The organism is Streptomyces sp. NPDC001204, assembly GCF_053598035.1.
The window spans coordinates 1-115,343 of record NZ_JBSFJL010000008.1; the positions used below are offsets into that span (position 1 = coordinate 1).

At 71.8% G+C, this 115,343-nt stretch carries 93 protein-coding genes, 1 pseudogene and 2 riboswitches (1 of these 96 running past the window's edge); of the genes and pseudogenes, 65 read left to right on the plus strand and 29 right to left on the minus strand.

What is annotated here, in order from left to right; translation table 11 throughout:
• Positions 1–846: maltotransferase domain-containing protein (locus ACWC91_RS13400; RefSeq protein WP_450725902.1), on the minus strand; the 846-nt coding region annotated here is incomplete at its 3' end.
• A gap of 346 nt (positions 847–1,192) precedes the next feature.
• On the opposite strand from ACWC91_RS13400, the gene ACWC91_RS13405 reads away from it, so the two are divergent.
• Positions 1,193–3,811, plus strand: coding sequence for a glycosyltransferase family 1 protein (locus ACWC91_RS13405; RefSeq protein ID WP_225079532.1), 2,619 nt, complete (start codon positions 1,193–1,195; stop codon positions 3,809–3,811).
• Positions 3,812–3,935: 124 nt separating this feature from the next.
• Here the strand turns inward: ACWC91_RS13405 and ACWC91_RS13410 are convergent, their stop codons facing one another.
• From ACWC91_RS13410 to ACWC91_RS13435, 6 genes are all read right to left on the minus strand, one after another.
• Positions 3,936–4,454 (minus strand): DUF1990 domain-containing protein, encoded by a 519-nt coding sequence (locus tag ACWC91_RS13410; RefSeq protein ID WP_450641349.1) that lies wholly within the window; start codon positions 4,452–4,454, stop codon positions 3,936–3,938.
• A gap of 72 nt (positions 4,455–4,526) precedes the next feature.
• Positions 4,527–6,185 (minus strand): M4 family metallopeptidase, encoded by a 1,659-nt coding sequence (locus ACWC91_RS13415; RefSeq protein WP_450641347.1) that lies wholly within the window; start codon positions 6,183–6,185, stop codon positions 4,527–4,529.
• 382 nt (positions 6,186–6,567) lie between these two features.
• Positions 6,568–8,358: an ABC transporter ATP-binding protein gene (locus ACWC91_RS13420; protein WP_225079535.1), complete on the minus strand. Its 1,791-nt coding sequence runs from the start codon at positions 8,356–8,358 to the stop codon at positions 6,568–6,570.
• Complete coding sequence (locus ACWC91_RS13425; RefSeq protein WP_450641346.1) at positions 8,355–10,085, minus strand: ABC transporter transmembrane domain-containing protein; 1,731 nt, start codon at positions 10,083–10,085, stop codon at positions 8,355–8,357. Before ACWC91_RS13425 ends, ACWC91_RS13420 begins: the two co-directional genes overlap by 4 nt.
• Positions 10,086–10,105: 20 nt before the next feature.
• Positions 10,106–11,965 carry an ABC transporter ATP-binding protein gene (locus ACWC91_RS13430; RefSeq protein ID WP_281155186.1) on the minus strand — a complete coding sequence of 620 codons (1,860 nt, stop codon included), beginning with the start codon at positions 11,963–11,965 and terminating at the stop codon, positions 10,106–10,108.
• Positions 11,962–13,872 (minus strand): ABC transporter ATP-binding protein, encoded by a 1,911-nt coding sequence (locus ACWC91_RS13435; protein WP_450641345.1) that lies wholly within the window; start codon positions 13,870–13,872, stop codon positions 11,962–11,964. The genes ACWC91_RS13430 and ACWC91_RS13435 overlap by 4 nt, the downstream gene beginning before the upstream one ends.
• Positions 13,873–14,080: 208 nt before the next feature.
• Between ACWC91_RS13435 and ACWC91_RS13440 the strand changes: the two genes are divergently transcribed.
• Genes ACWC91_RS13440 through ACWC91_RS13455 form a run of 4 tightly spaced genes read left to right on the plus strand, consistent with a single transcriptional unit; the run spans position 14,081 to position 17,660 of the window.
• A complete protein-coding gene (locus ACWC91_RS13440) occupies positions 14,081–14,983 on the plus strand; it encodes an ABC transporter ATP-binding protein (RefSeq protein ID WP_225079539.1) in 903 nt (300 codons plus the stop codon).
• Positions 14,980–15,729 carry an ABC transporter permease gene (locus tag ACWC91_RS13445; RefSeq protein WP_450641344.1) on the plus strand — a complete coding sequence of 250 codons (750 nt, stop codon included), beginning with the start codon at positions 14,980–14,982 and terminating at the stop codon, positions 15,727–15,729. The genes ACWC91_RS13440 and ACWC91_RS13445 overlap by 4 nt, the downstream gene beginning before the upstream one ends.
• Before the next feature lie 25 nt (positions 15,730–15,754).
• Complete coding sequence (locus ACWC91_RS13450; protein WP_225079541.1) at positions 15,755–17,005, plus strand: sensor histidine kinase; 1,251 nt, start codon at positions 15,755–15,757, stop codon at positions 17,003–17,005.
• Positions 16,995–17,660: a response regulator gene (locus ACWC91_RS13455; protein ID WP_450641342.1), complete on the plus strand. Its 666-nt coding sequence runs from the start codon at positions 16,995–16,997 to the stop codon at positions 17,658–17,660. The genes ACWC91_RS13450 and ACWC91_RS13455 overlap by 11 nt, the downstream gene beginning before the upstream one ends.
• Here ACWC91_RS13455 and glgX read toward each other — a convergent pair.
• Positions 17,644–19,905, minus strand: a complete 2,262-nt coding sequence (gene glgX, locus ACWC91_RS13460) for a glycogen debranching protein GlgX (protein WP_450641341.1) — start codon at positions 19,903–19,905, stop codon at positions 17,644–17,646. The genes ACWC91_RS13455 and glgX overlap by 17 nt on opposite strands.
• A gap of 550 nt (positions 19,906–20,455) precedes the next feature.
• Here glgX and ACWC91_RS13465 point away from each other — a divergent pair.
• The 7 genes and pseudogenes from ACWC91_RS13465 to ACWC91_RS13495 all read left to right on the plus strand — a co-directional run bounded on the left by ACWC91_RS13465 (position 20,456) and on the right by ACWC91_RS13495 (position 26,624).
• Positions 20,456–21,700 (plus strand): L,D-transpeptidase, encoded by a 1,245-nt coding sequence (locus tag ACWC91_RS13465; protein WP_225079544.1) that lies wholly within the window; start codon positions 20,456–20,458, stop codon positions 21,698–21,700.
• An 88-nt stretch (positions 21,701–21,788) separates the two neighbouring features.
• Entirely contained in the window at positions 21,789–22,556 is a 768-nt protein-coding gene (locus ACWC91_RS13470) for an enoyl-CoA hydratase/isomerase family protein (RefSeq protein ID WP_281155191.1), read from the plus strand.
• Positions 22,557–22,828: 272 nt separating this feature from the next.
• Positions 22,829–23,332 carry an ATP-binding protein gene (locus ACWC91_RS13475; RefSeq protein WP_450641339.1) on the plus strand — a complete coding sequence of 168 codons (504 nt, stop codon included), beginning with the start codon at positions 22,829–22,831 and terminating at the stop codon, positions 23,330–23,332.
• An 83-nt stretch (positions 23,333–23,415) separates the two neighbouring features.
• Positions 23,416–24,210 (plus strand): polysaccharide deacetylase family protein, encoded by a 795-nt coding sequence (locus tag ACWC91_RS13480; RefSeq protein ID WP_225079546.1) that lies wholly within the window; start codon positions 23,416–23,418, stop codon positions 24,208–24,210.
• Positions 24,210–25,397 carry a YVTN family beta-propeller repeat protein gene (locus ACWC91_RS13485; protein ID WP_450641338.1) on the plus strand — a complete coding sequence of 396 codons (1,188 nt, stop codon included), beginning with the start codon at positions 24,210–24,212 and terminating at the stop codon, positions 25,395–25,397. Before ACWC91_RS13480 ends, ACWC91_RS13485 begins: the two co-directional genes overlap by 1 nt.
• 97 nt (positions 25,398–25,494) lie before the next feature.
• Positions 25,495–25,636, plus strand: a pseudogene (locus ACWC91_RS13490) (ADP-ribosyltransferase); the annotation flags it as partial.
• 76 nt (positions 25,637–25,712) lie between these two features.
• Positions 25,713–26,624, plus strand: coding sequence for a helix-turn-helix domain-containing protein (locus ACWC91_RS13495; protein WP_225079548.1), 912 nt, complete (start codon positions 25,713–25,715; stop codon positions 26,622–26,624).
• Positions 26,625–26,685: 61 nt separating this feature from the next.
• On the opposite strand, the gene ACWC91_RS13500 is transcribed toward ACWC91_RS13495, so the two are convergent.
• From ACWC91_RS13500 to ACWC91_RS13510, 3 genes are all read right to left on the minus strand, one after another.
• The gene (locus tag ACWC91_RS13500; RefSeq protein WP_450641337.1) at positions 26,686–28,983 is read right to left on the minus strand and encodes an N-acetylmuramoyl-L-alanine amidase; all 2,298 of its coding nucleotides are present in this window, start codon (positions 28,981–28,983) and stop codon (positions 26,686–26,688) included.
• A 171-nt stretch (positions 28,984–29,154) separates the two neighbouring features.
• Positions 29,155–29,712, minus strand: a complete 558-nt coding sequence (locus ACWC91_RS13505) for a glycoside hydrolase family 25 protein (protein WP_450641336.1) — start codon at positions 29,710–29,712, stop codon at positions 29,155–29,157.
• A 92-nt stretch (positions 29,713–29,804) separates the two neighbouring features.
• Positions 29,805–30,836, minus strand: coding sequence for a phosphatidylinositol-specific phospholipase C domain-containing protein (locus ACWC91_RS13510; protein WP_376502461.1), 1,032 nt, complete (start codon positions 30,834–30,836; stop codon positions 29,805–29,807).
• Between the two features lie 182 nt (positions 30,837–31,018).
• On the opposite strand from ACWC91_RS13510, the gene ACWC91_RS13515 reads away from it, so the two are divergent.
• Together ACWC91_RS13515 and ACWC91_RS13520 are read left to right on the plus strand one after the other, a co-directional pair.
• Positions 31,019–32,137, plus strand: a complete 1,119-nt coding sequence (locus ACWC91_RS13515) for an SPFH domain-containing protein (RefSeq protein WP_450641333.1) — start codon at positions 31,019–31,021, stop codon at positions 32,135–32,137.
• Between the two features lie 19 nt (positions 32,138–32,156).
• Positions 32,157–33,257, plus strand: coding sequence for a hypothetical protein (locus ACWC91_RS13520; protein ID WP_450641331.1), 1,101 nt, complete (start codon positions 32,157–32,159; stop codon positions 33,255–33,257).
• 31 nt (positions 33,258–33,288) lie between these two features.
• Here ACWC91_RS13520 and ACWC91_RS13525 read toward each other — a convergent pair whose 3' ends face one another.
• The 4 genes from ACWC91_RS13525 to gcvT form a co-directional block, all read right to left on the minus strand.
• Positions 33,289–34,656 (minus strand): L-serine ammonia-lyase, encoded by a 1,368-nt coding sequence (locus ACWC91_RS13525; protein WP_450641330.1) that lies wholly within the window; start codon positions 34,654–34,656, stop codon positions 33,289–33,291.
• A 101-nt stretch (positions 34,657–34,757) separates the two neighbouring features.
• Complete coding sequence (gene glyA, locus ACWC91_RS13530) at positions 34,758–36,020, minus strand: serine hydroxymethyltransferase (protein WP_225079555.1); 1,263 nt, start codon at positions 36,018–36,020, stop codon at positions 34,758–34,760.
• 17 nt (positions 36,021–36,037) lie between these two features.
• Positions 36,038–36,415, minus strand: a complete 378-nt coding sequence (gene gcvH, locus ACWC91_RS13535; RefSeq protein WP_225079556.1) for a glycine cleavage system protein GcvH — start codon at positions 36,413–36,415, stop codon at positions 36,038–36,040.
• Positions 36,416–36,525: 110 nt separating this feature from the next.
• Entirely contained in the window at positions 36,526–37,653 is a 1,128-nt protein-coding gene (gene gcvT, locus ACWC91_RS13540) for a glycine cleavage system aminomethyltransferase GcvT (RefSeq protein WP_225079557.1), read from the minus strand.
• A 40-nt stretch (positions 37,654–37,693) separates the two neighbouring features.
• A riboswitch (glycine riboswitch) is annotated at positions 37,694–37,810 on the minus strand.
• Positions 37,811–37,907: riboswitch (glycine riboswitch) on the minus strand.
• 148 nt (positions 37,908–38,055) lie between these two features.
• Between gcvT and ACWC91_RS13545 the strand changes: the two genes are divergently transcribed.
• The 9 genes from ACWC91_RS13545 to ACWC91_RS13585 all read left to right on the plus strand — a co-directional run bounded on the left by ACWC91_RS13545 (position 38,056) and on the right by ACWC91_RS13585 (position 48,440).
• Positions 38,056–38,676 (plus strand): AAA family ATPase, encoded by a 621-nt coding sequence (locus tag ACWC91_RS13545; RefSeq protein ID WP_450641327.1) that lies wholly within the window; start codon positions 38,056–38,058, stop codon positions 38,674–38,676.
• Between the two features lie 282 nt (positions 38,677–38,958).
• Positions 38,959–39,750 (plus strand): enhanced serine sensitivity protein SseB, encoded by a 792-nt coding sequence (locus ACWC91_RS13550; protein ID WP_225079559.1) that lies wholly within the window; start codon positions 38,959–38,961, stop codon positions 39,748–39,750.
• Between the two features lie 198 nt (positions 39,751–39,948).
• Positions 39,949–40,743: an enhanced serine sensitivity protein SseB C-terminal domain-containing protein gene (locus tag ACWC91_RS13555; RefSeq protein WP_225079560.1), complete on the plus strand. Its 795-nt coding sequence runs from the start codon at positions 39,949–39,951 to the stop codon at positions 40,741–40,743.
• Positions 40,744–41,062: 319 nt separating this feature from the next.
• Positions 41,063–42,070, plus strand: coding sequence for an ABC transporter permease (locus ACWC91_RS13560; RefSeq protein WP_281155199.1), 1,008 nt, complete (start codon positions 41,063–41,065; stop codon positions 42,068–42,070).
• A 67-nt stretch (positions 42,071–42,137) separates the two neighbouring features.
• On the plus strand, positions 42,138–43,943 hold the full coding sequence (locus ACWC91_RS13565) for an ABC transporter substrate-binding protein (protein WP_225079562.1): 1,806 nt from the start codon (positions 42,138–42,140) through the stop codon (positions 43,941–43,943).
• Positions 43,944–44,053: 110 nt separating this feature from the next.
• Positions 44,054–45,052, plus strand: coding sequence for an ABC transporter permease (locus ACWC91_RS13570; RefSeq protein ID WP_141358154.1), 999 nt, complete (start codon positions 44,054–44,056; stop codon positions 45,050–45,052).
• A complete protein-coding gene (locus ACWC91_RS13575; protein WP_281155200.1) occupies positions 45,049–46,146 on the plus strand; it encodes an ABC transporter ATP-binding protein in 1,098 nt (365 codons plus the stop codon). Before ACWC91_RS13570 ends, ACWC91_RS13575 begins: the two co-directional genes overlap by 4 nt.
• 23 nt (positions 46,147–46,169) lie before the next feature.
• The gene (locus tag ACWC91_RS13580; RefSeq protein WP_450641324.1) at positions 46,170–47,657 is read left to right on the plus strand and encodes an ABC transporter ATP-binding protein; all 1,488 of its coding nucleotides are present in this window, start codon (positions 46,170–46,172) and stop codon (positions 47,655–47,657) included.
• A 126-nt stretch (positions 47,658–47,783) separates the two neighbouring features.
• Entirely contained in the window at positions 47,784–48,440 is a 657-nt protein-coding gene (locus tag ACWC91_RS13585; protein WP_225079565.1) for a trimeric intracellular cation channel family protein, read from the plus strand.
• Here ACWC91_RS13585 and ACWC91_RS13590 read toward each other — a convergent pair.
• Positions 48,349–49,587, minus strand: a complete 1,239-nt coding sequence (locus ACWC91_RS13590) for an alpha/beta hydrolase (RefSeq protein WP_225079566.1) — start codon at positions 49,585–49,587, stop codon at positions 48,349–48,351. The two genes, ACWC91_RS13585 and ACWC91_RS13590, sit on opposite strands and share 92 nt — an antisense overlap.
• A gap of 152 nt (positions 49,588–49,739) precedes the next feature.
• On the opposite strand from ACWC91_RS13590, the gene ACWC91_RS13595 reads away from it, so the two are divergent.
• Positions 49,740–50,609 carry a thioesterase family protein gene (locus ACWC91_RS13595; RefSeq protein WP_225079567.1) on the plus strand — a complete coding sequence of 290 codons (870 nt, stop codon included), beginning with the start codon at positions 49,740–49,742 and terminating at the stop codon, positions 50,607–50,609.
• Positions 50,610–50,640: 31 nt separating this feature from the next.
• Here ACWC91_RS13595 and ACWC91_RS13600 read toward each other — a convergent pair whose 3' ends face one another.
• The gene (locus ACWC91_RS13600; RefSeq protein WP_225079568.1) at positions 50,641–51,267 is read right to left on the minus strand and encodes a TetR family transcriptional regulator; all 627 of its coding nucleotides are present in this window, start codon (positions 51,265–51,267) and stop codon (positions 50,641–50,643) included.
• Between the two features lie 112 nt (positions 51,268–51,379).
• On the opposite strand from ACWC91_RS13600, the gene ACWC91_RS13605 reads away from it, so the two are divergent.
• Genes ACWC91_RS13605 through ACWC91_RS13615 form a run of 3 tightly spaced genes read left to right on the plus strand, consistent with a single transcriptional unit; the run spans position 51,380 to position 53,088 of the window.
• A complete protein-coding gene (locus tag ACWC91_RS13605) occupies positions 51,380–51,544 on the plus strand; it encodes a hypothetical protein (RefSeq protein ID WP_225079569.1) in 165 nt (54 codons plus the stop codon).
• Between the two features lie 49 nt (positions 51,545–51,593).
• Positions 51,594–51,860: a DUF4190 domain-containing protein gene (locus tag ACWC91_RS13610; protein ID WP_225079570.1), complete on the plus strand. Its 267-nt coding sequence runs from the start codon at positions 51,594–51,596 to the stop codon at positions 51,858–51,860.
• A gap of 58 nt (positions 51,861–51,918) precedes the next feature.
• Positions 51,919–53,088: a cysteine desulfurase family protein gene (locus ACWC91_RS13615; protein WP_225079571.1), complete on the plus strand. Its 1,170-nt coding sequence runs from the start codon at positions 51,919–51,921 to the stop codon at positions 53,086–53,088.
• 302 nt (positions 53,089–53,390) lie between these two features.
• Here ACWC91_RS13615 and ACWC91_RS13620 read toward each other — a convergent pair whose 3' ends face one another.
• Complete coding sequence (locus tag ACWC91_RS13620; RefSeq protein ID WP_450641320.1) at positions 53,391–54,071, minus strand: N-acetylmuramoyl-L-alanine amidase; 681 nt, start codon at positions 54,069–54,071, stop codon at positions 53,391–53,393.
• A gap of 59 nt (positions 54,072–54,130) precedes the next feature.
• Between ACWC91_RS13620 and mnmA the strand changes: the two genes are divergently transcribed.
• Positions 54,131–55,267: a tRNA 2-thiouridine(34) synthase MnmA gene (gene mnmA / locus ACWC91_RS13625; RefSeq protein WP_225079573.1), complete on the plus strand. Its 1,137-nt coding sequence runs from the start codon at positions 54,131–54,133 to the stop codon at positions 55,265–55,267.
• Between the two features lie 234 nt (positions 55,268–55,501).
• On the opposite strand, the gene ACWC91_RS13630 is transcribed toward mnmA, so the two are convergent.
• From ACWC91_RS13630 to ACWC91_RS13645, 4 genes are all read right to left on the minus strand, one after another.
• Entirely contained in the window at positions 55,502–56,041 is a 540-nt protein-coding gene (locus tag ACWC91_RS13630; protein ID WP_225079574.1) for an SRPBCC family protein, read from the minus strand.
• An 88-nt stretch (positions 56,042–56,129) separates the two neighbouring features.
• Positions 56,130–57,068, minus strand: a complete 939-nt coding sequence (locus ACWC91_RS13635; protein WP_376502482.1) for a ketopantoate reductase family protein — start codon at positions 57,066–57,068, stop codon at positions 56,130–56,132.
• Positions 57,069–57,383: 315 nt separating this feature from the next.
• Entirely contained in the window at positions 57,384–58,163 is a 780-nt protein-coding gene (locus ACWC91_RS13640) for an alpha/beta fold hydrolase (RefSeq protein WP_450641352.1), read from the minus strand.
• A 47-nt stretch (positions 58,164–58,210) separates the two neighbouring features.
• Positions 58,211–58,534, minus strand: coding sequence for a DUF427 domain-containing protein (locus tag ACWC91_RS13645; RefSeq protein ID WP_225079576.1), 324 nt, complete (start codon positions 58,532–58,534; stop codon positions 58,211–58,213).
• Positions 58,535–58,608: 74 nt separating this feature from the next.
• Between ACWC91_RS13645 and ACWC91_RS13650 the strand changes: the two genes are divergently transcribed.
• The 16 genes from ACWC91_RS13650 to ACWC91_RS13725 all read left to right on the plus strand — a co-directional run bounded on the left by ACWC91_RS13650 (position 58,609) and on the right by ACWC91_RS13725 (position 77,287).
• Complete coding sequence (locus ACWC91_RS13650; protein WP_281155206.1) at positions 58,609–59,148, plus strand: LOG family protein; 540 nt, start codon at positions 58,609–58,611, stop codon at positions 59,146–59,148.
• 15 nt (positions 59,149–59,163) lie between these two features.
• Positions 59,164–59,862, plus strand: coding sequence for an SDR family oxidoreductase (locus tag ACWC91_RS13655; RefSeq protein ID WP_225079578.1), 699 nt, complete (start codon positions 59,164–59,166; stop codon positions 59,860–59,862).
• 79 nt (positions 59,863–59,941) lie between these two features.
• Positions 59,942–60,949: a methionine synthase gene (locus ACWC91_RS13660; RefSeq protein WP_281155207.1), complete on the plus strand. Its 1,008-nt coding sequence runs from the start codon at positions 59,942–59,944 to the stop codon at positions 60,947–60,949.
• A 15-nt stretch (positions 60,950–60,964) separates the two neighbouring features.
• The gene (gene ligA / locus ACWC91_RS13665) at positions 60,965–63,160 is read left to right on the plus strand and encodes an NAD-dependent DNA ligase LigA (RefSeq protein WP_281155208.1); all 2,196 of its coding nucleotides are present in this window, start codon (positions 60,965–60,967) and stop codon (positions 63,158–63,160) included.
• Positions 63,161–63,420: 260 nt separating this feature from the next.
• Positions 63,421–65,670 (plus strand): putative bifunctional diguanylate cyclase/phosphodiesterase, encoded by a 2,250-nt coding sequence (locus tag ACWC91_RS13670; RefSeq protein WP_450643457.1) that lies wholly within the window; start codon positions 63,421–63,423, stop codon positions 65,668–65,670.
• A gap of 66 nt (positions 65,671–65,736) precedes the next feature.
• Positions 65,737–66,228, plus strand: a complete 492-nt coding sequence (locus tag ACWC91_RS13675; protein WP_225079582.1) for a cupin domain-containing protein — start codon at positions 65,737–65,739, stop codon at positions 66,226–66,228.
• A gap of 106 nt (positions 66,229–66,334) precedes the next feature.
• Entirely contained in the window at positions 66,335–66,631 is a 297-nt protein-coding gene (gene gatC, locus ACWC91_RS13680; RefSeq protein WP_100572135.1) for an Asp-tRNA(Asn)/Glu-tRNA(Gln) amidotransferase subunit GatC, read from the plus strand.
• Between the two features lie 5 nt (positions 66,632–66,636).
• Positions 66,637–68,139 (plus strand): Asp-tRNA(Asn)/Glu-tRNA(Gln) amidotransferase subunit GatA, encoded by a 1,503-nt coding sequence (gene gatA / locus ACWC91_RS13685; RefSeq protein WP_450643458.1) that lies wholly within the window; start codon positions 66,637–66,639, stop codon positions 68,137–68,139.
• The gene (locus tag ACWC91_RS13690) at positions 68,136–68,378 is read left to right on the plus strand and encodes a hypothetical protein (protein WP_225079584.1); all 243 of its coding nucleotides are present in this window, start codon (positions 68,136–68,138) and stop codon (positions 68,376–68,378) included. The genes gatA and ACWC91_RS13690 overlap by 4 nt, the downstream gene beginning before the upstream one ends.
• A gap of 16 nt (positions 68,379–68,394) precedes the next feature.
• Positions 68,395–69,906, plus strand: coding sequence for an Asp-tRNA(Asn)/Glu-tRNA(Gln) amidotransferase subunit GatB (gatB, locus tag ACWC91_RS13695; RefSeq protein WP_281155211.1), 1,512 nt, complete (start codon positions 68,395–68,397; stop codon positions 69,904–69,906).
• 119 nt (positions 69,907–70,025) lie between these two features.
• Complete coding sequence (locus ACWC91_RS13700; RefSeq protein WP_450643459.1) at positions 70,026–70,448, plus strand: hypothetical protein; 423 nt, start codon at positions 70,026–70,028, stop codon at positions 70,446–70,448.
• A gap of 210 nt (positions 70,449–70,658) precedes the next feature.
• A complete protein-coding gene (locus ACWC91_RS13705; RefSeq protein ID WP_450643460.1) occupies positions 70,659–72,896 on the plus strand; it encodes an MMPL family transporter in 2,238 nt (745 codons plus the stop codon).
• The gene (locus ACWC91_RS13710; protein ID WP_225079588.1) at positions 72,874–73,440 is read left to right on the plus strand and encodes a GNAT family N-acetyltransferase; all 567 of its coding nucleotides are present in this window, start codon (positions 72,874–72,876) and stop codon (positions 73,438–73,440) included. The genes ACWC91_RS13705 and ACWC91_RS13710 overlap by 23 nt, the downstream gene beginning before the upstream one ends.
• A gap of 256 nt (positions 73,441–73,696) precedes the next feature.
• Positions 73,697–73,885 carry a hypothetical protein gene (locus ACWC91_RS13715; RefSeq protein ID WP_141358100.1) on the plus strand — a complete coding sequence of 63 codons (189 nt, stop codon included), beginning with the start codon at positions 73,697–73,699 and terminating at the stop codon, positions 73,883–73,885.
• A gap of 125 nt (positions 73,886–74,010) precedes the next feature.
• Positions 74,011–77,064, plus strand: a complete 3,054-nt coding sequence (locus ACWC91_RS13720) for a helix-turn-helix transcriptional regulator (RefSeq protein WP_225079589.1) — start codon at positions 74,011–74,013, stop codon at positions 77,062–77,064.
• Positions 77,065–77,092: 28 nt separating this feature from the next.
• Entirely contained in the window at positions 77,093–77,287 is a 195-nt protein-coding gene (locus ACWC91_RS13725; RefSeq protein WP_141358096.1) for a DUF6191 domain-containing protein, read from the plus strand.
• A gap of 10 nt (positions 77,288–77,297) precedes the next feature.
• Here the strand turns inward: ACWC91_RS13725 and ACWC91_RS13730 are convergent, their stop codons facing one another.
• Complete coding sequence (locus ACWC91_RS13730; RefSeq protein ID WP_225079590.1) at positions 77,298–78,455, minus strand: PQQ-dependent sugar dehydrogenase; 1,158 nt, start codon at positions 78,453–78,455, stop codon at positions 77,298–77,300.
• Positions 78,456–79,452: 997 nt separating this feature from the next.
• On the minus strand, positions 79,453–80,451 hold the full coding sequence (locus ACWC91_RS13735; protein ID WP_225079591.1) for an aldo/keto reductase: 999 nt from the start codon (positions 80,449–80,451) through the stop codon (positions 79,453–79,455).
• Positions 80,452–80,529: 78 nt separating this feature from the next.
• Here ACWC91_RS13735 and ACWC91_RS13740 point away from each other — a divergent pair, with 78 nt between their 5' ends.
• The 6 genes from ACWC91_RS13740 to serA all read left to right on the plus strand — a co-directional run bounded on the left by ACWC91_RS13740 (position 80,530) and on the right by serA (position 90,639).
• Positions 80,530–81,480 carry a 2-hydroxyacid dehydrogenase gene (locus ACWC91_RS13740; protein ID WP_225079592.1) on the plus strand — a complete coding sequence of 317 codons (951 nt, stop codon included), beginning with the start codon at positions 80,530–80,532 and terminating at the stop codon, positions 81,478–81,480.
• 381 nt (positions 81,481–81,861) lie between these two features.
• Positions 81,862–84,981: a putative bifunctional diguanylate cyclase/phosphodiesterase gene (locus ACWC91_RS13745; protein WP_450643461.1), complete on the plus strand. Its 3,120-nt coding sequence runs from the start codon at positions 81,862–81,864 to the stop codon at positions 84,979–84,981.
• Between the two features lie 242 nt (positions 84,982–85,223).
• Positions 85,224–87,071 carry an acetolactate synthase large subunit gene (locus tag ACWC91_RS13750; RefSeq protein ID WP_225079593.1) on the plus strand — a complete coding sequence of 616 codons (1,848 nt, stop codon included), beginning with the start codon at positions 85,224–85,226 and terminating at the stop codon, positions 87,069–87,071.
• A gap of 20 nt (positions 87,072–87,091) precedes the next feature.
• Positions 87,092–87,616, plus strand: a complete 525-nt coding sequence (gene ilvN, locus ACWC91_RS13755; protein ID WP_225079594.1) for an acetolactate synthase small subunit — start codon at positions 87,092–87,094, stop codon at positions 87,614–87,616.
• Positions 87,617–87,734: 118 nt separating this feature from the next.
• Positions 87,735–88,733: a ketol-acid reductoisomerase gene (gene ilvC / locus ACWC91_RS13760; protein ID WP_225079595.1), complete on the plus strand. Its 999-nt coding sequence runs from the start codon at positions 87,735–87,737 to the stop codon at positions 88,731–88,733.
• 316 nt (positions 88,734–89,049) lie between these two features.
• Entirely contained in the window at positions 89,050–90,639 is a 1,590-nt protein-coding gene (gene serA / locus ACWC91_RS13765) for a phosphoglycerate dehydrogenase (protein WP_141358080.1), read from the plus strand.
• A gap of 106 nt (positions 90,640–90,745) precedes the next feature.
• Here the strand turns inward: serA and ACWC91_RS13770 are convergent, their stop codons facing one another.
• Positions 90,746–92,314: an MFS transporter gene (locus tag ACWC91_RS13770; RefSeq protein WP_450644885.1), complete on the minus strand. Its 1,569-nt coding sequence runs from the start codon at positions 92,312–92,314 to the stop codon at positions 90,746–90,748.
• Positions 92,315–92,411: 97 nt separating this feature from the next.
• On the opposite strand from ACWC91_RS13770, the gene ACWC91_RS13775 reads away from it, so the two are divergent.
• Entirely contained in the window at positions 92,412–93,005 is a 594-nt protein-coding gene (locus ACWC91_RS13775; protein ID WP_450644883.1) for a TetR/AcrR family transcriptional regulator, read from the plus strand.
• Here ACWC91_RS13775 and ACWC91_RS13780 read toward each other — a convergent pair.
• The gene (locus ACWC91_RS13780) at positions 93,002–94,342 is read right to left on the minus strand and encodes a PucR family transcriptional regulator (RefSeq protein ID WP_225079598.1); all 1,341 of its coding nucleotides are present in this window, start codon (positions 94,340–94,342) and stop codon (positions 93,002–93,004) included. The genes ACWC91_RS13775 and ACWC91_RS13780 overlap by 4 nt on opposite strands.
• A 165-nt stretch (positions 94,343–94,507) precedes the next feature.
• Here ACWC91_RS13780 and ACWC91_RS13785 point away from each other — a divergent pair, with 165 nt between their 5' ends.
• The 5 genes from ACWC91_RS13785 to ACWC91_RS13805 all read left to right on the plus strand — a co-directional run bounded on the left by ACWC91_RS13785 (position 94,508) and on the right by ACWC91_RS13805 (position 100,082).
• The gene (locus ACWC91_RS13785; RefSeq protein ID WP_450643525.1) at positions 94,508–95,434 is read left to right on the plus strand and encodes a proline dehydrogenase family protein; all 927 of its coding nucleotides are present in this window, start codon (positions 94,508–94,510) and stop codon (positions 95,432–95,434) included.
• A gap of 50 nt (positions 95,435–95,484) precedes the next feature.
• Positions 95,485–97,125 carry an L-glutamate gamma-semialdehyde dehydrogenase gene (gene pruA / locus ACWC91_RS13790; RefSeq protein ID WP_450643524.1) on the plus strand — a complete coding sequence of 547 codons (1,641 nt, stop codon included), beginning with the start codon at positions 95,485–95,487 and terminating at the stop codon, positions 97,123–97,125.
• A gap of 360 nt (positions 97,126–97,485) precedes the next feature.
• Entirely contained in the window at positions 97,486–97,617 is a 132-nt protein-coding gene (locus tag ACWC91_RS13795; protein WP_141358068.1) for a hypothetical protein, read from the plus strand.
• A 78-nt stretch (positions 97,618–97,695) separates the two neighbouring features.
• On the plus strand, positions 97,696–98,739 hold the full coding sequence (locus tag ACWC91_RS13800) for a 3-isopropylmalate dehydrogenase (protein ID WP_225079600.1): 1,044 nt from the start codon (positions 97,696–97,698) through the stop codon (positions 98,737–98,739).
• Positions 98,740–98,993: 254 nt separating this feature from the next.
• Positions 98,994–100,082 carry a branched-chain amino acid aminotransferase gene (locus tag ACWC91_RS13805; protein WP_225079601.1) on the plus strand — a complete coding sequence of 363 codons (1,089 nt, stop codon included), beginning with the start codon at positions 98,994–98,996 and terminating at the stop codon, positions 100,080–100,082.
• Between the two features lie 195 nt (positions 100,083–100,277).
• Here ACWC91_RS13805 and ACWC91_RS13810 read toward each other — a convergent pair whose 3' ends face one another.
• Positions 100,278–101,714: a cytosine permease gene (locus tag ACWC91_RS13810; protein WP_376502511.1), complete on the minus strand. Its 1,437-nt coding sequence runs from the start codon at positions 101,712–101,714 to the stop codon at positions 100,278–100,280.
• 142 nt (positions 101,715–101,856) lie between these two features.
• Here ACWC91_RS13810 and ureA point away from each other — a divergent pair, with 142 nt between their 5' ends.
• The 8 genes from ureA to cimA all read left to right on the plus strand — a co-directional run bounded on the left by ureA (position 101,857) and on the right by cimA (position 110,897).
• A complete protein-coding gene (gene ureA, locus ACWC91_RS13815; RefSeq protein WP_225079603.1) occupies positions 101,857–102,540 on the plus strand; it encodes an urease subunit gamma in 684 nt (227 codons plus the stop codon).
• The gene (locus ACWC91_RS13820) at positions 102,537–104,225 is read left to right on the plus strand and encodes an urease subunit alpha (RefSeq protein ID WP_450643523.1); all 1,689 of its coding nucleotides are present in this window, start codon (positions 102,537–102,539) and stop codon (positions 104,223–104,225) included. Before ureA ends, ACWC91_RS13820 begins: the two co-directional genes overlap by 4 nt.
• 29 nt (positions 104,226–104,254) lie before the next feature.
• The gene (locus ACWC91_RS13825) at positions 104,255–105,319 is read left to right on the plus strand and encodes an agmatine deiminase family protein (protein WP_281156773.1); all 1,065 of its coding nucleotides are present in this window, start codon (positions 104,255–104,257) and stop codon (positions 105,317–105,319) included.
• A gap of 9 nt (positions 105,320–105,328) precedes the next feature.
• Positions 105,329–105,823, plus strand: a complete 495-nt coding sequence (locus tag ACWC91_RS13830; RefSeq protein ID WP_450643522.1) for a hypothetical protein — start codon at positions 105,329–105,331, stop codon at positions 105,821–105,823.
• Complete coding sequence (locus ACWC91_RS13835) at positions 105,820–106,446, plus strand: TetR/AcrR family transcriptional regulator (RefSeq protein ID WP_450643521.1); 627 nt, start codon at positions 105,820–105,822, stop codon at positions 106,444–106,446. The genes ACWC91_RS13830 and ACWC91_RS13835 overlap by 4 nt, the downstream gene beginning before the upstream one ends.
• A gap of 114 nt (positions 106,447–106,560) precedes the next feature.
• Positions 106,561–107,646, plus strand: a complete 1,086-nt coding sequence (locus ACWC91_RS13840; protein ID WP_450643520.1) for a TolB family protein — start codon at positions 106,561–106,563, stop codon at positions 107,644–107,646.
• Between the two features lie 59 nt (positions 107,647–107,705).
• On the plus strand, positions 107,706–109,007 hold the full coding sequence (locus ACWC91_RS13845; RefSeq protein ID WP_450643519.1) for an MFS transporter: 1,302 nt from the start codon (positions 107,706–107,708) through the stop codon (positions 109,005–109,007).
• 285 nt (positions 109,008–109,292) lie between these two features.
• Complete coding sequence (cimA, locus tag ACWC91_RS13850) at positions 109,293–110,897, plus strand: citramalate synthase (RefSeq protein WP_225079610.1); 1,605 nt, start codon at positions 109,293–109,295, stop codon at positions 110,895–110,897.
• Between the two features lie 215 nt (positions 110,898–111,112).
• Here cimA and ACWC91_RS13855 read toward each other — a convergent pair whose 3' ends face one another.
• Both ACWC91_RS13855 and ACWC91_RS13860 read right to left on the minus strand, forming a co-directional pair.
• Complete coding sequence (locus ACWC91_RS13855) at positions 111,113–111,718, minus strand: GOLPH3/VPS74 family protein (RefSeq protein WP_281156769.1); 606 nt, start codon at positions 111,716–111,718, stop codon at positions 111,113–111,115.
• 125 nt (positions 111,719–111,843) lie between these two features.
• On the minus strand, positions 111,844–113,742 hold the full coding sequence (locus ACWC91_RS13860; protein WP_450643518.1) for a ricin-type beta-trefoil lectin domain protein: 1,899 nt from the start codon (positions 113,740–113,742) through the stop codon (positions 111,844–111,846).
• Between the two features lie 254 nt (positions 113,743–113,996).
• On the opposite strand from ACWC91_RS13860, the gene ACWC91_RS13865 reads away from it, so the two are divergent.
• A protein-coding gene (locus ACWC91_RS13865; RefSeq protein ID WP_450725905.1) for a glycoside hydrolase family 3 protein crosses the window boundary here: on the plus strand, positions 113,997–115,343 show its 5' portion. 1,680 nt of this gene lie beyond the right edge of the window; only the first 1,347 of its 3,027 coding nucleotides appear in the window; its start codon is at positions 113,997–113,999; its stop codon lies beyond the right edge, outside the window.

The window sequence follows — 115,343 nt, forward strand, 5'->3', positions numbered from 1 at the left end:
GGCGGCGATCGCGGGCAGGCGGCGGGCAGCGGTGCGGAAGGTGCCGTGCGGCTGCTCGGGGGTGCCCTCGGAGCGGGGGAAGAACTCGTACCAGGAGCCGTACAGCGCGCGTTCCCGTTCGACGAGCAGGCCGAGGGGTGCGGAGGCGGTGACCAGGTCGCGCAGCGGATGCCGGGCGAGGACCGCGTCCACCTCCGGCGTCAACGCCCCCGCCAGCCGGTCCGCGGCCGGCCGGTTCTCGTCCCGCAGCGCCGCCACGGCGGCCAGGACGGTGTCCCGGCCACCGTCGTCCCGGGGCACTCCGGAGGCGGCGCGCTCGTACAGGCGTGCGCCCTCCTCCAGGACCAGGTCCGTGTCCAGACCGGCGGGGATCTTGATCTGCGCGTGGTGGCGCCAGGTGGTGACCGGATCCGCCCAGGCCTCCACCTGGTACGTCCAGTGGCCGGGCTCGCCGGCGGTCACGGTGGCGCCCCAGCGGTCGGTGCCGGGCGCCAGCTCGCGCATCGGCGTCCACGGGCCGGGGCGGCCCCGTGGATCGCGCAGGACGACGTTCGCGGCCACGGCGTCGTGACCCTCACGGAAGACGGTGGCCGAGATCTCGAACGATTCTCCGGTCACCGCCTTGGCGGGCCTGCGGCCGTGCTGGACGACCGGGCGGACGTCGAGGACGGGTATCCGGCCGACGGCCGTGGTGCCGCCCGTGGGGGACGGCTCCGGGGCCGGCGGGTTCTGCCGGGGGGCGTCCTGGCCGGCCGGCGGCGCGTCGGCGCCGGGCCGGCCGGAGGTGTAGCCGGTGCTGCTCTTGCTGGTGGTTCGTGGTGTTGCCGAGTGGTGCGTGGCGGGCATGACCGCTCCTGTCCGCGTCAACGAGGGTGTGGGCGGATGTGTGTGGGGAGGTGGGTCCTGCGGGGTTCTGCGGGGTCCTGGGTGCGGTGCTGCTGTCGGTGTACCGGAGGAGCCTTCCCACCCTATTCGGGTGAGCAATCCGGCACTTTGTTAACTACTCGCGCGTATCTCCGCACACAAGACCGGTCCAGTCCGGACACGGACGCCACGGGGGTCGAACCGGTCTGTTCAGGTCGATGTCGGACAGTGTCCGAACCCAGCGGCGCCCGCACTCGGACCGGTACCGTTTTGTGTGACGGGGCGCACAGCGCAGTGCGTCCATCCAGCGAACGCGCCGAGGTGGCATGTGAAGGCGATCCGTCGGTTCACCGTCCGTCCCGTTCTCCCCGAGCCCCTGCGCCCGCTCAGCGAGCTGGCCCGCAACCTGCGCTGGTCCTGGCACGCCGAGACCCGTGACCTCTTCCAGTCCGTCGACCCCGAGCGCTGGGCCTCCTCGGGCGGCGACCCCGTACGCCTGCTCGGCAGTGTGCGTGCCGCGCGGCTGACCGAGCTGGCCGGCGACCGCCGCTTCCTGCGCCGGCTGGCCGCCGCCGCCGACGACCTGCACGACTACGTGACCGGTGACCGCTGGTACCAGGACCGGTCCGAGGGCCTGCCCGCCGCGGTCGCCTACTTCTCGCCCGAGTTCGGCATCACGGCCGCGCTGCCGCAGTACTCCGGCGGCCTCGGCATCCTCGCCGGCGACCATCTGAAGGCGGCCAGCGACCTCGGTGTGCCGCTGATCGGGGTGGGGCTGCTGTACCGGCACGGCTACTTCCGGCAGACCCTGTCCCGGGACGGCTGGCAGCAGGAGCACTACCCGGTCCTGGACCCCAACGAGCTGCCCGTCACCCTGCTGAGGGAGTCCGACGGCGCCCCGGCGCGGGTCTCGCTGGCGCTGCCCGGCGGCAAGGCCCTGCACGCCCGGATCTGGGTCGCCCAGGTCGGCCGGATTCCGCTGCTGATGCTGGACTCCGACGTCGAGGAGAACGACCTCGGCGAGCGCGGGGTGACCGACCGGCTCTACGGCGGCGGCAGCGAGCACCGGCTCCTTCAGGAGATGCTGCTGGGCATAGGAGGGGTGCGGGCGGTGCGGACGTACTGCCGGCTCACGGGCCACCCCGAGCCGGAGGTGTTCCACACCAACGAGGGCCACGCGGGCTTCCTCGGCCTGGAGCGCATCGCCGAGCTGTGCGACCGGGGGCTGGACTTCGACTCCGGCCTGGAGGCGGTGCGCGCGGGGACGGTCTTCACCACCCACACGCCCGTCCCGGCCGGGATCGACCGCTTCGACCGGGAGCTGGTCGCCCGCCACTTCGGGCCCGACGCCGAGCTGCCCCGCATCGACGTCGAGCGGATCCTGCGGCTGGGCATGGAGACGTACCCCGGTGGCGAGCCGAACCTGTTCAACATGGCGGTGATGGGCCTCCGGCTGGCCCAGCGCGCCAACGGCGTCTCGCTGCTGCACGGGAGGGTCAGCCGGGAGATGTTCGCGGGACTGTGGCCGGGATTCGACCCCGAGGAGGTGCCGATCACCTCGGTGACCAACGGAGTGCACGCCCCGACCTGGGTGGCCCCGGAGGTGTTCCGGCTCGGCGCCCGGCAGGTCGGCGCCCAGCGCACCGAGGACGCGCTGACCGTGGGCGGCTCCGACCGCTGGGACGCCGTCGCCGACATCTCCGACCTGGAGGTCTGGGAGCTGCGCCGCGAACTGCGCGAGCAACTGGTGACGGAGGTGCGCGGCCGGCTGCGGGCCGCCTGGCGGCAGCGCGGCGCCGGGACCGCCGAGCTGGGCTGGATCGACGGCGTCCTCGACCCGGAGGTGCTGACGATCGGCTTCGCGCGCCGGGTCCCGTCGTACAAGCGGCTGACGCTGATGCTGCGTGACCGGGACCGGCTGATGGACCTGCTGCTGCACCCCGAGCGGCCGGTGCAGATCGTGGTCGCGGGCAAGGCGCACCCCGCGGACGACGGCGGCAAACGGCTCATCCAGGAACTGGTCCGCTTCGCCGACGACCCGCGGGTGCGTCACCGGATCGTCTTCCTGCCGGACTACGGCATGGCGATGGCGCAGAAGCTCTACCACGGCTGCGACGTCTGGCTGAACAACCCGCTGCGGCCGCTGGAGGCGTGCGGGACATCCGGGATGAAGGCCGCGCTCAACGGCTGCCTGAACCTGTCCGTGCTGGACGGCTGGTGGGACGAGTGGTTCCAGCCGGACTTCGGCTGGGCCATCCCGACGGCGGACGGGGCGGGCACCGACCCGGACCACCGCGACGACGTCGAGGCCGCCGCGCTGTACGACCTGCTGGAGCAGCGGGTCGCGCCCCGCTTCTACGAGCACGGCAGGGACGGGCTGCCCGAGCGGTGGATCGAGATGGTCCGCCGGACCCTGTCCCTGCTCGGCCCGAAGGTGCTGGCGGGCCGCATGGTCCGCGAGTACGTGGAGCGGCTGTACGCTCCCGCCGCCCAGGCCCACCGCTCCCTCGGCCCGGACGCGGCGCGTGAGCTCGCGGTGTGGAAGGCGCGGGTGCGTTCGGCGTGGCACGAGGTGACCGTCGACCACGTGGAGACCTCGGCCAGTACGGCCACCGCCGAACTCGGTGCGACCCTCGGCCTCCGGGTGCGTGTGGGGCTGGGCAGCCTCGGCCCGGACGACGTGGAGGTGCAGGCCGTCTCGGGCCGGGTGGACGAGGAGGACCGCATCACCGACGCCACCGCCGTCCCGCTGAAACCCGCGGGCGCCCCCGACTCCGACGGCCGCTGGGTGTACGAGGGCCCCCTGTCCCTGGACCGCACCGGCCCCTACGGCTACACGGTCCGCATCCTCCCCGCCCACCGCTTCCTCGCCTCCAACGCGGAACTGGGCCTGGTGACCACCCCGCCGCAGGAGGCCGGTGAGCAGGCGGGGGTACTCCTGCGCTGACCGGGCCGCCGGGCCTCGGCTCCCGGGGCCCCTTCGGGAGCCCGGAGGCCCGGCAGCCGACCGCCCGGCCCGCACCACGAGGCGCGTGGGGCGGTGTGTGCCGCAGCGGGGTGGGCGCGGCGGGTCACGGCTCCGGGATGCCGGCGCACAGTTTGCGCAGCGTTGTGCCGCAGCGGCGGGCGTAGGCGTGCTGGAGGCCGCGGGTGGCCGGGCCGGCCGCCCGGGCGTACCACTTGGCCGGGCGGCTGAACGCGGTGACGGTGAGCCAGACGGTGCCGTCGCCCGTGCGGTCCACCAGGAAGGACTCCTCGCCGCACTCCGGATGACCGGCCAGGGTGCCGTAGGCCCACCCGGCGCGGCGGGGCTCCTGCTCCGTCCAGACCACACGGCAGGGGGCCCTGACGACACCGGCGAGGGTGACGGTGACGTCGACGCCGGGCGCGGCCCGGTCGGCGCTCGCCTCGATGCCGACGCCCAGGGCGCGGTGCATCTCCCACGTCATCACGGCCTCGGAGGCCCGGCGGAACACCTCCTCGCCCACGCCTATGCGGGTGCGCACGTGCAGAGGCTGGAAGCCGGGCGGGCACTGACCCTGCTCGCGGGTCGCGCCGACCTCCTCGTAGGTGAACTGTGCCGTCGACATGCGACCCAAGCGTAGGGCGGCCCCCGGGAGAGCTGTCCTCCCGGGGGCCGCCGTCGTTCAACGAGCCGGTGATCAGGTCACGTTGACCGCGGTCCAGGCCGCCGCGACCGTGTTGTACTCGGTGCTGCCGGAGCCGTACAGCGCCGACGCCGCGTTCAGGGTCGCCGTGCGGGCGGCCTTGTAGTTGGTGGTCGACGTCATGTACGTGGTGAGCGCCTTGTACCAGATCTGCAGCGCCTTGGCGCGGCCGATGCCGGTGACCGTGGCGCCGTTGTACGTCGGCGAGTTGTAGCTGACGCCGTTGATCGTCTTCGCGCCGCTGCCCTCCGCGAGGAGGTAGAAGAAGTGGTTCCCGACGCCGGACGAGTAGTGCACGTCCTTGCTGCCCACGGTGGAGGACCAGTAGTCGGCGGAGCCGCCGTCCTTGCTGGGCTTGTCCATGTAGCGCAGCGGGGTGCCGTTGCCGTTGATGTTGATCTTCTCACCGATGAGGTAGTCACCGGGGTCCGAGGCGTTGTTGGCGTAGAACTCCACGCCGGTGCCGAAGATGTCGGAGGTGGCCTCGTTCAGACCGCCGGACTCGCCGGAGTAGTTCAGCTTGGCGGTGGCGGCGGTGACGCCGTGGCTCATCTCGTGGCCGGCGACGTCCAGCGAGGTCAGCGGGTGGGTGTTGCCCGAGCCGTCGCCGTAGGTCATGCAGAAGCAGCTGTCGTCCCAGAAGGCGTTGACGTAGTTGTTGCCGTAGTGGACCCGGGAGTAGGCGCCCACGCCGTTGTTCTTGATGCCGTTGCGGCCGAAGGTGTTCTTGTAGAAGTCCCACGTCGTCTGGGCGCCGTAGGCGGCGTCCGCGGCGGCCGTCTGGTCGTTGACGGAGCTCGACGCGGTGCCGGTGCCCCACACGTCGGTGGTGTTGGTGAACAGGGTGCCGGTGCCGGAGGTGCCGCCGGCCAGGTTGTTCGTCTTGTGACCGCCGCGGGTGGTGTCGTAGAGCTGGTACGTCGACCCCGACAGGGTGGTGGTCAGGCTGACGGTGCCCGAGTACAGGGTCTTGCCGGTGCCGGTCTCGATGCCCTGGTACTCGTAGAGCTTCTGGCCGGTGGCCGCGTCGGTGATGACGTGGAGCTGGTTCGGGGTGCCGTCCTCCTGGAGACCGCCGACGACCGTCTCGTAGGCGAGGACCGGCGTGCCGTCGCCCGCCCAGATGACCTTGCGCGGGGCCTGGTCGGCGGTGACCTTCTCCGAGCCGGCGGCCTGGGCCAGGGTCACGGCCTGCTTCTCGGCCTTGGCGGTGGCGACCTTCGGGGTGAGCGTGGCGACCTTGATGGCCGCCTTGTTCGCTCTGGTCACGCCCTGGGTCTTGCCGGCCTTGGAGCTGTGGACGATCAGGTCGCCGCCGAGGACGGGGAGACCGGCGTAGGTGCGCTCGTAGCGGGTGTGCACCGTGCCGTCGGCGTCCTGGATGACGTCCCTGGCGACCAACTCCTCCTTGGCGCCGAGGCCTATCTCCTGGGCGGTCCCGGAGGCGTCGGCCTGCGCCTGCTGGATCAGCGAGGTGCGGGCGGCGTTGGTCAGGAAGGTGGGGGCGGCGGCGAGGTGGGCCGCGCCGGTGGATTCGGCCGTGGTCTGGGCCGAGGCACTGGTGGTCAGACCGGTGCTGAGGAGGGCTCCGGCGGCGACAGCGGTGGCGACGGCCAGAGTGATGCGCTTGTGACGCGCGTAGCGGGGAGTCACACAAGCTCCTTATGTGGGGGTGATCCAGTACGGCGTGGGGCTGCCGGCCCGGATCGGGGGGTGAGGGTGCTGTGCTCGTGCGGCGGGTGGAGGAAGAGTGGCACCGAGGACGCGTACATGTCAGCGCCCCGAAGTGATGTTGGCTGAAAAATGACTGTCCGGTAAATGTTGCGACGTCATGAACTGGCCTCCGCATGTGCCTTGGACCTCGGAGGCGGCACCCGAGGTCCCGGCCGCGGGGCGGCCCGCGGCAGGGGCGATTTTCAGCCGTCGGGGCGGCCGGATCGATACAGAGGTCACCCCGGCGGGAGGGCGCGATGTCGACCGAAATCCGAGGGTCCGACGGCCCGTCACGCGTCCGCGGGCAACCCCGCGGTGGCCGCTACGGGACCGCGTCGCCGTCCTCGTCCGACGGTGTCGCGCCGCTCCCGTGCCAGGTGTGCCACAGGGCCGCGTACGCCCCGCCGGAGGCCACCAGGTCGTCGTGGGTGCCCAGTTCGGTCAGCCGGCCGTCCTCCATGACGGCGACCCGGTCGGCGTCGTGGGCGGTGTGGAGGCGGTGGGCGATGGCGATGACCGTGCGGCCCCGGAGGACGGCGGCGAGGGCCCGTTCGGTGTGGCGGGCCGTGGCCGGGTCGAGCAACGCCGTGGCCTCGTCCAGGATCAGGGTGTGCGGATCGGCCAGCACCACACGGGCGAGGGCGAGTTGCTGGGCCTGCGAGCCGTCGGTGCGGTGACCGGCCGTACCCAGGACGGTGTCCAGGCCCGTGGGCAGTTCCCGCACCCAGGCGTCGGCCCCCACAGCGGCGAGGGCCGACCACAACTGCTCGTCGGTGGCGCCCGGTTCGGCGATCCGCAGGTTGTCGCGGACCGTGCCGAGGAACACGTGGTGCTCCTGGGTGACCAGGACGACCTGGCGGCGCAGCCGCTCCGGCTCCAGACCGGCGACGGGCACCCCGCCCACGGTGACCGAGCCCGCGGTCGGCGCGTCGACACCGGCCAGCAGTCTGCTCAGCGTGGTCTTGCCCGCGCCGGACGGTCCGACCACGGCCAGCCGCTCCCCGGGCCGTACCGTCAGGTCGACCCCGCGCAGCACCTCGCCGCCGCGCTCGTAGGCATAGCGCGCCCCGGTCACGTCGATGCGGTCGCCCGCCGGTTCCGGCGAGCCGCCCGGCACGGCCTCCGGGGCCCGCGCCAGGCCCTCCACCCGGGCGAAGGAGGCCCCGCTGCTCTGCAGTTGCTCCACGCGCATCAGGATCTGGTCGAGGGGCTCGGTGAACTGCCGCAGGTACAGCGCGGCGGCCACCACCGCGCCCAGGCTCACCGCTCCCCGCCCGTGCAGCACACCGCCCACCAGCAGCACCCCGGCCACCGGCAGGATGTACGACACCTCCACCACCGGGAAGAACACGCTGCGCAGGAACAGCGTGTACAGGCGGCTGCGCCGGGCCGTCTCCAGCGCGTCCCGGCTCGCCGCGATCCGCCGCCCGGCCAGCCGGAACGCCTCGACCGTACGGGCCCCGGAGGCGGTCGCCGCGAGGACCTCGGCGACCTCGGAGGTGGCCGCGCCCTCCGCGAGATAGCCGTCCCGCGCCCGGCGCAGGTACCAGCGCAGCGCGAACCAGATCGGGGTCAGCGCCAGCACTCCGACGACGCCCAGCAGCGGGTCGAGCACGAACACCGCGACCAGTACGAACAGCGCCTCCATGCCGCACACCAGCAGCTCGGGGCCCACGTCCCGCAGGGTTGTGCCCACCGTGGCCACGTCGGCGGTGCCACGCGTGGTCAGATCGCCGGTTCCGGCCCGCTCCACCACGGACGCGGGCAGGCTCAGCGCCCGGGCGACGAACTGCTCGCGCACCCGGCCCAGCGTGCGTTCGCCGAAGCGGTGCCCCACGTACCGGGCCCAGCGTGCGAGCAGCAACTGCGCCAGCGCGCACACCAGGATGGCGAGCGCCATCCGGTCCACGGCGCCGACCCCGCCCCCGGCCCGGACGTGGTCCACGATCCGGCCGAGCAGCCAGGGCCCGGCGAGTCCGGCGACGGCGGCCAGCGCGTTCAGCGCCAGTACGGCCGCGAAGGCCCGCCGGTCGGCGCGGATCAGCCGCAGGGCCGCCCGTCGTACGTCCGCCGGTTCGGCGACCGGCAGCCGCCCCGGAACCCGATCCGTCACCGTGCGGCCTCCTGTGCGGTCAGGGCGTCGCCGTCCCCGGTGTCGCGCGCCACCAGCGCCCGGTAACCCGGCTCCGTGTCGAGGAGTTCGCGGTGGCTGCCGCTGGCCGCGACCTTGCCGTCGACCAGGTAGTAGACGGTGTCGGCGCGGTCCAGCACCAGCGGGGAGGTGCTCGTGACGACCGTCGTACGGCCCTCGCGGGCCCCGCGCAGCCGGTCCGCGACCGCGGCCTCGGTGTGCGCGTCCAGCGCCGAGGTGGGCTCCACCGCCAGCAGCACCTCCGGACCGGCCAGCAGTGCCCGCGCCAGCCGGACCCGCTGCCGCTGACCGCCGGAGAGGCTGCGGCCCTGAGCGGTCACGGCCGAGCCGAGCCCGTCCGGCAGCCCCTGCACGATGTCCTCGGCGACGGCGGCACGCACCGCCCGTGCCACCTCGGCGTCCTCGCGCTCCCCGCGCCCGCACACCAGCTCCCGCAGGGTCCCGGCGAACAGGTCGGCCTCGTTGTCGGCGACCAGGATCCGCTCCCGGACCCGCGGCAGCCCGATCGCGTCGAGCCGCACCTCGCCCCAGGTGGCCGCGGACGGCTCGTACCGGCCCAGGCGGTCCACCACGGCCGCCGTGTCGGCGGGCCGGGCCCCGGCCAGCGCGGTCAGCCGGCCCGGCGGCACCCGGACCCCGGAGACCGGGTCGTACAGCACCGCCGGTTCGGCCGGCCCGTCGTGCGTTCCGGTGTCCTTCTCCGGTTGCACCCGCAACAGCCGTGCCACCCGGCGGGCGGCGACCACGCCCCGGCCGAGCTGGTAGCCCAGGTCCACGAAGAACGCCACCGGCCCCACCAGCACCGCCACATAGCCGTACACCGACACCAGCTCGCCCACCGTGATCCGCCCCTGGGCGGCCAGCCGGGCCGCCAGCCAGGTCACCACGGCCAGGAACAGGGTCGGCAGGCCCATCCCGAGGGCCTGCATCCAGCTGGTCACCGCGCCCACCCGGTAGCCCTGCGCCCGCAGCCGCTGCGAGTCCCGGCGGAAGGCGTCCGCGAACAGCCCCTTGCCGCCGAGCCCGTTGAGCACGCGCAGCCCGCCCGCGAGATCGTCGATCCGCGCGGTCAGCACGCGCTGCCGCTCCCGGTACTCGCCCTCCGCGCCCTGCAACCGCCGCATCAGCGGCCCCACGAGCACCGCGATCAGCGGCACCCCCAGCAGGACGACGGCCGCCAGCGACGCGGAGATCGACAGCAGCAGCCCGGCCACGACGGCGTAGACGACGACCGAGCCCACCCCCGGGCCGACCACGGTCAGGCACGAGCTGATCGTCTGGACGTCGCCCACGCCGATCGTGACGACCTCACCGGCCCCGACCCGGCGCGGCAGCGCGGCGCCCAGCCGGACGACGTGGTCGACGACGACCTTGACGGTGCGGAAGTTGGCGTCCATCCGCACCCGGGTCATCGTGCGGTGCCGCATGGCGCTCAGCCAGGCGTTGAACGCCCCGACCACGAGGAGCAGCCCGGTCCAGCCGGCCAGCGCGGCCATGTTCCCCGGCTGGAGCCCGTCGTCGACCGCCCGGGACATCAGATAGGGCGTCGCCGCCAGCAGCACCATCCACACGCTGGCCAGCACCGCCCCGGCCGCCGACCGGCCCGGCTGGCGCAGCACCAGCCACCACAGGTACCGCCAGCCGCCCCGGGAGTCGGGCGTCCCGGGATCCTCGTAGGCGTCGATCACCGCTTCCCGGTCCTCTCCGCTCAGGCCAGGCTGTCGCGCCAGGCGCGGTGCAGGTCCGCGAAGCGGCCCGTGCCCGCGATGAGTTCGGCCGGGGCGCCGTCCTCCACGATCCGGCCGTGCTCCATCACCAGCACCCGGTCGGCGATCTCCACGGTGGACAGGCGGTGGGCGATCACCACGGCCGTACGCCCCCGCAGCACCGTGGCCATCGCCGTCTGCACCGCCCGTTCACCCGGGATGTCCAGTGAGCTGGTCGCCTCGTCGAGGATGAGCACCGCCGGATCGGCGAGCAACGCCCGTGCGAAGGAGACCAGTTGACGCTGGCCCGCGGAGATGCGGCCGCCCCGCTTGCGTACGTCCGTGTCGTAGCCGTCGGGCAGGGCGCTGATGAAGTCGTGCGCGCCGATCGCCTTCGCCGCCTGCTCGATCTCCTCACGGGTGGCCTCCGGGCGGCCGATGGCGATGTTCTCCGCGACCGTGCCGGAGAACAGGAAGGCCTCCTGCGTCACCATGACCACCCCACGCCGCAGTTCGGACACGCCCAGTTCGCGCAGGTCCACCCCGTCGAGCAGCACGCGCCCGGCGGAGGGGTCGTAGAAGCGGGCCAGCAGCTTGGCCAGGGTGGACTTGCCCGCGCCGGTGGAGCCGACCACGGCGACGGTCTGCCCGGCCGGAACGACCAGATCGAAGCGGGGCAGCACCTCGCCGCCGGTGCGGTAGCCGAAGCCGACCCCGTCGAAGACCACCTCGCGGCCGGGCAGCTCCGACCTCGGCGCCGGGAGCGGCCGGGGCGCCGGCGGCTCGGGCACGGATGGCGTCTGCGCCAGCAAACCCGCGATCTTCTCCAGCGAGGCGGCCGCCGACTCGTAGGAGTTGAGGAACATGCCGAGCCGGTCGATCGGGTCGTACAGCCGGCGCAGGTACAGCACCGCCGCCGCCAGCACGCCCAGCTCCAGCGAGCCGTCCGCCACCCGGTAGGCGCCCCACAGCACGATCACCGCGACCGTCGTGTTGGCGACCAGCCGGGAACTGACGACATAGCGGGCCATCTCCAGCAGGGCGTCGCCGTTGGTGCGCTCGTGGCGCCGGTTCAGAACGCGGAAGCCGGCGTCGTTGGCGGCCTCGCGGCGGAACGCGCGCACCGGCCGGATGCCGTTCATCGTCTCCACGAACTTCACGATCACCGCGGCGATCGCGGTCGACCGCTCCTGGTACACCCGCCCCGCCCGCCGCCGGTACGCCCGGATCAGCAGGTACAGCGGCACGAAGGACGCCACCGCCACCGCGCCGAGCCCCAGGTCCAGCCACAGCAGCATCGCCGAGATGCAGACGAAGGACAGCACGACGGAGACGAGCTCGTCGAGCCCCTCGCCGAGCAGTTCGCGCAGCGACTCCACGTCCGTGGTGGAGCGGGAGATGAGCCGGCCCGAGGTGTAGCGCTCGTGGAAGTCCACGCTGAGCGCCTGCCCATGGCGGAAGATCCGGCCCCGCAGATCCAGCAGCACGTCCTGGCTGACCCGGGCCGAGGCGATGACGAACGCCCACTGGAGTGCGCCGGAGGCGAGCGCGCACAGCAGATAGCCGACCGCCACCGCGACCAGCGGGCCGCGGTCGTGGTCGCGGAACGCCGGTACGGCGGTGTCGATCGCGTACGCCACCAGCAGCGGGCCCGCCTGCACGGCCGCCTGCTGGAGCAGCAGCAGGAGCGTGGTGCCGGCGACCCGGGCCTTCATGGGCGCGAGCAGGGAGCGCAGCAGGGCGGAGGTGGCGCCCGGGGGAGTGGGCAGGACGTCGCGGTCGAAGGGGTCGCCGGTGTCCTCGGGGCGGGGCGGGGCCTGCTCGTCCCCGGTGGCCGGTACGGGCTTCGTGGGGGCCGTCATCGCTCGTCGTCCTCTTCTTCCCGCGGTTCTCCCGGTTCTCCCGGTTCTCCCGGTCCTTGTGGCTCTTCAGGCGAGTGTCCGCCCGACATCAGGTGGGCGTACTCGGCGTTGGTGCGCAGCAGTTCGTGGTGGGTGCCCACGGCGGTGATCCGGCCGTCGGAGAGCAGGGCGACCCGGTCGGCGAGCAGGACCGTGGAGGGGCGGTGCGCCACGATCAGGGCGGTGGTGTCGGACAGGACCTGGCGCAGGGCCGCCTCCACGGCCGCCTCGGTGTGCACGTCCAGGGCGGACAGCGGGTCGTCCAGGATCAGGAACCGGGGCCGCCCGACCACGGCACGGGCCAGCGCGAGGCGCTGCCGCTGGCCGCCGGAGAGGCTGAGGCCCTGCTCGCCCACCTGGGTCGCGGTGCCCTGGGGGAGGGCGTGCGCGAAGCCGGCCTGGGCGACGGACAGCGCGCGGTCCAGTTCGGCGTCCCCGGCGCTGCCGTCGGTGCCCATCAGGACGTTGTCGCCGACGCTCGCCGAGAACAGGGTCGGCTCCTCGAAGGCCACGGAGACCATCGAGCGCAGTTCCTCGCGGGACATCGCGGTGATGTCCTCGCCGTCCAGCGTGATCCGGCCCGAGGTCACCTCGTGGAGGCGGGGGACGAGCGCCGTCAGGGTCGTCTTGCCGCTTCCGGTCGCCCCGACCAGGGCCATCGACTCACCGGGGCGGATGTGCAGGTCGACACGGTCCAGGAGGGGCCGGGAACCGGGCGCGGCGTCGGGGTAACGGAAGCGGACGTTGTCGAAGCGGAGCCCTTCGCGCGCCGGGTCCGGCGACGCCGGGCCGCGCGAGCCGCCGCCCGGCACGGGCGTACGCGCCGCCCGCACCGCCGGCTCCCCGGACTCCGGTTCCTCGTCCATCACTTCGAAGTACCGCTCGGTCGCCGTCGCCGCCTCCTGGCTCATCGCCAGCAGGAAGCCGATCGACTCCACCGGCCAGCGCAGGGCGAGCGCCGTGGACAGGAAGGCGACCAGCGTCCCCGCCGAGAGACCGCCCGAGGCGACCTGCACCGAGCCCACCACCAGCGTGGCCCCGATGGCCGCCTCCGGCAGGGTCATGATGACCGCCCAGATGGCCGCCAGCAGCCGGGCCTTGCGCAGCTCCGTGCCCCGCAGCGTCCGCGACAGGTCGCGGAAGGCCCGCGCCTGACTGCGGTGCCTGCCGAACCCCTTGATGACGCGGATGCCGAGCACGCTCTCCTCGACCACCGTCGTCAGGTCCCCGACCTGGTCCTGCGCCAGCCGCGCCACATGCGCGTACCGCTTCTCGAAGACCGCGCTCAACGCGATCAGCGGCACGGCGGGCGCCAGCATCACCAGCCCCAGTGTCCAGTCCTGCATCAGCATGATGATCACGCCCACGAGGATCGTGACCCCGTTGACCAGCAGGAACGTCAGCGGGAAGGCGAGGAACATGCGCAGCAGCATCAGGTCCGTCGTGCCCCGGGACAGCAACTGCCCGGACGCCCACCGGTCGTGGAAGGCGACCGGCAGCCGTTGCAGATGCCGGTACAGGTCCGCCCGCATCTCCGCCTCGACGTTCGACAGCGGCCTCGCCACCAGCCACCGCCGCAGCCCGAACAGCAGCGCCTCGCCCACCCCGAGCAGCAGCAGGTACAGCGCGCCGAGCCACACGCCGCGCGGATCCCGGTCGGCGATCGGCCCGTCCACCATCCACTTCAGGACGAGCGGGATCACCAGTCCCACACAGGAGGCGACGACCGCGATGAACGCGGCGGTGAACAGCCGTACGCGGACCGGCCGCACGTACGGCCACAGGCGCAGCAGCGCACGGACGGCCGAACGGCTGGTCGGACCGGTGGAGCCGGTACGGTCCTCGGGGGTGTCAGGTGTCGTGGGCATCACGGGCGAGCCTACGGACCGGCGCCGACATCTCCCACCGAGTTTTGCCCGGACCGGACTCCGCCGCTGGTCCTACGACCTGCGTGTTCGACCGCGGGAGCCACGTCGGCCCCGGTCCGGTCGTAGTGCCGCATCAACCGATCGGCTGATGCGGCTTCGAGCGCGCCGGGCGATGTGCGCGGGCCCCGTCCGCCGGGATTCTCGAACCATGTCCGTCATCGAAGTCAGCGAACTGCGCAAGTCCTACGGCGGCCGGACCGTCGTCGACGGCGTCTCCTTCGCCGTCGAGGAGGGCGAGATCTTCGGCGTCCTCGGCCCGAACGGCGCCGGCAAGACCACCACCGTCGAGTGCGTCGAGGGCCTGCGCGTCCCCGACGCGGGCCGCGTCCGCGTCACCGGCCTCGACCCCGTCGCGGACCACGAACAGGTCGCCCGTGTGCTCGGGGCCCAGCTCCAGCAGAGCGAGTTGCAGGCCAAGCTCACCGTCCGCGAGGCGCTTCAGCTGTACGCGTCCTTCTACCCCGATCCGGCCGACTGGCGGCCGCTGGCCGAACGCCTCGGCCTGGAGCAGAAGCTCACCACCCGCTTCGCCAAGCTCTCCGGCGGCCAGAAGCAACGGCTGTTCATCGCGCTCGCCCTCATCGGCAACCCCCGGATCGTCGTGCTCGACGAGCTGACCACCGGGCTCGACCCGCGCGCCCGCCGCGACACCTGGCAGCTCATCGAGGACGTCCGGGCCCGCGGCGTCACCATCCTCCTGGTCACCCACTTCATGGAGGAGGCCCAGCGCCTGTGCGACCGGATCGCCGTCATCGACCGGGGGCGCCTCGCCGCCCTGGACACCCCGGACGGCCTGATCCGGCGCTCGGCGGGCGCCACCGTCATCAGCTTCACCCCGTCCGAGCCCCTGGACGAGCACGATCTGAACGCGCTGCCCGAACTCGCCTCCGTGGCGTACAAGGACGGCCGGATCACCCTCTCCGGGTCCGACGAGACCGTCAACGCCGTCATCACGCTGCTCGCCCGCCACCACATCACGGCCCATCAACTCCGCGTCACCGACGCCACGCTCGACGACGCCTTCCTGGATCTGACGGAGGTCGAGGCATGAGCAACGCCCTGGTCAACCCGGCCGTACTGCGCACCGAGATCCGCCTGTTCGGCCGTGAGCCCGGAGCGATCTTCTGGATTCTGCTGTTCCCCACCCTGCTCCTGGTGATCCTCGGCTCCATCCCGTCCTTCCGGGAAGCCGACCAGGCCTTCGGGGGCCTGCGCCCCATCGACGCCTACGTGCCGGTCACGGTGCTGCTCGGGCTGATCCTCGGCGGGCTCCAGGGCATGCCGCAGGTCCTCACCGGCTACCGCGAACGCGGCATCCTGCGCCGGATGTCCACCACCCCGGTCCGGCCCGCCGCCCTGCTGTCCGCGCACATGGTGGTGTTCGGGGGCGCGGCCCTGGCCTCCGCGCTGCTCTCGCTCACCGTCGGCCGGCTCGCCTTCGGCGTGACCCTGCCGAGGCAGCCGTTCGGCTACGCCGTCGCCCTCCTGCTGGCGGTGTTCGCCGCGCTCGCCCTGGGCGCGGTGATCTCCGCGATGTCCCGCACCACGAGGATCGCGGGCGCGATCGGGTCCGCGGCGCTCTTCCCGATGATGTTCTGCGCGGGCGTGTGGCTGCCGGTGCAGGCCATGCCGGACCTGCTCGCCGGGATCGTCGGCTGGACCCCGTTCGGCGCCGCCGCCCAGGCCCTGAACCAGGCGGCCGAGGGCCACTGGCCGGGCTGGTCCCACCTGGGGGTGACGGCCGCGTGGGCGGTGCTGCTCACCGCGGGGGCCGCGCGCTGGTTCCGCTGGGAGTGAGCCGGCCGTGCCGGACACTGGTGGGATGACGGACGCGGCGCAACAGCAGCCCCGGGCCTCCTTCGACATGTGGGGGCCCTGGGCGCTGCTGGCCGCCGGTGTCGTCGCGGCGGCCCTGTCCGCCCGCCTGATCGGCATGGACCGGTCCGAGACGGCCGTCTCGGGAGTGCTCGTGGCCGCGGCCGTCGTGCTCCAGGTGGGCTGGGCGAGGGCGAAACGGAAGCGGCCGGGTCCGAGCCGCACCGGTGCCGGCCTCTACTTCCTGCGCTGGGCCATGGGTTTCGTGCTGACCTGGATCAACCCGTTCTTCGCCTTCTACGCCGTGACCGGTTACTACACCGCCGGCCGCGAGCTGCCCCGCCGCCTGGTGATGCCCGGTCTCTTCCTGACCGCCGTCACCATGTCCGGCAGCCAGATCGGCGGCATGCCGCCGCACGGGCTGATCCTGTGGCTCGGCTTCTTCCTGGTCCTGGCCGTCAACGTCTGCATGGTCAGTGTGTTCACCCGGTACGCCGAGCAGGAGCAGGCCCGCGCCGTCGTCCAGGCCGACACCATCGCCGAACTGGAGCGCACCAACACGGCGTTGCAGCAGGCGCTCGACGAGAACGCGGCGCTGCACGCCCAACTCCTCGTCCAGGCACGGGAGGCGGGCGTCGCCGACGAGCGCCGCCGGCTCGCGGCCGAGATCCACGACACCCTCGCCCAGGGCCTGACCGGGATCATCGCCCAGCTCCAGGTCGTGGCGAACGCCCCCGACCTGGACACCGCCCGCACCCACCTGGAACGTGCCTCCGGCCTCGCCCGGCACAGCCTCGGCGAGGCCCGCCGCTCGGTGCACAACCTCGCCCCGGTCGCCCTCGCCGCCGACGGGCTGCCGGAGGCGCTGAAGAAGACGGTCGCCGAATGGGGCGAACGCACCGGCGTGCGGGCCGGCTTCACCGTCACCGGAACCATCGCGCAACTGCACGGCGAGGTCTCGGCGACCCTGCTGCGCATCGCCCAGGAGGCCCTGTCCAACGCGGCCCGGCACGCCCGCGCCCACCGGGTCGGCGTCACCTTGTCCTTCATGGGCGACGAGGTCTCCCTCGACATCCGCGACGACGGCCGCGGCTTCGCCCCCCTCGCCGTGCCCGAACGCACCCGCGCCGGCGGCTTCGGCCTCGACGGCATGCGCGCCCGCGCCGAGCGCATCGCGGGCTCCCTCACGGTCGAGTCGGAGCCGGGGCTCGGCACCGCGGTCTCCGCTCGCGTACCGTTGGTACGCCATGACCGATGACGCCGTGATCTCCCTGCTGGTCGTCGACGACCATCCCGTCGTGCGCGACGGCCTGCGCGGCATGTTCGAGTCCGCGCCCGGATTCACCGTCCTCGGCGAGGCGCCGAACGGCGTCGAGGCGGTCCGTAGGGCCGCCGCGCTCGACCCGGACGTGATCCTGATGGACCTGCGCATGCCGGGCGGCTCCGGCGTGGACGCCATCCGCGAGCTGACCCGCCGCGGCGCCCGCGCCAAGGTGCTCGTGCTGACCACGTACGACACCGACGCCGACACCCTGCCCGCGATCGAGGCGGGCGCGACCGGCTACCTGCTCAAGGACGCCCCGCGCGCCGAGCTGTTCACCGCCGTCCGCGCCGCCGCGCGGGGCCGTACGGTCCTCTCCCCGGCCGTGGCCTCCCGGCTGGTCTCCGCGGTCCGCGCGCCCGCCCCCGGCAACGAGCCGCTGTCCGCCCGCGAGCGCGAGGTGCTGGCCCTGGTCGCCAAGGGCACCTCCAACCGGGAGATCGCCCGCGAGCTGTTCATCAGCGAGGCCACCGTGAAGACCCATCTCACCCACCTGTACGCCAAGCTCGGCGTCAAGGACCGCGCGGCGGCGGTCGCGGTCGCGTACGACCGGGGCATCCTCGGCCGGGACCTCTCTATTCCGCCACCCTGAGCAGGAGTACGGACCTCGCCGGCACCGTGATCGCGGCGCCCGAGGCGTGCGCCACGCCCGGCGCCCGGGCCTGCTCCTCACGCGAGGTGTCCACGATCACCTCGTACCGCTGGGCCCACGGCGGCCCCGGCAGGACGAAGCCCACCGGGCGGTCCCCGGCGTGCAGCACCACCAGGAAGCTGTCGTCGACGATCGGGTCACCGCGCTCGTCGCGGCCCGGGATGTCCCGGCCGGACAGGTACATCCCCAGGGTGGCCGCGGGGGCGTACCAGTCCCCTTCCGTCATCTCCGTACCGCACGGGGTGAACCAGGCCAGGTCCCGCAGCCCGTCCGCCGAGTGCGCGCGCCCCGAGAAGAACGCGCGGCGGCGCAGCACCGGATGCCGGTGGCGCAGCGCTATCAGACGGGCGGTCAGCTCCGCCAGCTCCCGCCAGCAGGGGTCCTCCAGCAGGCTCCAGTCCAGCCAGCCGGTCTCGTTGTCCTGGCAGTAGGCGTTGTTGTTGCCGCCCTGGGTGCGTCCCAGCTCGTCGCCGGCGACCAGCATCGGCACACCCGTCGACAGCAGCAGGGTGGTCATGAGGTTGCGCAGCTGCCCGCGCCGCAGCGCCCGCACCCGCTCGTCGTCCGTCTCGCCCTCCGCCCCGCAGTTCCAGGAGCGGTTGTCGTCGGTGCCGTCCCGGTTGCCCTCGCCGTTGGCCTCGTTGTGCTTGCGCTCGTAGGACACCAGGTCGCGCAGGGTGAAACCGTCGTGCGAGGTGACGAAGTTGACGGAGGCGTAGGGGCGGCGTCCGCCCCAGGCGTACAGGTCGCTGGAACCCGACAGCCGGTAGCCCATCTCCCGCACGTCCGGCAGCGCGTGCCGCCAGAAGTCCCGCACCGTGTCGCGGTAGCGGTCGTTCCACTCCGTCCACAGCGGCGGGAAGGCGCCCACCTGGTAGCCGCCCGAGCCGACGTCCCACGGCTCGGCGATCAGCTTGACCCGGCGCAGCACCGGGTCCTGCGCGATGACCGCGAGGAACGGCGAGAGCATGTCGACGTCGTGCATGGCGCGGGCCAGCGCGGCGGCGAGGTCGAAGCGGAAGCCGTCCACGCCCATCTCCGTCACCCAGTACCGCAGCGAGTCGGTGATCAGGCGCAGCACGTTCGGCTGGACCACGTGCAGGGTGTTGCCGCAGCCGGTGTAGTCGGCGTACCTGCGCGCGTCCGGCTGGAGGCGGTAGTAGCGCTGGTTGTCGATGCCCTTCAGGGACAGTGTCGGGCCGTACTCGCCGGCCTCCGCCGTGTGGTTGTAGACCACGTCGAGGATCACCTCGATACCGGCCGCGTGCAGCGCGCGCACCATCCGCTTGAACTCGCCCACCTGGGCCCCCGCGGTGCCGGAGGAGGCGTAGCCGGCGTGCGGGGCGAAGTAGCCGATCGAGTTGTAGCCCCAGTGGTTGCGCAGGCCGCGGCGCAGCAGATGGTCCTCGTGCGCGAACTGGTGGACCGGCAGCAGCTCCACCGCCGTCACGCCCAGCTTCACCAGGTGCTCGATCGCCGCCGGGTGGGCGAGACCGGCGTACGTCCCCCGCAGCTCCCGGGGAATCCCCGGGTGCAGCTTGGTGAAGCCGCGCACATGCAGTTCGTAGATCACCGAGTCCGCCCACGGCGTCCCGGGGCGGCGGTCGTCGGACCAGTCGTCGTCATCGTGGGCCACGACGCCCTTGGGCACGTACGGCGCCGAGTCCCGCTCGTCGCGCACGGTGTCCGCGACCTGCTGGTCCGGCCAGTCGCGTACGTGCCCGTAGACCTCCGGCGGCAGCCGGAACTCACCGTCCACCGCGCGCGCGTACGGGTCGAGCAGCAGTTTCGCCGGGTTCCAGCGGGCGCCCGTCCACGGGTCCCAGCGGCCGTGCACCCGGTAGCCGTAGCGCTGCCCCGGCATGACGCCGGGCACGAAACCGTGCCAGGTCTCGTGCGTCAGCTCGGTCAGCGCGACCCTCGTCTCCTCCGCGTCCGGGCCCGGCCCGTCGAACAGGCACAGTTCGACCGCCTCCGCCCCGCCCGCCCACAGCGCGAAGCCGGTGCCCGCCGTCCCGTCCGGGCCGGCCCGGAAACGGGCGCCCAGCGGCGTCGGCGCACCCGGCCACACGGGCACGACGGGTGGCGGCGCCGCGCGGTGCGCGCCGTTCACGGCGGCGGACGGCCGCCCCTCCTCGGTGGCGCGCCCGCCCGCCACCGCCTCCTGCTCGGCTGCGCTGGACACCAGGGCGGCCCCTCTTTTCGGCTGTGCGGCTCTGTGCGGCTCTTCCGGCTCGTGTCCGCCTCCGGCCCGCCCCCTGCGGCTGACCCCCGGTCGCGGCTCCCCGACGCGCGGTTCTCCCCACTGTTCTGCCCAGAGCTTGGCTCGCACTCACGTTTCCCGGGGGCGGGCCGGTCATCGGGCGGCCCATGCGGCACGTAAGCGGGCGCGCACGGCGCACGGGGCGGCGCCGACCGCCGTACCGACGTGGGCGCCACCGGTTCGGTGAGACCCGACTCGACTGCCGTCCGCGCCAGTTCTGGATCCGGGCCCCAAGTCACCGTCGAACCGCGCCTTAAGGACGTCGAGGGGGGAATGAATGACGGGCAGCACGGTCAAGTGACCAAGCGGGTCCGGCGCCGAGGCGCGAGCGGCGTGGACGGGAGCTGTTGAACTTGGGACGGAACAGTGACAATTGCCTGACAACTCGCCTCTGACCTTGTGGTTAATATGCGCCAGGGCGCGTACGGCGCGCTGGGGTACGGGTCGGGCCGGCCCGGGGAGGGGAATACAAGTGAACGTGCGGCCGATATCGGGGGCGTCGGTGGATGCGCGAGGACGACGGGGAAGCAAGGGGCTGCTGGCGCTGGCCTCCGGCGTGCTGCTTCTCGCCGTCACCGCGTGCGGTGGAGGGGGCGCCCAGGGGCCGGCGTCCGGTGAGGGGAAGGGCAAGGGGTCCGAGACGGCCCGCAGCGAGCAGTCGCAGGCGGTCGTGACCATCGCGCCCGGGAACGGCGCCAAGTCCGTCGACACGAGCGGCGCCCTCAAGGTCGGTGCGGCCAAGGGCAAGCTGACCCAGGTCGTCGTCAAGGACACCAAGGGCACCGAGGTAGCCGGGCGGATATCCGCCGACGGCTCCGCGTGGACCCCGGACATTCACCTGGCCGCCTCGACCAAGTACACGGTGCACGCCCTCGCCAAGGACTCCGAGGGCCGTGAGGCGGCCGAGGACTCCAGCTTCACCACGCTGACGCCGCAGAACACCTTCGTCGGCTACTTCACTCCCGAGGACGGCTCCACCGTCGGCGTCGGAATGCCGTTCTCCCTCCGCTTCACCCGGGGCATCACGGCCCCGAAGGCCGTCGAGAAGGCGATCGAGATCAAGACCGAGCCGGCCGTCGAGGTCGCCGGCCACTGGTTCGGCAACGACCGCCTCGACTTCCGGCCCGAGCAGTACTGGAAGGCCGGCACCAAGGTCACCGTCAAGCTCAACTTCGACGGCGTCGAGGGCCGCCCCGGCGTCTACGGCAAGCAGACCAAGACCGTCTCCTTCACCATCGGCCGCAACCAGGTCTCCGTGGTCGACGCCAAGAAGCACACGATGAAGGTCATGCGGGAGGGCAAGGTCGTCAAGACCCTCCCCATCACCGCGGGAGCGCCGGGCACCGCCACCTGGAACGGCCAGATGGTCATCACCGAGAAGCTCACGGTGACCCGTATGAACGGCGAGACGGTCGGCTTCGGCGGCGAGTACGACATCAAGGACGTCCCGCACGCCATGCGCCTGACCACCTCCGGCACCTTCATCCACGGCAACTACTGGGGCGGCGGCGCCTTCGGCAACTACAACGCCAGCCACGGCTGCGTCGGCCTGCGCGACGTGCGGGGCGGCTACGACAGCGGGGTGCCGGCCGCCTGGTTCTTCAACCGCTCGATGGTCGGCGACGTGGTCGTCGTGAAGAACTCCCAGGACCGGACCGTCGCCCCGGACAACGGGATGAACGGCTGGAACATGTCCTGGGAGGACTGGAAGGCCTGACCCTTCCCCGACGGCTCCGCAGACGGCTCCGCCCGGTGTGATCGACCGCACCGGGCGGGTTTCCGTTAGCGCCGGTTAACCTGCACTCATGACCGTATCTCTGGAAGTCGCCGAGGGCGTCGGCACGCTGCGCCTCGACCGCCCGCCCATGAACGCGCTCGACGTCGCGACGCAGGACCGGATCAAAGAGCTCGCCGAGGAGGCCACCCGCCGCGAGGACGTGCGCGCCGTGGTGATCTACGGCGGCGAGAAGGTGTTCGCGGCCGGTGCGGACATCAAGGAGATGCAGGTGATGGACCACGCGGCGATGGTCGTGCGGGCCCGCGCCCTGCAGGACTCCTTCACCGCCGTGGCCCGCATCCCCAAGCCGGTGGTCGCCGCGGTCACGGGCTACGCGCTGGGCGGCGGCTGCGAGCTCGCGCTCTGCGCGGACTACCGCATCGCCGCCGACAACGCCAAGTTCGGCCAGCCGGAGATCCTGCTCGGCCTCATTCCCGGCGCGGGCGGCACCCAGCGGCTGTCCCGGCTGATCGGCCCCTCCCGGGCCAAGGACCTCATCTTCACGGGCCGTCAGGTCAAGGCCGACGAGGCCCTCGCGCTCGGCCTGGTGGACCGCGTGGTCCCGGCCGCCGAGGTGTACGAGGCCGCGCAGGCCTGGGCCGCCCGGCTCGCGCAGGGACCCGCGATCGCGCTGCGCGCCGCCAAGGAGTCGATCGACGCCGGCCTGGAGACGGACCTCGAGACCGGGCTCGCCATCGAGCGCAACTGGTTCGCCGGCCTGTTCGCCACGGAGGACCGCGAGCGCGGCATGCGCAGCTTCGTCGAGGAGGGTCCCGGCAAGGCGAAGTTCCTGTGAACCCTCGCCCGTGGGCTTGCAATTGACGTGACGTATGATTCGCGCCCCTCGGCGGGCGGTTTGTGGCAGCCTTGAGCCAGCCTTGAGCCTGCCTTGTCGAGGGAGCCGGTCGATTGCCTCCAACCGATCCGTCCGCCCAGGTCAACGGGGCCGCCGACGGGCCCGACGTGCCACCGGCATATGCCGTTCGAATCCCGAGGGCCGAGACCCCCCGAGGGGCGTATTCCGCCGGAACGCCCCCGCGGGATGCCGCGGACGGCCATGATGAGGGCATGGCGGGGCTGGAAGGCATCGAACAGCCGCGGGGACGGTCACGTGCGACCGCGGCGCGCTGGTCGCCCGCGGTCGAGGACGAACGGGCGCTCAAGGCGCTGGAGTTGTACGGCAATCCGACGGAGTCCGAGGTTCCGCTCCCGTCCCGCCCCGAATCCGCCGCGACCGCCCGCAGGCTCGCCCAGGTCGTCGTCCTGCGTCAGTGGGGACTGTCCCCGAAACTGGCCGAGGACACCGTTCTGCTCGTCTCCGAACTCGTCGGGAACGCCGTGCGGCACACCGGCGCCCGCGTCTTCGGCCTGCGGATGCGCCGCCGCCGCGGCTGGCTCCGCGTCGAGGTCCGCGACCCCTCCCGAGGGCTGCCCTGCCTGATGCCCGTGCAGGAGCTGGACATCAGCGGGCGCGGCCTGTTCCTCGTCGACAAGCTGTCCGACCGCTGGGGGGTCGACCTGCTGCCGCGCGGCAAGACGACATGGTTCGAGATGCGCGTGGCCGACCGCTGACCGCCCGAACCGTCATGGCTGACTGACGCTCATCTCGTATCAATACGTGTGAATCGCCCGTTTTCTTACCGTTCCCCTCTTAAATGGTGCGGGTGACCACGACCGATCGCCGCGGCGTGCTGCGCGCCGGTGCCGGGCTCGTCGCCGGGGGCGCGCTCGCCGCCGGCTGTTCCTCCACCGGCGCCGCCCCGTCCGCCACCGCATCCCCGGCCTCCGCCGCCGAGTCCCCGCCCGCCGGCACCCCGCAGGCCGCGCCCGCGCCGCGCCCCTTTCCCCGGCAGCCCGCGCAGATCACCCACGGCCCGCGCGACCGGCCCCGCATCGCCCTCACCTTCCACGGCCAGGGCGACCCCGACGTCGCCCGCAGCCTGCTCACCGAGGCCGAGAAACACGGCGCCCGCCTCACCGTGCTCGCCGTCGGCACCTGGCTCGACCAGTATCCGCAGCTGGCGCGCCGGATCCTCGACGGCGGCCACGACCTCGGCAACCACACCCAGCACCATGTGGCCGTCAACGCCATGGCGGAGGCCGACGCCCGCGCGGAGATCACCGGCTGCGCGGACCGGCTGAAGCGGCTCACCGGCTCGATCGGCACCTGGTTCCGCCCCTCGCGCGCCCCGACCGCGTCCTCGCTGGTCCAGCGGCTGGCCCGGGCAGCCGGGTACCCGCACGTGCTGTCCTACGACGTCGACTCGCTCGACTACACCCGGCCCGGCGCCCCCGCCGTCACCCGCAAGGTCCTGGCGGAGGTCCGCAACGGATCCGTGGTGAGCCTGCACTTCGGATACCCGGACACGGTCACCGCCCTCCCCGACGTACTCACAGAACTCGACCGCCGCGGCCTCCACGCGGTCACCACCACGGAGCTGCTGAGCTGATGCCACCCACTTCCATCGCCCGGGCCCTGACCGCCGGCGCCGCCTGCCTCGCGCTCACCGCGCTGTCCGCCTGCACCGGCGGGGGCTCGAAGAACCACGCCGACGAATCCCTCGGCAGCAAGGAGCCCGCCCGGCCCGCGCAGCAGCAGGTCGCCGACGTGCTGCCCGGCATGCCGCCGGTCCTCGACCCGACCGACGTCTATTCCGCCGACCGTCCGGGCAAACTCTCCCCGGTGGTCAAGGACTTCCCGTCCCGCGTCTACGTCCCCAACACCAACTCCAACACCGTCACCGTCATCGACCCCGAGACGTACAAGGTCATCGAGACCATCCCGGTGGGCCGCCAGCCCCAGCACGTCGTGCCGTCCTGGGACCTGAAGACGCTGTGGGTCAACAACGACCTCGGCAACTCCCTGACCCCCATCGACCCGAGAACCGGCAAGGCGGGCAGGCCGGTCGACGTGCACGACCCGTACAACCTCTACTTCACGCCCGACGGGAAGTACGCCGTCGTCATGGCCTCCAAGGACCACCAGCTCGTCTTCCGCGACGCGCACACCATGAAGACGGTCAAGGCCGTCCCGGTCACCTGCGCCGGCGTCAACCACGCCGACTTCTCCCTGGACGGCCGCTACTTCATCGTCTCCTGCGAGTTCAGCGCCGAACTGCTCAAGGTCGACACCGCGAAGATGGAGGTCGTCGGACAGCAGAAGCTGGACTTCCCCGGCGCCATGCCGCAGGACGTGAAGATGTCGCCCGACGGCAAGAAGTTCTACGTCGCCGACATGGTGGCCAACGGGCTGTGGATCCTGAACGGCGACACCTTCGGCAAGCCGGGCTTCCTGCCCACCGGCAGGGGCGCCCACGGCCTGTACGTCAGCCGCGACTCCCGCGAGATGTACATCTCCAACCGCGGCGAGGGCACCATCTCCGTCTTCGGCTTCGCCCAGGGCAAGTTGACCAAGAAGTGGCGCCTCCCGCAGGGCGGCAGCCCCGACATGGGCGGCGTCTCCACCGACGGCAAGGTGCTGTGGCTGTCGGGCCGTTACAACTCCGAGGTGTACGCCATCGACACCCGAACCGGCGCCCAGCTCGCCCGCATCAAGGTCGGCAGCGGTCCGCACGGCCTCGCTGTGTACCCCCAGCCGGGCCGCTACTCCCTGGGTCACACGGGCATCTTCCGCTGATTCAGGGCGGGTTGGCACCGGTCGGACCTGGCCTGGACACGCCACGACCGGGTGGCGATCGGCCGTCCGCCGCCGCGGGACCGGGATCGTGCTGCACATGATCACCACTCGTCCGCGGCGGCGGACCCGCCGCCGTCCTGCTGTCCCTCTCCGCCGTCCTCGCCACCACGGCCGCGACCGCCCCCACGAGCGCGGCCCCGGCACGGACCGCGGCCCGTGCCGCCGCACCCGTACTGCCGGCAGTGGCACTGATCCCCGCCACCGCCCACCACTCGCCTTGAGTCTCCAGCCGCTGGAGGGTCCACACTCGCCGACATGACCGAAGACGGCACCGGCCTTCTCACCATCGGCGAGCTGGCCCGGATCACCGGACTGACCGTACGCACCATCCGCTACTGGTCGGACGAGGGCGCCCTGCCCCCGGTGGCCCGCTCCACGGGCGGCTACCGCCTCTACGACGCGGCCTCCGTCGCCCGCCTGGAGCTGATCCGCACCCTGCGCGAGCTGGGCCTCGGCCTGGCCGACGTGCGCAGGGTGCTCGCGGGGGAGCGGACGGTCGCGGAGGTCGCGGCCGCCCACGTGGCCGCGCTGGACGCGCAGATCCGCTCCCTGAAGGTGACCCGGGCGGTGCTGTCGACCGTGGCCCGGCGCGGCTCGAGTGCGGAGGAGATGACCCTGATGAACAAACTGGCCCGACTGTCGGCGGCCGAACGCAGACGGATCATGGAGGAGTTCGTGGAGGAGATGTTCCACGGCCTCGACACCGCCGATCCCGAGATCCGGGAACGTATGCGGCGCACCGCGATGGACCTGCCCGAGGACCCGACACCCGAACAGGTCGACGCCTGGGTGGAGCTGGCGGAGCTGGTGCGGGACCCGGAGTTCCGGGCCCGGATGCGCAGCGCGGCCGAGTTCAACGCCTCCGACCGCGGCCACGAGACGCCCGCCGGGGCGTCCATGTGGTTCGTCAAGCGGCTCGTCCAGCTGGCCGGCCAGGCCCTGGAACGCGGCCTGGCCCCGGAGGCACCCGAGGCCGACGAGGTACTGGACGACCTCCTCGGCAACGCCGACCACGCGGCCGTCCTCGCACGCCTGGAGGCGTCCCACAACACCCGGCTCGCCCGCTACCGCGAGCTGCTGGCGACCCTGAAGGGCACGTCCGCTCCGACGCACGAGACGGAGTTCGCCTGGGTGATCGCCGCTCTCCGCGCCCGCGTGAACGGCTGACCGCGGAGGCCGTACGGGCCCGGCGACGGTGTGGGGCGGCGCCGGGCCCGACGGGGTGGTGCTACTTGAGGTGGACGATGCCGTCCGTGGTGACGGCGGGGCGGCCCGCGGTGCCGACGACGACGATCTTGATGGTGTGCTTCGCGCTGGTGGGCCAGGTCTTGGTCCAGATCGCGTCGCGGTACTTGGTCGTCGCCGACTTCAGGTCGACCGTGGCGGCCTTGGTGCCGTCGACGTAGATGTCCGCCTGTCCGGAGGTGGCGGCCCGGGAGACCAGCCAGGCCACGGAGCGGCCGGTGAAGGTCCAGGTCAGGGAGGCGTTCTTGGTCGAGCTGGTGAAGGACTTGCCGTCCAGGTAGCTGGTCGAGGACTTGCTCGTCCAGGTGCCGGTCTTCGTCGCGGCCGTCTCCTGGACGATGACGGGGGTGCCGGACACGGTGGCCGTGCCGGTGTTGCCCGCCTGGTCGTACGCGGTCAGGGACCAGGTGGTCGCCGCACCCGGCTTGGCGGTGAGGCCGGCGCTGGTCGCGGTCGGCCCGTACGTGGCGGCGGCCGGGGCGGTGAGCCTGACCTCCTTGAGTGCGGCGTTGTCGGCCGCCTTCCAGCTCAGGGTGACCGGGACCGCGGTGCTGCTCACCGTTCCCGGGCGCAGTGCCAGGGCCGGCTTGGTGGGGAAGGTGGGTGCGGTGGTCTCCGCGACGACCGTGGCCGCCGTGGAGGTGGTCGTCCTGCCGGACTGGTGGGTGGCGCGGACCTGCACCTGGTGGCTGCCGAGCGTCAGCGTGGCCTTGGCCGAGGTGGCGGTTCCCGCGGCCGTGGCCACCGGCTGTCCGTCGACGAGGAGTTCGTACTTGCCGACCAGCGCGGACGGTGTGGTGGCCGCCCAGTTCACGGTGATCGCGGCCTTGGTGTAGTACGTCGTGCCGGACAGGCCCGCTCCGGTGACGGACTTGATCGTCAGGCCGGTGACGGGACCGGCCGCCCAGGCGCGGACGGTGGGCAGTTTGGCGTAGTACGCGTTGCCGGGGCACTGGGTGTTGAAGCCGTCACGGTGCCCGTGGATGGCCGGCAGGCTCAGCTTCGCGCCCTTGGCCCAGGTCTTGCCGGCATAGCTGCGGCCGCTGTCACCGGCGGTGAGGGTGGCCGTGCCGGCCGGGTCCACGCCGTACTGCCCGAGCTTCCAGGCGGCTATCCGGGCGACCGAGGTCAGCGCGGCGTCGCTCGGCGCGACGTCGGTGTAGGTGCCCAGGACGGAGATGCCGGTGGTCTCGGAGTTGAAGCCGTAGGCGTGGGCGCCCATCACCGGCCGGTCCACCCCGCCCTTGCGGCCCTCGTAGACCGTGCCGCACTTGTCGACGAGGAAGTTGTAGCCGAGGTCTTTCCAGCCCAACTGCTTGACGTGGTACGCGTAGATGCCGCGCACGACCGCGGGGGCGTCGGCGCAGGTGTAGTTGTTGCTCTCGGCGGTGTGGTGGACCACCACCGCCTTGATCTTGCCACCGGGCAGGTAGTCGGGCGCCTCGGGACTGATCGACTCGTCGGCGCCCCACCCGGCCCGCGACACGATGGTCGGCCTGGGCGCGGTGGACGGGGGACCCGCGGGCGTGGTGGCACTGGGGCTGGGGGTGGTGGACGGGGGCTGGGAGGCCGGTGCGGAAGAACTCGGCGCCTGGCTCGGCGGGACGGACTCGGCCGGGGTCTCGGACTCGGCCGGATCGGTGGTGGGATCGTCGCCGGCCGGAGTCTCGGCCGGCGGGGAGTCGGCCGGTTGATCCTCCGTGGGGTCGGGCGACTCGGACGGATCGTCGGGCGCGTCGACCTGGAAGGCCGCCGGTTCCATCGCTCCGGTGCCGCTCGCGGCGCCGGTGGCGCCCTTGCCGGGATCGACCATGTCCAGACGCAACCCGGCAGGCAGACGATCGGACGTACGCCCGCCCGCGGTGACCCGCACCTCCACCCCGTCGGAGGGCCCCACCCAGGCCGGTTCCGTACCGCCGCGCCGGGCGGCCGCCTCGCCCTGACCGCCACCACCGTCCAGCCGCAGCCAGTCCGACCACTGACCGGATCCCACGGCACGGGTGCGGGCCTCAATCGTGCCCTCGACCCGGGCCGAGGGGTCGCTCCAGGTGATGCCGAGCATGCTGAACGGCTCGGTCCGCTCCTGCTTCAGAGCGGCCTTGGTGCCGTGCTCGGTCGTCGGCAGCTCGGCGGTGAGGGCCTGGCTCCTCACCGGACCCGGCTTGCCGTCAGCATCGGGGCCGTTGCCCGACTGGTCGGAGCCTGTGGTCAGTAAAAGCCCTCCGACGATGCCTGCCGTGACCACGGCAGCCGTACCCCAGATATAGCGAGGTCTACCCATAACGGATCAGCGATGTCCTTCGTGAGGAGCGAGAGGAGTGGAAACGCCGCACCGACAGGGCGGGACGACTCACCCAGCAGACCCGCAAGATCCGTCAACGGTTGTGTGATCACGCTGAAAATCGCCAAGTGATGCAGGCCACTCGATCGGCGGCCCATCGCCTCGGGCCGGTCAAGCGCCCTGCGCCCACTCGCTGAGCGCCGCCTTGCCGGAGAAGTTCGCCACGTCCTTGTCCACCGGGTCGTCGGTGTACTGGTGGAAGATCCACTTGGCCTTGATCCGGGGCTGCCCCGCGGCGACGTAGTCGGCGATCCACAGGCCGTCGCCCGCGTAGGAGGTGGTGTCGATGTTCAGCCAGAAGTCCCTGTTCGTGTAGAGCACGACCCGGTTGTGCGGGCGCAGGGCCTTGACCTTGCGGATGAACGCGTCCTTCTCCGCGTTGCTCGCGTGCGTGCCCTCGCCCGTCGTCTCCCAGTCGACGGCGAGGACGTCGCCGGCCTTCTCGGGTGCGTTCGAGACGAAGTACTCCGCCTGCGCGGTGATGTTGCCCGGCCACAGGAAGTGGTAGAAGCCGACCACGAGACCGGCGTCGCGGCCGTGCTTGGTCTGGGCGTTGAGCTTGGAGTTGACGTACGAACGGCCCTCCGTCGCCTTGATGAAGACGAAGGAGAGGCCGCTCGTGCCGTAGGTGGAGGACTGGTAGGCGCTCACGTCGATGCCCTGCAGCATGCACACTCCCTGAAGGTGCCGTGGGGGGAGGAGTCATCGGTTGAGTTCTGCCCCACAACGGGTACGGGCGATCCCTTCAGGGCGTTCGAACATCAGCTCCGGGGGACCACCGAACCCAGTACGGCGGCCGGCTTGGCCGACCAGTCCGAGGTGATCACGCTGGCGTGGTGCCCGGCCAGGAGGGAGAGGCGGGCGGCCACCTCGGCGTCCGTCGGGGCGGTCGAGGAGATCGCCGGGGCCACGCCGGCCGCGTCCGTCGTGATCAGGATGTAGTGGTTCCGGGCGTAGAAGGACGTGTCGTAGCCCTGGCCGACGTAGGTCGCCGCGTCGCCGTCGAAGAACACGAACCAGGGGCGGATCGAGGCGTCGTAACGGCTCGCGCGCGGATCGCCGGCGGCGGCGCCGAGCACGGCGGGGAAGGCCTGGGCGGAGGCGATGTTCCCGGCCGCGTACAGGTCGCGCAGGTGGTCGCCGTACTCCTGGTCGGTCCAGTAGTGGTCGAAGGGGTTGGCCTGCTCCACCGTGCCGGGGATCAGCTCGAAGAGGACCTTGCCGGTCAGGGCGTCCCGGGACGGCCAGGCGTCGGCCTTCGCGGCCGCGTCCAGCGAGGGGTGTTTCCCGCCCAGCAGGTCGGACGGCTTGTAGACCATGTCGCCGAGCTTCTGCCGCACCAGGGTGTCGAACGCGGCGGGCCCGAGGCCGATGGTGTTGTTGAAGCCGTTCTTCATCTCCATCTTGAAGACGATCGGCCGGTGGTCGGGGTGCAGCTGGTGCCAGGCGGCGATGTTGTCCAGGCAGCTTCCGAGGTCCTGGTTGCGGCTCTTGCCGTACAGCTCGCCGGGGGTCTTCGCGGCCTCGCAGTTGTTGTCGTTGCCCAGCGGATTGCTGTGGCTGACCCGCCAGCGCCGCGTCAACGGGTCGGTGTAGACGTCGATTTCGAGCAGCGAGGCGCCGGAGTCCAGCGCCTGCGCGAAGTAGGTGTACTTGGTCTTCTCGTACGCGTTGTGCGTACCGATCGCCGTCGTCCCCGAGAACGTCGGCTCCGCCGCACGGGCGTTGCCGGGAACCGCCGTCAGCAGCGCGACGGCACCCAGTAAGGCCGCCGGTCTTCTCGTCCCACGCATGGCCAACTCCCCTTGGTCGTAGTTGAGTTGAGCGGAAGCGTAGGGAACGACGGTTACCGTGCGGTAGCCCCCGGGGGAACAGGTTCGTGCGAGGGCCGGATCCCCGGACCGGCGGCGATTGCTATCGTGCGATCGCGGAGTGAGCCGTACGCAGAGGAAACGGGGGACGGGCCATGGGGCTGATGGACCGTATACGTGGTGAGTTCATCGACATCGTCGAGTGGACCGACGACAGCCGCGACACCATCGTCTGGCGCTTCCCGCGCTACGAGAACGAGATCAAGATGGGCGCCAAGCTCGTCGTCCGCGAGTCGCAGACGGCGGTCTTCGTCAACGAGGGGCAGATCGCCGACGTCTTCACGCCCGGCACCTACACCCTGGAGACGCAGAACCTGCCGGTGCTGTCCACCCTGAAGGGCTGGAAGTACGGCTTCCACTCGCCCTTCAAGGCCGAGGTCTACTTCGTCACCACCCGCCAGTTCACCGACCTCAAGTGGGGCACCCAGAACCCCGTCATCGTCCGCGACCCCGAGTTCGGCATGGTCCGGCTGCGGGCCTTCGGCGCCTTCGCCGCCCGTGTCGTGGACGCCGCCGCGCTGCTGCGCGAACTGGCCGGCACCGACCCGCAGTTCCGCACCGAGGAGGTGCAGGAGTACCTGCGGCAGTTGATCGTCGGCCGGCTGGCCACCGCCCTGGCCACGGCCGGAGTGCCGATGCTGGACCTGGCCAGCCGGCAGGACGGGCTCGGCGCCAAGCTGGCGGGCGCCCTCACCGAGGAGCTGGCCCCGGTCGGCATCGCCGTCCCCAAGTTCATCATCGAGAACATCTCGCTGCCGCCCGAGGTCGAGGCCGCCGTCGACGCCCGCTCCCGGATGGGGATCGTGGGCAACCTCGACCAGTACACCCAGCTCCAGGCGGCCGACGCGATCGGCGACGCCGCGCGCAACCCCGGCGCGGCGGGCGAGGGCGTCGGACTGGGCGTCGGCATGGCCCTGGGCCGGCGCATGGCGGAGGGCCTCACCCCGCAGCAGCCCCCCGCCGCCGCGGCAGCCCCCGCGCCCGCCGCCACCCCGGCCACCCCGCCGCCGCTGCCCCAGCAGCAGTGGTTCATCGGCGTCGGCGGCGCCCAGCAGGGCCCGTACGACAGTGCCGCGCTGACCGGCCTGATCAGTGCCGGCACCCTCTCCCGGACCACCCTGGTCTGGCAGAACGGCATGTCCGGCTGGCTCCCCGCCGAACAGGTCCCGGAGGTCGAACGCCTCTTCGGCAGCGTCCCGCCGCCGCTGCCGCCCCAGGCCTGAGCGGGCGGGGACGACCACCATGACCGAGGACCAGGCCACCGCCGCCTCCGCCCGCTCGTACCCGTGCGAGGCCTGCGGCGCCACCGCGGAGTACGCCCCGGGGACCGACGCGCTGCGCTGCCCCTACTGCGGGCACCAGCAGGCCATCGTGCCCGTCCCGCGGGCGGTGCGGGAGCATCCGATCCAGGAACTGGCGGCCCTCCCCGCCAAACCGCAGGCCGGGCCCGGCTCCGTCAACACCTTCGTCTGCCCGGGCTGCGGGGCCCGCACCGAGAGCGACACGCTCTCCGTGCGGTGCCAGTTCTGCGCCACGCCCCTGGTGGCCGACGCCAACGCCACCGAGCGGGTCGTCCCCGAGGCCGTCGTCCCCTTCGGCCTTGACCGGGACGCGGCCCGGGACGCGCTGCGCACGTGGACGTCCTCCCGCTGGTTCGCCCCCAAGGACCTGAAGAAGGTCACCGAGGCGGAGTCCTTCAAGGGCAGCTACCTGCCGCACTGGACGTACGACGCGGCCACCGACTCCAGCTACCGGGGCCGGCGCGGTGAGTACTACTACGAGACCGTGACGCGCACCGTCACCGAGAACGGCGAGACCCGCACGGTGACCGAGCAGGTGCGGCACACGCGCTGGTACCCGGCCTCCGGAATGGTGTCCCGGGACTTCGACGACGTCCTGGTGCCGGGCACCGGCCACGTCACCGCCAAGCAGCTGGACAAGCTCACGCCCTGGCCGCTGGAGGAGGCCAGGCCCTACCAGGAGGAGTACCTGGCGGGCTTCCAGACGGTGCGCTACGACATCGAGCCCGAGGCCGGCCTGGAGACGGCCAAGCAGCGGATGGCCGAGGTCATCGAGGGCGACTGCCGCAGCGACATCGGGGGCGACGAGCAGCGGGTCGACTCGGTCGACACCCGCTACTCCGACGTCACCTTCAAGCTGATGCTGCTCCCGGTGTGGTTCCTCACCTACCTCCACGCCGGGCGGACCTGGCAGGTCACGGTGAACGCCCGCACCGGCGAGGTGGTCGGCGAGCGCCCGTACAGCACCGGCAAGATCGTCGCCGCCTCGCTCGTGGCGCTCGCGGTCGTCGCGCTGATCGTCTGGCTGAGCGTCAGGAGGTAGCGGCCCGTGCGGCGGCACGGGCCTGACCTCGTCAGCACTCGATGATGTTCACCGCGAGCCCGCCCCGGGCCGTCTCCTTGTACTTCACCGACATGTCCGCGCCGGTCTCCTTCATGGTCTTGATGACCTTGTCGAGGGAGACCTTGTGGGAGCCGTCGCCGCGCATGGCCATACGGGCGGCGGTGACGGCCTTGACCGCGGCCATGCCGTTGCGTTCGATGCAGGGGATCTGGACCAGGCCGCCCACGGGGTCGCAGGTGAGGCCCAGGTTGTGCTCCATGCCGATCTCGGCGGCGTTCTCGACCTGCTCGGGCGTGCCGCCCAGGACCTCGGCGAGGGCTCCCGCCGCCATCGAGCAGGCGGAGCCGACCTCGCCCTGGCAGCCGACCTCGGCGCCGGAGATGGAGGCGTTCTCCTTGAAGAGCATGCCGATCGCGCCGGCGGCGAGCAGGAAGCGGACCACGCCGTCCTCGTCCGCGCCGGGGATGAAGTTGATGTAGTAGTGCAGGACCGCCGGGATGATGCCGGCCGCGCCGTTGGTCGGGGCGGTGACCACCCGGCCGCCGGCCGCGTTCTCCTCGTTCACCGCCATCGCGTAGAGGGTGATCCACTCCATCGCGCGGGCCGTCGCGTCGCCCTCGGCGCGCAGCTGGCGGGCGGTGACGGCCGCGCGGCGGCGCACCTTCAGACCGCCCGGCAGGATGCCCTCGCGGGACAGGCCGCGCCGCACGCACGCCTGCATCACCCGCCAGATCTCCAGCAGGCCCTCGCGGATCTCCTCCTCGGTGCGCCAGGCCCGCTCGTTCTCCAGCATCAGGGAGGAGATCGACAGGCCCGTCTCCTTCGTCAGGCGCAGCAGCTCGTCGCCCGAGCGGAAGGGGTACTTCAGCACCGTGTCGTCCAGCTTGATGCGGTCGGCCCCCACCGCCTCCTCGTCCACGACGAAGCCGCCGCCCACCGAGTAGTACGTCTTGGCCAGCAGCTCGGCGCCGGAGGCGTCGTACGCCCACAGGGTCATGCCGTTGGCGTGGTAGGGGAGCGCCTTGCGGCGGTGCAGGACCATGTCGTCGTCGTAGGAGAACGCGATCTCGTGCTCGCCGAGCAGGCTCAGCCGGCCGGAGGTCCTGATCGTCTCGACCCGGTCGTCGGCCGTCTCCACGTCCACCGTGCGCGGGGAGGCGCCCTCCAGGCCGAGCAGCACCGCCTTCGGCGTGCCGTGGCCGTGGCCCGTCGCGCCGAGGGAGCCGTACAGCTCGGCGCGGACCGAGGCGGCCCGCTCCAGCAGGTCCTCGTTGCGCAGCCGGCGGGCGAACATGCGGGCCGCCCGCATCGGGCCGACCGTGTGGGAGCTCGACGGGCCTATGCCGATCGAGAACAGGTCGAAGACCGAGATGGCCACGGTGACTCCTCAAGACGGGGTGGTGCTGGGGGTGCCAGGGGCGGGGCGCCGCGCACGGGCCGGGTTCTCCGGCCCGCACGCGGCACTCCTCGGAACGGGACTTACTTGTTCAGACCCGGGTACAGCGGGTGCTTGTCGGCCAGGGTGCGCACCCGGGCCTTGAGGGCGTCCGCGTCGTAGGACGGCTTCAGCGCCTCGGCGATCACGTCCGCGACCTCGGTGAAGTCCTCGGTCGTGAAACCGCGGGTGGCCAGGGCCGGCGTGCCGATCCTGAGGCCCGAGGTGACCATCGGCGGGCGCGGGTCGTTCGGGATCGCGTTGCGGTTGACGGTGATCCCGATCTCGTGGAGGCGGTCCTCGGCCTGCTGACCGTCCAGCTCGGAGTCACGCAGGTCGACCAGGACCAGGTGCACGTCCGTGCCGCCGGACAGCACGTCCACGCCGACCGCCCGGACGTCGTCCCGGACCAGGCGCTCGGCCAGGATGCGGGCGCCCTCCAGGGTACGGCGCTGGCGCTCCTTGAACTCCTCGCTCGCGGCGACCTTGAAGGACACCGCCTTGGCGGCGATCACGTGCTCCAGCGGACCGCCCTGCTGGCCGGGGAACACCGCGGAGTTGATCTTCTTCGCCAGCTCGGCCGTGGACAGGATCACGCCGCCGCGGGGGCCGCCCAGCGTCTTGTGGGTGGTGGTGGTGACCACGTGGGCGTGCGGCACCGGGTTCGGGTGCAGGCCCGCGGCCACCAGGCCGGCGAAGTGCGCCATGTCGACCATGAGGTACGCGCCGACCTCGTCCGCGATCCGGCGGAACGCGGCGAAGTCCAGCTGCCGCGGGTACGCGGACCAGCCGGCCACGATCAGCTTCGGCTTGGACTCCTTCGCCAGCCGCTCCACCTCGGCCATGTCGACCAGGCCGTCCTCGCCCACGTGGTAGGCGACGACGTCGTAGAGCTTGCCGGAGAAGTTGATCTTCATGCCGTGGGTCAGGTGCCCGCCGTGGGCGAGGTTCAGACCCATGATCGTGTCACCGGGCTTGAGCAGCGCGAACATCGCGGCCGCGTTCGCCTGGGCGCCGGAGTGCGGCTGCACGTTGGCGTGCTCGGCGCCGAACAGCTCCTTGATGCGGTCGATGGCGATCTGCTCGACCACGTCGACGTGCTCGCAGCCGCCGTAGTAGCGGCGGCCGGGGTAGCCCTCGGCGTACTTGTTGGTGAGGACCGAGCCCTGCGCCTCCATGACCGCCACCGGGGCGAAGTTCTCGGAGGCGATCATCTCCAGCGTGGACTGCTGGCGGTGCAGCTCGGCGTCGACCGCGGCGGCGACGTCCGGGTCGAGCTCGTGCAGGGGTGTGTTGAGAACAGTCATGTGCGTGCGTCCGATTCTCAGCCGGCCGTCTCGGCGGCGTACTCGTCGGCGGAGAGCAGGTCGGCGGGCTCCTCGGCCAGGCGCACCTTGAACAGCCAGCCGCCCTCGAAGGGCGCGGAGTTCACCAGCGACGGGTCGTTCACCACGTCCTCGTTGAACTCGGTGACCTCACCGCTGACGGGGGAGTACAGGTCGGACACCGACTTGGTCGACTCCAGCTCGCCGCAGGTCTCGCCCGCGGCCACCGTGTCGCCGACCTCCGGGAGCTGGGCGTAGACGACATCGCCGAGCGCGTTGGCCGCGAACTCCGTGATGCCGACCGTCGCCACGCCGTCCTCGACGGGCGACAGCCACTCGTGCTCCTTGCTGTAGCGCAGATGCTGAGGGTTGTTCATGGCCAGAATTCTCCTGTACGCGGGTCAATGGTGATGAATGGGGAGTGCGAAAGGCGTGCGTGACCAGGGGTGACGTGTCTCACGTCGACTCCGTGGCGACTACGACCGTGTCACTTCTGCCGCTTGTAGAAGGGCAGCGCCACGACCTCGTACGGCTCGTGGTTGCCCCGGATGTCCACACCGACACCGGCCGTGCCCGGAGCGGCGTGCGCGGCGTCGACGTACGCCATGGCGATCGGCTTGCCCAGGGTGGGGGAGGGGGCGCCGGAGGTGACCTCGCCGATCACCTCGCCGCCCGCGACGACGGCGTACCCGGCGCGCGGGACCCGGCGGCCCTCGGCGACCAGGCCGACGAGCACCCGGGGCGGCTCCGCGGCGGCGCGCTCGGCGGCGGCCAGCAGGGCCTCACGGCCCACGAAGTCGCCCTCCTTCTCGAACTTGACCACCCGGCCGAGGCCCGCGTCGAACGGGGTCAGCGAGGTCGACAGCTCGTGCCCGTACAGCGGCATGCCCGCCTCCAGGCGCAGCGTGTCCCGGCAGGACAGGCCGCACGGGACCAGCCCGGCGTCCGCGCCGGCCTCGGTCAGCGCCTGCCACAGCTTCTCCGCGTCGCCCGGGGCCACGAACAGCTCGAAGCCGTCCTCGCCGGTGTAGCCGGTACGCGCGATCAGCGCGGGGACGCCGGCGACCGTGCCGGGGAGCCCGGCGTAGTACTTCAGGCCCTCCAGGTCGGCGTCGGTGAGGGACTTCAGGATGCCGGCGGACTCGGGGCCCTGCACGGCGAGCAGCGCGTAGCTGTCCCGGTCGTCGCGCACCTCGGCGTCGAAGCCCGCCGCCCGCTCGGTCAGCGCGTCGAGCACGACCTGGGCGTTGGAGGCGTTGGCGACGACCAGGTACTCGGTCTCGCCCAGCCGGTAGACGATCAGGTCGTCCAGGATGCCGCCGTCGGCCTGGCAGATCATGGTGTAGCGGGCGCGGCCGAGGCCGACCGTGGCGATGTTGCCGACCAGGGCGTGGTTCAGCAGCGTGACGGCCTGCGGGCCGGTGACGGTGATCTCGCCCATGTGGGACAGGTCGAAGAGGCCGGCCCTGGTCCGTACGGCGATGTGCTCGTCGCGCTCGGAGCCGTAGCGCAGGGGCATGTCCCAGCCGGCGAAGTCGGTCATCGTCGCGCCGAGCGAGCGGTGCAGCGCGTCGAGCGCGGTGCGGCGGGGTCGATCGGGTTCGGTACTGCTCATCGGACGGTCTCCAAGGCATGACAGGCGAGGACGGATCATGTCCTCCCCATCTGTCATCGGAACCTGAGAGGTTCGCCATGACCGCCGTCGGACGGACGGTGCACGGCTTGCACCTTGGGTGGAGCCACTGCGCCAGCGGCCCGCTTTTCAGATGTGCCTCGCCCGCGCGGTAACGGGGCCTGAGAGATTCAAGGGAGGTACTTGCTCCTTCGGCGCCCCAGCGAGACGGCTGGGGACTCTCCCGCGCGGATTCAAGCGGCCGATATGCAGTTGCGCGCACATCATTGCACGCCCGGCCCGTTTCGCGGCAGGGCGGCATCTGTGACCGTCCTGTGGCAGGACGTGCACGGAAACGCCGGGCGCCGCACATTACCTTCTCTTTACGATCCGTGGGGAGGAATGATGACGGCGCACAGGACCCCGTTGTACGCGACGGCCCAGGCCCCCGCCCTCTTGGTACGCGACCTGCGGGACCGGTCCGGCGGCGGCCCGCGCGTGCTGCGTTTCGGCCCGCGCGACCTGGTCGTGGTGACCGGCCTGCCCGGCAGCGGCAAGTCCACGCTGATGCGGCGCGCGGTGCACGGCGTCCGCATCGACTCCCAGGACACCCGCGACCGCTGGGACGCGCGCCTGGCGGCGCACCTCCCCTACGCCCTGTACCGCCCCCTGGTCCGCCTCGCCCACTTCGCGGGGCTGCGCCGCGCGCTGCGCTCCGGAGCGGCGCTCGTGGTCCACGACTGCGGCACGCAGCCCTGGGTCCGCGCCTGGCTGGCCCGCACCGCCCGCCGCCGCGGCGGCACCCTGCACCTCGTCCTGCTGGACGTCACCCCGGGCGCCGCCCTGACCGGCCAGCGCGCACGGGGCCGCGGTGTCTCCCGCTACGCCTTCCACCGCCACCGCCGCGCCACCGCCGCCCTGCTCCGCGCGGTGGAGCGGAGCACCCTGCCCAGGGGCTGCGGCTCGGCGGTCCTCCTCGACCGCGAGGCGGCGACCCGCCTGCACCGGATCGATTTCGCCCCCTGAGAACCGCTCGCGGCCCGTCACGGCGGCTCGCACGGGGAGCCCGGGGCGGTGCTGGAGGCCGCCCACGGGGCGCGCTCCTGCCGGCCTCGCGCGAATGCCCGGCCCTCCCCAGGCCCGGCGGCCGGCGCCGGGACTCGCCGGCCCGCGAGCCGGTGACGCGGTCGGCCGCCGGGGGTGCTCGCGTGGGGCGCCGTGGGGTCTGGTCATGGGATTTTCCGTGAGGTTCGGGCGTGCACCCGATAGCCTTTCGGCCACAGCAGTGTTCACAGCAGGCGGTAGCAGATGGACTTCCCGGCGGACTTCTCCGCGGACCTTCCGGCACAGGCGCAATCCCATCCGCACGGCGGATGGCCCGGCAACGAGCTGGAGGAGGTGCTGTCCGCCTCCCTCGGCGTCCCGACCGCCGGCGGCCGGATCGTCGAGGTCCTCGGCCGCAGCCTCGTCTGGGTGCCCCTCCCCAGCGGCGGCGGTCCGCGCAGCGGCCCGCTCGACCTGCCCACGCTGGAGATCGACGGCCAGGCGTACGTGCCGGTCTTCAGCTCCGAGGAGCAGTTCCGCCAGGTCGTGGGCTCGCACATGGCGTACACCGTCGCGCCCGCCGTCGAGTTCGCGCGCGGACTGCCCCCGCAGGCCGGCATCGCGCTCAACCCGGACGGCGTGGTCGGCGTCCCGCTGCCGCCGGCCGCCGTGGCCGAATTGTGCCGGGTGGGGCGCACCCACCTGGACGGCCCGTCGAGCGGCGGCCGCGTCCGCCTCTTCGAACCGGACTGGCAGGACGACCCGGTGGACTTCCTCGCCGCCGCCAGTGCCGAGTTCGCCGAGACCGGCGTGGTCGGCACCGCCCGCCGCTGCCTGGCCGCCGTCGAGACGGACGAACCGGTCATGTTCATAGGCGTCGAACTGTCCCAGTGGGAGGGCGACCCGCAGGCCGGCCCCCTGGAAGCCCTGGGCCGCGCCCTGACCAGGACCCCGGCCAGGTGGCCGGTCAACCTGGTCCTCCTGGACGTGGCCCAGGATCCCGTGGCGGACTGGATGAGGGAGAACGTCCGCCCGTTCTACCAGCACGCCCACTGAGCCCGACCTGGGACGCCGGAGAAGCGCACACGATCCGCAGTCGGCGGCGCACGGCGAGTCCCCGGCCGCCGGACGGCGGCTTAAGCTAGGCCTGCCGTCACCTTCCCGCCTGCCCGCCGGGCGGACGACGGGAAGGTGACGACAGGACCCGGACCCACGGCTCGGTCGAAACGTCGGTTGTATGGAGGGGCGGTACAAGTGAGCGCCAGCGGCACCACGGCCGGACAGGTCGAGCAGACGCTGCGCCAGGTGACGCCCGGGCGTTACGACGCCTACGAGGCGCTGCTGCGCGCGCTGGCGACCCCCTCCTCCGGCCAGGTCTGGATGCTGCTCTGGCACGGCCAGGCGGGTTCCCCCGACGCCCAGTACGGCCACATGGAGGTCGACGGCCACGGCTACGCGCCCTGCGTGACCTCCGCCCAGGAGCTGTCGGCGAGCGGCTGGAACCGTTCGTACGAGGTCGTGGACGGCCTCGACGTGGCCCGCACCCTCTACCCCGACCATTACGGCCTCTGGCTGAACCCGCACGCCCCGGGCGGCGGCGTCGGCATCCCGTGGCTGGACCTGCGCCGTATCGCCACCGGACTGGACCGGCAGCCCGCGGGACCGCTCCGGCTGTCCGAACCCGCCGTAGAAGCTTCGCAGTTCTACGCCCTGCTCACCCAGAACGCACACCGTACCCCGGCCCTGCGCTCGCTGCGCCGCACCTGGGTGCAGCCCGCGCTCGGAGCGCCGTATCTCGCCATCGGCCTCGACGTGTACGACACCTCGCCGCCGGCCGTCGACTCGGTGCGCGTGATGATGCAGCAGTCCATCGGCGCCGTCCCCGACGGGCTGCCGGTGTCGACGGTCGCGATGTCCGACGAGTACGACCCGGTCGCGATGTGGCTGCGCGCCAACTCCCGCCCGTTCTACGACCGGGAGACCCACGCGGCCCCCGCCCAGGCCCCGGCGGCCGGCTACGGCTATCCGCCGGTGCGCGGCGGCTACTGATCCGTCCGGTCCGTCCGCCCGCAGGGCTCTCGCACCGGCGACCCTCTGCGCGCGTAGATGGATGCGGATGGTCCGTTTTTGCTGTGGGAAGCCCCAACTGGTCCATGTCCGACCCCCGTTACCCACTGTCCGGATAACGGAACCCCTTAACCCGCATCACGTTTGCGCATCCATTCACCGCCAAGACTGGCAACAGATCACCATGGCGTTGAAGACTCCCGCTCCAAGGGGGCGTTCGCCCCTGTGTACGACGGACTGAACAGCCGCCACAGCGGCAAGCGCGGGCCGGCCACCGCCGGTTGAGAGGGGTCCCTGCCAGATGACGGCACCATTGCACGAGCCGACCGCGGAAGCGGCCCCGAGCGCTGCCGACGAGGCGACGGCCGCCAACGTCGCTGCCAAGGCCGTACAGGGGCGTTCCCTGGGCCGGATCGCCTGGGAGCGCCTCAAGCGGGACAAGCTCGCCCTGACGGGCGGCATCGTCGTGCTCCTCCTCATCCTGGTCGCTCTGCTCGCGCCCCTGATCGCGCACCTGGTCGGTCAGGACCCCGAGCTGCACCACGAGGACCTGATCGACCCGCTCTTCGGCACCCCCAAGGGTTCCCTCGGCGGCATCAGCGGCGACCACCTCCTCGGCGTCGAACCGGTCAGCGGCCGCGACATCTTCGCCCGCATCGTCTACGGCGCCCAGATCTCGCTGCTCGTGGGCTTCCTGTCCGCCGTCGTCGCCGTCATCCTGGGCACCATCCTCGGCATCCTCGCCGGTTTCTTCGGCGGCTGGGTGGACGCGGCCATCAGCCGGGTCATGGACGGCCTGCTCGCCTTCCCGCAGCTGCTGTTCATCATCGCGCTGGTCTCCGTCATGCCGAACGAGATGCTCGGCCTGACCGGCACGGGTGTGCGCGTCTTCGTGATGATCCTGGTCATCGGTTTCTTCGGCTGGCCCTACATCGGCCGCGTGGTGCGCGGCCAGACGCTGTCGCTGCGCGAACGCGAGTACGTCGAGGCGGCACGCTCGCTCGGCGCCGGCCGCTTCTACATCCTGTTCAAGGAGCTGCTGCCCAACCTCGTGGCGCCGATCATCGTGTACACGACCATGATGATCCCGACCAACATCCTCACCGAGGCCGCGCTCAGCTTCCTCGGCGTGGGCGTCAAGCCGCCGACCGCTTCGTGGGGTCAGATGCTCTCGAACGCGATCGACTACTACGAAGCGGACCCCATGTACATGGTGGTCCCCGGTGTGGCGATCTTCGTCACCGTCCTTGCCTTCAATCTTTTCGGCGACGGCGTGCGCGATGCGCTCGACCCCAAGGGCTCTCGCTGAACTGCCCTACCCCCAGCGACCCGTGCACCCACACGGGGTCTCTCATCTATCCGGAGGATCCGAGAACGTGACTACCCAACGCACCTCAGGGCGGCGCAAGCAGGCCATGGCCGCTGCGGCCGTGGTCGCCGCGCTGCTGACCACGGCGGCGTGCGGCGGCGGCAACGACAGCAACGGCGGTGGTGGCGGCGGTTCGAAGAACGGCGCGGCCGGCTTCGACGCGGCCAACAACAAGGTTGCCCAGGCCTCCCTGGCCAAGAAGGGCGGCACGCTGAAGTTCGGCGCGGCCCAGGACGCCGACTCGTGGGACACCACGCGCGGCTACTACGGCATGATGTGGAACTTCGCCCGCTACTACAGCCGTCAGCTGGTCACGAACAAGACGGAGCCCGGTGCGGCCGGCGCCGAGCTGACCCCGGACCTCGCCACGGGTCTCGCCAAGGTCAGCGACGGCGGCAAGACCTACACGTACACGCTGCGTGACGGTGTGACGTGGGAGGACGGCAAGCCGATCACCTCCAAGGACGTCAAGTACGGCATCGAGCGCGTGTGGGCGCAGGACGTGCTGTCCGGCGGTCCGACCTACCTGAAGGAGGTCCTGGACCCGGACGGCAAGTACCAGGGCCCCTACAAGGACAAGGACAAGGAACACCTGGGTCTGAAGGCGATCGAGACGCCGGACGACAAGACCATCGTCTTCCGCCTGCCGAAGGCCAACTCGGACTTCGAGCAGATGCTGTCCCTGATCTCGGCGTCCCCGGTCCGCCAGGACATGGACACCAAGTCCAAGTACGGTCTGCACCCGTTCTCCTCGGGCCCCTACAAGTTCGAGTCGTACAGCCCGGGCAAGGACCTGAAGCTGGTCCGCAACACCGAGTGGAAGCAGGCCTCGGACCCGCTCCGCAAGGCGTACCCGGACGAGATCACCATCAAGTTCTTCTCGAACGCCAACGATCTCGACCAGCGCCTGATCGCCGGTGACTACGACCTGGACCTGAACCAGACCGGTATGTCGCCGCAGGGCCGCCAGACCGCCCTCAAGAAGTACAAGGGCAACCTGGACAACCCGGTCTCCGGCTACGTCCGTTACGCGGTCTTCCCGCAGAGCGTGAAGCCGTTCGACAACATCCACTGCCGCAACGCCGTGATCTACGGTGCGGACCACGTGTCGCTCCAGACGGCGCGCGGTGGCCCGGTCGCCGGCGGTGACATCGGCACCAACATGCTGCCCCCGTCGGTGCCGGGCGCCGAGGGCCAGAAGTACGACCCGTTCGAGCTGGCCGGCGCCAACAAGAACGGCAACGTCGAGAAGGCCAAGGAAGAGCTGAAGGCCTGCGGCAAGCCGAACGGCTTCAAGACCACCATCGCCGTCCGCAACAACAAGCCGGTCGAGGTGGCCACGGCCGAGTCGCTCCAGGCGTCGCTGAAGAAGATCGGCGTCGACGTCCAGATCGACCAGTACGACGGCTCGCAGACCGCCGGCATCATCGGCAGCCCCTCGAACGTGAAGAAGAAGGGCTACGGCATCATCATCATGGGCTGGGGCCCGGACTTCCCGTCCGTCCAGGGCTACGGTCTGCCGCTGTGGAACAGCAACTACATCCTGCAGAGCGGTAACAACAACTACGCCCTGATCAAGGACAAGGCGATCGACGGCCTGTTCGACGACTACGTCAACTCGCTCGACGACGCCAAGAAGGCCGAGATCGCCACGCAGATCAACCACAAGGTGATGGAGGGCGGCTACTACCTGCCCTTCGTCTTCGAGCGGTTCATCAACTGGCGCTCCGACCGGCTGGCGAACGTCTACACGTCGGCCGGCTACAGCGGCCAGTACGACTTCGTCAACCTCGGCCTGAAGTCCTCGAAGTAAACCCGGCACACCCGCCGTACGGCACGAAAGGCAGGTGAAGGCCGGCGCGGCGGGGCCGCGGACCCCGGACAAAATCCGGAGGTCCGCGGTCCCGCGGCGGGCCGTAAGCTGTGCTCGCTTACCTCATCAGGCGGTTGTTCGCCGCCGCCGTGATGCTGGTGGTCATCATCCTGGTGGTCTTCAGCATCTTCTTCCTCGTCCCCAAGTGGGCGGGCGTCGACGTGGCCACCAACTTCATAGGCAAGCAGGCCGACCCTGCCGCCATCGAGGCGGTGCGGCAGAAGCTGGGTCTGGCCGAACCGGTCTACGCCCAGGTCTGGGAGTTCTTCAAGGGCATCTTCGTCGGCCGCACCTACGCGGCCGGTGGCGACGTCACCCACTGCGCCGCGCCGTGCTTCGGCTACTCCTTCCGCAGCGAGCAGGCCGTCTGGCCGGTGCTGACCGACCGCTTCCCGGTGACCCTGGGACTGGCGCTCGGTGCCGCCGTGCTGTGGCTTCTCTTCGGTGTCGCGGCGGGTGTGCTCTCCGCGCTCAAGCGGGGCAGCCTGTGGGACCGGGGCGCGATGCTGGTCGCCCTCGGTGGTGTCTCGCTCCCCATCTACTTCACCGGCATGCTCAGCCTGGCGATCTTCGCGTTCGGCCTGAACTGGATCGACGGGGAGTTCGTACCCCTCGGCCACAGTTTCACCGGCTGGCTCGGCGGCATGATCCTGCCCTGGATCACGCTGGCGTTCCTCTACGCGGCGATGTACGCCCGTATCACCCGCGCCACCATGCTGGAGATCCTGGGTGAGGACTACATCCGCACGGCCCGTGCCAAGGGCCTGCAGGAGAAGACCGTCATCGGCAAGCACGCCATGCGCTCGACCATGACGCCCATCCTGACCATGCTCGGCATGGACCTCGGCGCCCTCATCGGCGGCGCGATCCTGACCGAGACGACGTTCAGCCTGCCCGGCCTCGGCCAGGCGGTGCTCAACGCCATCAAGACCCAGGACCTGCCCATCATCCTGGGTGTCGTTCTGATCACCTCTCTCGCGGTGCTCATCGCCAACCTCGTGGTGGACGTCCTGTACGCCGTGATCGACCCCCGAGTGAGGCTCGCATGACCGAACTCAGCAAGAGCGACGCCGCCGTGGGCGAGCCCATCGCCGCCTCGCCCGCTTCGAGCGCCTTCCTGGAAGTGCGCGACCTGAAGGTGCACTTCCCGACCGACGACGGCCTGGTGAAGTCCGTCGACGGGCTCAGCTTCAAGCTGGAGAAGGGCAAGACCCTCGGCATCGTGGGCGAGTCGGGCTCCGGCAAGTCGGTGACCTCGCTCGGCATCATGGGCCTGCACACCGCCGGCCAGTACGGCAAGCGCAAGGCGCGCATCTCCGGCGAGATCTGGCTGAACGGCACCGAGCTGCTGTCCGCCGATCCCGACCACGTGCGGAAGATGCGCGGCCGCGAGATGGCGATGATCTTCCAGGACCCGCTGTCCGCGCTGCACCCGTACTACACGATCGGTCAGCAGATCGTGGAGGCGTACCGGATCCACAACAACGTCGACAAGAAGACCGCCCGCAAGCGTGCCGTCGAAATGCTCGACCGGGTGGGCATCCCGCAGCCGGACAAGCGTGTGGACAACTACCCGCACGAGTTCTCCGGCGGTATGCGCCAGCGCGCGATGATCGCGATGTCGCTGGTGAACAACCCCGAACTGCTCATCGCGGACGAGCCGACCACCGCCCTGGACGTCACCGTGCAGGCGCAGATCCTCGACCTGATCCGCGATCTGCAGAAGGAGTTCGGCTCCGCGGTCATCATCATCACCCACGACCTGGGCGTCGTCGCCGAACTGGCCGACGACCTCCTGGTGATGTACGGCGGCCGCTGCGTCGAGCGCGGGCCGGCCGAGAAGGTGTTCTACGAGCCCCGGCACCCCTACACCTGGGGCCTGCTCGGCTCGATGCCGCGTCTGGACCGCGACCAGCAGGAGCGGCTCATCCCCGTCAAGGGGTCCCCGCCCTCCCTGATCAACGTTCCGTCCGGCTGCGCGTTCAACCCGCGCTGCCCGTACGCCGACGTCCCGAAGGACAACGTCACCCGCACGGTCCGCCCCGAGCTGACCGAGGTCGGCAGCCAGCACTGGGCCGCCTGCCACATGACGCAGGAGCAGCGGGAGCGGATCTGGACCGAAGAGATTGCGCCGAAGCTGTGAGTGAGAACGCAGAGGACAAGGCAGTGAGCATCCCTGCACAGAGCGACGGCGCCGAGGACAGGGCCTCCGGCACGGCCAGCCTCACCAAGGACGCCGCCCCGGGCGAGGTCCTGCTCAAGGTGACCGGCCTGCAGAAGCACTTCCCCATCCGGAAGGGCCTGCTCCAGCGCCAGGTCGGAGCGGTGCGCGCGGTCGACGGTCTCGACTTCGAGGTCCGCTCCGGCGAGACCCTCGGTGTCGTGGGCGAGTCCGGCTGCGGCAAGTCGACGATGGGCCGGCTGATCACCCGGCTGCTCGAACCGACCGCGGGCAGCATCGAGTTCGAGGGCAAGGACATCACGCACCTCGGGGTGAGCGGCATGCGCCCGCTGCGCCGTGATGTGCAGATGATCTTCCAGGACCCGTACTCGTCGCTGAACCCGCGCCACACCATCGGCACGATCGTCGGCGCTCCCTTCCGGCTCCAGGGCGTCGAGCCCGAGGGCGGGATCAAGAAGGAAGTGCAGCGGCTGCTGTCGGTGGTCGGTCTCAACCCCGAGCACTACAACCGCTATCCGCACGAGTTCTCCGGCGGTCAGCGCCAGCGCATCGGCATCGCCCGGGCGCTCGCGCTCAACCCGAAGCTCGTCGTGGCCGACGAGCCGGTCTCCGCGCTCGACGTGTCGATCCAGGCGCAGGTCGTCAACCTGCTCGACGACCTCCAGCAGGAGCTCGGCCTGACGTACGTGATCATCGCGCACGACCTGTCGGTCGTCCGGCACGTCTCGGACCGGATCGCGGTGATGTACCTCGGAAAGATCGTGGAGCTGGCCGACCGAGAGGCGCTCTACAAGGCGCCGATGCACCCGTACACCAAGGCGCTCATGTCGGCCGTCCCGATCCCGGACCCCAGCCGCAAGAGCGCCAAGAGCGAGCGCATCCTGCTCAAGGGCGACGTGCCCTCGCCGATCGCCCCGCCGAGCGGCTGCCGCTTCCACACCCGGTGCTGGAAGGCGACGGAGATCTGCCGTACGACCGAGCCGCCGCTCAAGGAGCTGAAGCCCGGTCAGCAGGTGGCCTGCCACCACCCGGAGAACTTCGAGGACCAGGCCCCGCAGGACACCGTGCTGCTCACGGCCGCCAAGGAGGCCGCGGAGCTCGTGGCCGACGAGGTCCTCGCGGAGTCGGCGGCGACGTCGGCGGCGGTGGCCGCGGAGGTCGCCGAGACGGCTGAGCCGTCCGGGTCGGCGGAGACCTCGGAGACCTCGGAATCGGCCGCGACCGCCGAGTCCTCGGAATCGGCGGCGACCTCCGAGACCTCGGAGTCCGCCGAGACCTCGGAGTCCGCCGAGACCGCGGAGACCGCCGAGTCCTCGGAGTCCGCGGAGTCTGCGGAGACCGCCGAGACCTCGGAATCGGCCGAGACCTCCGAGTCCTCGGAATCCGTCGAGACCGCCGAGTCCTCGGAGTCCTCGGAGTCCTCGGAGTCCGGCACCGACGGTTCCGGCAGCCAGGGGCCGACCGAGAAGTAGGCGGGGCGGCTGGCTGAAGCCGCGCGCGTGATGGAGCGGGAGAGTGCGGAGCCGGCGGCCCTGGCGGTCGCACTCTCCCGCTCCGTCGTGTTCGGGGGGCGAACCGGGCCCGAGTAACAATGTGGCGTGCTTCAGCAACTGTTCAGCCCCTCCGTCCAGCACACGCTCGACGTGGTCGGCATCTTCGTCTTCGCCATCTCCGGCGCGCTGCTGGCCGTCCGCAAGAACTTCGACGTCTTCGGCATCGCCGTCCTCGCCGAGGTCACCGCGCTGGGCGGAGGGCTGTTCCGTGACGTCGTCATCGGGGCCGTGCCCCCGGCCGCCTTCACCGACCTCGGGTACTTCCTCACCCCGCTGCTCGCCGCGCTCGTGGTCTTCTTCCTGCATCCGCACATGGAGCGCATCCAGACCGCGGTGTACGTGTTCGACGCGGCCGGCCTCGGCCTGTTCTGCGTGACCGGCACCACGAAGGCGTACGCCTATGGGCTGAACCTCACCGCGTCGGCGACGCTGGGCATGGCCACCGCCGTGGGCGGCGGTGTGCTGCGGGACGTGCTCGCCAACGAGGTGCCGTCACTGCTGCGCTGGGACCGCGACCTGTACGCGGTCCCGGCGATCGTCGGCGCCACCATGGTGGTGCTGTGCATCCACTACGACGCGCTGAACCCGTTCACCAGTGGGCTGGCGGTGGTCACCGCCTTTGTCCTGCGGCTGCTCGCGATGCGGTACCACTGGCGAGCTCCGCGGGCCTGGAACCGCCGGTCGACGGTACGGGAGGAGTGAGGGCCGTCCGGAGGTGGTGCGGCGGCTTCTGTCCCATCACCCTGGTCAGCCAGCGGAACGCCGCCGGGACCTGGGGGCGCCACAGCGCCATGCTGTGGCCGCCCGCGCTGCGCGGCACGAAGACCACGTGCACGGTCGTCGGCGGCTTCGCGATCTGCTCCAGGGCGACGCCCGCCTGGTAACCGTCGCCGGTCTGGCCCGAGAGGTAGAGCGCGACGGGCGGCGGCGTGCGGTAGTTCTTCAGCAGGATGTAGGGGTTGTTCGCGCGCCGCAGCCGGAGGTTCTGGCTGGCGAGCGAATTGCGCTCGCCGATCGGGTCGTTGTACCCGGACAGGCTCACGGCGGCCCGATAGCGGTCGGGGTGGGCGACGGCGAGCTTGGTGGCGCAGTGGGCCCCGGCCGAGTAGCCGGCGGTGGCCCAGCCGTTCGGGCCGGTCGCGGCACGGAAGTTGTCCGTGACCATCTTCGGTACGTCGATGCTCAGCCAGGTGTCCGCGTTCACGGTGCCCGGGATGTTGGCGCAGCCCGTGTCGATCTTGGCGATCAGGTTCGTGCGCGGCGCCACCAGTATGAACGGCGCGACCCGTCCGCTCCGCATCAGCGGCTCCAGCTGCTGGTGCACCTTCAGAGAGCCGAACCAGGCCTTCGCCGAGCCCGGGTAGCCCGACAGCAGCTCGACCACCGGGAACTTCCTGTTCTTGTACGCCGGGTCGTCGTACTGCGGCGGCAGCCATACGTAGACCTCCGCGTTCACCCCCGAGACCCGGCCCCTGAGCTGGGTGACCCTGACCCCGCCGGCCGCGTGCATCCCGGGCCCGTCGGCCGGGGTGAACTTCTGCACGACCCTGGGCAGCTTCCGGTAGGCGATGCCCCCGGTGCCGTCGGCGCCCAGGTTGGCGGCCTGCTGCACGTGGTTGCCCGTGCCGAGCAGGTCGGCCCAGTTGTCGTACAGGTTGTTGGCGTTGTTCACCAGTACGAAGACCAGGGTGATGGCCGTGACCTGGGCGAACAGCAGCATCAGTGCCCGGAGTGCGGCACGCAGCGACTTGGGGCCCCTGAGCCGCGTCCACAGGACGAACGGCAGGGCCAGGGCGACCACGGCCAGCACGATGGCGGTGTACAGGAACGGAGTCCCGGTGAGGCTCATGTCCCGATAGAGGGGGAACGGGGCCCCGGGGTTACGGGCATGTACGGACACTTACCAAGAAATTGCCTGTGTCTCACCTCGCGGAATGCTCGTCATATGAGCACAACGGACGAAAGCTACCGCTTAGTAGTGTCCTGATGTACCGTTCACACATGTCAGAAGCAGCCACCGCCGCGGTCGCGCGGGCCACGATCGGCGACAGCGAGTTCGACCGGGACACCGCGGTCACCCGGAGCGAGCCCGGCGTCTACGGCATCGACCTCTCCGCCGGCTGGACGATCACCAACGCCGTCAACGGCGGCTATCTGCTGGCCGTCCTCGGCCGCGCGCTCGCGAACGCCCTGCCGCACCCGGACCCGTTCACGATCTCGGCCCACTACCTGACCGCGTCCCGGCCCGGTCCCGCCGTCGTCCGCACGGACGTGGTGCGCACCGGCCGCACCCTGTCGACCGGCCAGGCCTCCCTCTTCCAGTGCGACGACGACGGCCGCGAGGTGGAACGCATCCGCGTCCTGGCCTCCTACGGCGACCTCGGCGCCCTGCCCGACGACGTGCGCACCTCGGCGAAGCCGCCCACGATCCCGCCCATGGAGCAGTGCTTCGGTCCCCAGGACGCGGTCGGCGTTCCCGCGCCCGTACCGGGCAGCTCGGCCATCACCGACCGCCTGATGCTCAAGCTGGACCCCGCCACCCTCGGCTGGGCGCTCGGCTCGCCCTCCGGGAACGGGGAGATGCGCGCCTGGTTCGGCCTCGCCGACGGCCGGGACCACGACCCGCTGTCCCTGCTGCTCGCGGTGGACGCGCTGCCCCCGACCGCGTTCGAGCTGGGCATCAAGGGGTGGGTGCCGACAGTCGAGCTGACGGTGCACGTCCGCTGCCGTCCGGCGCCGGGCCCGCTGCGCGTGTCCATCACCACCCGCAACCTGGCCGGCGGCTTCCTGGAGGAGGACGCCGAGGTCTGGGACGGCGCCGACCGGCTGGTGGCGCAGTCCCGGCAGCTCGCACGGGTCAGGCTGGACTGAGGAGGCGCCGCACCGGCGGCGGGCCGGACCGTCAGTCCAGCCAGTGCCGGCGGCCGATGCTGATCAGACGCAGCTGCCGGGTCGCGACCCGGGTGAGGCGCTCGCGCTCCTCCTCGGGGGCGTCGAGCGCCTCCAGGAACAGCGAACCGGTGATCAGCATCTGATCGACGTACAGATGGGCGAGCATGAGCAGGTCTTCCTCGCTCCACCCCGCGGACTGGGGGTCGTTGGCCAGTTCGTCCCTCACTTCGCGGGCGAACCTGGCCAGTTGCTCGCCGACGACCTCCCGCACCTGCTGCACCCCGCCGTGGCGCTCCCGGGCGATGAAGCGGACGTGGGCGGGGTACGCCTCGACATGGCGCGCGATCAATTCGACCGCGCGCGTGATGCGTTGCTCGCTGTCGTCCGCCTGGGACACCGTCGACCGGATCATCGGGTGCAGGCTGCTCAGCGCCTCCTCGACCAGGGCCACGCCGAGATCCGCGGTGGAGTGGAAGTGGCGGTAGAAGGCGGTCGGGGCGACACCGGCGGCGCGCGTGACCTCGCGCAGGCCGAGGCTGCTCAGGCTCTGCTCCTCCAGCAGCCCCAACGCCGCGTCCATCAGGGCCTGTCGGGTCTTCTGCTTCTGGGCCTGCCGGACGCCGGGAGTGTGACTCATGCCATTCAGTCAACAAGTGTTCTCCGGATTGTCAAAGCCGGAGGCGCGCTAGACTGAGTAGTCAGTGAACAAGTGTAACTACAATCGTTCACCGACAAGGGGGTCCGATCTCATGCTGTTCCTCGTCGCCGCACTGCTGCTGCTCGGCGTCGTCCTGGGCACCGTGGCTCACGCGCCGCTCGACTTCACGGTCGCCGTGGCCGTGGTGATCGCCGTCTGGCTCGGCGTCTTCGCGCTCCGCGAGCGCCACGGCCGCAGGCGCGGCACGTCCCGCTGACGCCTCACCCGTCCGGCCCGTTCCCACGACCGTCTGGAGCAGATCCGTCATGCAACTCACCGCACCGGCCGCACGCCGCACCGGAACGCAGGACGCAGACGGCATGGCCGTCGCGTCCTTCGTCCTCGGCCTGCTCGGCCTGCTCGTCCTCAACCTGTTGCTCGGCCCCGTCGCCATCGTCCTGGCCGGCGTCGCCCTGTGGCGTGGCACCGGCCGCCGCGGCCGCGCCTGGCTCGGCCTGACCCTGGGCATCGCCGACCTCGTGGTCCTGCTGGCCTTCGTGCAGGCGGACAACACACTGTCCTGGAGCTTGTGACACCTGGCCCATCCTGATCTCCGGCCCGGCCGCGGGCGCCCGTAGAATCGGCCTCACCATGGCTTACCTCGACCACGCCGCGACCACCCCGATGCTCCCGGAGGCGGCAGAGGCGCTGACCGCGGCACTGGGTGTCACCGGCAACGCCTCCTCCCTCCACGCGTCCGGGCGCGCGGCCCGCCGCAGGGTCGAGGAGGCCCGCGAAACCCTCGCCGAGGCACTCGGCGCCCGTCCCAGCGAGGTCGTCTTCACCTCCGGTGGCACCGAGGCGGACAACCTCGCCGTCAAGGGCCTGTACTGGTCCCGCCGCGCCGCCGATCCGGCCCGCACCCGCATCCTCTCCAGTCCCGTCGAGCACCATGCCGTCCTCGACGCCGTGCACTGGCTCGGCGAGCACGAGGGCGCCACCGTCGAGTACCTTCCGGTCGACTCCTACGGCCGCGTCCACCCCGAGGCGCTGCGCGAGGCCGTCGCACGCAACCCCGACGACGTGGCCCTGGCCACCGTCATGTGGGCCAACAACGAGATCGGCACGCTGCTGCCGGTGCGCGAACTGGCCACCGTGGCCGCCGAGTTCGGTGTCCCGCTGCATGCCGACGCGGTGCAGGCCCTCGGGCAGGTCCCGGTCGACTTCGCCGCCTCCGGACTGGCCGCGATGACGGTCTCCGGCCACAAGATCGGCGGCCCGTACGGCGTCGGCGCGCTCATCCTGGGCCGCGAGCACACCCCCGTGCCCGTCCTGCACGGCGGCGGCCAGGAGCGGCACGTCCGCTCCGGCACCCTCGACGCGCCCGCGATCGCCTCCTTCGCCGTGGCCGGCCGGCTCGCCGCCGAGCGGCGCGAGTGGTTCGCCCGCGAGATCGGCGCGCTGCGCGACGAGTTGATCACCGCCGTGCGGTCGGCCGTCCCGGACGCGATCCTCGGCGGCGACCCGGCACCGGAGGGCCGCCTCCCGGCCAACGCGCACTTCACCTTCCCCGGCTGCGAGGGCGACTCCCTGCTGCTCCTGCTGGACGCCCAGGGCATCGAGTGCTCGACCGGCTCCGCCTGCACCGCGGGCGTCGCCCAGCCAAGCCACGTACTGCTCGCCACCGGCACCGACCCGGACCTGGCCCGCGGCACCCTCCGCTTCTCCCTCGGCCACACCTCCACCCAGTCCGACGTCGACGCGGTCGCGAAGGCCATCGGCCCGGCGGTGGAAAGGGCTCGCGCGGCCGGCCTGACGTAGGGCTCCGGGCCGGCGCGGGCGGAGCGGGCCCGCGTCCCGGGGCGGCGCCGCGGGTGGGCCCAGTGCTCCGGACCCGTGTGGCGGGCGGGCCCAGCGATTCGCGTACGCGCGGGCCGGGCCCGGTTCGGGCCCGCGGCTCGGGCTGGTGCGGTGAGGGGAGCCTCGGCGCTTCGGGCCCGCGCAGTGGGGCGGGGTCCAGCCCTTCAGGTCCGTGCGGCGGGACGGCCCCCGGCGGTTCAGGCCGGCGCGGTGGGGTGGGTCCCCGTGGTTCAGGTCGGCACGGTGGGGTGGGTCCCTGTGGTTCAGGCTCGGGAGGTCCCGGCCGCGCGGACCAGGCGTATGTAGCGGTCCCAGTCCCAGTGGGGGCCCGGGTCCGTGTGGTCGGCGCCCGGTACCTCCACGTGGCCGATGATGTGCTCCCGGTCGACGGGTATGCCGTAGCGGCCGCAGATCCCGGCCGTCAGCCGCGCCGAGGCGGCGTACATGGCGTCGGTGAAGGACGAGGCGTCGTCGACGAAGCCCTCGTGCTCGATGCCGACGCTCCGCTCGTTGTACGCCCGGTTGCCCGCGTGGAAGGCCACGTCCAGCTCGCGGATCATCTGCGTGACATGCCCGTCCGCGCCGACGATGTAGTGCGCGGCTGCCCCGTGCCCCGGATCCTGGAAGACCTTCACGGCGCTCGCGTAGCTCCCCTGCGTGACGTGGACGACGACCCGGTCTATCCGGTAGTCGTCCGGGCGGTCCGCCGGCCGGTAGTTCGCCCGGGAGGCCGCCACCCACCGCGCGCCCACGAAGTCGACCGCGCCCGCCACCCGCGGCTTCTGCGCACCGGGCAGCCGCCACCACAGCCGGGCCAGCCCACTGCGCTCCAGCGCGGCCCCGCCCACCACGACCGCGGCCCCGCCGATCAGCAGGGCCCGCCGCCCCAGCCGCCGCCCCCGCGCGTCCGTAGCGTCCGCCGCGTTCGTCTTCTTCGCCCCCATGCGATCTTCAACGCACTTCAGGCGGCCCCGGTTCCCGCGCCCCGTACCCTGGAAGGGCTATGACTGACACCCCGCAGCGCTCCCGTCCCCTCCGCGTCCTCGCCGCCATGTCGGGCGGGGTCGACTCCGCCGTCGCCGCCGCGCGCGCCGCGGAAGCCGGCCACGACGTCACCGGCGTCCACCTCGCGCTCTCCGCGAACCCGCAGTCCTTCCGTACGGGCGCGCGGGGCTGCTGCACCATCGAGGACTCGCGTGACGCCCGCCGCGCCGCGGACGTCATCGGCATCCCCTTCTACGTGTGGGACCTCGCCGAGCGCTTCCGCGAGGACGTCGTGGAGGACTTCGTCGCCGAGTACGAGGCCGGCCGCACCCCGAACCCGTGCCTGCGCTGCAACGAGAAGATCAAGTTCGCCGCGCTGCTGGACAAGGCGCTCGCCCTCGGCTTCGACGCGGTCTGCACCGGCCACTACGCCAAGGTGATCGTGAACGAGGACGGCACCCGCGAGCTGCACCGCGCCTCCGACATGGCCAAGGACCAGTCGTACGTCCTCGGCGTCCTCGACGACCAGCAGCTCGCACACGCCATGTTCCCGCTCGGGGACACGCTCACCACCAAGGACGAGATCCGCGCGGAGGCCGAGCGCCGGGGCCTGGCCGTCGCCAAGAAGCCCGACTCGCACGACATCTGCTTCATCGCCGACGGCGACACCCAGGGCTTCCTGGCCCGCCGCCTGGGCAAGGCCGAGGGCGACATCGTCGACGAGTCGGGAGCGGTCGTCGGCAGTCACGAGGGCGCGTACGGCTTCACCATCGGCCAGCGCAAGGGCCTGCGCATCGGCACCCCGGCACCCGACGGCAAGCCGCGCTACGTCCTGGACATCTCCCCGGTGACCAACACGGTGACGGTCGGCCCGGCCTCCGCCCTGGACGTCACCGGCCTCACCGCGATCAAGCCCCGCTGGTGCGGCACGGCCCCGTCCGGCCCCGGCACCTACACCGCCCAACTGCGCGCCCACGGCGGCGAGACCGAGGTCACCGCCGAACTCGTGGGCGACGAACTCCGGGTCACCTTCACCGAGCCGGTGCGCGGAGTGGCCCCCGGCCAGGCGGTCGTGCTGTACGACGGGACGCGCGTGGTGGGCTCGGCGACCATCGCCGCGACGGTCCGGGCGAAGGAGCCGACCACGGCGGTCTGACGCACGGACCGCCGGCGTTGCGATCTGACGCACGGACCGCCGGCGGTGCGGGTGGCGGCGGCCGCCCGGCTAGTGCCGCGGCAGGCAACGTTTGCCCGTAAAGGAGCGGCGTCCGGTGCGTGCTCTCGGTGTGCCGGCCGGAAGTCCTCGTACTGGATGTACTTGGGCTTTCGGGCGGTGCGGCGAGAGTGCGTGCCGGGCGTCGCGACGGGGCGAACGTCGCCTGTTGCGGCACTAGTGCTGTGACCGGTGTTCCGCCGTCTCCTTGATGCCGGTCAGGGTGGCGTCCATGCCCTTGCCGAGTTCGTCGAGGCGGTAGGCGATGATCGCCTCCTCCTGGTCGGGGGCGCGGTCGATGTACGCGCTCAGGCCGGAGCGGTTGGGCCCGACCGTGACCGACTGGCGCAGCACGGTGCCCCCCTCCGGCGCCGGGGAGAGCGCGAAGGACCAGGTGGCCATCCGGTCCGCAGGGTCCTCGGAGGCCTTTCCGTACCGTCCGTCCGGGTCCAGCACGCACCAGGTGAGGATGCGCTCCGGGGCGGCCTCTGTGATGTGGGCGAGCGTCCGCCACTCGCCCACGAGCGGATTCCGGTTGTGCCCGAAGTAACAGGCGCCCGGCGCCGGCCCGTCGGCACCGCCCTGCCACTCCACGCGCACCAGCTCCGGGCTCCACCCGGCCATGGCCTCGACGTCGGTGACGACTTCCCAGACCCGCGAGGGCTCCGCCGCGATGTGCACCTCGCGGTGCGTGCTGGGCTGGTCGGCGTAGCGCATGGCTGCTCCCCGTGCGGGGCGCGGTCGTTCGCCGCTCCCGCACGGGGAGTCTAGGGTTGCCAACTCTTCCTGAAATACGTTGGGTTGGTCACACGGGTGTCAGTTCGGACACCAGCCGGGCAGCTGTCGGCGCCGGAACGCCGTGCCGCTCGGCGGCGCGCAGCACGGCGCCGCCGATGGCGTCGAGCTCCAGGGCGCGGCCCGCCTCGGCGTCGCGCTGCATCGAGGACTTCATCCCGGCCGGAAACGAGTCGTACATCGCCAGGGTCCGGTCCGCGTCGAGCGGCGCCCCGGTGGCGCGGCCGACGGCGGTGATCTCGTCGACGAGGGCGACCAGTTCTTCGCGGTGGCCGGTGCGGACCGTGCCGATGGGGGCGTCGTAGCGGGTGGTGAGGAGGGCGAAGGGGGCGAGGAAGGCCAGCTTCGCCCAGAGGACGGCGGTCTCGGACTCGGCCACGCGGGTCCGCACCCCGGCGGACTCCAGCACGGCGGCCAGGTCGCTGAGCGGGCGCGCGGTCGTCCCGGCCAGATCGATCTCGGTGAACGGGCTGCCGTGCTCGATGACACCGGGCGCGACGCGGGTCGACTCGACGCGGATGACGCCCGCGGCCACCCGGTCGTCGCCGTAGCGGCGGCGCAGGGTCCCGGGGTGCTCGACGCCGTTGAGGAGCGGCAGGACGAGGCCGTCCGTGCCGAGCATGGCCGGCGGGACCCGCTCCAGCGCGGCGTCCAGGCTGGTGTGCTTGACGGTCACCACGCACAGGTCGACCGGTTCCCGCAGTTCGGTGTCCGCCTCGACCTTGGCGGTGAAGTCCCCGAACTGGCCGCTGTGCACCCGTACCCCGCCCTCGCGCAGGGAGCGCGCCGTCGCGTCCCCGGCCAGGCAGATCACCCGGTGACCCGCCCGGGACAGCAGCGCGGCGAGCAGCCCGCCGACGCCGCCGGGGCCGAGCACGGCCACGGTCCAGGGGCGGGGAGCATCCGGAGCGGAAGCGGCTTCGGTGATGTCGGGAGTGGTGCTGGGCATGGCGGGGATGTCCCTTCCGGTCGCGGGGCGGCACCCGTCGGGCGGGCCGCCGTCTCGGTGGGCGCCAACAAAGAAGGGGCTCGGCGCATTTCCGGCCCGGCCCACCGCGCCGCCTGCGGGGACCGCGCCGGGACCGTGAGCGGGCCGGGCCGCGCGGACGCGGAGACCGGTCACGACCGGGGACACGGCCGTCGTGGCCGGCGCCAGGCTGTCCGGCTGTCCGGCACGAGAACACCGCACGGCCGCGACGGCTCGGGAGGTCGGCGGGCGTGAGGACCTGTGGCTACGTCCTGTTCAGTTCGGGAAGTGTCCTGTTCAGGACGCGAAGAACTCCGCCAGCACCGGTGCCAGTGCGTCCGGTTCCACCGCGTGGGTCTGGCCCTCCAGGGCCCGGTACGTGCCCCGGGGCGCGGCCTCCGCGACCGCCCTGGCCGCCTCACGCAGCCAGGCCGGGCTCGCGCCGCCCGCCACGGACAGGACCGGCACGGTCAACGAGGCCAGCAGGTCGCGGGGGACCAGCCCGTCCCCCATCACCGCGTCGTCGTGGGCGAGCGTGGGCGCGATCGCCTCCATGCCCGCCCACATGGGGGACTGGCGGGCGCTGGCGATCATCTGCGGGGCCAGCCCGGTCAGGAGCAGGAACAGCTCCACCGCGTCCCCGCGCCGGCCCTCGGCGAGCGCGGCGGTCAGCTTGCCGGTGTACTCCGCGCGCTCCCGCTCGCCGCCCTCGTGCACGGCGAAGGGCGGCTCGTAGACGGCGACCTGACGGACCGGCAGGCCGCTCGCCGCCGCCCTGAGGGCCAGCGCGCCGCCGGAGGAGACGCCGTACAGCGCCGCCTCGCCGCCCACCGCGTCGATCAGCGCGGCCAGGTCCTCGACCTCGCGCTCCACCGCGTAGGGCGCCGTGTCCCCGCTCCCGCCGCGGCCCCGGCGGTCGTAGACGACGGCGTCGAAGCGGTCCGGCAACGCCGCCGCAAGCGGTGCCAGCGTGGCACCCGTCGACATCGCACCGCTGACGAGGACGACCACCGGGCCCTGTCCGGTACCGCGGTAGGCGAGGGGTGTGCCGTCACGCGAGACGGTCTTCTTGTCCATGCCGGTCATGCCAGTGAAGACTGCCACGCCGCGGCGGCCTCATCGGGTCACAACACTTCCACTTCGTAGAAGCACAGATGGTCCTTGACCTCGGCGACGCCCGGCTTCGGGTCGGGGTAGGCCCACACCAGGTCCGCCGCGTCGGGCAGGGACCAGTAGGACGCCGTGCCCTTGAAGGGGCAGTACGTGTGCGTGTCGGACGCCGTCAGGAGGTCGAGGCGCACGTCCTCGGGCGGCAGGTAGTAGCGCGGGGGGCACCCCGTCTCGCGCAGTACCAGGGCGCGGTCGCTCTCCGCGAGGACCTGGCCGCCGCGCACCACACGCACGTGCTCATCGCTCTTGTCGATCGTGATCGTGTGTCCTTGGGTCATACCCGTACAGCACCCGCCGGGCGCCGCTTCTTCCCGCCCACGGGACCGGTTGCCCCGCCGCGTACCGTGGGCGCATGAACATCTGCGTCTTCCTCTCCGCCGCCGACCTCGACGACCGCTACACCCGCCCCGCGCGGGACTTCGCCCGGCTGATCGGCAAGGGCGGGCACAGCCTGGTCTGGGGCGGATCCGACACCGGGCTGATGAAGGTGGTCGCGGACGGTGTGCAGGAGGCGGGCGGCCGGCTCGTCGGAGTGTCGGTCGACTTCCTGTCGGCGAAGGCGCGGGCCGGCGCGGACGAGATGGTGATCGCCCGGGACCTCGCCGAGCGCAAGAAGCTGCTCCTGGAGAAGGCCGACGCGGTCGTGATCATGGTGGGCGGCACCGGGACGCTCGACGAGGCCACCGAGATCCTGGAGCTGAAGAAGCACGGCCGGACCGGCAAGCCGGTGGTGCTGCTGAACACCGACGGCTTCTACGACGGTCTCAAGCAGCAGTTCCGCCGCATGGAGGAGGACGGGTTCCTGCCCCGGCCGCTCGCCGAGCTGGTGTTCTTCGCCGAGGAGCCCGCGGGCGCGATGGCGTATCTGGACGAGGCACTCGCCGGCAGCTGAGCCGGTGATGCGAGCATGGCGGGCATGGCTACTCATGTGATCACCGGGGCCGGCTCCGGCATCGGCGCGGCCGTCGCCCGCCGCCTGCACGCGCGCGGGGACGAGCTCGTGCTGCACGCGCGCGACGCCGGGCGGGCCAAGGAACTGGCCGCCGCGTTCCCCGGCGCCCGGACGCTCGTCGGCGACCTCGCCGACCCCGACCGGTTGAGCTGGGCGTTCTCGCACCAGACGCTGCCCGACCGGGTGGACTCCCTGCTCCATGTCGCGGGCGTCGTCGACCTCGGCCCGGTCGGCGAGCTCACCCCGAAGACCTGGCGCCACCAGCTCGACGTCAATCTGATCTCCCCCGCCGAACTGACCCGCCACTTCCTGCCCCAACTGCGTGCCTCGCGCGGCCACGTGGTGTTCGTGAACTCGGGCGCGGGCCTGAGCGCCCACGCCGACTGGTCCGCGTACGCCGCCTCCAAGCACGGCCTGAAGGCGCTGGCGGACTCGCTGCGCCACGAGGAGCACGCCAACGGCGTCCGGGTCACCTCGGTCTACCCGGGCCGCACCGCCAGCCGTATGCAGGCCAAGGTGCACCAGCAGGAGGGCAAGGAGTACGACCCCGGGAAGTGGATCGCGCCCGACTCCGTCGCCACGACCATCGTCATGGCGCTCGACCTGCCGCGGGACGCGGAGGTCAACGACCTGACGGTCCGCCCGGGCCTGTGACGGACGGCCGGGGGCGGTCCCCGGGGGCTGCCGCCCCCTGAGGCGGCCCTGCCCCCGCGGGGTTGCGTAGTCTTCCCGGGTGAGCGAGAACAGCCAGTTCAGGTTCGGCGCCGCCACCGGCGTCGGGTCCATGCCCGGTGGGGACGCCCGGGAGGCCGTCAAGACCGTCACGGGCACCTTCGAGGACTTCCCCTTCCTGCCCGAGCTGCCCGCACGCGGGCCCGGCGCCGACATGATCGGGCGTACCGCGGGGATGCTCGTCGAGCTGTACGCGCGCGTGGAGCCCAGCGGCTGGCGGCTCGGGGACCGCCCGGGCCGGGACACCAGGCGGGCCCGGTCCTGGCTCGGGGAGGACCTCGACGCCCTGGAGGAGTTCACCCAGGGGCACGAGGGCGCGCTGAAGGTGCAGGCGGTGGGGCCGTGGACCCTCGCCGCCGCCCTGGAGCTCAAGAACGGCGAGGCGGTCCTGTCCGATCCCGGCGCGTGCCGGGACCTGGCCGCCTCGCTCGCCGAGGGGCTGCGGCTGCATCTCGCGGAGGTGCGCCGGCGTGTTCCCGGCGCCGGGCTCGTCCTCCAGCTCGACGAGCCGTCCCTGACCGCCGTCCTGCGCGGCCAGGTGCGGACCGCCAGCGGCTACCGGACCCACCGCGCCGTCGACCGGCAGATCGTGGAGGCCACGCTCCGGGACGTCCTCGGGGCGCACGACCAGGGGCCTGTCGTGGTCCACTCGTGCGCTCCGGACGTCCCGCTCGCCCTGCTGCGCCGCGCGGGCGCCGCGGCGGTCTCCCTCGACGTCTCGCTCCTCACCGAGCGTGACGACGAGGTGATCGGAGAAGCGGTCGAGGCGGGCACCCGCCTCTTCGCCGGTGTCGTCCCCGGCACGGACGGCCCGTTGTCAGACCCTGCCGGTAGCGTCATGGGTGTCAGGACGATGTGGCGCAGGCTGGGGCTGCGGCCGGAGCTTCTCGCCGAGGCGGTCACGGTCACCCCGGCGTGCGGACTCGCGGGCGCTTCTCCCGCGTACGCGCGCCAGGCGCTCGCCCACTGCGTCCGGGCGGCGAGATCGCTCGCGGACAACCCAGAGTAACGGGAGGACAACACGGTGGCCGGCGACAAGCAGCAAGCGGAAACAGCGGTGCCCGTCGAGGCACGGGAGAAGCACGCGCGGCTGGCGGAGCAGGTCGAGGAGCACCGCTTCCGGTACTACGTCAAAGACGCTCCCATCATCAGCGACGCCGAGTTCGACGAGCTCCTGCGCTCGCTGGAGGCGCTGGAGGAGGAGCACCCGGAGCTGCGCACGCCCGACTCGCCGACCCAGAAGGTCGCCGTGGCGTACGAGACCGGTCTCGCCGAGGTCGAGCACCGCCAGCGGATGCTCTCCCTCGACAACGTCTTCGACGACGAGGGGCTCGCCGCCTGGGCGGACCGCGTCGCCAAGGACGTCGGCACCACCGGTCACCACTTCCTGTGCGAGCTCAAGGTCGACGGCCTCGCGGTCAACCTGACCTACGAGGACGGCAGGCTCACCCGCGCGGCCACCCGCGGCGACGGCCGCGTCGGCGAGGACATCACGCCCAACGTCATGACAATCGCCGAGATCCCGCACCGGCTGGACGGCGACCGCGTCCCCAGCCTGGTGGAGATCCGCGGGGAGGTCTACTTCCCCATGGAGGCCTTCCAGGACCTCAACGCCCGCCGGGTCGCGGCCGGCGAGAAGCCGTACGCCAACCCTCGCAACTCCGCCTCCGGTTCGCTGCGCCAGAAGGACCCCAAGGTCACCGCGACGCTGCCGCTGCACATGGTGGTCCACGGCATCGGCGCCCTGGAGGGGTACGAGGGCCTCACCCGCCTCTCCGAGGCCTACGAGCTGCTGAGGTCCTGGGGCCTGCCCACCTCCCGGCACAACAGGGTCGTCGACGACCTCGACGGCGTCCGCGCGTTCATCGCCCACTACGGCGAGAACCGCCACTCCGTGGAGCACGAGATCGACGGCGTCGTCGTCAAGCTCGACGAGATCCCGCTCCAGGGCCGCCTGGGCTCCACCTCCCGCGCCCCGCGCTGGGCGATCGCGTACAAGTACGCGCCGGAGGAGGTCAACACCAAGCTCGTCAACATCCGGGTGGGCGTGGGCCGGACCGGCCGGGTCACGCCGTACGCGCAGGTCGAGCCGGTCACGGTGGCCGGTTCCGAGGTCGAGTTCGCCACCCTGCACAACCAGGACGTGGTCAAGGCCAAGGGCGTGCTGATCGGCGACACGGTCGTGCTGCGCAAGGCCGGTGACGTCATCCCGGAGATCCTCGGGCCGGTCGTCGATCTGCGCGACGGCACCGAGCGCGAGTTCGTGATGCCCTCCGAGTGCCCCGAGTGCGGTACGCCGCTCAGGCCGATGAAAGAGGGCGACGTCGATCTGCGCTGCCCCAACGCGCGGGCGTGCCCGGCCCAGTTGCGCGAGCGCCTGTTCTACCTCGCGGGCCGCAAGGCGCTGGACATCGAGCAGTTCGGCTATGTCGCCGCGGCCGCCCTCACCAAGCCGCTGGAGCCCGCGGAGCCGCCGCTGAAGGACGAGGGCGACCTGTTCGACCTGACGGTGGAGCAGTTGCTCCCCATCAAGGCCCACGTCCTCGACCAGGACAGCGGTCTGCCCAAGCGCGATCCGAAGACCGGCGAGGAGAAGGTCGTCACGGTCTTCGCCAACCAGCAGGGCGAGCCGAAGAAGAACGCGCTCGCGATGCTGGAGAACATCCGGGCCGCCAAGGAGCGCCCGCTCGCGCGCGTGCTCACCGGCCTGTCGATCCGTCACGTCGGACCGGTCGCGGCCCAGGCGCTGGCCCGGGAGTTCCGCTCCATCGACCGCATCGAGCAGGCCGGTGAGGTGGAGTTGGCGAACACGGAGGGTGTGGGCCCGATCATCGCCGCCTCGCTCAAGGAGTGGTTCGCCGAGGAGTGGCACCAGGAGATCCTGCGCAAGTGGCGGGAGGCCGGCGTCCGCATGGAGGAGGAGAGCTCCGGCGAGGACGAAGGCCCGCGCCCGCTCGAGGGATTGACGGTCGTGGTGACCGGAACCCTCGAACAGTTCACCCGCGACGGCGCCAAGGAGGCGCTGCAGAGCCGGGGGGCGAAGGTGACCGGCTCGGTGTCGAAGAAGACCTCCTTCGTGGTCGTGGGTGACAACCCCGGTTCGAAGTACGACAAGGCGATGCAACTGAAGGTGCCCGTGCTGAACGAGGACGGTTTCGTCGTCCTTCTGGAGCGCGGGCCGGACGCGGCGGCCGAAGTCGCGCTTCCGACCGGCGAGTAGGGGTTGAACTCCACCCGTTCGGCGCATATCAGATGCATACGGGTGGCCGGGGCGCATTCGGGCAACCGTCGACGACCGCTGCCCGTGGAAGCCTTCTGCGGCCTACTGTTGAGCTGTGCGCCCGCCGTGCCCAACCGCGGTCGGGGCATCCCCGTGCTCGTCAGGAGTACGTGGAAGGGTTTTCCAGCGCGGTGCCGTCCAGGGGTTGTGGGGCATCGGGCCGCGTGGCGTGGGCACCGCCGGCTGTGAGAGGGACGGGAATGGAACCGACCGAGAGCGCCGCCCCGCACTCACGGCTGCGCCGGATGGCCGACGCATGGCGGGGGAGACGGGGGCGGACGCCGGAGCGTCCGGGCGCCATGGAGCGCGCCGGACGCATTGCCGCCGGACAGTACACCGTCGCCCGCGCCCGTGCCTCCGCACATACGGCCGTCGAACGTTTTTCCGGGCTGCCCGGCGACGAACCCGAACGGCACCGGGTCCGCTCCGCGTTGCCCGTGGCGATCGTCGCGGCGGCCGGGTCCGCGCTGAGCGCCGGCGTGTACCAGGCGTTCACCGACCACCACGCGCTCTTCCCGTCCGGCACGGCCGGCTGGTCCCTGGCCCTGCTCACCGGCGTCATCGTCGGTCACCTGGTCATGCTCGGCCGGGCCCGCTGGTGGGGCGGCACCGGCTCCGGCGCCACCCTCACCGTCGCCGTGCTGCTGCTCTACGGCTGGGTGCCCGCCGGGATGGTCAGCCTCACCGTCGTCGTCCTGGTCGGAATGGCCCGGCGCCACCACTGGCGGCAGGGCGTGCTGCACGGGTCGGTGGACATCCTCGGCATCGGCGCCGGCGGCCTGATGCTGGGCGCCTTCGGCCGCGTACCGACCGTGGAGAGCCCCTGGAGCCCGGGCGGTTGGACCGCCTCCACCCTGCCTCAGGTGGTGCTGGCCGCCGGCGCCTACCTCCTGGTCACCCGCGCCCTGCTGTGGTTCGTGCACAACTCCCGCAACGGCGGAGTGCCCACCGTCGCCCGCACCGCCGTGATCAGACAGGGACTGGTCGCCGTCGCCCTGCTCGGCATCTCCCCGCTGGTCTGCGTCGTCGCCGTGGCCAAACCCGTGCTGCTGCCGCTGTTCGCCGTCCCGCTGATCGCCCTCGACTCCTCCTTGTGGATAGCCCGTGCCCGGGCCGAGGAGCAACTGCGCGACCCGCTGACCGGACTGCCCAACCGGCAGTGGCTCCTGGAGCGCATCTGGACCGCCCTGGACGACGCCGAACGCATCGGCGCCCGGTCCGCGCTGATGCTGATCGACCTGGACCGGTTCCGTTCGGTCAACGACACACTCGGTCACCTCGCAGGGGACCGGCTGCTGTTGCAGATCGCCGACCGGCTACGGCAGGCGCTGCCGCGCGGGGCGGAGGCGGCGCGGCTCGGCGGCGACGAGTTCGCCGTGCTGCTGCCGGTCGCCGACTCCACGACGTCCGCGACCCGTATCGCGCGCGCCCTGGTCACCGTCCTCAGCTCCCCGCTCGACCTCGACGGGCTCACCCTGGTCCTGGAGGCCAGCGCGGGAGTCGCCGTCTTCCCCGACCACGCCCTGGACGCCGAAGGCATGCTGCGCCGGGCGGACGTGGCGATGTACCAGGCCAAGCGGGACCGCACGGGCGTGGAGGTCTACGAGTCCAAGCGGGACTCCAACACCCCCGACCGGCTGGGGCTGCTGGGCGATCTGCGCCGGGCCCTCGACGCCCACGAGGTCCAGCTGCACTACCAGCCGAAGGTCCGCTTCGACGGACAGGTCGCGGGCCTGGAGGCGCTGGTCCGCTGGGTGCACCCCGAGCGCGGCAAGGTGCCGCCGGACGAGTTCATAGCGATCGCCGAGTCCTCGGGCCTGATGCCCCATCTGACGGAGTACGTGCTGGAGACCGCGCTCGCGCAGGTCGCCCGGTGGCGGGCCCAGGGCCTGTACGTCCCGGTCGCGGTCAACGTCTCCCCGCGCGATGTGCACATCCCCGGGTTCGCCGGTTCGGTGGCCGCCCGGCTGGCCCGGCACGGCGTGCCGGCGGGAGCGCTCCAACTGGAGATCACCGAGCACGTCCTGCTGGAGGACCCGCAGCGGGCCGCCGACACCCTGCACGCGCTGACCGGGCACGGCGTGAAGATGTCCCTGGACGACTTCGGCACCGGCTACTCCTCGCTGGTGCACCTGCGCCGGCTGCCGGTGAGCGAGCTGAAGATCGACCGCTCGTTCGTGGCCCGGCTGGCGGTCGACACGGAGGACGCCGAGATCGTGCGCTGCACCGTCGACCTCGCGCACTCCCTCGGGCTGCTGGTCGTCGCGGAGGGCGTCGAGGACGACGAGACCTGGGAACGGCTGCGGGACCTCGGCTGCGACGCCGTACAGGGCTGGCTCGTCGCGGCCGCGATGCCGCCGGAGGAGACGACGGCGTGGCTGCGGGCGCGCGGATCACGCGGCTGGCAGCGCCCCGCCGCCGCGCTGCCCGCGGCGGCGGCCGACGAGTGACCATTCCGCCCGTCCGTCAGTCCTGAGAGCGGGCCGGGCCCGCCATCCGACCGGGGGAGTCGCACCATGTCGCTGTTCGTGCCGAAGTTCGACGAAACCGTGCTGGTCCGTGACGCTCGGGCCGAGGTGGTCGGCGGGGACCCCGTCGGCGTGAAGCTGCTGGCCGACAGCAGCGCGACCGGCGGCGCGCTGTCGACCGTGCGCGTCACCCTGGCCGAGGGCGCCGACGGCGCCCGGCCGCACCGGCACGACAACTCCGCCGAGATGTTCTTCGTCCTGGACGGGACCGCGGAGCTGCTCTCCGGCGACGACGTGGTCACCGCCGAGCGCGGTGACCTGGTCGTCGTCCCGCCGGGCCGGCCGCACGCGTTCGCCGCCGCCCCCGGCCGCCGGGCCGACCTCCTCATCGTCATCACCCCGGGCGTCGAGCGCTTCGCGTACTTCCGCCACCTCCAGCGCATCCGCCTGGGCGAGGTCACCCCGGAGAGCCTGCTGGAGGTGCAGGACCTGTACGACAACCACTTCCTGAGCAGCCGTGCCTGGGACGCGCGCCGCTGAACGCCGGCCCCCGTGGGGCGGCGTCCGGCAAACCGTTTCACGGCCACCCCGTCCCGCCCCATAGGATTGGGCCAAAGCACACACACTCACCCCAGAGGATCGCTGCATGCCTGGCATCACGCGCGAGGAGGTCGCCCACCTCGCCCGGCTGGCGCGTCTGGAGCTGAAGCCCGAGGAACTCGACCACCTCGCGGGACAGCTCGACGACATCATCGGCGCGGTGGCCCGCGTCAGCGAGGTCGCCGACCAAGACGTACCGCCGACCTCCCACCCGCTGCCGCTGACCAACGTCATGCGCGCGGACGAGGTCCGTCCGTCGCTCACCTCCGAGCAGGCGCTCTCCGGCGCCCCGGCCCAGGAGCAGCAGCGTTTCAAGGTGCCGCAGATCCTGGGTGAGGAGTGACAGCCGTGACGGACATGAACAGCATCATCAGGCTCACCGCCGCCGAGACCGCCGAGAAGATCGCCTCCGGCGAGCTGACGGCCGTCGCGGTCACCCAGGCCCACCTGGCCCGGATCGAGGCCGTCGACGAGAAGGTGCACGCCTTCCTGCACGTCGACCGGGAGGGCGCGCTCGCCCAGGCCCGCGCCGTCGACGAGAAGCGCGCACGCGGCGAGGAGCTCGGCCCGCTGGCCGGCGTGCCGCTCGCGCTCAAGGACATCTTCACCACCGAGGGCATCCCCACGACCGTCGGTTCGAAGATCCTCGAAGGCTGGATCCCGCCGTACGACGCGACGCTCACCAAGCGGCTGAAGGACGCCGACGTGGTGATCCTCGGCAAGACCAACATGGACGAGTTCGCCATGGGGTCCTCCACCGAGAACAGCGCCTACGGGCCCACCGGCAACCCCTGGGACCTCACCAGGATCCCCGGCGGCTCCGGCGGCGGGTCGAGCGCCGCGCTCGCCTCCTACCAGGCCCCGCTCGCCATCGGCACCGACACCGGCGGCTCCATCCGCCAGCCGGCCGCCGTCACCGGCACGGTCGGCGTCAAGCCGACGTACGGCGCGGTCTCCCGCTACGGCATGGTCGCCTTCTCCTCCTCCCTCGACCAGGGCGGCCCCTGCGCCCGCACGGTCCTGGACGCGGCCCTGCTACACGAGGTGATCGCCGGGCACGACCCGCTCGACTCCACCTCCATCGACGAGCCGGTCCCGCCGGTCGTCGAGGCCGCCCGCAACGGCAGCGTCGCGGGTATGCGCGTCGGCGTCGTCAAGCAGTTCCGCGGCGAGGGCTACCAGGCCGGCGTCATCCAGCGGTTCGACGAGTCCGTCGAACTGCTCAAGGAGCTGGGCGCCGAGATCGTCGAGCTGGACTGCCCGTCCTTCGACCTGGCCCTGTCGGCGTACTACCTGATCGCGCCGTCCGAGTGCTCGTCCAACCTGGCCCGCTTCGACGGCCTGCGCTACGGCCTGCGCACCGGCGACGACGGCACGCGCTCCGCCGAGGACGTCACCTCCCTCACCCGTGAGGAGGGCTTCGGCGCCGAGGTCAAGCGCCGGATCATGCTCGGCACGTACGCGCTCAGCTCCGGCTACTACGACGCGTACTACGGCAGCGCCCAGAAGGTCCGCACCCTGATCAAGCGGGACTTCGACAAGGCGTTCGAGCAGGTCGACGTGATCGTCTCCCCGACGACCCCGACCACCGCCTTCGCGATCGGCGAGCGCGCCGACGACCCGATGGCGATGTACCTCGCCGACCTGTGCACCATCCCGACCAACCTGGCGGGCAACGCGGCCATGTCGCTGCCCTGCGGTCTCGCCCCGGAGGACAACCTCCCGGTGGGCCTGCAGATCATCGCCCCGGTGATGAAGGACGACCGCCTGTACAAGGTGGGTGCCGCCGTCGAGGCCGCCTTCGTGGAAAAGTGGGGGCACCCGCTGCTCGAGGAGGCTCCGTCGCTGTGAGTAAGGCACTCGCCAAGGCCAAGGGCTTCAAGAAGTCCAAGTCCGGTACGTACCTGTCCATGGCCACCACCGCGTTCGGCGCGGTGGGTGTCGCCAAGCAGATCAAGAAGGCACGCGCCGAGCACGACACGCTGCGCCTGATCGACGCCACCGTGTCCGCCGTAGCGATCGTCACCGGCCTCGCCATCCTCTGCCGCGAGCTCAAGCGGCTGGGCGACGACGACGTCCTGCTGGGCTGAGAGGGAAGTTTTCACCGTGACCACCACGACCGACCTGGTGTCGTACGAGGACGCGCTGGCGTCGTACGACCCCGTCATGGGCCTCGAGGTCCATGTCGAACTCGGCACCGCCACCAAGATGTTCTGCGGCTGCTCGACCGCGCTCGGCGCCGAGCCGAACACCCAGACCTGCCCGACCTGCCTCGGCCTGCCCGGCGCGCTCCCCGTCGTCAACGCGACGGGCGTGGAGTCCGCCATCAAGATCGGCCTCGCGCTGCACTGCGAGATCGCCGAGTGGTGCCGCTTCGCCCGGAAGAACTACTTCTATCCGGACATGCCGAAGAACTTCCAGACCTCCCAGTACGACGAGCCGATCGCCTTCAACGGCTACCTCGACGTGCAGCTGGAGGACGGCGAGACCTTCCGCGTGGAGATCGAGCGCGCCCACATGGAGGAGGACACCGGCAAGTCGACGCACGTCGGCGGCGCCACCGGCCGCATCCACGGCGCGTCCCACTCCCTGCTGGACTACAACCGCGCCGGCATCCCGCTGATCGAGATCGTCACCAAGCCGATCACCGGTGCCGGCGAGCGGGCTCCGGAGGTGGCCAAGGCCTACGTCCGTGAGCTGCGCGAGCTCATCCGGGCGCTCGGCGTGTCCGAGGCCCGTATGGAGATGGGCCAGATGCGCTGCGACGTCAACCTGTCGCTGATGCCCAAGGACGCCGACAAGTTCGGCACCCGCTCCGAGACGAAGAACGTCAACTCGCTGCGGTCCGTGGAGCGCGCGGCCCGTTTCGAGATCCAGCGCCACGCCGCCGTGCTGAACGGCGGCGGCACGGTGATCCAGGAGACCCGCCACTTCCACGAGGACACGGGGTCCACGACCTCCGGCCGCGTCAAGGAGGAGGCCGAGGACTACCGGTACTTCCCCGAGCCGGACCTGGTCCCGGTGGCGCCCTCGCGCGAATGGGTCGAGGAGATCCGGGCCGCGCTGCCCGAGCTGCCGCTGGTGCGCCGCAACCGGCTCCGCGAGGAGTGGGGCGTCTCGGCCACCGAGATGCAGGCCATCCTCAACGCCGGTGCCCTGGACCTCATCGTCGCCACCATCGACGCCGGTGCCGACGCCGCCTCCGCCCGCAAGTGGTGGATGGGCGAGCTGGCGCGTGCCGCCAACGAGTCCGGCAAGGCGCTGGACGAGCTGGCGATCACGCCGGCGCAGGTCGCCCGGGTCACCGAGCTGGTCGCCAAGGGCGATCTGAACGACAAGCTGGCCCGCCAGGTCATCGAGGGCGTCCTCGCCGGCGAGGGCACCCCGGACGAGGTCGTCGACAAGCGCGGCCTGAAGGTTGTTTCCGACGAGGGCGCGCTGACCGCCGCCGTCGACGAGGCCATCGCCGGGAACCCGGCCGTCGCGGACAAGATCCGCGGCGGCAAGGTGGCCGCGGCCGGCGCCCTGGTCGGCGCGGTCATGAAGGCCACCCGCGGCCAGGCCGACGCGGCCCGCGTCAAGGAGCTGATCCTGGAGAAGCTCGGCGTCGAGGGCTGAGCCCGCGAACCGTCTCGGGGGGTGCACCGTATCCGGTGCACCCCCCGAGGCATGCCCGTACGGGGGACGGTCCGACCCCCCGTCGGTGCCGTCGGACGGAGGCGCTACGCTCGCGCGCCATGAGTGGACGCGCCGATTCCGAAACGCACCCCGCGATATCCGGGGCCGACGACGTCGAGGCGGCCGGGACGGAGGACCACGCCGAGGGCGACGTCGACGTGGGGGAGGACGGCGCCGTGAAGGACGACGGCGCCGTGGGTGAGGACGGCGCCGAGGACGAGGCGGAGGACCCCGCTGAGGTCGCGCGCCGCGCCCGGTGGACGGCGGCCGGGGCCGGGGTCCTGCTGACGCTCGCCGGACTCGCGGCCTCGCTGATGCGGCTGTCCCGCTCGGCGTCCGCGCTCGTCCCGGCCGCCTACGCCGCCGGCGCCGCCGTCTGTGCCGTGGCGGCCTTCATCGGCTCCCGGGGACGCACCCGGCGGGCACTGTGGCTGCTGATCGCCGGGGTGATGGTGATGGCGTTCGGCGACCAGCTCGACTGACCGTGCGGTGGGGACCCGGAGGGGTGACAGGCTTCATCCGCGTTTCCTGTGAATTGGGTCGCACTGCTGTGAATCAGCACACGAACCGGCTAAACGATCAGATTCGCCTGCAAGAGTGTCTTGAGATTGCTCATGCGTTCTTTGCGGGCTGTTCCGATCATGGACGTCTTTTCCCGGTCAAAGATCCACAAATCCCCTGGGAGCACGTTCGTGGCAGCCCTAGCGCGCTGGTGTGTCCGGCACCGCCTCGTCGTCGTACTGCTCTGGCTCCTTGCCTTCGGTGGGGTCACCGCGGCCGCCTCGGTCACCGGCTCCGCCTACTCCAACGACTACGAGGTCCCCGGCACCGACTCGGGACGCGCCACCCAGCTGCTCAAGGAGGGCTTCCCGGGACTCGGCGGAGACAGCGACACCGTCGTCTGGCACACCACGTCCGGCACGGTGCGCGCCCCGGACGTCGAGCAGACCATGACCCGCACCCTGGACAAGATCGCCGCCATGCCCCAGGTGGCGTCCGTGACCAGCCCCTACAAGGACCAGGACGTCCAGGGCTCCGACCAGATCAGCCCCGACGGGCACACCGCGTACGCCACGGTCACCTTCACCCGCCCCTCCCAGGACATCACCAAGCCCCAGGCCGAGGCCGTGGTCGAAGCGGCCAAGGCGGCCGAGACCGGCGGGCTCCAGGTGGAACTCGGCGGCAGCGCGATCAGCCTCACCGCGGCCTCCGGCGACCACACCGCCGAGATCGTCGGCGTGCTCGTCGCCGCCGGGGTGCTGCTCATCGCCTTCGGCTCGCTCGCCGCCGCCGTGCTGCCCATCGCCACCGCGCTGCTGAGCGTGGGCACCGCGCACGCCGCCATCGGACTCCTCGGCCACGCCATGACGGTCGCCGACTTCGCGCCCATGCTGGGCATGCTGATCGGACTCGGCGTCGGCATCGACTACGCGCTGTTCATCGTCACCCGGCACCGCCGCGGACTGAAACGCGGACTCAGCCCCACCGAGGCGGTCACGAACGCCGTCGCCACCACCGGACGAGCCGTCGTCTTCGCGGGTGCCACGGTGTGCATCGCCCTGCTCGGCATGCTCATCCTGCGGCTGGGCTTCCTCAACGGCGTGGCGGTCGCCGCCTCGCTGACCGTCGTCCTCACCGTCGCCGCCTCGGTGACCCTGCTGCCCGCGCTGCTGTCCTTCATCGGCCCGCGCGCCCTGAGCCGCCGCGAAAGGCGCCGTCTGGCCGAACACGGGCCCGAGCCCGAGGTGCCCACCGGGTTCGCCGCCCGCTGGTCGGCCTTCGTCGAACGCCACCCCAAGGCGCTCGGCCTCGTCGCCCTCGCCGTCGTCACCGTGCTGGCCCTGCCCACGTTCTCCCTCCACCTCGGCACCTCCGACCAGGGCAACGACCCCAGGACGGCGACCACCCGGAAGGCGTACGACCTCGTCGCCGAGGGCTTCGGGCCGGGCGTCAACGGGCCGCTCACCCTGGTGACCCGCGTGGAGGGGGCCGAGGGCAGGCTCGCCCTGGACAACCTCGACACCACCTTGCGCGCCACCGAGGGCGTCGTCGCGGTGACCCCGGTGACCTACAACTCCGGCGGCACCATGGCCTACCTCAACGTGGTCCCCGACTCCGCGCCGCAGTCCCAGCGCACCAGCGACCTCGTCCACCGGCTGCGCACCGACGTGCTGCCGCGCGCCGAGACCGGCACCACGCTCGACCTGCACGTCGGCGGGGTCACCGCCGGATACGACGACTTCGCCGGCGTGATCATCGGCAGACTGCCGCTGTTCGTCGGCGTGGTGGTCGGCCTCGGCTGCGTACTGCTGCTGCTCGCCTTCCGGTCCCTCGGCATACCGCTGAAGGCCGCCGCGATGAACATCGCCGCCGTCGCCGCCGCGTTCGGTGTCGTCGTCACGATCTTCCAGTGGGGCTGGGGCAGCGAGTTCCTCGGCCTCGGCCGGGAGGGACCGATCGAGCCCTTCCTGCCCGTGATCATGGTCTCGGTGCTCTTCGGGCTCTCCATGGACTACCAGGTCTTCCTGGTCAGCCGGATGTACGAGGAGTGGCTGGAGACCGGTGACAACCGGCGGGCGGTCCGCGTCGGGCTCGCCGAGACCAGCCGGGTGATCAACTCCGCCGCGGTCATCATGATCTCGGTCTTCCTCGCCTTCGTCCTCAGCGGCGACCGCGTGATCGCCATGTTCGGCATCGCGCTCGCCTCCGCCGTCGCCCTCGACGCCTTCGTGCTGCGTACGCTGCTCGTGCCCGCCCTGATGCACATGCTCGGCCGCGCCAACTGGTGGCTGCCGCGCCGGCTCGACCGCGTGCTGCCCCGGATCAGCATCGAGCCGCCCGAGTGCCGCGCGGCGCATGAGAGGCTCACGGACGTCGTGGACGCTCTGACGAAGGAGACGCAGCGGGATGTACGCGATACCTCTGGGTGACGAGGGAGCCGAACTGCGGCCCCTGGAGCCGTGGCACGCCGACGAGTTCCTCGCGCACCTGGAGCGGGGACGGGAGTTCGTCACGCGGCACATCCCGTTCGGCGCGAACGCCACGGACGTGGACTCCGCGCGAGCCGTCCTCCAGGCGTACGCCGACAAGCACGCCGCCGACAGCGGCTTCCTGCACGGGCTGTGGCTGGAGGGCGAGCTGGTCGGGGGACTGCTGTTCCGCGTCTTCGACACGGCCACCGGCACCTGCGAGATCGGCTGCTGGCTGGAGCCGGCCGGCACCGGGCGCGGACTCGTCACACGCGGGGCGCGGGTGCTCATCGACTGGGCGTTCGACGAGCGGGGCATGCACCGTGTGGAGTGGCACGCCTCCTCCGCCAACGAGCCGAGCATCAACGTGGCGCGACGGCTGGGGATGACCCGCGAGGGCGTCCTGCGCGAGAGGTTCCCCTACCGGGGCGTGCGCCAGGACATGGAGGTGTGGGCGGTGCTCGCCCCCGAGTGGCGTGAGGCACGCGCGCGCGACGGTCGTTGAGACGGCCGGGCGGGTTCGCCACCGTCCACGTGCCGCCGTCCCCCCGTGCCAGGTGAGGTTCCGGGCGGACCCTGGACCCGCCTTACCCGCGTCCACCGGTGCCTTACGGCCGCCCGGCGGCCCCCGCACACGCGCCTAAGGCACCCCGCGCGGGGAAGATGCGGAACTCTCCCGATGTGGCCGTACCCCCTGGGAGACGACAGTGGAGGCATCGCGGAAAGCGACGCCGAAACCCACCGCTCACCGGGGAGAGAACATGTTCCACTACGAACTGCACCAGCTGCGCTCCGCCGAACTCGGCCGCCGCGCCGAGCAGAACCGCCTGGTCCGCGAGGTCCTGCGCGCCCGCCGTGCCGCCCGTCGCTCGGCCGACGGGCGAACCGCCGAGGCGGAGCCCCATACCCACGGACCCCACCACCGGCGGCGGTTCGCCCGCGCGGCGTGAACACGGGCCGGCGCGATCCCGGCGGCGGGGACGGCCCCGGCTCCACGGGGGTGGGCCGGGACCTCCCGCAGGCCCGTTCGTCTGCCGTGGGGAAAACAGGTGCCGCCCTGTCGGACCCTCGTGCGATGCTCGGGCATGTGGAGACCAGGTCCGTCAGTCCGGTGTTCGTCGGCCGCGCCGACGAGTTGAGCACTCTGCACGACGCGCTCGCCCGCGCGGCCCGAGGAGAGCCGCAGGCCCTGCTGCTCGGCGGTGAGGCGGGCGTCGGCAAGACCCGCCTGATCGAGGAGTTCACCGGTGCCGCGCTTCGAGCCGGCGCCGTCGTGGCGCTCGGCGGCTGCGTGGAGATCGGCGCCGACGGACTGCCGTTCGCCCCCTTCTCCGCCGCCCTGCGCGCCCTGCGCCGCGAACTGCCCGGCGAACTCGCCGCGGCGGCCGCCGGGCAGGAGGAGGAACTCGCCCGGCTGCTGCCCGAACTCGGCGATCCGGCCCCCTCGCGAGGCACCGGCCGGCACGACGAGGAGGGCATGGCCCGCCTCTTCGAACTCACCGCCCGCCTGCTGGAGCGCGTCGCCGCCGACCACACGGTCGTCGTCGCCCTGGAGGACCTGCACTGGGCCGACGCCTCCACCCGGCACCTGCTCGCCTACCTCCTGCGCACCCTGCGCACCGGCCGCCTCGTCGTTCTGGCCACCTACCGGTCCGACGACATCCACCGCCGCCACCCGCTACGGCCCCTGCTCGCCGAACTCGACCGGCTGCGCACGGTCCGCCGTCTCGAACTCGCCCGCTTCACCCGGCAGGAGGCGGGCCGTCAGATCGCCGGCATCCTCGCCACCGAACCGGACCCGGTCCAGGTCGACGAGATCTTCGAACGCTCCGACGGCAACGCCTTCTTCGTCGAGGAACTCGCCGTCGCCGCCCACGAGGGCTGCCGCACCAGCCTCAGCGACTCCCTGCGCGACCTGCTGCTCGTCCGGGTCGAGACGTTGCCCGAGCCCGCCCAGCGGATCGCCAGGATCGCCGCCGAGGGCGGGTCCACCGTCGAGCACCGGCTGCTCGCGGCCGTGGCCCGGCTCACCGAGGACGACCTCATCGAGGCGCTGCGGGGCGCCGTGAACGCCAACATCCTCATCGCCGCCCCCACCGGCGACGGCTACCGCTTCCGGCACTCCCTGGTGCGCGAGGCCGTCAGCGACGACCTGCTGCCCGGCGAGCGCTCCCGCCTCAACCGCCGCTACGCCGAGGCTCTGGAGGCCGACCCGACCCTCGTCCCCGCCGACCAGCGCGTCATGCGGCTGGCCAGCTACTGGTACCACGCCCACGACCCGGCCAAGGCCCTGCCCGCCGTCCTCGACGGCTCCGTCGCGGCCCGCGCCCGGCACGCCTACAGCGAGCAACTGAGGCTGCTGGAACGGGCGATGGAACTGTGGGACGCCGCGCCCCAGGACGTACGCTCCCGGCTGCGTCCCGTCGACTACACCGAGACGTACTCCCCGTGCGGCTGCGACCCGGCGACCACCCCGCTGACCTACCTCGACCTGCTGGCCGAGGCCGCCGTGGCCGGCCGCTTCTGCGGGGAGCGGGACCGCTCCATGAAGATCATCAAGCGGGCGCTGCGTCTCCTGGAGGACGAGAACGACCCTCTGCGGGCCGCCTGGTTCTGGGTCCAGCGCTCCTGGCTGGTCCAGGCGAAGGCCCACGGCGACGGCTGGCGGGAACTGGGCACCGCGCAGGAGCTGGTGCGCGGGCTGCCGCCGTCCGAGGTGCACGCCGAGGTGCTGGCCAACGTCGCCAACTGGTCCATGGTGCACGTGCCGGGGCCCGACGCCTTCTCCGCCGCCGAACGGGCAGTGGAGTACGCGCGCATGGTCGGCGCCTGCGAGATCGAGATGACCGCGCGGCTCACCCTCGGCAGCCTCATGGTCCAGGCCGGCGACGTCGAGGCGGGCCTCGCCGAGATGTACGAGGTCAACAAACGCACCGTCGGCGACGGCATCGCCGCCGTCGCCGGCCGCTCCTACGTCAACCTGCCCTCCGAGCTGGAGTCCGTCGGCCGCTCCCGCGAGGCCGTGCCGCTGATGGAGGAAGGGATCGCCTTCACCCGGCGTTTCGGCCTGCTGAACAGCGAGGCGTGGGTGTGGGGCAACCTCGCCGAGTCGCTGTTCACCCTGGGGCGCTGGGAGGAGGCCGCCGAGGCGGCGTCCCAGTTCCGGCGCGCCGAGCAGAGCGCCAAGCCGCGCGGTTTCCACGCCCGGATCCGCGCCGAACTCGCCCTCGAACGCGGAGAACTCGCCGAGGCGTCCGAGCAACTGGCCAATGCCCGCGAGCACTTCGGCCCTCACGACTACGCACCCCAGTACTCCCTGCCGCTCGCCCGCATCGCGCTCGGGGTCGCTGCGGGCGAGGGCCGCCTGCTGGACGCCCGCGCCGAACTCGAACGCGTCCTGGACGACGGCTTCCCGCCAGGCACCCAGCGCTACGGCTGGCCGCTGCTGCTCACCGCCGCCACGGAGGAGACCCGCGCGGCAGGGCTGCCCGCCGCCGGCCCCGGACGCGCCGAGACCTTGCGGCGCATCCGCGGCGCCGCCAAGACGCTGGCCACCAACGTGCCCGTCTGGCAGGCGTACGAACGCTGGGTGCGCGCCGAACTGCTGCGCGCCGAGGGCCGCGGCTGCCCGGAGGAGTGGGTAGAGATCGTCGCCGCCTTCGAGACGCTGGAACGCCCCTACGACCTCGCCCGCGTGCGCTTCCGCCTCGCCGAGGCCCTGCTCGGCACCGACGAGGGCTCGCGGGACCGGGCCACCGAACTGCTGCGCCTGGCGCACGCCGTCGCCGAGCACCTGCGCGCCCGCCCGCTCGCCGACTCCGTCGCCCTGCTGGCCCGCCGCGCCCGCCTCGCCCTGACCGGCGCCCCGCAGCAGCCCTCCGCTTCCGCCGATCCGGTCGAGTCCCTGGGCCTGACCAGCCGGGAACGCGATGTCCTGCGACTGGTCTCGGCCGGCCGCACCAACCGCCGGATAGCCGAGGAACTCTTCATCTCGCCGAAGACGGCCAGCGTCCATGTCTCGAACATCCTGGCCAAGATGGGTGTTTCGGGCCGCGGAGAGGCGGCGGCTCTGGCCCACAGGCTGGGCCTGTTCCCACCGGGGGCCGAGGACCGGCCGGCCGCGGGATGACCGGAAGACGCCGACCGGGAGGGAAGCCGTGTTCAACGTTTTCGAGGAACTGTTCGCGCCCGGCCGCAAGCACACCCGGGACGAACAGAACCGGCTGGAGCTGACCCGGGAGGACGTCGGGGACAACGATCCCGGGCGCGGGCCGATCGATCTCGCCTCCGGAAAGGTCGTCGTACGGCCGCCCGAACCTCCCGCGGAGGAAGCCGGAACCGGGCGGGAGTGAGGTCCGGGGGCTACTTCACCTCCAGTTCCAGGATCCGGTCGTCGCCCTTCTTCGGAGTGCCCCGGCCGTCGGTGTTGCTGGTGACCAGCCAGAGCTTGTCGCCGCCCGCCGAGACCACCGTGCGCAGGCGGCCGTAGGTGCCGGTGAGGAACGCCTGGGGGGCCGCCGAGAGCTTGGTGCCGCTCAAGGGGATGCGCCACAGGCGCTGCCCCCTCAGGCCCGCCATCCAGATGGACCCCTTGGCGTAGGCGATGCCGCTGGGGGAGGCCACGTCCGTGTGCCACTGGGTTACCGGGTTGTGGAACCTCGGGTCGTTCGTCCTGCCCTCCGCGTCCGGCCAGCCGTAGTTGTCGCCCGGTTTGATCGCGTTCAGCTCGTCCCAGGTGTCCTGGCCGAACTCGGAGGCGAACAGACGCTGCTTGTCGTCCCAGGCCAGGCCCTGCACATTGCGGTGGCCGTACGAGTACACGGGGGAGCCGGGGTACGGGTTGCCCGGGGCGGGCTGGCCGTCGGGGGTCAGCCGCAGGATCTTGCCGGCCAGGGACTTCCTGTCCTGGGCCAGGCCGCGGTCACCGGTCTCGCCCGTGCCCGCGTACAGCATCCTGTCGGGGCCGAAGGCAATCCGGCCGCCGTTGTGGATGAGCCCCTTGGGGATGCCCTTGAAGATCGTGTCGGGTGCGCCCAGTTGCATACCGGCCGGCTTCTTGTCGTCGTACAGCATCCGGACGATGCGGTTGTCCGAGGCCGAGGTGAAGTAGGCGTAGATCATGTGGTCGGAGGCGTAGTCGGGGGACAGCGCGATGCCCAGCAGGCCGCCCTCGCCCTCCGGGGAGACCCCCGACACCCTGCCCAGTTCGGTCTTCTGCCCCGTCTTCTCGTCGACCCGCGTGATCGTCGCCTTGTCGCGGGAGGAGACGAGGAGACCACCGCCGGGGATCGGGGCCAGTCCCCAGGGGCTGTTCAGGCCCTCCGCGACCGTGCGCAGCACCTTCACCGCGCCCTTGGCCGGCGGCGCGGTCTCCGTGGGTGCCTGCCCGGAGGGCGAGGCCACCGCTGTCGTACGGCCGGGCGCGATGCCGTCCCCACCGGCCGACGCGCCCCCGGAGGAGCAGCCGGCCGTCAGCAGCAGGGCGGCGGCCAGCACGCCCGTCACAGCTCGACGTTGCACGATCTTGGTCCCTTCGACGCGGCGGGTTCTACCTGTCTTACACCGCCCGCACCTCCCAGGTTCCCGATCACCCGAATCCAACGCGGGCCCCGAATCCACCGCCGACGCGAAACCGTCACCCTGCCCCTGTCCGGCGAGCGGAGGGCGCGGTGTTATGCCCCCCCCGCCTGGGCCGAGCGGCTCACCACGGCCCGCGACTGGGAGATGCGGGCCGCGGGCCTCCGACCACGCCATGGCACCGCGCGGAGCCGCGAGATGGGGCCCACCGGCCGCCGTCCCTCCACTGACCACCGCGCACGCCCCGAGCGAGAACCGGCTCCGGACACCTGACGCCCCGCCCTGACAGCAACTCCCGACGCGGCCGGCGCCGCGCGGCGTACGGTGCTGCCACAGGCAGGCGGGCGCGTGTTGGTGTCCGGCGTGATGGCGGATGCGGGCCTGGTTTTCGGGTCTGGTGCTGCCGGGTGTGCGGTGGCCCAGAGGGAGGCGGGCTCGCGTGTTGGTGTCCGGCGTGGTGGTGGGTGGGGGCCTGGCCTTCGGCGCCGGTGCTGCCGGGTGTGCGGTGAGGCAGAGGTATGTGCGCGCGCTGGTGCCCGGCGTGGCGGCGAGCGTCGGTCAGGTCTCGAGACCGGCGCACCCGGCCCAGGCATCCGGCCCGAGCCTCCCGACCAGGCATCCGACCCAGGCTCCTGGGTCGGGTCTCCGGCCCGGCTCCCTGAGCTGGCTCTCCGGCCCGAGTCCCCGGGCCGGGCCCTTGCGGCAGGTTTCCGGGCTCTGGGGAGGCCGGTGCCGCAGGTGTGCGGTGCCGCGCACACGCGGGTGCTCCAGTGCGGGTCAGGCCTCCGGGTCGCGCTTCCCGGACCGGGCGTCCGGGATAGGCCTCCAGCCCAAGCCCCCGGCCCAGGTCCCCGGCCCAGGCATTCGGCCCAGGCATTCGGGCGAGGCCCCCGGCCCGAGCCCCCGGCCAAGGCCGGTCGCGTTCCAGGCGTGGCCTGGCTCAGTCCCACGAGCCCTGGGCCGCGGGCAGGCGGCTCAGTTCCGTCAGGTCCTCGGACGTCAGGCGCAGCTCCGCCGCACCCGCGTTCTCCGTCACCCACCGCTCCTGCTTGGTGCCGGGTACCGGGATCACGTGGCGGCCCTGGGCCAGTACCCAGGCCAGCGCCGCCTGGGCGGGTGTGACGTTCTCGCCGTGCCGGGCGGCCGTCCGCCGCAGGCCGGCCACGATCGGCTGGTTCGCGGCCATCATCTCGGCGGTGAAACGGGGGTGCCGGGCCCGTAGGTCGTCCGGCTCGAACCCCTGGCCGGGGGTGAGGGTGCCGGTCAGGAAGCCGTTGCCCAGCGGCATCGCCGCCAGGAAGCCGATCCCGCGCTCCGCGCACCACGGCAGCAACGACTCCAGCGCCTCCGGCGACCACACCGACAGCTCCGCCTGCACCGCGCTGACCGGGAAGACCTGCTGCACCCGCTCCAGCTGGCGGATCGTTCCGTCGTGCAGCCGCGCACCGGAGCGGCGCCGGCCTCGCGCACCCACCGCGCACAGGCCGAGCGCCCGCACCTTCCCGGCCCGCACGAGCTCCGCCATCGCCCCCCAGGTCTCCTCGACCGGGACCTCCGGGTCGGCGCGGTGCAGCTGGTAGAGGTCGATCACGTCCGTCTGGAGGCGTCTGAGCGAGGCGTCGCACGCCCGCCGCACATAGCCGGGACGCCCGTTGGCCACGATGTGCTGCTCGCCCACCAGCAGACCGACCTTCGTCGAGACGAAGGCGTCGGACCGCCGTTCCTTCAGCACCCGCCCCAGCAGCAGCTCGTTGGTGAACGGGCCGTACATGTCGGCCGTGTCCAGGAGTACCGAGCCCAGGTCCAGCGCCCGGTGCACGGCCCTGAGCGACTCCGTTCCCCGCTGCCGCGACGCGCTGTACGCCCAGCTCATCGGCATGCACCCCAGTCCTACGGCCCCCACCGCGAGTGCCGCCGCGCCGATCGTCCTGCGCTCCACTTGGCCGTAACCCTCCCTCTCTCAGGGCCCACCAACCTAACCTCTGGCCGCCCGTGCCCCTGGCATAGCCTCCTGAGCATGACTGCTGACGTATGGCTGCCCATTCCGCCGGACGAGATCGCGGGGCTTCCGCAGGGGCCCACCTACCGATTCTGGGACGGAGCCGAGGAGTTCCCCGCGGACCCCGCCGACTGCGCCTTCTACGTCGTGCCGTACATGAAGCCCGGCGGTGTCGGTCTGCGCCCGATGCCCCGGATGAGTTCGGTACGGGTCGTGCAGACGCTGTCCGCCGGCACCGACCACGTGGAGCCGGGCCTGCGGCACCTGCCGCCAGGCGTACGGCTGTGCAACGCGCGCGGGGTGCACGAGGCGAGTACCAGCGAGCTCGCCCTGACGCTCATCCTGGCCTCGCTGCGCGGCATCCCCGACTTCGTCCGGGCCCAGGACCGCGGCGAGTGGGGCGGCGGCTTCCGTCCCGCCCTCGCCGACAAGAACGTCCTCATCGTCGGCTACGGCTCGATCGGGGCCGCCATCGAGGACCGGCTCGTGCCCTTCGAGGTCGCGCGGGTGGCGCGCGTGGCGCGCTCCGCGCGCACCACGGAGCGCGGCCCGGTGCATCCGCTCACCGATCTTCACTCCCTGCTTCCGCAGGCCGATGTCGTCGTCCTGTCCACGCCCTTGACGGAGGCCACGCTCGGACTGGTGGACGCGGACTTCCTGGCACGGATGAAGGACGGCGCGCTGCTGGTGAACGTCGCGCGCGGCGGCGTGGTCGACACCAAGGCGCTGCTCGCCGAGGTGGACAGCGGCCGCCTCACCGCCGCCCTCGACGTCACCGACCCCGAGCCGCTGCCCCCGGGCCACCCCCTGTGGCACGCGCCGGGCGTGCTGATCAGCCCCCATGTCGGCGGCCCCACATCCGCCTTCATGCCGCGCGCCAAGCGGCTTCTGACGGATCAGTTGCGCCGTTTCGTGAACCAGGAGCCGCTCGCCAACGTGGTCCTCACGACGGGCACAGCAAGCGCCTAGTCCGTTTCGGGTACGGTCCGCGACCCTACGAACGCGCTCCGTACCCGCATCTGCGCTGGTCGTCACGGAGCGTAGAGAAGCTATGTCCCTGAGTGACGAGACTGGTGTATCGTCCCGACAGGGGCTGCGCCGCGCACCGTTCGGCGCCGGGGACGGACATTTCAAACTGCGAGGGGGGCGACGGGCGATGCACGGCCTATGGACGAACGATCCGACGCGGCGGGGCCGCCACCGGCGGCCCTGGCGCACGGCCGCGCGCAGACGCGGCCACCGCAGTCATCACAGCCATCACCACCACAGGCTCGGCGGTCGCCGGAGGCACGCCCACCCGGCGCACCGGAAGCCGGGGGGCCCGGCCGCACGGACCGCGAGGCGGCCCCGGTGAGCCCGCCACCGCCCGCCATGACCGCGTTCGACGGCGCCCTGCGGACGCCGTCCCCGCCGGGGGCGCTGCTGCCCCGGCCGCCGGCCGCCGACGGCCGTTCGAGACTGGCGCCGCAGCTCCTGCTGGCCCTGCTGTGCGCGGGGTACGCCATCGGTGCCGCGTTCGGCTGGGGTTCCAGCGAGGTCGCGTTGTTCATGGGCGACTTCGGGCTGAGCGCCGCGGCCGGCACCGCCGCCGTCTCGTGCGCGCTGTACGCACGCGGCCGCCACGTCCGCTTTCGAACCGCCTGGCTGCTGTTCGCCCTCTCCTCGGCGATGGCTGCCCTGGGCAACTCGGTCTGGGGGTGGTACGAAGTCGTCCTCGGCACGTCCGTGCCCAGTCCCAGTTACGCCGACCTGTTCTTCGTGTGCTTCGCGCCACCGGCGATCGTCGGTCTGCTCGTGCTCGCCAAGCGGCCGGTGAACAGGGCCGGGTGGGTGTGCCTGGCACTGGACGCGTGGCTGATCGGGGGCTCGCTGCTCACGTTGTCCTGGAGCCTCGCACTCGCCCAGGCGGCCAGGTTCGACGGGCCGAGCGTCGCGCAGACCGCGCTCTCGCTGGCGTACCCGCTGCTGGACATCGCCCTGGTCTCCATGGTGCTCGCGCTGCACTTCCGGTGCTCCCCGATCAACCGCACCGCGGTGAACACGGCGATCGGGGCACTCGCCCTGACCGTGCTGTGCGACGCCCTGTTCACCTCGCCGCTGGTGCACAACAACTACCGCTCGGGGCAACTGCTCGACGCCGGCTGGTTCGCCGGCTCCCTGCTCCTGGCGTACGCCCCGTGGGCGGCGCCCCGCCCGGGGCTGCCGGCCGCCGAGCAGTCCGACACGCACCCGTACCGGGCGGCGCCGTATCCGGCGGAGGGACACCAGTTGGACGGGCGTGAGCCGGACCCGCGCTCCGCCGACGGGCACGCGCGCGTGGCCGACGCCTACGGGCACATCCCCGAAGACCACGGCCGCGTACTGGACGACCACGTGCCCGGGCGGCAACCCGCCGTGGGCCCCGCGCACGGCGGGCCGCCCGCGCAGGGCGCGGACCACGACCGGTACCCGTCCGGCCGCCCCCTCGCCGGCTCCCTCGCCGCCCTCACTCCGTACCTCGCCGCCGCCGTGTGCACGCTGGGGGTCCTGTACAACGCGCTCAACGGCCACAGCGTCGACCGCGTGGTGCTGATCAGCGCCGGCGCCGTCGTGCTGGTGCTCGTCGTGCGCCAGGGCATCGTGCTGCGCGACAACATCGCGCTCACCCAGGAGCTGGCCCAGAAGGAGAACCACTTCCGCTCCCTGGTGCAGGGCTCCAGCGACGTCATCATGATCGCCGCGCCCAACGGGATCCTGCGGTACGTCTCCCCGGCCGCCGCCGGGGTGTACGGGCGGCCGGCGGACGAACTGGTCGGGACCGAACTGGCCGGGCTCATCCACCCGGAGGACCTGGGCTGCGTGGTGCACGAGGTGCGCCGTTTCCTGGTCGCCAGCGCGCGCCAAGAGCCCACTACGCGCATCGAGTGCCGCTTCCGCTCCGGCGACGGCGGCTGGCTCAACGTGGAGTCGACCGTCAACCGCCACCACGGCGGCCTCATCTTCAACAGCAGGGACGTGACCGAGAGGGTGCGCCTGCAGGCGCAGCTCCAGCACAACGCCGAGCACGACCCGCTCACCGACCTGCCCAACCGGGCGCTGTTCACCAAGCGCGTCCAGCAGGCCCTGTCCGGCCGCCGCTCGACCGACCACGGCACGGCCGTGCTCTTCATCGACCTCGACGGCTTCAAGGCCGTCAACGACACGATCGGGCACCAGGCCGGGGACGAGCTGCTCGTCCAGGCCGCCCGCAGACTCCAGGAGGCGGTACGGCACGGCGACACCGCCTCCAGACTCGGCGGCGACGAGTTCGCGGCCCTGATCGTCGGGGACGGCACCCGCGACCGCACCGCCCGTGAACGGCACATCCTGGAGCTCGCCGACCGCCTCAGGGTGACGCTGTCGCAGCCGTACCTCATCGACGGCAACGAGGTGCGCGTGGCCGCCTCCATCGGTGTGGCCTTCGCCGAACAGGGTCTCGGCGCGGGGGAGTTGCTGCGCAACGCCGACCTCGCCATGTACCGCGCCAAGGCGGCGGGCAAGGGCCGGGTCGAGCTGTACAAGCCACAGATGCAGCAGGACGTCGTCCGCAGGGCGGAGCTGGCCACCCGGCTCAGAAACGCCCTGCACGAGGGCGAGTTCACCCTGCTGCACCAGCCGGTGGTCCGCCTGGACGACGGCCGGATCACCTCGGTCGCGGCCCAGGCGCGCTGGCGGTCCTCGCAGGGCGTGCACTTCACGCCCGCCGAGTTCCTGAGGGTGGCCGAGGACGGCGACAGGACGTCCGAACTGGGCCGCTGGCTGCTGGAGGAGGCCGTCGCGCAGGCCGCCGAGCGCGCCGCGGCCGGCCCGAACGTGTCCGTGGCGGTCCGGATGGGCGCCCGCCGTCTGGTGGACCGCTCGCTGCCGCCCGGCTCCGTGGAGGCCCTTCTGACCCGGCACGGGCTGCCGTCCGGCGCCCTGGTGATCGAGCTGTCCGACACCGACCCGCGGGTGCCGCTGGACGAGCTGGAGCGGCGTCTGGCCGCGCTGCGGCGGCTCGGTGTGCGCATCGCGCTGGACGGCTTCGGCGGCGGCCACGGGGCCGTCACGGCCCTCCGGAGGCTCCCCGTCGACGTGCTGAAACTCGACCGCAGCCTGGTCGAGGGCGTCGTCGAGTCCGCCCGGCTGCACAAGATCACCAGTGGTCTGCTCCGGATCGCCGCCGATCTCGGGCTCCGGTCCGTGGCCGACGGCGTGGACCTGCCGGAGCAGGTCGTGGCCCTGCGCGCGATGGGCTGCACCCACGGGCAGGGCATGGCGTTCTCCGGCCCGCTGGACGAGTACCGGCTGCGCCGGGCGCTCACCTCCGGCCGCTACCCGGTGCCGCACGGTCCGGCCGAACCGGTGTTCGCCGGAGGAAGCGCCGGGGCCTACACCGCGGCGGCGCCCGTCGTCTTCGGAGGCGGGACGGCCCTCCGCTCACATAATGAGACTCCTGTCCCACCCACTTGACACCGGGTGCGTGCCGGAGGGAGGGTCATTTCCATGCGCACCCGAATTCTCGTACTTGGACAGCGCGTCGGCTGAGCTGGGACCCACCGGACGACGATCCGGAACCCAGCTACCTCACCGGCGCGCTTCCCCTCGCTTGCCTTACGGCACGAGGGGTTTTTTGTTGCACGAGTGCCAGGCGTGCAGCGTCCGAACTCCGCCCAAACCTCGCAAAAACCCTCAGCATCGAGAAGAGAATGCCGATGACCGAGCAGGCCACCGGGGCCCCTCATCCGCAGCCGCGGCCCCGATCCGGAGGACACCCGTCCGCGCCCGAGCACGTCACGGGTGCGAAGTCCCTCATCCGCTCGCTTGAGGAGGTCGGGGTCGACACCGTATTCGGCATTCCCGGCGGCACGATCCTTCCCGCGTACGACCCGATGATGGACTCCAGCCGGGTGCGCCACGTGCTCGTCCGTCACGAACAGGGTGCGGGCCACGCGGCCACCGGTTACGCACAGGCGACCGGCAAGGTCGGCGTCTGCATGGCCACTTCGGGCCCGGGTGCCACCAACCTGGTGACGCCGATCGCCGACGCGAACATGGACTCGGTGCCGCTGGTCGCGATCACCGGTCAGGTCGTCTCCAAGGCGATCGGCACGGACGCCTTCCAGGAGGCGGACATCGTCGGCATCACGATGCCGATCACCAAGCACAGCTTCCTGGTCACCAAGGCCGAGGACATCCCGAAGACGATCGCGGAGGCGTTCCACATCGCCTCGACCGGTCGCCCCGGTCCGGTCCTCGTCGACATCCCGAAGGACGTGCTGCAGACGCAGACGACCTTCTCCTGGCCGCCGGTCATGGACCTGCCCGGCTACCGCCCGGTCACCAAGCCGCACGCCAAGCAGATCCGCGAGGCGGCCAAGCTCATCACCTCCGCGCGGCGGCCCGTGCTCTACGTCGGCGGCGGCGTCATCAAGGCCGGCGCCACCGCCGAGCTGAAGGTCCTCGCGGAACTCACCGGAGCGCCCGTCACCACCACCCTGATGGCGCTCGGCGCATTCCCCGACAGCCACCCGCTGCACGTGGGAATGCCGGGCATGCACGGTGCGGTCACCGCCGTCACCGCGCTGCAGAAGGCCGACCTGATCGTCGCCCTCGGAGCCCGCTTCGACGACCGCGTCACCGGCAAGCTGGACAGCTTCGCCCCGTACGCCAAGATCGTCCACGCCGACATCGACCCGGCCGAGATCGGCAAGAACCGCGCCGCCGACGTGCCCATCGTCGGCGACGCCCGCGAGGTCCTGGCCGACCTGATCCAGGCCGTCCAGAAGGAGCACAGCGAGGGCCACCGCGGGGACTACACCGCCTGGTGGCACGACCTCGCCCGCTGGCGCGAGACCTACCCGCTGGGCTACGAGCAGCCCGCGGACGGCTCGCTCTCCCCGCAGCAGGTCATCGAGCGCATCGGGCAGCTCGCCCCCGAGGGCACGATCTTCGCCGCGGGCGTCGGCCAGCACCAGATGTGGGCCGCGCACTTCGTCCAGTACGAGAAGCCCGCCACCTGGCTGAACTCCGGCGGCGCCGGAACCATGGGTTACGCCGTCCCGGCCGCGATGGGCGCCAAGGCCGGTCAGCCGCAGAAGACCGTCTGGGCGATCGACGGCGACGGCTGCTTCCAGATGACCAACCAGGAACTCACCACCTGCGCGCTGAACAACATCCCGATCAAGGTCGCCGTCATCAACAACGGCGCCCTCGGGATGGTCCGCCAGTGGCAGACCCTGTTCTACAACCAGCGGTACTCCAACACGGTGCTGCACTCCGGCCCCGACGACGTCAACCCGGAGGCCAGGGGCACCCGCGTCCCCGACTTCGTGAAGCTGTCGGAGGCCATGGGCTGCCACGCCATCCGCTGCGAGTCCCCGGAGGACCTCGACAAGGTCATCGAGGAGGCGAACTCCATCAACGACCGCCCGGTCGTCGTCGACTTCATCGTCCACGAGGACGCGATGGTCTGGCCGATGGTCGCGGCCGGCACCTCCAACGACGAGATCATGGCCGCCCGCGACGTCCGCCCCGACTTCGGCGACAACGAAGACGACTGACAGAGAGCTGAGTGAGAACCATGACCAAGCACACCCTCTCGGTCCTCGTCGAGAACACGCCCGGCATCCTCGCCCGGATCGCCGCGCTGTTCTCCCGCCGCGGCTTCAACATCGACTCCCTCGCGGTCGGCGTCACCGAGCACCCCGACATCTCCCGCATCACCATCGTGGTCAGCGTCGAGGACTTCCCGCTGGAGCAGGTGACCAAGCAGCTCAACAAGCTGGTCAACGTGCTGAAGATCGTCGAGCTGGAGCCGTCGCAGGCCGTGCAGCGCGAACTCGTCCTCGTGAAGGTGCGCGCCGACAACGAGACGCGCTCCCAGATCGTCGAGATCGTCCAGCTGTTCCGCGCCAAGACCGTCGACGTCTCCCCGGAGGCGGTGACCATCGAGGCCACCGGTTCGAGCGACAAGCTCTCGGCCATGCTCAGGATGCTGGAGCCGTTCGGCATCAAGGAGCTGGTCCAGTCCGGGACGATCGCGATCGGGCGCGGCGCCCGCTCGATCACCGACCGGTCGCTGCGCGCCCTGGACCGTTCCGCATGATCCGGGTCCGGGCGGTCGGGTGACACCGGCCGCCCGGATACCGAGACTCCGAGACCTACCGTCCCCCCACCGGCATACGGTGGGAAGCAGAAACTGCACACCAAGGAGAGAACCCAAAGTGGCCGAGCTGTTCTACGACGCTGACGCCGACCTGTCCATCATCCAGGGCCGCAAGGTCGCGGTCATCGGCTACGGCAGCCAGGGCCACGCCCACGCCCTGTCGCTGCGCGACTCCGGTGTCGACGTCCGGGTCGGTCTGCACGAGGGCTCCAAGTCCAAGGCCAAGGCCGAGGAGCAGGGCCTGCGCGTGGTCACCCCGGCGGAGGCCACCGCGGAGGCCGACGTCATCATGATCCTGGTGCCGGACCCGATCCAGGCCCAGGTCTACGAGGAGTCCATCGCCCCGAACCTGAAGGACGGCGACGCGCTGTTCTTCGGCCACGGCCTCAACATCCGCTTCGGCTTCATCAAGCCCCCGGCCGGCGTGGACGTCTGCATGGTCGCCCCGAAGGGCCCGGGCCACCTGGTGCGCCGCCAGTACGAGGAGGGCCGCGGCGTTCCCTGCATCGTCGCCGTCGAGCAGGACGCCTCGGGCGACGCCTTCGCGCTGGCCCTGTCGTACGCCAAGGGCATCGGCGGCACTCGCGCGGGCGTCATCAAGACGACCTTCACCGAGGAGACCGAGACCGACCTGTTCGGTGAGCAGGCCGTCCTGTGCGGTGGCACCGCGGCGCTGGTGAAGGCCGGCTTCGAGACCCTGGTCGAGGCGGGCTACCAGCCGGAGATCGCCTACTTCGAGTGCCTGCACGAGCTGAAGCTGATCGTCGACCTCATGTACGAGGGCGGCCTGGAGAAGATGCGCTGGTCGATCTCCGAGACCGCCGAGTGGGGCGACTACGTCACCGGCCCGCGCATCATCACCGACGCCACCAAGGCCGAGATGAAGAAGGTCCTCGCCGAGATCCAGGACGGCTCCTTCGCGCGCACCTGGATGGACGAGTACCACGGCGGTCTGAAGAAGTACAACGAGTACAAGAAGCAGGACTCCGAGCACCTGCTGGAGACCACCGGCAAGGAGCTGCGCAAGCTGATGAGCTGGGTGAACGAGGAGGCGTGAGCCTCGTGCCGAAGGGGCCGGAGCGGTACCGCTCCGGCCCCTTCGGCGAGCCCGGGCCACGCCGCCGGTCCGTGGCCGGTCCGCGGTGTTGTCCCGCCCGTCCAGCCACGGACGGGTGATCCTTCCGCAGTGGCGCAATACGATGCAGGCGGCGCCATTACACTTCTGAACTACAACGCGTCAGGCCCACAGCGTCGTGCGTCTTCCACGCGGCTAGCCCCCTCCTCCGCCTGCGGCCGTCGGGACACGGCCGTCCGCATGCTCCCCCCTAGCTTTTCAAGGCATGGGAGGTGCCCCCAGATCTGTGAGGACTCACGTGAGCTCGAAACCCGTCGTACTCATTGCTGAAGAGCTGTCGCCCGCGACCGTCGACGCGCTCGGCCCGGACTTCGAGATCCGGCACTGCAACGGCGCCGACCGGGCCGAACTGCTCCCCGCCATCGCCGACGTGGACGCGATCCTGATCCGCTCGGCGACCAAGGTCGACGCCGAGGCCGTCGCCGCGGCGAACAAGCTCAAGGTCGTCGCACGAGCCGGCGTCGGCCTGGACAACGTCGACGTCTCCGCCGCCACCAAGGCCGGCGTGATGGTCGTCAACGCCCCGACCTCCAACATCGTGACCGCCGCGGAGCTGGCCTGCGGTCTGCTCCTCGCCACCGCCCGCAACATCCCGCAGGCCAACGCCGCGTTGAAGAACGGCGAGTGGAAGCGCAGCAAGTACACCGGCGTGGAACTCGCCGAGAAGACCCTCGGTGTCGTCGGCCTCGGCCGCATCGGCGCCCTGGTCGCCCAGCGCATGTCGGCCTTCGGCATGAAGGTCGTCGCCTACGACCCGTACGTGCAGCCCGCGCGGGCCGCGCAGATGGGCGTCAAGGTGCTGACGCTGGACGAGCTGCTCGAGGTCTCCGACTTCATCACCGTGCACCTGCCCAAGACGCCCGAGACCCTCGGCCTGATCGGCGAGGAGGCGCTGCACAAGGTCAAGCCGGGCGTGCGCATCGTCAACGCCGCGCGCGGCGGGATCGTCGACGAGGAGGCGCTGTACTCGGCCCTCAAGGAGGGCCGCGTGGCGGGCGCCGGTCTGGACGTGTACGCCAAGGAGCCGTGCACGGACTCGCCGCTGTTCGAGTTCGACCAGGTCGTGTCCACCCCGCACCTGGGCGCCTCCACCGACGAGGCCCAGGAGAAGGCCGGCATCGCCGTCGCCAGGTCCGTCCGCCTCGCCCTCGCCGGTGAACTCGTCCCGGACGCGGTGAACGTCCAGGGCGGCGTCATCGCCCAGGACGTCAAGCCGGGCCTGCCGCTCGCCGAGCGCCTCGGCCGCATCTTCACCGCGCTCGCGGGCGAGGTCGCGGTCCGCCTCGACGTCGAGGTGTACGGCGAGATCACCCAGCACGACGTGAAGGTGCTGGAGCTCTCCGCGCTCAAGGGCGTCTTCGAGGACGTCGTCGATGAGACGGTGTCCTACGTCAACGCGCCGCTGTTCGCCCAGGAGCGGGGTGTGGAGGTGCGCCTGACCACCAGCTCGGAGTCGGCCGACCACCGCAACGTCGTCACCGTGCGCGGCACGCTCGCGGACGGCGAGGAGGTCTCCGTCTCCGGCACGCTGGCCGGCCCCAAGCACCTCCAGAAGATCGTCGCGGTCGGTGAGTACGACGTCGACCTCGCGCTCGCCGACCACATGGTCGTCCTGCGCTACGAGGACCGCCCCGGCGTCGTCGGCACCGTCGGCCGCGTCATCGGCGAGGCCGGCATCAACATCGCCGGTATGCAGGTCGCCCGCGCGGTCGCGGGCGGGGAGGCGCTGGCGGTGCTGACGGTCGACGACACGGTGCCCTCCGGGGTGCTTGCGGAGGTTGCCGAGGAGATCGGGGCGACGTCGGCCCGCTCGGTGAACCTGGTCTGAGGTCGCCGTCCCGGGGGCTGCGCCCCGGACCCCGCTTCGGCCCGAACGGCCTCGTCCACGAAAACGCCGGACGGACTCCAGGAGTCCGTCCGGCGTTTTCGTGTTCTCAGGCCGCGGCCTTCGACGGCTGCGTCTCCGTGACCGGCGCCGCCGTTTCCCGGACGTGGATCCGGCGCAGTGTCGTCGCCGCACCGGCCGCCGCGAGGAGCAGGACCGCCGCCCCGGTGAGCGCCGCGCCGTGCATCCCGCTGGTGAAGGCTTCCCGGGCGGCGGTGGCCAGGGCGTCTCCCGCGCGCCCCGGCACCTGCCGGGCGACGGCCAGCGCGCCACCCAGCGTCTCGTGTGCCGTCGCCGGGGCGGAGGACGGGATGCCGTGGCGGTAGATCGCCGTGCCGATCGAGCCGAGGACCGCCATGCCCAGGGCGCCGCCGAACTCCGCGCCGGTCTCCAGCAGCGAGGAGGCCGCGCCCGCCTTCTCCACCGGGGCCGCGCTCAGCGCCAGGTCGGTCATCTGGGACAGCACCGTCACGATGCCGGAGGCGAGGACGCCGCTCGCGACCAGCAGCAGCCAGAGCGAGTCCGTGCCGGCCAGGGCCAGCATGCCGTAGCCCACCGCGGCGATCGCGAAGCCCGCCGTCACGACGTAGGCCCGGTTGACGCCCTTCTGGACCAGCGCGGCGGCCGCCGGCGCGGCCATCCCGATCGGCACGGACGGCAGCAGCGCCCACAGGGCCGCCTCCATCGCGCTCTTGCCGAGCACCGACTGGAGGTACTGCGTGGTGAAGAACGCCGAGCCCAACATCGCGAAGGACGAGACGAGGTTGAGGACCACCGCGGGTGCGAAGCCCCGGCCGCGGAACAGGACCGGCGAGATCATCGGCGAGGCGGCCGTGCGCTGGCGGCGGACGAAGAGGACGGCGAAGAGCAGGCCGACGGCGACGGAGACGACGTACAGCGGGTGCGCGCCCTCGGACGGGATCTTCTTCAGGCCGTAGATCACGGGGAGCACCGCCGCCATGGACAGCGGCACGCTCAGCAGGTCGAAGCGGCCCGGCTCGGAGCTCTTCGACTCGGGGAGCAGGAACGGGCCGAGCGCCAGCAGCAGCGCCATCGCGGGCAGGTTGACCAGGAACACCGAGCCCCACCAGAAGAACTGGACCAGCACCCCGCTCAGCACGGATCCGAGCGCGATCCCGGCGGTCATCACGCCGGACCAGACACCGATGGCCTTCGCGCGCTGGGCGGGGTCGGTGAACATCGTGCGGACCAGCGCCATCGTGGACGGCATCAGGGTCGCCCCGCCGATGCCGAGGATCGCGCGGGCGGCGATCAGGGTCTCGGCGCTGTCCGCGTACGCCGCCACCAGGGAGGCGGCCCCGAAGGCGGCGGCGCCGATCAGCAGCAGCTTGCGGCGGCCGATCCGGTCGCCGAGCGAGCCCATCGTCATCAGCAGGCCGGCCAGGACGAAGGCGTAGATGTCGAAGATCCACAGCTGCTGGGTGCCGCTCGGCTCCAGGTCCGCGCTGATCGCCGGGATGGCGAAGTACAGGACCGAGACGTCCATCGAGACCAGCAGCAGCGGCAGCATCAGCACGCCGAGAGCGGTCCATTCGCGCCGCCCGGCACGCGGCGGGTTCGCGGGCGGGGTCGTGGTGGTGCTCGTCGAGTTCGTCATGCCCCGTACTGTACGAGCGTCTTAAACGCTTGTCTAGAACGCTTGTGTAAGTCGCTTGTCTAGGACGGTTGTATGAATCACGGGTAGGGTGGCGGTCATGGGACACCGTGAGGATCTGCTCGGGGGCGCCAAGCGCTGCCTGCTGCAGAAGGGCTTCGTGCGCACGACCGCGCGTGACATCGTCAAGGAGTCGGGGACCAACCTCGCCTCGATCGGCTACCACTACGGCTCGAAGGACGCGCTGCTGGTCCAGGCGTACGTCTCGCTCATCGAGGAGATGGGGGACCGCTTCGAACCCGGCTGGGGAGCGGGCGGCACGACGCAGGCGCCGGCCGGCTCACTGGAGCGCTTCCGGGAGGTGTGGGCGAACATCATCCGGTCGATGCCCGAGTCGCGGGCGGTCTGGCTGATCAGCTTCGAACTCATCCTCCAGGGCGACCGGCTTCCCGAGGTGCGCAAGATGCTGGTGGAGGCGCAGTCGCAGGGCCGCTCGGGACTGCTGCCCCTGTTCAACGGCCTCCCCGAAGCCGAGCAGAGCGAGGAGGTCGTCGACACCGAGGGCCGCCTCTACCAGACGCTCCTCCAGGGCCTGATGGTCCAGTGGCTCTTCGACCCCGACTCCGCGACCGACGCCGGCCAGCTCACCGAGGGGCTGCGCCGGGTGATCGCGGGGACCGAGCGGGACGCCTAGAGCCGCGCCGCCTTGAGGGCCATGTGCAGCAGCAGCCGGTCCTCGCCGTCGTCCAGGTCGAGGCCCGTCAGCTGCTCCACCCGGGACAGGCGGTAGTACAGGGTCTGGCGGTGGATGCCCAGCTCGGCAGCGGTGCGCCCGGCCTGTCCCGCGCAGTCGAGGTAGACCTCGGCGGTGCGGGCCAGCTCCCGGTGGGCGGGGGAGAGCAGCCCGTGCAGGGCGGGGTCGTGCGCGGCCTCCGGCGGCAGCCCGGTGAGCAGCCGGTACGGTCCGATGGCCGCCCACCGCGCGACCGGCCCCAGCCGCGGCTCCGCCAGCGCGGCCCGCGCCGCCGCCGAGGCCTCCGCCCACGCGGTCCCCAGCTCATCGAGCCCCGTCCGTGCCGCGGCGATCCCCGCGGCCACCCCGACGCCGCCCGCGGTGCTCCGGCCCGGGCCGCCGTCCCGTCCGGTCGTTCCGTTCGTTCCGTCCTGGGCGGAGGCTCCTCCGGCCCCGGTGCCGGAGCGGCCCGCGCCGCCGGCCCCCGGCGCGCCCGCCCGCTCCAGCAGGCGGGTCGCCGCCGACACCGCCGGTGTCAGGGTGTCCGTGGAACGCAGGCCGACCAGCAGTACCAGGCTCTGACCGGTCTCCCCCAGCGCCTTGAGGGCGGGGGAGGTGCCCCCGCCCCAGGGGATCACGCACAGGGCCCTGGCACCCGGCAGGGTGCGCACCGAGGGGGCGTCGTCCGGGTCCGCCGACGGCCAGGGGGCCACGCACACCACCGTGTGCGGTCCGTCCGCGCGGGCCCCGAGGGCCGTCCTCAGCTCCGCCACCGCCATGTCCCGCGGCCAGCCCGGTTCGGCGGTCAGCACCGCCCGCAGCTCCCGGGTGAGGTCCGCGCCGTGCTGGGCCTCGTCCGCCAGCAGCGCGCCGATCCGCCCGGTCACCAGCATGGCCGCGGCCAGCTGCCGATCGGTGGGCCCGGGGTCGTAGTCCAGGAGCCAGACGTAGCCGAGGACGACACCCCGATGGCGGACCGGAAGGCAGATCCGTCCCCGGTACACGCCTGCCTCAGGGGTCCGCGGGATCCGCACCGGACCGGTCGCCCGGGTGATGCCGAAGCCCTCGAACCAGTGGCGGACGGCCGCCGTGGAGCGGCGGGTCAGGATCGAGCGGGTGCGCACCGGGTCCAGGGCGGACGGATCCAGGTCGCCCTCGCTGTCGTAGGCGCCGAAGGCGATCAGCTCGAAGTTCCGGTTCTCCAGGGTGGCCGGCGCGCCGAGCAGTTCCGAGATCTCGTCGACCAGCTCCTGGTAGTCGCCCTTGTAACTGGATGTCACTCGGGCATTCTCCCGCATTTCCGCGTGGCCTTCATACATCTGTCTGAGATCACGTGCGCGGATGCGTGACAGCTGTCGATGGCCGACGATCTGAGGAAACCTTTACTTTCACGGTGGTTCTCCGTGCCGCCCCCGAACCGTCGGGCTGCGGCCTTGTGTTGCTTGTTCGTGTGGAGGTTCCCCGTGCTGGGTCCCGTGATTCTCGCCGCGTCGCGCAGCGACCGGATGCGACGCCTGGTCTCGGCGGCCCCGGGGACGAAGCAGGTCGTCGACCGCTTCATCCCGGGCGAGACCGTGGGCGACATCGTCCCGATCATCGAGGACCTCACCGGCAGGGGCCTGGAACTGACCATGGACGTGGTCGGTGAGGACATCACCACTCCCGAGCAGGCCGCCGCCGCGCGGGACGCGTACCTGGAGCTGATCGACCGGATCAAGGACCTGGAGCTCGGTCCGAAGGTCGAGATGTCCGTGAAGCTGTCCATGTTCGGCCAGGCCCTGGAGCACGGCCACGAGCTGGCGCTGAAGAACGTCCGCCCGGTCGTCGAGGCCGCCGCCGCCATCGGCACGACGGTCACCCTGGACGCCGAGGACCACACCACCCTTGACTCGATGTTCGCCATCCACGAGGAGCTGCGGAAGGACTTCCCGCAGACCGGCTGCGTCATCCAGGCCTACCTCTTCCGCACCGAGGCCGACGCCCGCCGCCTCGCCGCGAACGGCAGCCGGGTCCGCCTGGTGAAGGGCGCCTACAAGGAGCCCGCCGAGGTCGCCTACCAGAACAAGCACGAGATCGACAAGGCGTACGTCCGCATCCTGCGCGTGCTGATGCAGGGCGACGGATACCCGATGATCGGCTCCCACGACCCGCGCCTGATCTCGATCGGGCAGGAACTGGCCCGCACCGCCGGCCGGAAGCTCGACGAGTACGAGTTCCAGATGCTGTACGGCATCCGCGGCGACGAGCACCTGCGCCTGGCCGCCGAGGGGCACCGCATGCGCGTCTACACCGCCTTCGGCACCGACTGGTACGGCTACTTCATGCGCCGCCTCGCGGAGAAGCCGGCCAACCTGCGCTTCTTCCTCCGGAGCATGGTCAGCAAGGGCTGAGCCTCCGCACCCCGCTCGCAACACCGCTCAAGTCAAGGAGTTCGGAACCCATGGACGCTGTGACCCAGGTCCCCACGCCCGTCAACGAGCCGGTGCACGGCTACGCCCCCGGCTCGCCCGAGCGCGCCCGCCTGGAGGCCAAGCTCAAGGAGCTGGCCGAGAACCCGATCGACCTGCCCTGCACCATCGACGGTGTCAAGCGCATGGGCGGGGGCGAGTCCTTCGAGGTCGTCCAGCCGCACAACCACAAGGCCGTCATCGGCACCTACCGCAACGCCACGAAGGCCGACGCGCAGGAGGCCATCGACGCCGCTCTCGCCGCGGCCCCGGCCTGGCGCGCGATGTCCTTCGACGACCGCGCCGCGATCATCCTGCGCGCCGCCGAGCTGCTGTCCGGCCCGTGGCGCGAGACGATCGCCGCCTCCACGATGCTCGGCCAGTCCAAGACCGCGCAGCAGGCCGAGATCGACAGCCCCTGCGAGCTGGTGGACTTCTGGCGCTTCAACGTCCACTACGCCCGCCAGATCCTCGCCGAGCAGCCCCCGGCCAACTCCCCGGGCGTGTGGAACCGCATGGACCACCGTCCGCTGGAGGGCTTCGTCTACGCGATCACGCCGTTCAACTTCTCGGCGATCGCGGCCAACCTGCCCACCGCGCCGGCCCTCATGGGCAACGTGGTGATCTGGAAGCCGTCCCCGACCCAGACGCACGCCGCCGTGCTGCTCATGAAGCTGCTGGAGGAGGCGGGTCTGCCCAAGGGCGTCATCAACCTCCTCACCGGTGACGGCCTCGAGGTCTCCGAGGTCGCCCTGAACCACCGCGACCTGGCCGGCATCCACTTCACCGGTTCGACCAAGACCTTCCAGTACCTGTGGAAGACGGTCGGCAACAACATCGAGAAGTACCGCGCCTACCCGCGCCTGGTCGGCGAGACCGGCGGCAAGGACTTCGTGGTGGCCCACCCGTCGGCCGACCGCGCGGTGCTGAAGACCGCGCTGACCCGCGGTGCCTTCGAGTACCAGGGCCAGAAGTGCAGCGCCACCTCCCGCGCCTACATCCCGGCGTCGATCTGGAACTCCGGCTTCAAGGAGGAGTTCGCCGCCGAGGTCGACTCCCTGACCATGGGTGACGTCACCGACCTGTCGCACTTCATCGGCGCGGTCATCGACGACCGCTCCTTCGCGAAGAACAAGGCGGCGATCGACCGGGCCCAGGAGGACCCGTCCTGCACGATCGTCGCGGGCGGCACCTACGACGACTCGGTCGGCTACTTCGTCCGCCCGACCGTCATCGAGTGCACCGACCCGGAGAACGAGGTCTTCACGACCGAGTACTTCGGCCCGATCCTCGCGGTCCACGTGTACGACGACAGCTCGGCCGAGGCCTACGACGAGATGCTGACCCAGATGGAGTCGATGTCGGACTACGCCCTGACCGGCTCGGTCATCGCCGGCGACCGCGCCGCCGCGGCCTACACGATGGAGAAGCTGCGCTACGCGGCCGGCAACTTCTACATCAACGACAAGTCGACCGGCGCCGTGGTCGGCCAGCAGCCCTTCGGCGGCGGCCGCGCCTCCGGCACCAACGACAAGGCGGGCGCCCCGCAGAACCTGATGCGCTGGACCCTGACCCGCGCCATCAAGGAGACCCTGGTCGCGCCGACCGACTACACCTACCCGCACATGGGCTGACGCTCGCGCGGCACCCACTGAACCCCGCCCCCGCCCCGGAAGCACCCCTCCGGACCGGGGGCGGAGCCATTTGGGTCAGAGGGAAAGCGCAGGTCAGGTGGGTGTGACCCAATCCTCCGTCTCAGATAGTAGGAAGTCCGAGTAATTGTGGAGACAGACGCCCGGTCCTCACTTAGCTTTGTAGGAACCGAGCGTCTCGCTTGATCCAGCGAATGGCGGTCGTGAGCCGGGCCCGTGCAGGTCACCCCTGCGGCAGGCTTTCCGCCCCTTCCGGGGGCGCCGCCCACGCCCATTAGGCAGTGGGGGAGTCTCGTCAGTCTTCTTTTCCGTACTCCATGCTGCTCGAAGGAGTCGATTCCCATGCCCGAGACGACCGTCCGCCGCCGCGTCCGCCACATCCCGCGCACCAGCGAGTCCGACCGCAAGAACGCCGCCGCCGCCCTCCAGCGCGCCCTCGACCGCCGCGACAACGGCGGCCAGACGGGTCACTGAGGTCCGGGAGCCCCCCCCGGGGTGTCCGGATCGCGGACGCTCCATGTCAGCTCATGGGACGAGGAGTAGGGTGCCCGCATGTCTCGCAGCATCGATCTCGCAGTGATCCCCGGTGACGGAATCGGCCAGGAAGTCGTGGCCGAGGGCCTGAAGGTCCTGTCCGCCGCCCTACCGCAGGATGTGAAGCTGGAGACCAAGGAGTACGACTTCGGCGCCCGGCGTTACCACGCCACCGGGGAGACCCTCACCGACGCCGACCTGGAGCAGCTGGGGCGGCACGACGCCATCCTGCTCGGCGCCATCGGCGACCCGTCGGTGCCCTCCGGCGTCCTGGAGCGCGGCTTCCTGCTCAAGCTCCGCTTCGCCTTCGACCACCACGTCAACCTGCGCCCGAGCAAGCTCCTGCCCGGAGTCGCCACCCCGCTCGCGGGCGACCCGCAGATCGACTTCGTCGTCGTCCGTGAGGGCACCGAGGGCCCGTACACGGGCAACGGCGGCACCATCCGCAAGGGCACCGAGCACGAGGTCGCCACCGAGGTCTCCGTCAACACGGCCTTCGGTGTCGAGCGCGTGGTCCGCGACGCCTTCGCCCGCGCCCAGGCCCGCCCGCGCAAGAAGCTCACGCTGGTCCACAAGAACAACGTGCTGACCTTCGCGGGCCACCTGTGGACGAACATCTTCAACAAGGTGGCCGAGGAGTACCCCGAGGTCACCACCGAGTACATCCACGTCGACGCGGCCACCATCTACCTGGTGACCCAGCCCGAGCGGTTCGACGTGATCGTCACCGACAACCTCTTCGGCGACATCATCACCGACCTCGCCGCGGCCGTCTCCGGCGGCATCGGCGTCGCCGCCTCCGGCAACATCAACCCGGGCGGCGAGTTCCCGTCCATGTTCGAGCCGGTCCACGGCTCGGCCCCGGACATCGCAGGTCAGGGCAAGGCCGACCCCACCGCCACGGTCCTGTCCGTCGCCCTGCTGCTGCGCCACCTCGGCTACGAGTCCGAGGCGACCCGGATCGAGGACGCCGTCTCCGCCGACCTCGCGGAGCGCGGCGCGCTGCCCGCGCGTTCCACCGCCGAGATCGGCGACGCGCTCCGCGTACGAGTAGCGGGCTGACCCGGCCGAGCCACTCGAAAACTTCGAAGCCGTCGGGTCGCATCCGCGCCCGGCGGCTTCCCCCTGTCCGCCGCCGGGTGCCACCATCAGTCCCTGGGCCGCATTCACCCCGTTTTCTTCCGCCGTCGGCTCCGCGCGATAATCGAACGCGGAGCCGCGGTATGAGGGAATGCTCGGACGTCCTAGCACAGGCCATCCGGCCGTACGGGCGTGAGCGCGGCCTGTCACAACAACTCGGTGAAGGACACTCACTCATGACGACGCCCACGATCGAGCTCAAGCCTTCGGCCAATCCGCTCTCCGACGCGGAGCGGGAGGCGATCCTGGCCAACCCCGGATTCGGCCGCCACTTCACCGACCACATGGTGACGATCAGGTGGACGGAGGGCCGGGGCTGGCACGACGGCCAGCTCGTTCCGTACGCGCCGATCTCCCTCGACCCCGCCACGCACGTCCTGCACTACGCGCAGGAGATCTTCGAAGGCCTGAAGGCCTACCGCCAGCCCGACGGCTCGGTCGCCACGTTCCGCCCGGAGAAGAACGCCAAGCGCTTCCAGGCGTCCTCCCGCCGCCTGGCCATGCCCGAGCTGCCCGTCGAGACGTTCATCGAAGCCTGCGACGTCCTCGTCCGGCAGGACAAGGCGTGGGTCCCGGCGCACGGCGGCGAGGAGTCCCTGTACCTGCGCCCGTTCATGATCGCCACCGAGGTCGGGCTGGGCGTCAAGCCCGCCAACGAGTACCTGTTCCTCGTGATCGCCTCCCCGGCCGGCGCGTACTTCCCGGGCGGTGTGAAGCCGGTCTCCATCTGGGCCTCCGAGGACCGCGTCCGCGCGGTCCCCGGCGGTATGGGCGACGCCAAGACGGGCGGCAACTACGCGGCCTCCCTGCTCGCCCAGGCCGAGGCCGCCGCCGAGGGCTGCGACCAGGTCTGCTACCTCGACGCCGTGGAGCACAAGTGGGTCGAGGAACTCGGCGGCATGAACCTGTACTTCGTGTACGGCGACAAGATCGTCACCCCGTCCCTGAGCGGTTCGATCCTGGAGGGGGTCACCCGTGACTCGCTGCTGCAGGTCGCCCGCGACCTCGGCTACGAGTCCGAGGAGGCCCGCGTCTCCATCGACCAGTGGCAGCGCGACTCCGAGAACGGCACGCTGACGGAGGTCTTCGCCTGCGGCACGGCCGCCGTCATCACCCCCGTCGGCACCGTCAAGCGCGCGGGCGCGGAATGGAAGCAGTCGGGCGGCGAGCCCGGCGAGGTCACGATGAAGCTGCGCCGGGCCCTGCTGGACGTCCAGCGCGGCGTCACCGAGGACAAGCACGACTGGATGCACGCGCTGGCGTAGGCGCCCGCCCGGTTCCTTCGCCTCACCGGCCGCTCCCGCTCACCTTCTCCCGTTCCCCGTCCGCCGTTCGCCGGCTTCGCGAACCGGCGGGCGGGGAACGTCCGTTGGTGGCGTGCTTCCCGGTCCCTTCCGGCAGGGCCCGGTGCTGCGACCGGAAAGGTCCCCGCGAGCCGGTGAACCTGTCCGGTCACAGCGCTAGAGCCGGGTCTCGGCGTGGGCCGGTTCCTTCGCGGTCCCGAGGCGGGCCGACGGCTGGGGCCGCGGGGCGAGCAGCAGACAGACCAGGCCGCCGACGGCTCCCGACAGAAGGAAGCTGCAGTCCACGCCGCCGGTCAGGGACAGCAGCGGTCCCTCGTACGAGGGCAGGGACACCGCCAGCAGGCCGACGCCGGCGCCCACCGCCCACGAGACGGTCGCCTGGACGTTCCAGCCGGACCGGTACCAGTAGACGCCGCCCCGGGAGCGCCGGTTGAAGACCTGGAGGGCGTCGGCGTCGTACACCCCGCGGCAGCGGGCGAAGCCGATGAGGGTGATGACCGCCCACGGGGTGCCGATCGCGGTGAGCAGGAGGACGAAGGAGGTCATCGCCGACTGCGCGTCCCAGGCGAAGTGGCCGGCGAGGACGCAGGCCGTGGCGACCACGGCGACCGTGTAGGTGGCGCGGGCGCGGGAGGCGCGCGGCAGGATGGCGTCCAGGTCGAGACCCATGGAGTACAGCATCAGACCCGCGTTGCCGACCGAGCCCGCGGAGGCGGACAGCAGCAGCGGGATCAGGTACCAGGTGGGGGAGGCGTCCACCAGCGGCCCGGCGTAGTCGAGGGCGGCGCGGGCGCCGAAGGCCGTGAAGGTGCCGAACAACTGCGGGACCAGCAGGCCGAGGATCAGGCCCAGCCAGGTGGCGCGCAGCACCCGGCGGGAGGAGTACCGGGTGGGGGAGATGTAGCGGGTGTAGTCGCCGAGGAGGGTGATGAAGGCGATCGGACCGGACAGCCCGGCGGCCACCGTCGCGAGGAACCACGTCGGCCAGAAGCCGCCCAGCAGATAGCCGCCGGCCTCCGGCAGCGCGGCTGTGGTGAAGTGCGGGGCGTAGGCGATCACGCCGAGGACCAGCAGGGCGGTCATGCCGATCGCGAGCACGCGGGACATGGCGAGCAGCACCCGGTAGCCGTACACCGCGCCCGTGACGGTCGCCGCGGCGAGCAGGGTGTAGACGACGCCGTACGAGGCCGCGCTCGGCGTCAGACCGAACAGCCGGTGCAGGACGGAGACCATCACGTCGCCGCCGATCCACACGGTCAGGGCGGTGTAGCCGAGGGCGAGCAGCAGCCCGACCACCGAGCCGACCAGCCGGCCGCGCACGCCGAACTGGGCGCCGGACGAGGTCGACAGGTTGGTGCCGGTGCGCAGGGAGACCAGCGCCAGCGGGGCCGTGAACAGCGTGCCGACCACCGTGCCCACCACGATCGAGCTGAGCGAGGCCCACCAGCCGAGCCCGAACGACGGCGGCAGCCAGCCGAAGATGATCACGCCGAGACACAGGTTGGACCCCAGCAGGATCGACACCAGATCGCGCGGACCACTGGTCCGTTCCGCTTCGGGGATGGTGTCGACTCCGTGCTGTTCTATCGGCATGGCAGGTCTCCTTCGACGGCCGCCTGAGAGTTAGAGCGACGTTCAATGTGACGGCTGAGACGGTCAGCAGTCAACGGTTCCTTTCTCTGAATTTCACGTTTAGAGTGTTGCTCTAATTTGGCCACCAAGGAGGTGCCACGGCGTGAGACTGACCCCCACCGAGCGCGATCGGCTGCTGCTCTTCACCGCCGCCGGGCTGGCCCGCGCCCGCAGGGCCCGCGGCCTGAGGCTCAACGTGCCGGAGGCCACCGCCCTGATCGCCGACACGGTGTGCGAGGCAGCCCGCGACGGCGCCCGGCTCGCCGAGGCGATCGAGCGTGCCCGCACGGTGCTCGGCCCGGACGACGTCCTGCCCGGCGTGGCGGACGTGGTCACCGAGGTCCACGTCGAGGCCGTCTTCGACGACGGCTCACGGCTCGCGGTGGTCTCCGACCCGATCGCGGGGGGCGGGCTCGGCGAGATGGGTCCGGGCGCGCTGCTGCCGGGACCGGAGCACGCCGAGCCGGAGGCGGCCGTACGGCTCACGGTCACCAACACCGCGTCCGTGCCGGTCTCCGTCACCTCGCACTTCCACTTCTTCGAGGCCAACCCGCGCCTCGACTTCCCGCGCGAGCGGGCCTACGGCATGCGGCTCGCGGTGCCCGCCGGATCGTCGGTGCGGTTCGGTCCGGGGGAGAGCGCCGAGGTCGGCCTCGTGCCGATCGGCGGCGAGCGGATCGCGATCGGCTTCGCCGGCCTCGTCGACGGGCCCCTGGACGCGCCGGGGGCAAAGGAAGAGGCCCTGCGCCGGGCCGCCGCCTGCGGATACCTGGGAGCCGACCGATGAGCATCGACCCGTACGCGTACGCGGCCACCCACGGCCCGCGTGCCGGCGACCGCGTCCGCCTCGGCGACTCCGGGCTGGTGATCCGGATCGAGTCCGACGCGCAGGAGTACGGCGACGAGTTCCTCGCCGGCTTCGGCAAGACCGCCCGGGACGGACTGCACCTCAAGGCGGCGGCGGTCCGCGAGACCTGCGACGTGGTGATCAGCAACGTCGTCGTCATCGACGCCGTGCAGGGCATCCGCAAGGTCTCCATAGGAATCCGCGAGGGCCGGATCCACTCCATCGGGCGGGCCGGGAACCCCGACACCCTCGACGGCGTCGACGTGGTCGTCGGCACCGGCACCACGATCGTGTCCGGCGAGGGGCTGATCGCCACCGCCGGCGCCGTCGACCCCCATGTGCACCTGCTGTCGCCGCGCATCATGGAGGCCTCGCTCGCCTCCGGCGTGACCACCATCATCGGCCAGGAGTTCGGGCCGGTGTGGGGCGTGGGCGTCAACTCGCCGTGGGCGCTGCGGCACGCGTTCGGCGCCTTCGACGCGTGGCCCGTCAACATCGGCTTCCTGGGCCGCGGTTCGTCCTCGCACCCGGCCCCGCTGGTCGAGGCGCTGGCCGAGGGCGGCGCCCTGGGCTTCAAGGTGCACGAGGACATGGGCGCCCACACCCGCGCCCTCGACACCGCCCTGCGGGTCGCCGAGGAGCACGACGTGCAGGTCGCCCTGCACAGCGACGGACTGAACGAGTGCCTGTCGGTCGAGGACACCCTGCGCGTCCTTGAGGGCCGCACGATCCACGCCTTCCACATCGAGGGCTGCGGCGGCGGACACGTCCCCAACGTGCTGAAGATGGCCGGGGTCCCGAACGTCATCGGCTCCTCCACCAACCCCACCCTGCCCTTCGGCCGGGACGCGGTCGCCGAGCACTACGGCATGATCGTCTCCGTCCACGACCTCAAGACCGACCTGCCCGGCGACGCCGCCATGGCCCGCGACCGCATCCGCGCCGGGACCATGGGCGCCGAGGACGTGCTGCACGACCTGGGCGCGATCGGCATCACCTCCTCCGACGCCCAGGGCATGGGCCGGGCCGGCGAGACCGTGCGCCGCACCTTCGCCATGGCCGGGAAGATGAAGGCCGAGCTGGGCCCGGTCGACGGGGACGGCCCGTACGACGACAACGGGCGCGTCCTGCGCTACATCGCCAAGCTGACGATCAACCCCTCCATCGCGCACGGCCTCTCCCACGAGGTCGGCTCGATCGAGACCGGCAAGCTGGCCGACATCGTGCTGTGGCGCCCCGAGTTCTTCGGCGCCAAGCCGCAACTCGTCCTCAAGTCGGGCTTCCCCGCGTACGGCGTGGTGGGCGACCCCAACGCGGCCACCGACACCTGCGAACCCCTCGTGCTGGGCCCGCAGTTCGGCGCGCACGGCGCCACCCCGGCCGAGATCTCGGTCGCGTTCGTCGCCCAGGCCGCCGTGGACCAGGGCAACGACACGATGCCCACCCGGCGGCGCCGGGTCGCCGTGCGCGGCACCCGCGGTATCGGCCCCGCCGACCTGCGCCTCAACTCCCGTACCGGATCCGTCGACGTCGACCAGCGCACCGGCCTGGTCACCCTGGACGGCGACCCGATCCGCTCCGAGCCCGCCGAATCGGTCTCCCTCAACCGCCTGTACTTCCTGTGACCTCCGTGACCCCTGCGAGGACCCCCGAGATGAACACCCCCGCCGCCGACGGCTTCCGCATGCCCGCCGAGTGGGCGCCGCACGAGCGCACCTGGATGGCGTGGCCGGGTCCCAACCCGACCTTCGACACCCCCGACGACGTCGCCGCCTCCCGCGCCGCCTGGGCCTCGGTGGCCCGTGCCGTGCGCCGCTTCGAACCGGTGACGGTGGTCTGCGGCCCCGGCCAGTCGGCCGAGGCCCGCACCCTCCTGGGCGACGGCGTCGACACCGTCGAACGCGAGCTGGACGACGCCTGGATGCGCGACATCGGCCCCACCTTCCTGACCAGTGACACGGGTGGACTCGCCGCCGTCGACTGGACGTTCAACGGCTGGGGAGCCCAGGACTGGGCCCGCTGGGAGCACGACGCGAAGATCGCCTCGTATGTCTCGGACCTCGCGGGCGCGAAGACGTACGCCTCCCCGCTCGTCAACGAGGGCGGCGGGATCCACGTCGACGGCGAGGGCACGGTCCTGCTGACCGAGACCGTGCAGCTCGGCCCCGAGCGCAACCCGCACTGGACGAAGGAGCAGGTCGAGGCGGAGATCCACGCCCACCTCGGCACCCGCAAGGCGATCTGGCTGCCGCGCGGCCTGACCGGCGACTACCCTCCCTACGGCTACGGCACCCTCGGCCATGTCGACATCGTGGCCGCCTTCGCCCGCCCCGGTGTCGTCGTCGCCCACCACCAGCCGGACCCGGCCCACCCCGACCACGAGGTCACCAAGGAGGTCATCGGCATCCTGAAGTCGGCCACCGACGCCGACGGCCGCCCCCTGGAGGTCGTCGAAGTCCCCGCCCCCACCGTCCTGGAGGCCGACGGGCACTGGGCCGACTACTCCTACATCAACCACTACCTCTGCAACGGCGGCGTCGTCCTGTGCGCCTTCGACGACCCGCGCGACGAGCAGGCGGCCGGCATCTTCCGCCGGCTCTTCCCCGACCGCACGGTGACCCCGGTCGACGCCCGCGCCATCTTCGCCGGCGGCGGAGGCATCCACTGCATCACCCAGCAGCAGCCCAAGACGGTCGTCGGGCAGCGGGCAGTCAGGTAGAACATACGAGTGAACGTACTGGTCTGCGCGGCCTGCGCCCGCCACCTCACCAAACCGCTGCGTCCGCTGCCCGAACTGCCGCCCCGCCCGGAGTACGACGGCCGGAAGAACCCGGACGGCTCGCGGCACGCCCCGCCGACCGTGCCGCCGGGCACGTACGCCCTGGACCCCGAGCCGTGCGGGGCGCCGTTCGTGCCGCACCCGGACCCGGAGTGGGCGGGGGCCGCCCTCCCCGGCGTGTGCGTGGGGAACCCCGACGGCCCGGGATTCCTGATGTCGGCCGGGCCGCGCGGCACCCTGGTGGTCGGCCCAGGGGACACGGCCGGTTTCCTGTCGTACAACCCCGCCTGCCAGGAGCACGGGTGCTGCGGGGCCACCGGTCAGGAGGGCCCGAACCAGGTGTGCGGCGGGTGCGGAGCGGTGGTGGCGACGCTGTTCGGCGAGTGCTACGGCCCCTACGAGACCCACTTCCTGCCCGACGCCGTACGGACGGTCCCGGCATGAGCACCGCCCCGGCGCCCCGCAGACGTACCCCCGCGCCGCCGCGTGAGGAGGTGCTCGCCGCCGCCATGGAGATGATCGCCGAGCGCGGTCTGGAGCAGCTCACCATGGCGGCGCTCGGCCGCGAGGTCGGGATGAGCAGCGGCCATCTGCTGTACTACTTCCGTTCCAAGGACGAACTGCTGCTGCAGACGCTGGAGTGGAGCGAGAGCCGGCTCGGCGCCGAGCGCGGCCGGCTGCTCGCCCGTGCCGCCCCGGTCCGCGAACGCCTCGACGCCTACGTCGACCTGTACGTGCCGGACGGTCACCGCGACCCGCACTGGACGCTGTGGCTGGAGGTCTGGAACCGCTCGCTGAACGCCGGCGAGGACGCCCGCGACCGGCAGGCCGCCATCGAGGGCGCCTGGCACCGGGACCTGGTCGCGCTGGTCGCCGAGGGCCTCTCGCGCGGCGAGTTCCAGCCGGTCGACGCGGACCGCTTCGCGGCCCGGCTGCGCGCCCTCCTCGACGGCTTCTCCATCCACGTGGCGATCGGGCTGCGCGGCACCGACCGGGCCCAAGTCTTGTGCCACGTACGGGAGTTCCTCGATGAAGCACTGAACCGGCCGGGGCTCGCGGACGCCTGATCAGCCGTCCCGGTTGTACGTAAACCGGCGCATTGCCGCGGACCGGCCGGTGCGTTTGAATCCGGGGAGTCCTCGGTGCGGGACCGGGGGAACGGGTTCGGGGGAACCATGGCGATGGCCGCACACGTCCGCAGAGTCTCCGGCACCGTGTCGGCGGCGGCCCTGCTGCTCGCGCTCGGCCCGGCCGCCGTCGCCGCGCCCCCTGCGCCCCGCGTCGAGCGGATCAGTACCGCCACCGACGGGAGCGAACTGACCGCGGCGTCGGGCGGCGGCGTCATCAGCGGCGACGGCCGCTACGCGGCCTTCTCCTCGGCGGACCCCGAGGGCGGCATCGACACCCGCCTGTACCTCAAGGACCTGCGCACCGGCAGGCTCACCCAGGTCCCGGAGGACCTGGTCTACACCACGGGACCGATGCTCAGCGGCGACGGCCGTCACGTCGCCTACTCCAACGGCAACCGCTACCCCAAGCCGTACGTGTACGACCGCGTCACGGGACGCACGGAGCCGCTGTGGCCCGAGGAGCCGCCGCAGGACACCTCCTACGAACTGGGCACCGCGGCCGCGATCAGCGCCGACGGCCGGCACGTGGCGTACACCCTCGGCAACCGCCACGGCGACGATTACGCACGCGTGCTCTACGTCCGCGACCTGGACACCGGAACCGACCGGCGGGTCTCGCCGCTGCCGCCCGAGGGCCTGATCCGCAACGCCTGGCTCAGCGCCGACGGCCGCACGGTCGCCTACGGCGTGGCGGCCCGGACGGGCCAGGGCACCGAGGGGCGGATCCACGTCGTCCGCGACGGACACGAGTCCGACATCGGCAGCGGCTTCTCGGCCACGCTCGTCCGGCTCTCCGACGACGGCCGCCGCGCCCTGTTCAACGCCACGGCGGCCGACGGGACGACCACCGCGTACCTCCAGGACCTGCGCACCGGACGCGTCCGGCAGGCGGCCGGCACCGCGGCGGCCGCCGCCGACGGCTCGCTGCGGCACGTGCTGCTGTCCGGCGACGGCGGACTCGACCTGCTCGCCCTGCCGTCCGGCCGGCGGCACCCGGTGGCCCCGGCGGGCGCCACCGCCCTCCCCCGCGCGGTCGACCGCACGGGCCACGCCGTCGTCTTCTCCTCCCCGGCCGCCGACCTGGTGCCGCACGACACCAACGGCGTCCCGGACGTCTTCGTACGACGCCTGAACTGACCGCTCCGTTTGGCCGATTCCGGCGCGTTCCCACCGCCCGGCCGGGGCAGTGACGGCTCATGGGACGACAGCACTGGAAGAAGATCTGGATCGGCTCGGCCGGAAACATGGTGGAGTGGTACGACTGGTTCGTCTACGCCAGCTTCGCCACGTACTTCGCCGGGGCCTTCTTCCCGGACGGGAACCCGACCGCCCAGCTCATGAACACCGCGGGCATCTTCGCCGTCGGCTTCTTCATGCGCCCGGTCGGCGGCTGGCTGCTCGGCAGGGTCGGCGACCGGAAGGGCCGCAAGGCGGCCCTGACCCTGACCGTCACCCTCATGTCGGCCTCCGCCGTCCTCATCGCCGTGGCGCCGACCTACGCCGTCGCCGGCTACGGCGGCGCCCTGGTCCTGCTCGCCGCACGCCTGCTCCAGGGACTGTCCGTGGGCGGCGAGTACGCGGCCAGCGCCACCTACCTCACCGAGGCCTCCGCCCCCCGCCACCGCGGCTTCGCCTCCAGCTTCCAGTACGTGTCCATGACCGCCGGCCAGATCCTCGGCCTCGGCCTCCAGATCCTGCTTCAGCACACCATGTCCGACGAGGCCCTGCACAGCTACGGGTGGCGCATCCCGTTCGTGGTCGGCGCGCTCGGCGCGGCCGTGGTCTTCTACCTGCGCCGCAGCATGCTGGAGACCGAGGTGTACGAGGCCGACGCCACCGGTGGCGAGGAACGCGGCACCCTGCGCGCGCTGTGGCGGCACAAGCGGGAGGCGTTCCTGGTGATCGCCCTGACCATGGGCGGCACCGTGGCGTACTACACGTACACCACGTACCTGACGAAGTACCTGGCCAACTCCGCGGGCCTGCCCAAGCAGACCGCGACCCTCGTCTCCTTCACCGCGCTGATCGTCTTCGCCTGCCTCCAGCCGCTCGCCGGGCGGCTGTCCGACCGGATCGGCCGCCGGCCGCTGCTGATCACCTTCGCCGTCGGCTCCACGGTCCTGACCGTGCCGATCATGACCCTGCTGCGGCGCGCGGACGGCTTCTGGCCGGCGCTCGGACTGTCCCTGCTCGCCCTGGTCGTGGTCACCGGCTATACCTCGATCAACGCGTGCGTGAAGGCGGAGCTGTTCCCCACGGGAGTGCGCGCGCTCGGCGTGGCCCTGCCCTACGCCCTCGCCAACGCCCTCTTCGGCGGCACCGCGGAATACGTCGCCCTGTGGTTCAAGAACGCCGGCGCGGAGTCCGGATTCTTCTGGTACGTGGCGGCCTGTGCGGCCGTCTCGCTCGTGGTCTACATCACCATGCGGGAGACCAGGGACCTGGATCTGACGCGGGTGGAGACCGCGGAGGCGTCCAAGCTCACGCCCGCATCCTGAGACGCGATGTCCGGAGAGAGCGGGACTGTGCCAGACTGCCCCCGTGCTCTCGTCCGCCATGATTATTGGCAGCAGGCGCGCCGGTCCGCAGTGACCGCCACGTACGACCAGGTACGGGCGGCCATCGTCGTCCTCGACCCGCGCGCAGACCTCTCGCACCCGCGAGGGGTCTTTCGTTTTCCTGGCCCACCCACAGCCGGGACCGCTGCGCGAGGGACCATTGGGGGGACGGTGGAGCCGGTCATTGACGGCAAGACCGAGATTGCAAACAGGAGCCTTGAGACCATGACCGCATCCAGCCAGCTCGACGATTCGTTCCACGTCTTCGACACCACCCTGCGCGACGGCGCCCAGCGTGAGGGGATCAACCTCACGGTCGCCGACAAGCTGGCCATCGCTCGGCACCTGGACGACTTCGGCGTGGGCTTCATCGAGGGTGGCTGGCCCGGCGCGAACCCGCGGGACACCGAGTTCTTCGCCCGCGCCACGCAGGAGATCGACTTCCGGCACGCCAAGCTCGTCGCCTTCGGGGCGACCCGCCGGGCCGGCGCCAAGGCGGCGGACGACCCCCAGGTCAGGGCGCTGCTGGAGTCCGGCGCCGAGGTGATCACCCTGGTCGCCAAGTCGCACGACCGGCATGTGGAGCTGGCGCTGCGCACCACCTTGGAGGAGAACCTGGAGATGGTCCGCGACACCGTCTCCCACCTGCGCGCCGAGGGCCGCCGGGTCTTCGTCGACTGCGAGCACTTCTTCGACGGCTACCGCGCCAACCCCCAGTACGCCAAGGCCGTCGTCCGCACCGCCGCGGAGGCCGGCGCGGACGTGGTGATCCTCTGCGACACCAACGGCGGCATGCTGCCCGCCCAGGTCCAGGCGGTCGTCTCCACCGTCCTCGCGGACACCGGTGCCCGGCTCGGCATCCACGCCCAGGACGACACCGGCTGTGCGGTCGCCAACACCCTCGCGGCCGTCGACGCCGGCGCCACCCACGTGCAGTGCACGGCCAACGGCTACGGCGAGCGGGTCGGCAACGCCAACCTCTTCCCGGTGGTCGCGGCCCTGGAGCTGAAGTACGGCAAGCGGGTGCTGCCCGAGGGCCGGCTGCGCGAGATGACCCGCATCTCGCACGCCATCGCCGAGGTCGTCAACCTCACGCCCTCCACCCACCAGCCCTATGTGGGTGTTTCCGCCTTCGCCCACAAGGCCGGCCTGCACGCCTCCGCCATCAAGGTCGACCCCGACCTGTACCAGCACATCGACCCCGAGCAGGTCGGCAACACCATGCGCATGCTGGTCTCCGACATGGCCGGCCGCGCCTCCATCGAGCTCAAGGGCAAGGAACTCGGCATCGACCTCGGCGACGACCGCGAACTGGTCGGCCGCGTGGTCGAGCGGGTCAAGGAGCGCGAGCTCAAGGGCTACACCTACGAGGCGGCCGACGCGAGCTTCGAACTGCTGCTGCGCGCCGAGGCCGAGGGCAGGCCGCTGAGGTACTTCGACGTGGAGTCCTGGCGGGCCATCGTCGAGGACCGCCCCGACGGCACCCACGCCAACGAGGCCACGGTGAAGCTCTGGGCCAAGAGCGAGCGCATCGTCGCCACCGCCGAGGGCAACGGCCCGGTCAACGCCCTCGACCGCGCCCTGCGCGTGGCCCTGGAGAAGATCTACCCCGAGCTCGCCTCCCTCGGCCTGGTCGACTACAAGGTCCGCATCCTGGAGGGCAAGCACGGCACCTCCTCCACCACCCGCGTGCTGATCTCCACCTCGGACGGCCAGGGCGAGTGGTCCACGGTGGGCGTGGCCGACAACGTGATCGCGGCCTCCTGGCAGGCCCTGGAGGACGCGTACACCTACGGCCTGCTGCGCGCGGGCGTGGAACCGGCGAAGTAGCCGAACGGACGCCCGAGCCCGCCGTCCGCCGCCCGTCACAGCGGAGACATGGACGCGGACGACATCGGTTCCGCGGACGGCGGCTCGCAGGCGAGGGGACGTATGAGGACCCGGCTGCCGGCCCGGGACCGGGTCTCCTACGCCGACAAGCCGGGGCCGCGGCCCGTGGGCGCGGCCCCGGTGGGAGGTCGGCACACCCGGGTTCGCCCCTGGTGTCAGGGAGCGCGCCAGATGTTGTCGAAGGCCGCGTTCTCGATGCGCCGCCGCTGCCGTACGGCCTCCAGCTCCGTCACCGCGTCGTTGACGGTGGCCAGCACGGTGACCAGGGCGTCGTCGTCCGGGGCGGTGAGCGGGGCGCCCGGCTCGGCCTCGATGCCGACGGCGGCCGCGAGCCCGGCGATGACGGGGTCGTGGGAGGACCAGCGCTCGGCGGCCCGGCGCCGCGCCGGTGTGTCGGCGGGCGCCTTCCGGCCGCCGCGCGCGGGCATCCAGCGGTGCCGCCGCCCGGTGAGCTGCCCCTCCGCGTCCAGGGCGTCGATGTAGGTCACGGCCAGGCCCTCGCCGCGGCGCCACAGCCAGTCCTCGACGGACTCGTACGGCGGCCGCTCGTCGAGCGACGCCGCCGCCTGGTCCAGGAGGCGGTCCCCCGTGTCCTGGCGGGGGAGCGGCACGATGCGGTCGCCGTCCAGGCCGGCGGCCCCGCCGGTGAGGAGGTCGGCCAGTTCGGCGCCCGCCAGCGCGAGGGACAGATCGCCCTGCTCGACGGGGCGCTCGGACGGGACGTCCATGCTGACGATCAACAGGTCCCGAGGTGTGGTCATGCCGGCGCTCCTGGTCGGGGTGGTCATGTCGGGGACACCCCCGACGATACGTCCGCGGGGGGCCGCGGGCCCGGTGCCGCGACCGGTGTCCGGCCGGCCGGGAGCCCCCGGCCGGCCGGGCGGTCCTACTGCAACCGCCACTTCTGGTTGGCCGCGCCGGTGCACGACCAGATCTGCGCCCGAGCCCCGTTGGCCGAGGAGTTGTCGGTCACGTCCAGGCACTTGCCGGCGGCGAGGTTCACCACGTCACCGGTCGAGGCGTTGTACGACCACTGCTGGGCCCCGGTGCCGTTGCAGTCGTAGAGCTGCACCTTCGCCCCGTTGGCGGTCGACGCCGACGTCACGTCCAGGCACTTGCCCAGCGCCCGCACCGACCCGTCCGGCTGGACCGTCCACTGCTGGGCCGCGCTGGAGTTGCAGTCGTAGAGCTGCACCGCCGTGCCGTTCGCCGGCGAACCGCCCGCCACGTCCAGGCACTTGCCCGCCAGCCCGACGAACGCGCCCGACTTGCCGCCGCCGCCCGACTGCGTCCCGGACCAGGTGAAGGTCGCAGACGTCCGGCCCGGCAGCGAGTAGGTGGCGTGCTGCGAACCCCAGTTGACCGTGACGGTCTTCGCGGTGGTGGCGTCGTTGTAGGCGATCAGGGCCTTGCCGCCGTCCGGGTTGCGCCAGGCCACGTTGGGCACCGCCGAGGAGGCGGTGGACGCGATCCGCTGCGCGCCCGGCCGTACGAACTTCGTCAGGTGGCCCATGTCGTAGTACTCGACCGTGTAGTCGACCTGCCCCGACCGGCCGTCGCCGTCGTGCACCGTGATCAGCCCGGTGCAGGTGCCGCAACCGCCGTTGTGCGGCCCCATGTTCTGGTCCACCGCCAGCGACCACTTGGTCACCGACTTCGCCCAGTTCCGGGTGTAGTCGACGATGTTGAGCATGTCCTCGCGCTGCTGGTGGCCGATCCAGGTGCCGCCCGAGTGCTCGGTGCCGAAGGCGTCCAGCTGCGGATACCGGTTGTGCACGGTGGTCTGCTCGGCGACGTCGCCGCCGTAGCCGTGCCAGGCGATGCCGCCGAAGTTCGGGTGCGCGCGCACGGCCGCGTCGTCCACCGTCTGGGCGGCGTAGGAGTCGTAGGTGTCCCAGTTCCAGTCGTGCGCCAGCACCTTGGTGGACAGGCCCGCGGCCTGGAGCTTGGGCAGCAGCTCGCTCTTGGTGAAGTAGGCCAGGCCGCCGGCGTTCCAGCTCATCGAGGGATAGCCGGAACAGCAGGTGGGCTCGTTCTGCGCGGTCACGTAGGCGACCGGGACGCCCTGGTCCCGGTAGGCCTGGAGGTACTTCACGAAGTACGTGGCGTACGCCCCGTAGTCCTCCGCCTTCAGCCAGCCGCCGTTGAGCTGCCCGCTGTCCTTCATCCAGGCGGGCGCGGTCCAGGGCGAGGCCATCACCGTGAGTGCCGGGTTGAGCTGGAGCGCCTGCCGGGTCAGCGGCACCACGTCGGCCAGATCGTGCGCGATGGAGAACTTCGAGAGCGACGGGTCGCTCTGCCCGGCCGGCACGTCGTCGTAGGTGTAGCCGCCCCGCGCCAGGTCGGAGGCGCCCATCGGGTTGCGCAGGAAGGAGAGCCCGATCCCGTCCGTGGGCGAGAACAGCTTCCGCATGGTCGCGTCCCGGGTCGCCTGCGACAGCGCGCCGCTGCTGTTCATCAGCCAGGCCGCGGTGTCGGTGAAGGAGGCGCCGCCGCCGGTGAAGGTCTGGTAGCGGGTGTTCTCGTCGACGGTGATGTTCTCGCCGCCGCCTCCGGTGCCGGACTGGAAGGCGAACAGCGTCTGCTGTTCGAGGCCGCGCACCACGTGGCGCCCGCCGGAGTCGTCGGTCGTGGTCAGCCAGGCGGTGACGGGCTCGCCCGCCGCGTGCGCGGCCGGGGCGCCCAGGGCCGTCAGGCCCGCCGTGGACAGCAGTCCGGCGAGCAGCAGCCGCAGCGCGCGACCGTGTCTGCCGGGAAAACCGCGTCCGTCGGGAAAGGGGTGCATCGGGTGCCGCCCTTCGTGAGGTGGGGGACAGGGGCGTGCGAGCGGTGAGTAAATGACGGCTTCGGGGCCGAGTCAAGAGGGTGCGCGTTCAGGTGCTGAAGGGGTAACTGCCCGCATTCGGCGGGGAGTTGGGCCAGCCTCCAGTCCAGTGTGAAGTCTTGACGGCAGTGGGCTGACGCTAGTTCACTCAAGGCGTGATCTAAGTCGTGAGTGAATCATGAGCCCAGGGAAGTCCCAGAGCCGAGGGAAGGTCCATGCGAAGAACCGCCCTGCTCGTCTCCGCCGGTCTGCTCGCCGCCCTGCTCCCGTTCGCGTCGGCGCGGGCGGCCGACAACGCCGACGACCCGGCCCCCGACCCCGTGTCCATCGACCGCTTCGAGGGCGAGGTGCCCTTCGCCGGCCAGCCCGCCGAGGGCATCTTCACCTGGGGCGGCGACAGCGACGATCCGCCCACCCTGCGGCTCGCCGACCGCTCCGACGCGCCCGAGGGTGCCAAGGTCCTCTCCGGCACGTACGACATCAGCGGCTACGGGGGCTTCACGCACGACTTCGCGGCCGACCTGCCCGCCCACGACTGGTCCGCCCACAAGGGCATCCGGTTCTGGTGGGAGGGCCAGGACAACGGCAGGAAGATCGCCTTCGAGATCAAGGACGGCGGTGCGCACGGCGAGGCGTCCGAGCTGTGGACGACCTCCTTCACCGACGACTTCACGGGCTGGAAACAGATCGAGCTGCCCTTCGCCGACTTCACCTACCGCACGGACTACCAGCCGGTCGGCGGCATCGACCACGTCCTCGGTCTCACCGGGATGTGGGGCTACGCCGTCACCCTGCCGACCGGCGTCAAGGGCAGGTTCGCCATGGACGACGTGCAGTTGTACGGCCGGGCCGACCAGTCGCTGCGCGCCTCCGTCACCACCGACGCGGCGGTCTACCCGGTCGGCGGGGGCGGCACGGCGGCGGTGAAGGTCACCGTCGCCACCACCGGCTCCGCCCCGCTCGACGAGCCGGTGGCGGTCGCCTACCGCACCGGCGGCGGCACCGCCGAGCCCGGCAAGGACTACACCCCGGTCTCCGGCACCCTCACCTTCCCCGCGGGCACCGCCTCCGGCACCTCCCGCACCCTCAAGGTCACCACCCTCAGGCCCAAGGCGGCGAAGCCCGCCGGGACGATCCCGCTCCAGCTCACCGTCACCGGCGCCAAGGCCCCCGCCGAGACCCCGCAGATCGTCGTCGACGCGCACGGGCTCCCGTACCTCGACAGCAGGCTGCCGGTGAAGAAGCGGGTCGCGGACCTGCTCTCCCGGATGTCCCTGGAGGAGAAGGCCGGGCAGATGACCCAGGCCGAGCGCGGGGCGATGACCGCGCCGGGCGACATCGCCGTCTACGCCCTCGGCTCCCTGCTGTCCGGCGGCGGTTCGACCCCCACCCCCAACACCCCCCAGGCCTGGGCGAAGATGATCGACGACTTCCAGCTGCGCACCCGGGCCACCCGCTTCCAGATCCCGCTGATCTACGGGGTCGACGCGGTGCATGGGCACAACAACCTGGCCGGCGCCACGATCATGCCGCACAACGTCGGCATCGGCGCCACCCGCGAC

Bases quoted from the DNA above. Each gene is read 5' to 3' on its own strand.
- ACWC91_RS13410 (WP_450641349.1), bottom strand. From the start codon at position 4,454: ATGTCGACGGCACAGTTCACCTACGAGGAGGTCGGCGCGACCCGCGAG.
- ACWC91_RS13430 (WP_281155186.1), bottom strand. From the start codon at position 11,965: ATGACGGCCCCCACGAAGCCCGTACCGGCCACCGGGGACGAGCAGGCC.
- ACWC91_RS13435 (WP_450641345.1), bottom strand. From the start codon at position 13,872: ATGCCCACGACACCTGACACCCCCGAGGACCGTACCGGCTCCACCGGT.
- ACWC91_RS13440 (WP_225079539.1), top strand. From the start codon at position 14,081: ATGTCCGTCATCGAAGTCAGCGAACTGCGCAAGTCCTACGGCGGCCGG.
- ACWC91_RS13445 (WP_450641344.1), top strand. From the start codon at position 14,980: ATGAGCAACGCCCTGGTCAACCCGGCCGTACTGCGCACCGAGATCCGC.
- ACWC91_RS13450 (WP_225079541.1), top strand. From the start codon at position 15,755: ATGACGGACGCGGCGCAACAGCAGCCCCGGGCCTCCTTCGACATGTGG.
- ACWC91_RS13455 (WP_450641342.1), top strand. From the start codon at position 16,995: ATGACCGATGACGCCGTGATCTCCCTGCTGGTCGTCGACGACCATCCC.
- ACWC91_RS13470 (WP_281155191.1), top strand. From the start codon at position 21,789: ATGACCGTATCTCTGGAAGTCGCCGAGGGCGTCGGCACGCTGCGCCTC.
- ACWC91_RS13475 (WP_450641339.1), top strand. From the start codon at position 22,829: ATGGCGGGGCTGGAAGGCATCGAACAGCCGCGGGGACGGTCACGTGCG.
- ACWC91_RS13480 (WP_225079546.1), top strand. From the start codon at position 23,416: ATGGTGCGGGTGACCACGACCGATCGCCGCGGCGTGCTGCGCGCCGGT.
- ACWC91_RS13485 (WP_450641338.1), top strand. From the start codon at position 24,210: ATGCCACCCACTTCCATCGCCCGGGCCCTGACCGCCGGCGCCGCCTGC.
- ACWC91_RS13495 (WP_225079548.1), top strand. From the start codon at position 25,713: ATGACCGAAGACGGCACCGGCCTTCTCACCATCGGCGAGCTGGCCCGG.
- ACWC91_RS13500 (WP_450641337.1), bottom strand. From the start codon at position 28,983: ATGGGTAGACCTCGCTATATCTGGGGTACGGCTGCCGTGGTCACGGCA.
- ACWC91_RS13505 (WP_450641336.1), bottom strand. From the start codon at position 29,712: ATGCTGCAGGGCATCGACGTGAGCGCCTACCAGTCCTCCACCTACGGC.
- ACWC91_RS13510 (WP_376502461.1), bottom strand. From the start codon at position 30,836: ATGCGTGGGACGAGAAGACCGGCGGCCTTACTGGGTGCCGTCGCGCTG.
- ACWC91_RS13515 (WP_450641333.1), top strand. From the start codon at position 31,019: ATGGACCGTATACGTGGTGAGTTCATCGACATCGTCGAGTGGACCGAC.
- ACWC91_RS13520 (WP_450641331.1), top strand. From the start codon at position 32,157: ATGACCGAGGACCAGGCCACCGCCGCCTCCGCCCGCTCGTACCCGTGC.
- glyA (WP_225079555.1), bottom strand. From the start codon at position 36,020: ATGACTGTTCTCAACACACCCCTGCACGAGCTCGACCCGGACGTCGCC.
- gcvH (WP_225079556.1), bottom strand. From the start codon at position 36,415: ATGAACAACCCTCAGCATCTGCGCTACAGCAAGGAGCACGAGTGGCTG.
- gcvT (WP_225079557.1), bottom strand. From the start codon at position 37,653: ATGAGCAGTACCGAACCCGATCGACCCCGCCGCACCGCGCTCGACGCG.
- ACWC91_RS13545 (WP_450641327.1), top strand. From the start codon at position 38,056: ATGACGGCGCACAGGACCCCGTTGTACGCGACGGCCCAGGCCCCCGCC.
- ACWC91_RS13550 (WP_225079559.1), top strand. From the start codon at position 38,959: ATGGACTTCCCGGCGGACTTCTCCGCGGACCTTCCGGCACAGGCGCAA.
- ACWC91_RS13560 (WP_281155199.1), top strand. From the start codon at position 41,063: ATGACGGCACCATTGCACGAGCCGACCGCGGAAGCGGCCCCGAGCGCT.
- ACWC91_RS13575 (WP_281155200.1), top strand. From the start codon at position 45,049: ATGACCGAACTCAGCAAGAGCGACGCCGCCGTGGGCGAGCCCATCGCC.
- ACWC91_RS13590 (WP_225079566.1), bottom strand. From the start codon at position 49,587: ATGAGCCTCACCGGGACTCCGTTCCTGTACACCGCCATCGTGCTGGCC.
- ACWC91_RS13595 (WP_225079567.1), top strand. From the start codon at position 49,740: ATGTCAGAAGCAGCCACCGCCGCGGTCGCGCGGGCCACGATCGGCGAC.
- ACWC91_RS13600 (WP_225079568.1), bottom strand. From the start codon at position 51,267: ATGAGTCACACTCCCGGCGTCCGGCAGGCCCAGAAGCAGAAGACCCGA.
- ACWC91_RS13605 (WP_225079569.1), top strand. From the start codon at position 51,380: ATGCTGTTCCTCGTCGCCGCACTGCTGCTGCTCGGCGTCGTCCTGGGC.
- ACWC91_RS13610 (WP_225079570.1), top strand. From the start codon at position 51,594: ATGCAACTCACCGCACCGGCCGCACGCCGCACCGGAACGCAGGACGCA.
- ACWC91_RS13615 (WP_225079571.1), top strand. From the start codon at position 51,919: ATGGCTTACCTCGACCACGCCGCGACCACCCCGATGCTCCCGGAGGCG.
- ACWC91_RS13620 (WP_450641320.1), bottom strand. From the start codon at position 54,071: ATGGGGGCGAAGAAGACGAACGCGGCGGACGCTACGGACGCGCGGGGG.
- mnmA (WP_225079573.1), top strand. From the start codon at position 54,131: ATGACTGACACCCCGCAGCGCTCCCGTCCCCTCCGCGTCCTCGCCGCC.
- ACWC91_RS13630 (WP_225079574.1), bottom strand. From the start codon at position 56,041: ATGCGCTACGCCGACCAGCCCAGCACGCACCGCGAGGTGCACATCGCG.
- ACWC91_RS13635 (WP_376502482.1), bottom strand. From the start codon at position 57,068: ATGCCCAGCACCACTCCCGACATCACCGAAGCCGCTTCCGCTCCGGAT.
- ACWC91_RS13640 (WP_450641352.1), bottom strand. From the start codon at position 58,163: ATGGACAAGAAGACCGTCTCGCGTGACGGCACACCCCTCGCCTACCGC.
- ACWC91_RS13645 (WP_225079576.1), bottom strand. From the start codon at position 58,534: ATGACCCAAGGACACACGATCACGATCGACAAGAGCGATGAGCACGTG.
- ACWC91_RS13650 (WP_281155206.1), top strand. From the start codon at position 58,609: ATGAACATCTGCGTCTTCCTCTCCGCCGCCGACCTCGACGACCGCTAC.
- ACWC91_RS13655 (WP_225079578.1), top strand. From the start codon at position 59,164: ATGGCGGGCATGGCTACTCATGTGATCACCGGGGCCGGCTCCGGCATC.
- ACWC91_RS13670 (WP_450643457.1), top strand. From the start codon at position 63,421: ATGGAACCGACCGAGAGCGCCGCCCCGCACTCACGGCTGCGCCGGATG.
- ACWC91_RS13675 (WP_225079582.1), top strand. From the start codon at position 65,737: ATGTCGCTGTTCGTGCCGAAGTTCGACGAAACCGTGCTGGTCCGTGAC.
- gatC (WP_100572135.1), top strand. From the start codon at position 66,335: ATGCCTGGCATCACGCGCGAGGAGGTCGCCCACCTCGCCCGGCTGGCG.
- ACWC91_RS13700 (WP_450643459.1), top strand. From the start codon at position 70,026: ATGAGTGGACGCGCCGATTCCGAAACGCACCCCGCGATATCCGGGGCC.
- ACWC91_RS13710 (WP_225079588.1), top strand. From the start codon at position 72,874: ATGTACGCGATACCTCTGGGTGACGAGGGAGCCGAACTGCGGCCCCTG.
- ACWC91_RS13715 (WP_141358100.1), top strand. From the start codon at position 73,697: ATGTTCCACTACGAACTGCACCAGCTGCGCTCCGCCGAACTCGGCCGC.
- ACWC91_RS13720 (WP_225079589.1), top strand. From the start codon at position 74,011: ATGCTCGGGCATGTGGAGACCAGGTCCGTCAGTCCGGTGTTCGTCGGC.
- ACWC91_RS13740 (WP_225079592.1), top strand. From the start codon at position 80,530: ATGACTGCTGACGTATGGCTGCCCATTCCGCCGGACGAGATCGCGGGG.
- ACWC91_RS13750 (WP_225079593.1), top strand. From the start codon at position 85,224: ATGACCGAGCAGGCCACCGGGGCCCCTCATCCGCAGCCGCGGCCCCGA.
- ilvN (WP_225079594.1), top strand. From the start codon at position 87,092: ATGACCAAGCACACCCTCTCGGTCCTCGTCGAGAACACGCCCGGCATC.
- ACWC91_RS13770 (WP_450644885.1), bottom strand. From the start codon at position 92,314: ATGACGAACTCGACGAGCACCACCACGACCCCGCCCGCGAACCCGCCG.
- ACWC91_RS13775 (WP_450644883.1), top strand. From the start codon at position 92,412: ATGGGACACCGTGAGGATCTGCTCGGGGGCGCCAAGCGCTGCCTGCTG.
- ACWC91_RS13780 (WP_225079598.1), bottom strand. From the start codon at position 94,342: ATGCGGGAGAATGCCCGAGTGACATCCAGTTACAAGGGCGACTACCAG.
- pruA (WP_450643524.1), top strand. From the start codon at position 95,485: ATGGACGCTGTGACCCAGGTCCCCACGCCCGTCAACGAGCCGGTGCAC.
- ACWC91_RS13795 (WP_141358068.1), top strand. From the start codon at position 97,486: ATGCCCGAGACGACCGTCCGCCGCCGCGTCCGCCACATCCCGCGCACC.
- ACWC91_RS13800 (WP_225079600.1), top strand. From the start codon at position 97,696: ATGTCTCGCAGCATCGATCTCGCAGTGATCCCCGGTGACGGAATCGGC.
- ACWC91_RS13805 (WP_225079601.1), top strand. From the start codon at position 98,994: ATGACGACGCCCACGATCGAGCTCAAGCCTTCGGCCAATCCGCTCTCC.
- ACWC91_RS13810 (WP_376502511.1), bottom strand. From the start codon at position 101,714: ATGCCGATAGAACAGCACGGAGTCGACACCATCCCCGAAGCGGAACGG.
- ACWC91_RS13820 (WP_450643523.1), top strand. From the start codon at position 102,537: ATGAGCATCGACCCGTACGCGTACGCGGCCACCCACGGCCCGCGTGCC.
- ACWC91_RS13825 (WP_281156773.1), top strand. From the start codon at position 104,255: ATGAACACCCCCGCCGCCGACGGCTTCCGCATGCCCGCCGAGTGGGCG.
- ACWC91_RS13835 (WP_450643521.1), top strand. From the start codon at position 105,820: ATGAGCACCGCCCCGGCGCCCCGCAGACGTACCCCCGCGCCGCCGCGT.
- ACWC91_RS13840 (WP_450643520.1), top strand. From the start codon at position 106,561: ATGGCCGCACACGTCCGCAGAGTCTCCGGCACCGTGTCGGCGGCGGCC.
- ACWC91_RS13845 (WP_450643519.1), top strand. From the start codon at position 107,706: ATGGGACGACAGCACTGGAAGAAGATCTGGATCGGCTCGGCCGGAAAC.
- cimA (WP_225079610.1), top strand. From the start codon at position 109,293: ATGACCGCATCCAGCCAGCTCGACGATTCGTTCCACGTCTTCGACACC.
- ACWC91_RS13855 (WP_281156769.1), bottom strand. From the start codon at position 111,718: ATGACCACACCTCGGGACCTGTTGATCGTCAGCATGGACGTCCCGTCC.
- ACWC91_RS13860 (WP_450643518.1), bottom strand. From the start codon at position 113,742: ATGCACCCCTTTCCCGACGGACGCGGTTTTCCCGGCAGACACGGTCGC.